This is a genomic window from Pseudomonas oplopanacis, assembly GCF_057128725.1.
Genome location: NZ_JBSKHV010000003.1, coordinates 398,596 through 513,938, shown reverse-complemented (window position 1 = coordinate 513,938; position 115,343 = coordinate 398,596). Strand labels below are relative to the sequence as shown.

Below are 115,343 nucleotides of genomic sequence, written 5' to 3'. Positions count from 1 at the left end.
GACGGCCAGCCGGTTGAGTACGACCAACCGCTGTTCACCATCGTTTGAACCGCGGAGAAACTTTGATGACTGCGAAGTTGGAAAAAGTTCTGATCGCCAACCGCGGTGAGATTGCCCTGCGGATCCTGCGGGCCTGCAAAGAGATGGGCATCAAGACTGTCGCCGTTTACTCCAAGGCTGACAAAGAACTGATGCACCTGGGCCTGGCAGACGAGTCCGTCTGCATCGGTCCGGCCTCGGCCGCGCACTCTTACCTGCACATTCCGGCAATCATCGCCGCAGCTGAAGTGACCGGCGCTACCGCCATTCACCCAGGTTACGGTTTCCTTGCGGAAAACGCTGATTTCGCTGAACAGGTCGAGAACTCCGGCTTCGCTTTCATTGGCCCGAAAGCCGACACCATTCGCCTGATGGGCGACAAGGTATCGGCCAAGCACGCCATGATCGCTGCGGGCGTTCCAACCGTTCCGGGCTCCGACGGCCCGCTGCCTGAAGACGAAGAAACCGCTCTGCGCATCGGTCGCGAAGTCGGTTATCCGGTGATCATCAAGGCCGCTGGCGGCGGCGGTGGTCGCGGTATGCGCGTTGTGCATAAAGAAGAAGACCTGATCTCCTTCGCCAAACTGACCCGCACCGAAGCTGGCGCGGCGTTTGGCAACCCGATGGTCTATCTGGAAAAATTCCTGACCAACCCACGTCACGTGGAAGTCCAGGTGCTTTCCGACGGCCAGGGCCACGCCATCCATCTGGGCGACCGCGATTGCTCGCTGCAACGTCGTCACCAGAAAGTTCTCGAAGAAGCGCCGGCACCGGGCATCGACGAGAAGGCTCGCGCTGAAGTCCTCGCTCGCTGCGTCAAGGCGTGCATCGACATCGGCTACCGTGGCGCCGGCACCTTCGAGTTCCTTTACGAGAACGGCCACTTCTACTTCATCGAGATGAACACTCGTGTCCAGGTAGAGCACCCGGTTTCGGAGATGGTCACCGGCATCGACATCGTCAAGGAGATGCTCAGCATCGCCGCTGGCAACAAGTTGTCGTACACCCAGGACGACGTGGTGATCCGCGGTCACGCCCTGGAATGCCGAATCAACGCCGAAGACCCGAAAACATTCATGCCGAGCCCGGGCACGGTCAAGCATTTCCACGCACCAGGCGGCAACGGCGTTCGCGTCGATTCGCACCTGTACAGTGGTTATGCCGTTCCGCCGAACTACGATTCGTTGATCGGCAAGCTGATCACCTACGGCGCAACCCGTGACGAAGCCATGGCGCGCATGCGCAATGCGCTGGACGAAATCGTTGTCGACGGGATCAAGACCAACATCCCGCTGCACCGCGATCTGGTCCGTGATGAAGGCTTCTGCAAAGGGGGCGTGAACATTCACTACCTCGAGCACAAGCTGGCAGGCGAGAAGCACTAAGCTTCGACCCGATCAACAAAGCCGCCTTCGGGCGGCTTTGTTGTTTCTGGAGATTTCATCCCGCCGAACACCATGCCCCCTTGTGGGAGCGAGCCTGCTCGCGAAGGCTATGTCACATCCCAACATTAGAAGAGACTGACCCACCGCTTTCGCGAGCAGGCTGCTCCCACAGGGAACTGCGAGACCAAGCGACTCCCACAAAACCTCCGCGCTCGCGTAAACTTGCGCGCTTCTCGCAGCCCGCTAGGCTGCAATCAATATTTTTCAAAGGTGCCCGCCATGCCTTGGCTGCAAGTCCGTCTCGCCATCAGCCCAGAACAAGCCGAAACCTACGAAGACGCTTTCCTTGAAGTGGGCGCCGTGTCGGTGACCTTCATGGACGCCGAAGATCAGCCGATCTTCGAGCCGGAACTCAACACCACGCCGCTGTGGTCGCACACGCACCTGCTGGCCCTGTTCGAGGGCGGCACCGAAGCTGCCAGCGTATTGGCCCACCTTGAGCTGCTGACCGGCAGCCCACTGCCCGAGCATCACAGCGAAGTGATCGAAGACCAGGATTGGGAACGCAGCTGGATGGACGATTTCCAGCCGATGCGTTTCGGTCAGCGCCTGTGGATTGTCCCGAGCTGGCACGCCGCCCCTGAACCCGACGCTGTGAACATTCTGCTGGATCCGGGCCTGGCGTTCGGCACCGGCACCCACCCGACCACCGCGCTGTGCCTGGAATGGCTCGACGGTCAGGACCTGAAAGGTTGCAACGTGCTGGACTTTGGCTGCGGCTCGGGGATTCTGGCAATTGCCGCCCTGCTGCTGGGCGCCAAGGAAGCCGTCGGCACCGACATCGACGTGCAGGCACTGGAAGCCTCCCGCGACAACGCCGGACGCAACAACATCGACGAAGCGCTGTTCCCGCTGTACTTGCCTGAAGACCTGCCACAGGTGAAGGCCGACGTTCTGGTCGCCAACATCCTTGCCGGCCCACTGGTTTCCCTGGCTCCGCAGCTGTCCAGTCTGGTCAAGCCGGGTGGTCGCCTGGCGCTGTCCGGGATCCTCGCCGAACAAGGCGAAGACGTTGCCGCCGCCTACGCTCAGGACTTCGATCTGGACCCGATTGCCAATCGCGATGGCTGGGTGCGCATCACCGGCCGTCGGCGCTAGAATGAACGCCTGCATAAACCGGATCGCCGCATGACCGACAGCTTCGTCACCCAGTGCCCGCATTGCCAAACCAGCTTCCGCGTCAGCCATGCCCAGTTGAGCGTGGCACGCGGAGTGGTTCGTTGCGGCTCGTGCTTGCAAGTGTTCAACGCGGCCAAGCAGTTGCTTGAGCAACGGGCCGGCAAGGACGCTGTCACGCCGGTTACCCCGGCCATCGTAGAACCGCCAGCGCCACGCGCGATCAGCCAAAAGCAATGGACCGCCTCCGAACTGGACCTGGACAGCCTGGACCTGGACGAAGAGCTCGCCCGGCTTGAACAGCGGGAGATCCAGCCGACCAAGGAGTTTGGCCGGCACCGCGAAGACGGCCTCAGCGCCCGGCGCGACGCTAACGAACACGAAGAAGAACAGTGGTCCGACAGCCTCTTCAGCGAATCGGCCGCAGACCGCGCTCAACCGGTAGAAACCGAACAACCGGAAACAGAACCCGAACCGGACAACCACGAACGCACCGAGCCTTCGTTTTCGCTGGAGCCGGTTGATCTGGATGATGAACCCCAGGTGCCTCATCTGCGCCTGCACGACCCACTCGATGCCCCGCTCCACCACGAACGCCTGTCGGCAACCGAGGCGCTCGACGATGACCTGCCGTCGATCGAACCGTTGCGCAAACGTCGCGAGCGCAGTGAACCGGGCGTGCGCGCCGAGGTATTGCAGGACCTTACCGACGATCCGCTGCAACTGGACTGGCAAAAGCGCCGTTCCCCTTGGGGCCGGCGGTTGTTCTGGCTGCTACTGGTCTTGCTCGGCGCCGCGGCGCTGGCTGGTCAATACATTGCGTACCATTTCGACGAGCTGGCCCGTCAGGACCAATACCGCCCCTGGTTCCAGCAACTGTGCCCGCAAGTCGGCTGCACGGTGCCCTCCAAAGTCGACATTGCGAAAATCAAGAGCAGCAACCTGGTGGTCCGCAGCCATCCGGAGTTCAGTGGCGCACTGGTGGTCGACGCGATCATCTACAACCGCGCCCCGTTCTCGCAGCCCTTCCCGCTGCTGGAACTGCGTTTTGCCGACCTCAATGGCCACTTGATTGCCAGCCGTCGCTTCAAACCCGGCGAGTACCTCAACGGCGACCTCGAAGGCATGGCGGAAATGCCCCCGCAAACGCCGATCCACATCGCGCTGGATATTCTCGACCCGGGCGCCAAAGCGGTGAACTACAGCCTGAGCTTCCACTCCCCCGAGTGAAACGGTTCACCGTTACAGGCTTGGCGGCAGATTTCTGACTGGGACCGTCCGAACCAAACTGCTGGCAATAACAGAATAACTGTTCAGATTTTGTTCAATTCAGCCTTTATCCAGTCATCGAGAGCGGGTATCATGCCAACCCTTTTTCGAACTCTAATGATCCGGCCCCACAACAGGGAAGTCCTATGTCGGCGGTACGCATCGGTCCATACACATTGCAAAACGGCTTGATTCTCGCCCCGATGGCGGGAGTCACCGACCAACCCTTTCGTCAGCTGTGCAAGCGATTGGGCGCGGGGCTAGTAGTCTCGGAAATGGTCACCAGCGACATGAGTTTGTGGAACACCCGCAAGTCGCGGATGCGCATGATCCACGAAGGTGATCCCGAGCCACGCTCGGTACAGATCGCCGGTGGTGATGCACAGATGCTGGCGGACGCGGCCCGGGCCAACGTCGAGCTGGGTGCGCAGATTATTGATATCAACATGGGCTGCCCGGCGAAGAAGGTCTGTAACAAGGCTGCCGGTTCTGCGCTGTTGAAGGATGAAGCATTGGTCACCGAGATCCTGCAGGCCGTCGTGGCTGCGGTTGATGTGCCGGTAACCCTGAAGATCCGTACCGGCTGGGACCGGGACAACAAGAATGGTTTGACGGTGGCGAAGATCGCCGAGCAGGCCGGCATTACGGCGTTGGCGGTCCATGGCCGCACCCGTGCCGACCTCTACACCGGTGAAGCCGAGTACGACACCATTGCCGCGATCAAGCAGGCGGTGTCGATGCCGGTCTTTGCCAACGGCGATATCGATTCGCCAGAGAAGGCCCGTTACGTGCTCGACGCGACCGGTGCCGATGGCTTGTTGGTAGGCCGGGCTGCCCAGGGGCGGCCATGGATTTTTCGCGAGATCGACCATTTCCTGCGTACCGGCGAGAAGCTCCCGGCGCTGGAATTGATCGAGGTGGAACGCATTCTGCTAGAGCATCTGGCTGCCCTGCACGTCTTCTATGGCGATGTCATGGGTGTGCGGATCGCTCGAAAGCATGTGGGCTGGTATCTCGCAACCTTGCCGGGCGCCAGGGAGTTTCGCGCCCACTTCAATCGTTTGGAAGATACGGAAGCACAATGCGCCAACGTTCAGGGCTTCTTCGCCGAACGTTACAAGAGCCTGACAGGGGACGGAGAAGGGGTGGCCGCATGACGATGATGACCGAGACTTTAGTGAGTGGAACAACACCCGTGAGCGACAACGTGAATTTGAAACAGCACCTCAATACGCCCAGCGAAGAAGGTCAGACCCTTCGCGGGAGTGTCGAGAAGGCGCTGCACAATTATTTCGCCCACCTTGAAGGCGCTGCCGTCACGGATGTGTACAACCTGGTGCTCTCCGAAGTCGAGGCTCCCCTGCTCGAGTGCGTGATGAACTACGTCAAGGGCAACCAGACGAAGGCCAGCGAGCTGCTCGGACTCAACCGGGGCACGCTGCGCAAGAAACTCAAGCAGTACGATTTGCTGTAAGCATTCAATCAAACCAGAAAGGCGCCCGCGTAAAAACGGTCGCCTTTTTTGCTGACTCCTTTGCTTTTGATGGAAATTGAAATGACCGACCAGACTACCCGCCTGCCGATCCGCCGCGCCTTGATCAGCGTTTCCGACAAGACCGGGATCCTCGAATTCGCCAAAGAGCTTGAAGCCCTGGGCGTCGAGATCCTCTCTACCGGCGGGACGTTCAAGCTGCTGCGTGACAACGGCGTTGCCGCAGTGGAAGTCGCGGATTACACCGGTTTCGCAGAAATGATGGACGGTCGGGTGAAAACCCTGCACCCGAAAATCCACGGCGGGATCCTCGGTCGTCGCGGTATCGACGACGCGATCATGAACGAGCACGGCATCAAGCCGATCGATCTGGTGGCGGTCAACCTGTACCCGTTCGAAGCGACCATCAACAAGCCAGGCTGCGACCTGCCGACCGCGATCGAGAACATCGACATCGGCGGCCCGACCATGGTCCGCTCTGCTGCCAAGAACCACAAAGACGTGGCCATCGTGGTGAATGCCAGCGACTACGCCAGCGTCCTCGAAAGCCTCAAGGCCGGCGGCCTGACCTACGCTCAGCGTTTCGACCTGATGCTCAAGGCCTTCGAACACACCGCCGCCTATGACGGCATGATCGCCAACTACATGGGCACTGTGAACCAGGCGGCTGACACCCTCAGCACCGAAGGTCGCAGCGAGTTCCCGCGCACCTTCAACAGCCAGTTCGTCAAGGCCCAGGAAATGCGCTACGGCGAGAACCCGCACCAGAGCGCGGCGTTCTACGTGGAAGCCAAGCCTGCCGAAGTCGGCATCGCCACCGCGACCCAACTGCAAGGCAAAGAGCTGTCGTACAACAACGTGGCCGACACCGACGCCGCGCTGGAATGCGTGAAGAGCTTCGTCAAGCCAGCCTGCGTGATCGTCAAGCACGCCAACCCGTGCGGCGTGGCCGTGAGCCCGGACGCCGAAGGCGGTATCCGCCAGGCCTACGAACTGGCCTACGCCACCGACACCGAATCGGCGTTCGGCGGCATCATCGCCTTCAACCGCGAGCTGGATGCTGAAACGGCCAAGGCCATCGTCGAGCGTCAGTTCGTCGAAGTGATCATCGCCCCAAGCGTGAGCGAAGAAGCCCGCGCCATCGTTGCTGCCAAGGCCAACGTGCGCCTGCTGGCCTGCGGCGAGTGGTCGGCTGATCGCGCCGCTGCCTGGGATTACAAGCGCGTCAACGGTGGCCTGCTGGTGCAGAGCCGCGACATCGGCATGATCGGCGCCGATGACCTGAAAGTCGTGACCAAGCGCGCCCCGACCGAACAGGAAATCAACGACCTGATCTTCGCCTGGAAAGTCGCCAAGTACGTGAAGTCCAACGCCATCGTCTACGCCAAGAACCGTCAGACCATCGGTGTCGGCGCCGGCCAGATGAGCCGTGTGAACTCGGCGCGTATCGCTGCGATCAAGGCTGAACACGCTGGTTTGCAGGTAGCCGGCTCTGTGATGGCATCGGACGCGTTCTTCCCGTTCCGTGACGGCCTGGACAATGCGGCCAAGGTCGGTATCACTGCGGTGATCCAGCCAGGTGGCTCGATGCGCGATGCAGAAGTGATTGCTGCTGCTGACGAAGCCGGCATCGCCATGGTATTCACCGGCATGCGCCACTTCCGTCACTAATCAGACAACGGCCGCACTGAAGCCGGCATCTGCTGCGTTGGAGGCTACCTTGATGATGCTCATTGCCAAAAGCAACTCCGCTCATCAAGGTAGCCTCCGCCTTGCATCTACCGACTTCAATGCGACCTCCTACAGCGTAAAGCGCTTTAGGTTCTAAAACAGAATTAGCGTCATCCGAGGTTTTTGAAATGAATGTTTTGATCATTGGCAGCGGTGGCCGTGAACACGCACTGGCCTGGAAAGTGGCTCAGGATCCGCGCGTGCAGAAAGTCTTCGTGGCACCCGGCAACGCCGGCACCGCCATCGAAGCCAAGTGCGAAAACGTCGCCATCGACGTGCTGGCTCTCGAACAGCTGGCAGACTTTGCCGAGAAAAACGTTTCCCTGACTATCGTCGGTCCGGAAGTACCACTGGTGGCCGGCGTCGTCGATCTTTTCCGCAGCCGTGGCCTGGATTGCTTCGGTCCGACCGCTGGCGCTGCCCAGCTGGAAGGTTCGAAAGCCTTCACCAAGGACTTCCTCGCGCGTCACAAGATCCCGACCGCCGACTACCAGAACTTCACCGAGATCGAGCCAGCCCTGGCTTATCTGCGTGAAAAAGGCGCACCGATCGTGATCAAGGCCGATGGCCTGGCCGCTGGTAAAGGCGTGATCGTTGCCATGACCCTGGCCGAAGCCGAAGACGCCGTGCGCGACATGCTTGCGGGCAATGCGTTCGGTGATGCCGGTTCGCGCGTAGTGATCGAAGAATTCCTCGACGGCGAAGAAGCCAGCTTCATCGTCATGGTCGACGGCAAGAACGTGCTGCCAATGGCCACCAGCCAGGACCACAAACGCGTCGGCGACGGCGACACCGGCCCGAACACCGGCGGCATGGGCGCTTACTCCCCTGCCCCGGTCGTGACTGCCCAAGTGCACCAACGGGTCATGGACCTGGTGATCTGGCCGACCGTTCGCGGCATGGCCGAGGAAGGCAACGTCTACACTGGCTTCCTGTACGCCGGCCTGATGATCGACAAGGCTGGTAACCCAAAAGTCATCGAGTTCAACTGCCGTTTCGGCGATCCTGAGACCCAACCGGTAATGCTGCGTCTGCAGTCGAGCCTGGTATTGCTGGTCGAAGCGGCTCTGGCGCAAGCGCTCGACAAGGTCGAAGCGCAATGGGATCCACGTCCGAGCGTCGGCATCGTGTTGGCCGCTGGCGGTTATCCGGGTGACTACGCCAAAGGCGTGGCCATCGATGGTCTGGATGCAGCCGCGGCACTGGAAGGCAAAGTCTTCCACGCCGGTACTGCACTCAAGGACGGTCAAGTGGTGACGGCCGGTGGTCGGGTGCTCTGCGCCACTGCCATGGGCGCCAGCGTCGATGCGGCTCAGCAGCAAGCTTACAAACTGGCAGCAAAAATTGACTGGGAAGGCTGTTTCTACCGCAAGGACATTGGCTACCGTGCCATTGCCCGTGAACGTGGCGAAAGCCAGGAGTAAGGCCATTCATTTGGCCGGGCAAGGGCCGCTGGTCCTTGCCCCACTATTCCGGCACTGCGCATCGTTATAATCTGGCATCAACCTACGAAGGGATTTCGCCGTGCGCTGGCTCAGGATCGCCATAAGCCTTACCGTCACTCTACTGACCTTGCTCTGCATGCTCCCGGCCCAGGCCGCGCAAGGCAGTGGCTGGGCAGTATTGCTCGACGAACAGGGCGATCTGCAGCTCAGCGACATCCGTTCCGCTCGCTACACCAACCAATTCAGTCCCATCGAACTTGATCGCCTCAATGCGGCCGAGCCCGATGGCGCGTTATGGCTACGCTTCAGGCTGGCCCCCGGCAAGCATGAACAATTGCTGCGGGTGTTCGCCCCCGACCTGTCGTCGCTCAAACTGTTTGTCCTCGACGGCGACAAGCTGATCGATCAAGTGCAGACCGGCACCGGGCAGCCCCAGGCTGACCGCCCCCTGCCCAGCAGCGAGTTCATGTTGCCGCTGCCGCAAAGTGACACGCCCCTCGACGTCTACGTGCGACTGGTCTCCGACCATCAGCTGCGGCCATATATCACCCTGCAATCGGCGGTCATGACTGCGGCCAGTCAGAACCAGACGCTGATCTACGGATTGCTGTTCGGTTGCCTTTGCATGCTGATCCTGCACAACTTCGTCCGCTACGCCTACACACGCTCGCGCAGCAGCCTTTGGCTGGCCTGGTGTGAAGGGTTGTTGATGCTCAGCCTGCTGCTTCTGCTGAACCTGGCCGGGCCCTGGTTACCGAACTGGCACGCCATCCAGACGCCGGGCGCCTACATCGCGTTATTGCTGACAGCGCCGAGCGGCTTGATGCTCGCCTGGCGCTTCTTTGCCCCGCTTGGCCCTCACGCGCTGAACAAATTGCTGCTGGCGGACATTCTGTTCATCGTCGTCTGCGGCCTGCTGCTGTTGTTCGTCAACACCCTGCCGCTGAACATTATCACCTACGCCCTGGTAGCCCTGGCAGGCCTGAGCATGTTGTTCGTCAGCGCCTATCACTGGCAAAAGGGTTATCGCCCGGCGCGCTTTTTCGTCGCGGCGATGGTGGTGTTCAACATCGGCACGCTGATCATATTGCCCGCACTGCTGGGACTGACCCAGGTCGCGCCGCAAGGCCTGATCACTACCCTTCTGGTGTTCATCTGCATCAGTGGCCTGCTGATGAGCATTGCCCTGAGTGAACGTCAGCGCAGCATCACCGAAGATCGCTTCAGCATCAGCCGCGACCTGGCCGCCAGCAACGCCGAGATCAACGCCAAGGCCGAATTCCTGGCGAAAATCAGCCATGAAATCCGTACCCCCATGAATGGCGTGCTGGGCATGACCGAGCTGCTGTTGGGCACGCCACTGTCGGTCAAGCAACGCGACTACGTACAAACCATTCATAGCGCCGGCAACGAACTGCTGACGCTCATCAACGAGATCCTCGACATCTCCAAGCTCGAGTCAGGGCAGATCGAACTGGACGATGTGCAGTTCGACCTCAACGCCTTGATTGAAGACTGCCTCAGTATCTTCCGCGCCAAGGCCGAGCAGCAGAATGTCGAACTGATCAGCTTTATTCAGCCACAGGTGCCGCGCGTCATCAGCGGTGACCCGACACGCCTGCGCCAGACCCTGCTCAGCCTGCTGGAAAACGCACTGAAGAAGACCGAAGAAGGCGAGATCCTGATCGTCGTCGCCCTTGATGAGCGCAGTGTCAAACCACGCCTGCGCATTGCCGTGCAGGACAGCGGTGTGCCGATGGAAGCCGAAGAGCGCGATGCCCTGATGCACGCCGAACTGCACAGCAAACACTTCCTCTCGGCGACGAGTCTGGGCGGCAATCTGGGACTGGTGATCGCGCGTCAGCTGATCCGTCTGATGCAGGGCGAGTTCGGTATCAAGACCGGCGCCAACCAGGGCAGTACTTTATGGCTGACGCTGCCACTGGACCCGGACCGGCTAGAACACCCGACCTCTGACCTCGATGGCCCGCTGCAAGGTGCGCGCGTACTGGTGGTGGACGATAACGACACCTGCCGCAAAGTGCTGGTGCAGCAGTGCAGCGCCTGGGGCCTGAACGTCAGCGCCGTGCCGTCCGGCAAGGAAGCCCTGGCGTTGCTGCGCACCAAGGCGCATTTGCGCGACTACTTCGACGTGGTCCTGCTGGACCAGAACATGCCCGGCATGACCGGCATGCAACTGGCAGCCAAGATCAAGGAAGACCCAAGCCTCAATCACGACATTCTGCTGATCATGCTGACCGGCATCAGCAATGCCCCGAGCAAGATCATTGCGCGCAACTCCGGGATCAAACGCATCCTCGCCAAACCCGTGGCCGGCTACACCCTCAAGACCACCCTCGCGGACGAGCTGAATCAACGCAACAAAGGCCCGGCCGCTTCGCATCACCTGTCGACCAGCCCGGCACTTCCGGTAAAGGTTCCGAGCGACTTCCGCATCCTCGTGGCCGAAGACAACACGATCTCGACCAAGGTGATTCGCGGCATGCTCGGCAAGCTCAACCTGCAACCGGACACCGCCAGCAATGGCGAAGAAGCCTTGCAAGCCATGAAAGCCCAGCGCTACGACCTGGTGTTGATGGACTGTGAAATGCCGATCCTCGATGGCTTCTCCGCCACCCAGCAACTGCGCGCCTGGGAAGTCGGCAATCAACGAACACGCACTCCCGTGGTGGCGTTGACCGCGCATATCCTTGCCGAGCACAAAGAGCGTGCGCGCCAGGCCGGGATGGACGGGCACATGGCCAAGCCCGTCGAGCTGTCGCAATTGCGTGACCTGATCGAGCATTGGGTTGCCGAGCGTGATCAGCAGAACCGGGCCACGGTGCAACCGTCCTGAGCCGACAGACTCCGCAACGCCTGATAGACTCCCTTCGACGTCCCTAGCCAGTGAGCTTGCACCATGCTCCAAGTGTTGTTCAGCGTTTACCTGAAGATGCTGGTGCTCTACAGCCCGTTCTTCGTGTTGTCCTGTTTCATCAGCTTGACTCGCGGCTACTCGCGCAAGGAACAACGACGCCTGGCCTGGAAAGTGGCGCTTGCCACGTTGGTGTCCAGCGTCTTGCTGTACCTGTTCGGGCGGGTGATTTTCAGTGTGTTCGGCATTACCGTGGACGCATTCCGCATCGGGGCCGGCAGCGTGCTGTTCATCTCGGCGCTGGGCATGGCCCAAGGCAAGCCGGCGGTGCAAACCGACAACGTGCAGCAGGACGTGACCATTGTCCCGCTGACCATTCCCTTGACGGTCGGCCCCGGCACCATCGGTGCATTGCTGGTGATGGGCATCGGCCAACCGCATTGGGATGACAAGCTCACGGCCATTCTCAGTATTACCCTGGCCAGTTTTACCGTGGGTGTCGTGCTTTATCTGTCCAACCACATCGAGCGAATTCTCGGTGACCAGGGATTGCAGATCGTCAGCCGGTTAATGGGGTTGTTCGTCTGCGCACTGGCCGCGCAAATCATCTTTACCGGGGTGAAAGGCTACCTGGTTCCCTGACATTCAAGGCCGCAGGTTCGAGAGAACCTGCGGCCTTGTTTCAATCGGACTCAGTGCTGCCCGTTGCCGGAACGCTCCTCTGCAATCGGGAGGTCGATGCGCTGCTCCGGTACAAGCTCGCTGAGCAAGACGTTGTCCTTTTTACCTTGCTTGGTCAGCAACGCGTTGACCAACAAGGACACAGCAAAAGATCGATACCCTTCTATGCCAAGAAACACGTCGCCCCGCAAGGTGACATCCGCCGAGAACACATCGCGAAAGATCAGGCTGTGCCCACAGTCGGGATCGACCATCACCAAGTGCTCCCGAACCTTGCTCAGCGTCAGTTGGTCTGAGGCGCCCAACGCCCAGATCAACTTGCCGGGAATTGACACATCACGTCCCGGGATCGGCCGGCAGTCGACAATGACCGACTCCAACCGGAACCAGACAGCCTTCGACAAGCAGTATGTGACGGCGCCCTGCCCCAGTCGAAGGACCAACGTGTTCACGTCGTCGGGAATCAACGGCATCAGGTCAATGACTGTCTTCTGTCCTTCGATCACCAGCACTTCAGAGTTGCGCTGAATATAACGGACGGGGCCGGACTTCTCCTTGCCGGGGTAAGTGTGGAGCAGCCCGTCTTTACGCTCATGCAGCAACACACTGGTTTGCTGCTGTGTCCCCAAGAGTTCGAACTCATCCGGTGCCGAAGCCGCCGCAATCCGAATCAATCGCCCGGTTTCAGACACGTACCATTGCAGGTTGTCGGGTTGCTCTATCGCAAGGAACGCCGCGTGCCGGTGGTTCTGGGCCAGCTGTTTAAGGCCATCCTGCAACGGGCCGGTCTGAGCAGTCACCCAATCACCATTGACCCCGGCGATCAATACCGACTCCTGATAGCGCAACTCCACATTGATGCCCTCAAGCGTTGTTGCGCGAAGTCCTGCGCCTTCTGCTGTGACATCGGCAAAGCGCCAGGGCGCCCACTCACGCACCGGCGCCGGTATGGCGTCGGCCTGCAACAATCTCGAGCCCTGGCCAAATGCACGGTCCAGTTGCGCAGGATCGATAAAGCGTTGGCGGTAGATTTCACCGGTTGAAAGCTCCAGCAACCAGGCCGAAGCGTTGTCCGGCGTATCGCTGAGCAAGCGCACTTCCCCACCACGCCCCAGATCGGATAACAGCAACCGATTGTTCACGTACCAGGCACTTAGCCGCAGATGACCGTGCATGTGGGTCAATCCCACAATGGCAAAACTCGCGGCCGGGTATTGGCCTGCCACGGTGTCGAGTGCCAGCCACCACAGTGCCCGATCCTTGAGCCAGTCATCCGTCACGCCACCCAGTTGCAGGCGACCTTCAGCGGTCACATTGAAGAACAGGCCTTTATCGGTCAGCGCCAGATACTCCTCTTCAACGGCAACCACGTTCACCAGCCCTGCGGGTTCAATCCGTTCAACGCTTCAGGTCCCGTTGATTCGTTGCTGCCGGGACAGACGCTTGGCAACCTTGTCGTAGACGACGAACACATCACCTTCATGGTTCGTCGGCGGGACAAGTGTGAGTTCTTGCAGATTCTTGATCGAGTCAGGCCAGCCTCGCTCCCGGTGTCGCGACGCGGCAGGGCGGACAATCAGCCGGTCACTGCGGCGAATCCAGGCGAGGTCGCGCAGTGTCGAATCCACCTTCCAGCAAATAGAAACGTACGCCGCAGGCTGCCAGTCGACTGTGGTCACCACAGCGTTGGCCGGTGTATGCGCAAATACAACATGCTCACCCAATACCTGAGCCCAGTCGTCGAGTGTCTCGCGCTGGTTCACGACCACTTCCAATGCCGGGTCCAGGTCTCGAGTCATCGAACTCAAGAACAGTTCGTCTTCATGCAGCTGGTAGACAAACTCATCCACCGTCAGGTCTTTGCGAGTGACCTTTTGCACGAGGGTGATCACCCCATGCGCCGTCTCTTTGCAGTGGGTGATAAGACTGTCGGCGGCTTCAGCAAGCAATAGCCGATAACGCCGGTCAAGCAGGCCAGTCACTGCATCGACTTGCCAGACAAGGTAGTTTCGCGGGTCATAGAAGTACGCATAACCGTTGACCACCGCACCCAGTAACGCCTCATTGGCCTCACCCAGCGCATCGTCGCGGATGTACAGAAAGCGATCGAAAGCCGAGTCGTACCAAGCCGTCGTAAACCTCGGTTCATCCGGTTTTTCGAAGGGGACAGGAAACTGATGAACCGGCGTGTAAGGCATGCCCAAGCGATGCGCTCGGGCCAGCGTCTTGAAGTGATCCTGCAACGCCTGGGCATCCATGCCCGGAGTTGCGTCCTGCTCGATAACCATCAATGTCGTCTTGGCAAAATCGACCTTGAAGACTTGATTCTTGCCGATCTTTATCAGGACCTCATGTCGCCCCTTGCCGCTCATCTCGACGTTGATGGCGCCGATAGAGAGGCCGCCAAAACGCTCCACCCGAATATCGCTTTGCTTGGCCCAAGAGGCTTGCAGCAACCAACGCGAGGTCTCCTGGCTCGACGACTCCAGTTCAACGCTCACTCCGGGATTGAGCACGAGCGAGCAGTCCGCACCTGCGCCCTCGATTTTATAAGTGATCTTGTCGTGCCACGGTTTCGGCAGGGCGGGGACCACCAGCGTGCGCGCGATCGCGTCCAGCCGAACAGTGATCACCGTCGGCTGATAGACCGGGTTCAGCCGATAGACAATGTAGTCACCGGGAAACGAATAGAACGAAAACAGGAACTGACGCTGGCCATCCACTTTGCGCTTCTCCAGGCGACGCGCCGTATCAAACCCGACGTCGTGGCGCAGCGTCGAAAAGGGCAGCCATTTGTATTCATAGCCGTAAACCGTTTTAGGCGTGCAAGGCAGCACAATGGCCTGGCCCGCAGCGGGTGAAAACCCGGCGCGTCCTGGCAAACCGAGTTCGCGGCGAACATCAATCGCTCGGGCGTAATCCACCTCAAAGTCGGGGACCCCGAAATGATCACGCAGGGGGAACAGCTCAGGGCTGCCGAAGACCAGGGTTCGCGCCCTCAGGTCGATCGTCTGGAACACCAGAACCGATTGAGGCAGCCATGCGTCGGTCGCGCCATCGAAACGATAGCCGCCTTCGCGAAGGGCGCGTTCCAGCCCGTCAAAAAACAACCCGACCTGTTTGACCTCTTCGGCAATGACCGCAAAACCCTGGGCGAGCGCCGCCGCGCCAATCGCCAGGCCGCCCAGAATCACACCGGCACCACCCAGCACCGCGGCCGCTGTGCTCGCCCCCACTACACCGGCACCGATTCCGGCCCCCGCCAGCAGCACGCTGGCGGAATCGAATGCCAGTTGAGTACCGTACTGCGCGCGCTCAACGTCGTTGTCGGCCGTGGACAACTGGTAGATATCGAATCCTGCGTTGGCCAGGCCCAGGATCGTACCCACGCCTTCATTGGCGACATGCCCCAATGCTTCGGTCACCACCGGCGCACAGGTTTGAGCGATCACCTTCTCTTCAGCCAGCGCCTGGCGCACCAGTTTGACCAGCCCCAGCACATCGACCACGTTGCCATGCACCAGCTGTGCGTAATTGACGTAGGCGTGCAGCCGAACAGCCATCGTCAGGGGTCTCCCGGCACCTTCCTGATTGCGCAACGCGTTCATCAACGCCTGGAGGGTGAACCCCGCGTTCAAGGTATGAACGCTGCCCGCGCCCGTCGGATCCGGCTCGTTGACCGGCATCCGGGGTTTTGCCGCCAGCGCAGAGAATTGCTCTGACAGATACGTCTTGATGCGCAGGAAGCGCTGATCATTGGTGATGACTTGCACCAGGTGCTCAGGCTTCTGGGGATCGATAAGGCTCAGGCGATACTCACCGACCGGGGTCACCTCCAGTGTCTCGAACAACGGGACAAACTCATGCGACAGCTGGTTTTTTTCCAGTAGATCGATAGTTGCCTCGCGAATCTGCTGGCTCCACCCATAGCTGTCGAGTTCCAGCAGGCTGCTGCCCAGCCGTGGATTGCTCATCAGCGATTCGCCGTGAGCACTGGCCAGACGCTGGCGTACCACGGGCAATGACTGCTCCTTCAAGGGGCCGGGTTGCAGCAGCTCGGAGACACGAATCCCCGAAGGCAACACCGTCGCGGACAGACGAGCACCGTCCAGTTCGATCAGGTCAAATGCCGGCCGGATCGCGTCGCCATAAGCGGCGTACTGTTTGGCCATTTCATGGTGCAGGAAGAACTGCTCCAACGCTTCGCGAAACAGCAGCGGTTGCTCAAATTCGAACACACCGAAGTTCGGATCGTAGAAGTGATAGAGGCCGCGCTCGCCGACAAAGGTTTTCGCCACCAGCATCGAGTGGTTGTTGGAGTTGAGCATCAAGGTACTGGTGGCCGTCCTGGCTTCCAGTGCCGCCACCACCTGCGCCACATCAGAGCGCGCAAGGGCGGTGCCCATTTCGTTAAGCTGCACGCCGCACATCTCCTCCACCGCGTGCAGGAACACCGCGGAGTCATTTTCCTCGGGGTCAATAACCCCGAGGTAGAAGCGCTCCCGCAAAGTATTGGCGGCAGCAGGACCGTGTACCAACGCCGCGGCCATCGCCAGTGCCAGCGGATAACAGCGCCCCCCCACCCGCTCGCCAGCCCCCTGTAGAAGCAAATCCTGTGGCACCAGCTTCGTCGTACCCGCATGGAAGCTGTCCAGAACAATACCCACTCGCTCGACAACCCGGTCACGGTACTCAAGCTTGGCGACCTGTTGGATTCGGGCGACGTGCTGCCCCCATTGACGCAAGGTCAGAGGTTGCGCGAGGGCATTGGTCTTGAGATCCAGTGCATGCTCGGAGAACGCTGGCGGTTCATCGGGCGCGCTGTTCATTCCTGCCACGAAGGCCGGCGCATTGTGTTTGAAGAGCTGACGTTCAATAGCCGCATAACGCCCCGAAACACCCAGATCGCGAAGCGTATTGACCAGGTTATCCAGCTCGATACTCAGCGCCTCGAAGCTGCGGTTATCCAGGGCCTTGGCTCCCAGCAAAGCACCGAGCAACAGACGCTGAGAGGGGCTCAATTGCGTCGTCGAGAACGAGCCATTGGCGATTGCGCTCAAGATTTCATCGACTGACAGATGTTGGCTCATCGTGTCGCTCAGCGAGGCAGGAGGCAGCGTTTTAGCGTCCTGGGCGCTGATCGATTGCCTGTCATCAAAGCTCAACGGCACGGCCCTTTCAAACGTCACCGTATCGCTGAGCTGGTCATTCATCGCCTGCAGAAACGGCTCACCGAGTTCATCAGCCAAGTGTTGCAACAAATCGGTCGACAACACATGACGCCCTTCGATGACCGGCCAGCCTTCCTCGAAATCAATGGCCTGGTACTTCAGCAACGCCCCCATGTCACCCTTGAAGCGGTTTTTGAACTTCCCTTCCTGCCAGCGCTTTTGCTCACTGGCCAACCATTGGGAGGTGTCACTCGCGTTTTCTTTCCAGGAGTGATCCAGCTCCTCTTCAGTCGACCGGTTGACGGTCGCGATGGGAGCAATAGCGACATCCTCTCGCCAGTTGTCAGCCGCCTGCGGGGTGAAGTGCATTCGGACGTAGGCATCTATCGCGTCACGCATCGCCGCAGGTCCGGTCAGGTAGATCGTCACTTCGCTCTGTGGGCGAATACCATCGCTGTAATAGTTGGCGGCTGCTTCCACCAGAAAATTGAGCGCCAGGTCTTCTTCCATTGGCAGTTCTTGCAAAGGACCGAATTTTTTCTCGATGACCTCCCGCGCAAGATTGATCATCGCTTCAGCATCGATCAAGGCGACCTTTCTCTGCATGGCCAACCGAGCCGTGGCATCGACCATTTCGTAGTTGAGCCTGAAACGTTCGATGACTGCACTCAGCATTGCCGAGCCGGGATGCGCCATCAGGAATGCATTACTCAAACTGCTTTGCTCGGCGACAGCGCGCAGTCCGGCCGGACGAACGAGGCGCTCGACAGGTGGGCGGAACACACTTTTCAATGCTGGACGACTTTGGGCAAATCGTTCCAGCGCCGGACGATGTTCCTGGGGGATGACCTCAAAATAGTTTGTGTATTTGCTGCGAAGCGCCTGGCGGCCCGGCATCCATTCCGGATTGTGATCAAGCAACAATTGCAGCACGCCCAGGCGTGCATCCGCGCCAAACTGGCTGATGTCCACCTCACCCATCACGTCCAGAAGAGGCGGCAGGTTATCGACATCCGCGTAACTTCCCCCTTCAGCGATCAAGGCTTCGACGCGCACCACATCGGAGGCGGCGGCAAAGTTGCCGCGCAGGCTGATTTCTCGTTCATAAATGGCCTGCAAACGTAGCTGCGCACCATTGTTTGCCAGGTCACGAAGTTCAAGAGCGCCCTCGGCCAGCGCCGAAAGGCTTTCGTTGTTTTTGACCTTCAAGGCCTTCAAGTGCGCTTCGTTCTGCCCATAAGCGCGGACCAGAAGATCAATGCGTGCGCCGTCAGCTGATTCACCGCGTTTTACCGCGCGGGTGATATGCGCGCTCATCTGTTGCTTGAGGACAATGGCCCGCTCTTCGTACTTGTCACCCAGTTCAAACGCTGTCTGGCTGGTCGCTCCACCGTTGATCATCGCATCAGCCTTGGCGGCCTCGACCACGATCCGGTTGGTTTCGTAGGCCAGCAACGCGTCGCTGTCGTACCAGAGTTTGAGGTGATAGCCCTCCCCCGCGAGGGCTTGCTTCCAGACATTGATGTAATCGCGCTGGATATCCCCGATGCCGCCGCCAAGCCATACAAAGTGCAGGTTTTTCGGCACTTCGGTGGCGGTAACCCTTAGCTGCTCAACACTGCTGGACAACCGCGTCTGAAAAGCTTCAACCCGGTTGTGAATGTCTGTCAGCGTGGGGGACTGTCCTTCACCGGGTTCCGCCAGCACCGTCACTTCCGCAGAACGCCGGCGTCGCCTGGAGGGTTCTACAAAAGACCCAAGTGCCTGGAGCAGCAATCCAAGCGGCACACGCATTCGCGGTAAATCGAGCAATCCAATACAACCGAAGTAATACCGAAATGCCGCGTCGTATTCATCAGTGCCTTTGTACTCGTGTAATGCCAGTTCAAGATCAGACAACTTGAAAAGATCAATAAAACTGACGTAACCGTTCGCACGGCGAGCTTCTTGCTCACGCACAGACACACCTCCCTGTAAAAAGACTAACAATGATTAAAAATCAAACCCCTCGACGACTAAAAGGCCAATGACATTGCATCACTGGCCCGAGAAACTTACTGAATGGCGCTCTTGCGCCGTTGAAACCTTTTACTCAGCACCGCCTTATAATGTTGACCAAGATACTCTTCCAGCTCATCCTTGACTGCCGCATAACGAAGTGGATTAAAAGTAATGTAAGAACTGCCGCGAAAAATATCGCGCCCCGATGTTTTCCAGTCGAAAAAAACAAGCCCGGTTTCCTGTTGACCACCGACGCTATCAATCGATGACATCGAAGTCAGAATAATACCGTTTGCCAACTGATCGCAGGGCATTACCGCCAACCTGACGCCTTTGTCTTTAGTGACTTCACGATTAAACAAATTGATTGCTTCAGGTTCTTTCTTCAACGCAACCAACGTCGAGTCGACTATCGCACTGAGCGCCGCAGCACCAGGAATCGCTGCCTTCGCTGCATCGACGCCAGCCTTGATGATATCGGTGACAATGTTATCCATCGTCAGTTGACGAGCGCTCTTCTGATAGGCGGTGTACCCCGCGTCCGCGACAAAACACCCCACGTCATCCATACACTGAAGAAAAGCGAGATACCAGGCTCGCGGGTTATTGCCTGGAACTTCGAAACTGGCCTCCAGTTTTGCAAACTTGATCAGGTTTTCGATAATGGCCATGTTTTCCAGAGAAATATTGGCGCCATAGCCCACGAGTGTATCGGCCAACACCACTGCATCCAGTTCTTTGGTCGGGCTGGAAGGGGCTGTTACCGCAAATCTCTTCACCCGTGAAACAGCAACCGGCATGGATGACCGCTTACTGATACGCGCTTTTACCAAAGCAATGCTTTCATCAATACTCAACACACTTTCCATCTTATCCATATTCAACACTTCCTTGTTTAATCAACTGCCCAATGCGGGCACAGACCGAATCTAACGCACCCTTCCCCAGCCAACAAACCGCAATTGAATTCCACATATGTATCAGAAACAAATACAAGCAAACTCATCATTAGCACTTTGCCTGACGAACTGTAATCTGCGCGAACACCGCAATATTCGCGGCACACGCGCTACATAACAAAGGAACTAGCCATGAGTATTGAAACAACTGCCGGAGTGGTAACAAGCCATAACCTTATCTCGTGCATTGACGAACTGTCTTTGCAAGATTTCGATGATTTGACCGATTGCACGCAACTCGCAACCCGGTCGGCCGACCTCGGTCATAATCGCTTCGCCAATTCACAACTCTGGCTGGATGAATACGTTCGCACATTGATATTTTTTGGCTGGTCGCTCCATGAAGGCGCCATCACAACACGCACACGCACTACGGTTTCGGGGAGCATTGCCGATGTTCTGGTGCAGAGCGCACACACCATGAATCCCAGGCAAGGCAAGGCCATGATTGACACCCTGGATGCGTTGAAGCCCGATAAACCCGCCCTGCTTTCACTGGATGAAGAAAGCCTTAAAGGCCATCGTTTTCAGGTAGCCCCATCCCGTTACGACTCAAAGGGGAACCTTCACATGGCCATCTTTAATCTTGAGTTGGTCGCAGATACCAAAAGAAGCAGCTTTTTGTTTTGGCCCTGGGAAAAACAAACAGCAACACTTGTTCAGCAACGTGCCTTTCTTAAATTGAACAGAGACGAACTCGACACGAAGAGGGCGCTTATGGCGGTCACGCTGCGTGGTCAGGTGATGAAACGATTTGCCTTGAGAAAGCGCCAGACATAAAAAAGATCAAATAAAAACGCCCCCGAAGGGGCGTCATGACTCAACTGGCGGGCTTGTCGCCGTACCAGCGCGGCGTATACACCCACTCACCACCCTCGGCACGCGGGAACACACAGGTTGTAGAAGAGCCGATCAGCACCATGGTGCGCATGTCCACCTGATCCGGGGTCAACTGCCCCAGCGTGGTGACACGCAAGGTCTGGCCCGGGCGACCAATGTCCCGCCCCAACACCACGGGCGTTTCTGCCGTGCGGTGTTGCGCGACAATCTCCAGTGCCCGCCCCAACTGCCACGGACGCGAACGCGAGATCGGGTTGTAGAACGCCAGCGCCAGGTCAGCCTGAGACGCCAGGTCCAGGCGCTTCTCGATGATTGCCCAAGGCTTGAGGTTGTCCGACAGGGACATCACGCAGAAGTCGTGGCCCAACGGCGCACCGGCCTGAGCCGCGGTGGCAAGCGAAGCTGAAACGCCTGGCAGAATCTCCAGATCAACGTTGTGCCAGCTCGGCTCAGTCGATTCGTGCAACGCTTCGAGCACCGCGGCTGCCATGGCGAACACGCCGGGATCGCCGGAAGACACGACCACCACCGAGCGCCCTTGGGCTGCCAGTTCGAACGCATGGCGAGCGCGCTGCATTTCCTCACGGTTATCGGTGCAGTGCAGCACCTGATCGTCGCGAAACGGCCCGGCCATGCGCACGTAGGTCTCGTAACCGAGCACATCATTGGCGCGCGCCAGCTCAGCCTTGACGGCCGGCACCATCAGTTCGGCAGCACCCGGGCCCAGGCCGATCACCGCCAGGCGACCACGCGCACGACCGATCCGGGCAAGGTCCAACGGCTGACTGGCCACGGCAATGGCAATACCTGCGTCCGCCGAAACGACGGTAGCGTCCGGCACGCTGCGGCGGGCCAGTTCGCTGACGTCGCCGCAATCCCCTGCAAACCGCAGCGGCACGCCCAGCTCAAGCGCCGCTTCGCGCAAGGCCGGGTTCGCCATGTGCAGATCGCTAGCCAACAGGCACGCCAGCGATTGCACGGCGATGTTGGCCTGATGCAACGCCGCGCGAATCGCCTTCGGCAGGTCCGCCACATCGGCGCTCACCGCCACCAGCACGCTGCGCGGGTAGATCAGCAACTCGTTGGCCGCTGGCATGCGTTCAGCACTGCCGACGTGAATCGACAACTGCGCCTGGGGATCTTCCGGCAACTGTGCTTGCGCCAGCCACGGTGCAGCCCCTTCGATGCGCACGCTCTGGCCGGCGAGCAAATCCGAGACAAAGCGTTTACCCAGTTCCAGATTACCGAGCGCGTAACCATTCGGCGGATTGAGCAGGCAAGTGCCAAAGCGCAATTCACCGCTGGTGGTAATCGCCGCTGAGATCTCAAGACCGGCGGCAATCTCCCGCGCCATGACGTTCACACCACCCAGCCCGCCGAGCAGCGGCACCACGGCGCTGCCGTCTTCGGCCACGGCCAGCACCGGCGGCTCGGCGCCTTTTTCCAGCAACAACGGCGCCAGCGTGCGAATGACGATGCCGGCCGCACACAGCGCGATGATCGGCGTGTCCTGTTGATAAAACTCACGCATGGTTGCGCCGAACTCGTGATACACACGGTCCGCGCCTTCTACCCGTTCAGCCAGGCCATGGATCAATGCGCCGGGGTAAACCTGCTGAATTTTGCGCGCCGTCGCGAGGCTGCCGTTACCGAGGATGACAATTGCCGGAACTGGACGGGCCATCAGCCTTGCCACCTTTCGCCGGGAACGATGATCAGCGAGAAGTATGGCGAGGACATCGGCTCGACCTGATCCAGCGGGACGATTTTCTGATTGGCCATGGTCGCGCGCTCAACGTACAGCGCGCGCTCCGCCAGGCCGAGTTCTTCGAGCACCTGACGCACTTTGGGGAAGTTACGCCCCAGCTTCATGATCACCGCCGCATCGGCATCGGCCAGCCGACGCTTAAGCTCGTCGTGAGGCAGCACGCCGGACAGCACCGACAGACTCTGATTGCGGTACACCAGCGGCGCGCCCAGCACCGAAGCGCCGCCGAGCATCGAGCACACGCCCGGCACGACTTCGGCTTCATAGCGTTCCGCCAGCCGATCATGCAGGTACATGTAAGAGCCGTAGAAGAACGGATCACCCTCGCAGATCACCGCCACGTCACGGCCCGCGTCCAGATGCGCCGCGAGTTCTTCGCCGGCTGCATCGTAGAAATCGCTGATCACTTGCTCGTACGACAGCGGGGCCGGCAGCGCTTCGGTCGTCACCGGGTACACCAGCGGCAGCAGCGTTTGCGCGTCCTGCAAATGCGCCTCGATGATGCCGAAGGCGTTGCCCTTTTTACCCTTGGCGACGAAGTACGCCACCACTGGCGATTCGCGCAACAGGCGCAGGGCTTTGACGGTAATCAGTTCCGGATCACCGGGGCCGACGCCCAGGCCGATCAAGCGTCCAGGTTGCTGCATCATTCGATCTCCGTGGCGAGGGCGTTGACGGCGGCGGCGGCCATGGCGCTACCGCCCAGCCGGCCTTGCATGATCACAAACGGCACACCGCGACTGTCGGCGGCGAGTGCGGCCTTGGATTCGGCGGCACCGACGAAGCCCACCGGGAAGCCGAGGATCAGGGCAGGTTTCGGCGCACCGGCATCGAGCATTTCCAGCAGGTAAAACAGTGCGGTCGGCGCGTTGCCGATCACCACCACGCTGCCTTCCAGGTGCGGGCGCCACAGCTCCAGAGCCGCGGCGGAGCGGGTGTTGCCCAACTCTCGGGCCAGGTCCGGAACGCTGTCGTCGCGCAGGGTGCAAATCACCTGATTGTTCGCTGGCAGTCGCGCGCGGGTCACGCCTTCGCTGACCATCCGCGCGTCGCACAGAATCGGCGCACCGGCCGCCAGCGCATCGCGCCCGGCCTTGCCCGCGCCTTCGGAAAACTGCAAGCCGTCGATGGCATCGACCATGCCGCAGGCGTGAATCACGCGCACCGCGAGTTTCTCCAGATCGGCGGGGATTCGTGCCAGGTTGGCCTCGGCGCGAATGATCGCGAAGGAGTTGCGATAGATCTCCTGACCGTCGCGTATGTAATCAAGCATCCAGGGGGCTCCGTGAGCGGTCGTCGAGCAAGGCTGCGACCGCTTCAATAGTAAGATTGCGTGCGTGCAGCGCGCCGAAACCGGGCTGTGCTGCATCGCGAAAATAGAGGTCGTAATGACCGGCAGAAACTGCCAGCAAGGTAATCGGCGCGATGTGCGCAGCGGCGCAGGAACGCGAGCAACCCGACAGGTGAACGTTCAGCGCCTGCCCTTGGCGTTGCAGCAGCGCGGCCAGTTGCCGGGCATCGCCCTTGGTGTCGGCCAGGCCTTTGCCGCAACCGGTCGATCCGGTGCAGGCGATCAGCTGGGCCAAGGCGTCGTCGGCCGAGCAGCGCAGGCCGAGTTGTTCGAGGCTGTGGATAACTTGAGCTGCATATTCGGTATGAACACCGGGCAGCAACAGGCTTTGCCACGGTGTGAAACGCAGGCTGGCGTTGCCGTGTTCCCGAGCCAGTTGTGCAACACCGCGCAGCATCGCGGGATCGAGACGCCCCAGCGGCGGCACTGCGCCGATGTACACGCGCTCGGCGTCACGCTGCGGATGCGCGCCGATGTGCAAGAAGTCAGGTCCTGCGATGCGTTGCCAACCCTCGGCGGCTTTCAGCGACACTCGCTCGGCCAGCCGAGCAAGAAACGCGTCGAGTGAACATTCAGCGAGCAGATGGCGCATGCGTGTCTGCTCGGGACGTGCCCCTTCAAGAAACAATTCCAGCACCGCAACGACCAGCGCATGCCCCTGATCCTGCGCCACCGAACCGGCGGGAAAGTCTGTCGGGCACCCGGCCAGACCGAAGGCCCACCGTTGTTCGCCATCACGCTCAACCGCTGAAAGCCACAAGTCATGGGGATGTTCGAGCATCGCCAAGGCTTCGCCGCCATCCAGTTGCACGGCAAATTTGGCGCTGAGGTCGTGCATGCGGGCATCGTTTTGCAGCGTGGCGAGTATCTGCCCGGCCAACGGGCGCGTGTCGATCAACAGGTGCTGGTCGATCCCGGCGCTCGGGCTGAGCATCAGGTTGCGCACATCATCGCCAGCGGCGCTGCTCGGGCCGAGCCCGGCCGCCATCAGGCTGTCGATCAAGGCGGCGTGTTCACCGCCGATCCCGCGAATTTGCAGGTTGGCGCGGTTGGTCGCCTCGATCACGCCCCCGGCATAGCGTTCGGCAGCCTGCGCCACCGCGTCGGCCTGATCGGCGCTGATCGAACCGCCATTCAACTTGATCCGGCAGATGCCGCCATCCAGTGCCTGAACAATACGCAGCAACCCCGGGCAAGCCGAGGGGCGTAAGGCAGTGGACATCGGACGTTCGTTCAAGGGGGCGACCGGCTGTGTGGGAAAGGCGCTTCGCGGGCGAAGGCGCGGTATTATGCCTGCTTTGTCAGGCGGCATGAAAAGCCTGCCCGTCGGAACCGTCCGATTGAGGACTATTTTTAAGGACTGCAGATGTCACCCTGGCTGACAGTAGTGGGAATCGGTGAAGACGGCTTCAAGGGCCTGGGCAGAAACGCCCGGCATGCCCTGCTGCGCGCTTCGCGGATTATGGGCGGTCAGCGGCAACTGGATTTGCTGCCGGTGTGCATCCGTGGCGAACGGCAGTTGTGGCCGAGTCCATTTTCCCTTGAGCCGCTGTTGGCCCGTCGCGGTGAACCGGTGTGCGTGCTGGCCAGCGGCGATCCGATGTTCTTCGGCGTCGGCGCCAGCCTTGCACGCCAGGTATCCGCCGAAGAAATGCAGATCCTGCCGGCGCCCTCCTCCTGTTCGCTGGCCGCCGCACGAATGGGCTGGCCGTTGCAGGAGGTGGTGACGCTGTCCGTGGTTGCCCGGCCGCTCGCCGCCCTCAATGCGCAGTTGTTCAGTGGCGTGCGTTTGCTGGTGCTGAGCAACGACGGTCAAAGCCCGGCGGCGATTGCCGCACTGCTGCGCGAGCGCGGTTTCGGGCCGAGCCGGCTCACCGTGCTGGAACATCTGGGCGGTGCAGCCGAACGGCGTATCGATGGCGTTGCCAACGACTGGCATGATCCGCAGATCGCCGACCTGAACCTGATCGCCATCGAGTGCCTCGTCGAGCCGAACACGCCACGCCTTTCGCGACTGGCCGGGCTGCCGGACTCGGCCTTCAAGCACGACGGCCAACTGACCAAACGCGACGTGCGCGCCATCACCCTCGCGCGCCTCGCGCCGGTGCCGGGTGAACTGCTGTGGGACGTCGGCGCCGGCAGTGGCTCGATTGGCATCGAATGGATGCGCGCGCACCCGACGTGCCGCGCGCTGGCCATCGAAGCCGATGAAGGTCGGCAGCTGCTGATCGAACACAACCGCGACGCTCTCGGCGTTCCCGGCCTGCAACTGATTCGCGGCAACGCACCACAGGCCCTGGCCGGGCTCGAACGCCCGGATGCGATTTTCATCGGCGGCGGTGTCACCCGCGAAGGCGTGCTCGACACTTGTTGGGCGCAGCTCAAACCCGGCGGCCGATTGATTGCCAACGCCGTCACCCTGCAAAGTGAAATGACCCTGATGGCCTGGCGCGAACGACATGGCGGCGAGCTGACCCGCATCCACATTGCCCAGGCGCAGCCGTTGGGCGAATTCGACACCTGGCGCCAAGCGCTGCCGATTACCTTGCTGGACGTGACGAAGCCCTGCGATGCGTGACGAAACCGCCGAACAACCCGCCCCGCTGCGCAGCGGCCTGACCACCGGCAGCTGCGCCACCGCGACCAGTCTGGCCGCAGCGCGGCTGTTGTTGGGCGGCCTGGGTGCTGACGCGGTCGAGATCGTGTTGCCCAAGGGCAAGCACGTGCAGATGCGCCTTGAATTTTGTCGCCTGACTGACGACGGCGCCGAAGCCGGAACCATCAAAGATGCGGGCGACGACCCCGACGTGACCCACGGCGCCCTGCTGTACACGCACGTGCGCCTGAGCACCGAGCCGGGCATTCATTTCAAGGCGGGGCGCGGTGTCGGCACGGTGACGCGCCCCGGATTGGTACTGGCCGTCGGCGAACCGGCGATCAACCCGGTGCCGCGCAAAATGATCACCGACCACCTGACCTTGCTGGCCAAAGAACTTGGCTACCGCGGCGGCTTCGAGGTCACCGTCAACGTCGAGGACGGCGAAGCCCTGGCGCTGAAAACCATGAACCCGCGCCTGGGGATTCTCGGTGGACTGTCGATCCTCGGCACCAGCGGAATCGTCCGGCCGTTCTCCTGTGCGGCGTATATCGCCTCGATCCACCAAGGCATCGATGTCGCCAAAACCAACGGCTACCTGCACATCGCCGCGTGCACCGGCAACGCCAGTGAAGACACCATGCGCCGGGTCTACGACTTGCCGGAAATCGCCCTGATCGAAATGGGCGACTTCGTCGGGGCCGTGCTCAAACACCTGCGCAAAGTGCCTGTGGATAAACTCAGCCTGTGCGGCGGCTTCGGCAAGATCAGCAAATTGGCGGCCGGGCACATGGACTTGCACAGCCGACACTCCAGTATCGACCTGCCGCAACTGGCGGAATGGGCCGCGGCGGTCGGCGCTGATGAAGCGCTGCAACAGGCCATTCGCGAAGCCAATACCAGCCAGCAAGCCTTGGCGATGGCGGCCGCTGCGGGCATCGCCCTCGGTGACGCGGTGTGCCAACACGCGCTGGATTTCGCTCGCAGCGTGGTGCCGGCGCAGGTTCAGGTTGAAGTGTTTGCGATTGATCGTCAGGGCGGGATTGTCGGCCATGCGGGAGCTTTTCAATGAAGCGCATTTTGCTGCTCGGCGGCGTGACGGAAGCGCTGGCCATCGCTCGCACCCTTGGCCCTGAACACATTTACAGCCTGGCCGGGGTGGGTCGGGTGCCGACGGACCTGACCTGTCAGGTGCGCGTCGGCGGCTATGGCGGCGCGGAAGGTCTGGCGCAATTCATTCGCGACGAAGGCATCGACCTGCTGCTGGACGCGACCCATCCCTACGCCGCACAAATCAGCCAGAACGCCGCCACTGCCGCGCAGTTGACCGGCATTGCCTGCTGGGCGCTGCGCCGTCCGGCGTGGCAACCTCAGGCGGGAGATGACTGGCGCGAAGTCGCCGACTGGGCCGAACTGATCGAAGCCCTGAAACCCTTCCACCGCCCCTTGTTCACCCTCGGCCGCGAACCCTTGCAGCACCTGCACGAAATCCCGCCGGAGCAATTCTGGACCCTGCGCGCGCTGGACGTTTACCCCGACAACGACCGCTGCGAAGTTATCGGCGCACGCGGACCGTTTGTGATCAAGGATGAACGCGAGCTGTTTGAGCGTCGGCAGATTGATGTGCTGATCAGCAAGAACAGCGGCAGCACCGCGACCGAGCCGAAGCTGGAAGTGGCGCGGGAGCGTGGGGTGCCGGTGATTGTGTTGAAGCGGCCGGTGTTGCCGGGGGTTGATCGGGAATTTGGGATGGTGGGTGAAGTACTGGCTACTCTTTCGATGTCGGACCATTCCTGATAACTGCTTAACATCGCGATTTTGCCGGCAACACTCTCGGACGGAGCCGGCTATTCACTCTATGGCTTCATCCCTATAGTCCGGGTCCTCAGATCTTAACAAGCACACTAACCCTGCATCTCGAGGGCCGGCTGAACTCGGCCCGAGGAAAGTGTATCTTGCCAACTTGTATCCCAAGGAATACGATCGATCATGATCGACTTCGAACGATCCCGTACTTTTGCCGATTGGCTCGACTCACTGAGAGACATCATTGGCAAAGCTCGCATCATTGCCAGGCTCCGGGCTGCCGAGCATGGAAATTTTGGAGATTGCGAATCCGTAGGCGGAGCTGTTTATGAAATGCGTGTTCATTACGGTCCCGGCTACAGGATGTACTTCACCCGTCGAGGTGAAGTGGTTTATTTGCTGTTGATGGGTGGAGATAAGTCCACTCAAAAACGAGACATCAAACGCGCCCTTCAAATGGCGCAAAACATCGGTAATGAGGAGTAAGTCATGGCCGAGCAATTCACCCGCTTCGATGCCGCCGAGTTTCTCAAGACACCGGAAGAAATGGCTGCCTACCTGGATGCATGCTTTGAAGAGGATGCTGGAGACGGATTACTGATACGTGCCGCCCTCAATGACATAGCCCGAGCAAAGGGCATGACACAAATTGCCCGGGATGCAGGCCTGGGTCGTGAAAGTTTATACAAAGCGCTCGGTAGCACTGGCAATCCGGAATTCGTGACTATCATGAAGGTTATGAAAGCTTTGGGCCTGCGCTTGCATGCCAGTGCACTCTGAGTGCACTGCGACACCAAACCGCACGCCGCTTTTTTACTTATCGGCCCTGATCAGGCTAAATAGCCGCGCTTGATCGCCCACCCAAACGGATTTCCTCATGTCCCGACATCGGCTTGCAATTGCCTGGATCGCCTGCTTCGCAGTGCTGTTCAACATGCTCGCCATGCCGATGAGCAATGCGATGGCGCAGTCGGCGAAATCGCCTGCCGAGCAATTGTTGTGGGGCAGTTTCTGCACGTCCAGCGGCACCAAGATGGTGGCGATTTCCCTGGGCGATCTTGGGCAGAAAGCACCGCAAGGCGACGAACATTCCAACATGCAGCATTGCTGGTGTTGCTCGGGCGCAGCGCCTGTCGTGGCGCTGCCAGGGCATGAGCCGCAGCTGTACTTCGCGCAGTTCGAGGCCAATCGAAGCCTGCCCGCCGTCACACTCGATATCCCCACACCGCGCCAGCAATGGCCCAGTCTCAATCCCCGCGCTTCCCCTCTGGTGTGATTCCTTCTCGCAATTGACCTGCGTTTTGAATCGCTCTGGAGAACTGCCATGTTGAACAAACTTATCGTTCTGGCCGCGCTGCTGCTGCCTGCCTGCTTTGCCAATGCTCACGAATACAAAGTCGGCGAGCTGGAGATCGCTCACCCGTGGTCGCAGGAGTTGCCGCCCAACGCGCCAACCGTTGCTGCCTATTTCGTGATTCAAAACAGCGGAAAAACCGCTGATCGCCTGGTCAGTGTCGATTCGCCGATTGCAGGCGAGGCGCAGTTGCACGAACACGTGATGCAAGGCGATCTGATGAAGATGCAACAGGTGCCTAGCGTCGATGTTCCGGCGGGCGGCAACGTCACGTTTGCGCCGATGGCCTATCACGTGATGCTGGTCAACCTGAAAGACCGCAGCCTGTTGAGCGACGGCAAACGCTTTCCGCTGACGATGCATTTCGAGAAGGCCGGTGACGTCACGGTCGAAGTTTCGGTGCAGAAGAAGCCGCCTGAAGACATGCAGATGCACGCTCACGCCCAGTAACCGGCAGAGCAGAATCCGCCATGCGCCCGCTTAGCGCCAGGTCATCCGCACACCGTCGTCAGTCATTGAGCCTGACGCGCGGCAGCTGGATCAGCCTGTTCGCCATGCTGATGATCTTTATCGGTCCGCTGATTTCTCAGTCGATGCCGATGGATCAGCGCGCCTCTGCAATGACCATGAACATGTCGATGGACATGAGCATGGATATGTCGGCAATGGAGCACGCCGACCACGGCGCGCAACCCGCTGCCGAGCACTGCCCGCCCACCCCGTCGCACCACGCGATCTGGGAAAAATGCGGCTATTGCAGCCTGCTGTTCAACTGCCCGGCGCTGACCGGCGGAGTTTCATTCACCGCCTTCAATACCCCGCCCGCCAACACCTTCACTACCCCGTCCCCCCGCCTGGGCCACGCCCGGCAAACCGTCTTCCCCGGCGCCCGAACCCGCGCCCCGCCCATCGTCGCGTAAACACCCACCTCTGATCTCACACGGTTTAGAAGCCAGCCAGGCAAACCTGTGGGAGCGAGGTTTTGTGGCAAGGGAGCTCGCTCGCCACAAAAACTCGCTCTGACAAGGAAATTGCCTTGGCTGTCGGCCGTGTCGTTTATGCCGTTCGATGGAAATTGTCATGTCCAGGTTTTCTGCTGACTCACGCTTGAGCACTGCCCAAGCTTCTTTTGCCCTGAACGACGCCAGTGTTCGTTTCAGGCACGCCACCGCATTCCTTTGTGGCGCTCTACTTACACCCATGGCGCTGGCCGATGAACACGCTGGCCACAACGAAGAACTGAGCCCGACGGTGATCACCGCGATTGCCCCCAGCTCGCCGCTGACCATTGTCACCAACCCCAAGGACCCGCGCCAACCCGTGCCGGCCAGCGACGGTGCCGACTACCTGAAAACCATCCCCGGCTTCGCCCTCGTGCGCAACGGCGGCACCAATGGCGACCCGGTGCTGCGCGGCATGTTCGGTTCGCGGATGAACATCCTCACCAACGGCGGCCAGTTGTTGGGCGCCTGCCCCGGCCGGATGGACGCGCCCACCTCGTACCTCTCGCCGGAAACCTACGACAAACTCACCGTAATCAAAGGTCCGCAAACCGTCCTCTGGGGACCGGGAGCTTCCGCCGGGACCATCCTGTTCGACCGTGAACCGGAAAGCTTCGGCGAACTCGGCACGCGGGTGAACGCCAGCGTACTGGGCGGCTCCAACGGCCGTTTCGACAAAGTGCTGGACGCCGCTGCCGGCGGGCCACTGGGCTACGTGCGAGTGATCGGCAACACCGCCCACGCCGACGATTATCGCGATGGCAACAACGACACCGTGCCCTCGCGCTACGACAAGTGGAACGGCGATGTCATGCTCGGTTGGACCCCGGACGCCGACACCCTGCTGGAATTGACCGCCGGCAAGGGCGATGGTGAAGCGCGTTATGCCGGGCGCGGCATGGACGGTTCGCAATTCAAGCGCGAGAGCCTGGGCCTGCGTTTCGAGAAGTCGAACATTGGCGACGTGCTGGACAAGGTCGAAGCGCAGATCTACTACAACTACGCCGACCACGTGATGGACAACTACACCCTGCGCACGCCTTCCGGCACCGGAATGATGTCCGGCCCGATGGCCTCCAACGTCGACCGCCGCACCGTCGGCGCGCGGATCAAGGGCACCTGGCGCTGGGCCGATGTGCAGTTGATCAGCGGCATCGACGCGCAGACCAGCGAACACCGTCAACGCGGCAGTATGGGCATCGACACTTACAAAAACCTGCCTTATACCGAAGACGCTGACTTCCACAACTACGGCGCGTTCGGCGAACTGACCTGGTACGCCGCCGACCGCGACCGGCTGATTACCGGCGCGCGGCTGGACCGCGCCTCGGCCAAGGATTACCGGCAAACCACCGGTTCGGGGATGATGACCCGCCCCAACCCGACCGCCGACGACACCCGCGCCGACACCCTGCCAAGCGGCTTCGTCCGTTATGAGCATGACTTGGCTGACAGCCCGACCACCCTCTACGCCGGCATCGGTCACACCGAGCGTTTCCCGGATTACTGGGAGCTGTTTTCACCCAAGCTCGGCCCCGCCGGCTCGGTGAATGCCTTCGACTCGATCAAGCCCGAAAAAACCACCCAGCTCGACTTCGGCCTGCAATACAAAACCGAAGACCTCGACGCCTGGGCCTCGGGTTACGTCGGCAAAGTCCACGACTACATCCTGTTCAACTACCTCCCGACCCCGATGGGCACCACCTCCCAGGCGCAGAACATCGACGCGCGAATCATGGGCGGCGAACTCGGTGCGGCCTACAAACTGACCTCCAACTGGAAGGCCAACGCCACCCTGGCCTACGCCTGGGGCAAGAACAGCAGCGATGGCAACGCACTGCCGCAAATGCCGCCACTGGATGCGCGTTTCGGCCTGACCTACAGCGAAGACAACTGGAGCGCCGGCGCCTTGTGGCGAGTGGTCGCGGCGCAAAACCGCATTGATCAGAACAAGGGCAACGTCGTCGGCAAAGACTTCGACAAGACCCCGGGCTTCGGCGTGTTCTCGCTCAACGGTGCCTACCGGATCGACAAACACTGGAGGGTCAGCACCGGCGTCGACAACCTGTTCGGCAAGGCCTACGCCGAGCATTTGAACCTGGCCGGCAACGCCGGTTTTGGCTACCCGGCCAATGACCCGCAGGCCATTAAAGAACCGGGGCGAACGCTCTGGACCAAGGTGGACATGAGCTTCTAAAAGCATCGCGAGCAGGTTCACCCATGTGGGAGCGAGCCTGCTCGCGAATGACTGCGCAGCAGTCACCAGACAACAACAAAAGACCCAAGCCAAAGCGGAGCACACGTGATGAAACAGCCCAAAGTGAATTTCTACAACCTGGCCTGGCGCTGGCATTTCTATGCCGGTCTGTTCGTGGCCCCCTTCATGGTGATGCTGGCCCTGACCGGCACCCTTTACCTGTTCAAACCGCAACTCGACCCGTTGATGTACGGCAGCCTGATGAACGTCCCGGCCGGCCACCACACCGTGTCCGCCGATGACCTGCTCAAGCGGGTGAAAGAGGCTTATCCACAAGCAACCATCAAACAGTACCTGCCGCCGGTCAACGCCGAACGCAGTGCGCAATTCGTCGTGATCAACGGCGACACCGAACTCAACGTGTTCATTGATCCGTACCACGGTGACATCCTCGGCGAGCAAGATGCCAAGAAAAACCTGCAAGCCATTGCGCGGGCGATTCACGGCGAGCTGATGATCGGCACCGTCGGTGATCGACTGATCGAAATGGCCGCTGGTTGGGGCATCGTGCTGGTGGTGTCCGGGGTATTCCTGTGGTGGCCGCGTGGTCAGGCCGCAGGCATTTTGTGGCCACGCCTGAGCAGTCGTGGTCGCGTTCTGTGGCGTGACCTGCACGCGGTCACCGGGTTCTGGGGCGCGTCGTTGCTGCTGGTGATGCTGCTCAGCGGCATGACCTGGACCGGGTTCTGGGGCCAACAATACGCAGGCGTCTGGAATGTGTTCCCGGCCGCGATGTGGGACAACGTACCCAAATCCGATGAACAGGCCCGCAGCCTCAACACCGCCACGCAACAGACCGTACCGTGGGCGATGGAAAACACGCCGATGCCGATGTCCGGTGGCGACCACGCCGAACACATGGCTCACGGTGGCGCACAGGCCAGCCCCGCCGCCCCGACCATCAGCCTGCAAGACGTGCAGAACATCGCCGTGCAACGCAAGGTCGAGCCGGGTTACAGCATCACCTTCCCGAAAACCGCCACCGGTGTGTTCACCATCGCCGTGTTCGCCGACGACCCGCGCAACGACGCCACGCTGCATGTCGATCAATACACCGGCGATGTCCTTGCCGATGTGCGCTTCGAACAGTACGGCACCGTCGCCCGCGCTACGGAAATCGGCGTGATGCTGCATGAAGGCAAGATGTTCGGCGTGGTCAACCAGATCATCGTCCTGCTGATTTGCCTGATGATTCTGCTCAGCGCCGTCAGTGGTGTGGTGATCTGGTGGAAGCGTCGGCCACAGGGCAAATTCGGTGTGCCGCCACTGCGTCACGACCTGCCGAAATGGAAAACCGCGACGGTCATCATGCTCGCCCTGGGCGTGATGTTCCCGCTGGTGGGAGCTTCCATGGTGGTGGTCTGGGTGCTGGACCGCGTGCTGTTGTCGCGTTTTAGCCGACAAACTGAATCGGCCTCATCTTCAACATGAAACAGGCGAGATGCGCGGGTTAGAGAGGCCTGTAGACTTCCCGCGCTTATCTCGCGCTCATTTTTAGTGTTACTGTGTAACGCAAATGCCGTTCTGATCCAAAGGCCCTTTCGCGAGCAGGCTCGCTCCCACAGTGGTTCTGTTGCGTACAGACCAAATGTGGGAGCGAGCCTGCTCGCGAAGGGGCCATCAGCAACACCCCAAAATCTCCGAGTAATTGCATGACCTCGCTGAACCTCAAACACCTCGCCTGGACACCCTTGGGCCACGGCCATTGCCACCACCAGTTCCAACTGCGTGATGCCTCGCTGCACGTGGCCGCCGGCGAGTTCGTCGGGTTGATCGGCCCCAATGGCAGCGGCAAGACCAGCCTGCTGCGTTGTGCCTGGCGCTTCAGCAAACCCGAGAGCGGCGAGGTCCAACTCGATCACCACAACGTCTGGAAGCAATCCTCCCGTTGGTGCGCGCAACGCATTGCCGTGGTCTTGCAAGAGTTCCCCGACGCCTTCGGCCTGACCGTAGAAGAAGTGGTCGCCATGGGCCGCACGCCGCACAAAGGCCTGTTCGATGGCGACACCCTCGAAGACCGATACCTCGCGACCCAAGCGCTGGAATCCGTCGGTCTCAACGGCTTTGAAGACCACGCCTTCGCCACCCTCTCGGGCGGTGAAAAACAGCGGGTGATCCTCGCCCGCGCCCTGGCGCAACAACCGCAATTGCTGATCCTCGACGAGCCGACCAATCACCTCGACCCGCGCTATCAGCTGGAACTGCTGCAACTGGTCAAACGCCTGCAGATCGGCACCCTCGCCAGCATCCACGACCTCAACCTGGCCGCCGCTTTCTGCGATCGGTTGTACGTGATCAACCACGGCCGCATCGTCGCCAGCGGCACCCCCAACGAAGTCCTGACCGCCCCGCTGCTGCGCAACGTCTTCGGCGTCGACGCCTTGATCGACGAACACCCCCTGCACGGCTACCCACGAATCACCTGGATTACCCAACCATGACGTTGCGTTCCCTGCTGTGCGCCGCCCTTCTGCTGGGCAGTGCCCAGGCATTGGCCGAGGCCACTCACTACCCGCTGACGATTCAAAGCTGCAATCGCGAAGTCACCTTCAAGCAAGCACCGAAACACGCGGTCAGCCACGACATCAACATGACCCAGATGATGCTCGCCCTCGGCCTCAAGCCGAGCATGGCCGGTTACAGCGGCGTGAGCGGCTGGAAGTCGGTCACCCCTGAAATGCAGAGCATCCTCGACGGCTTGCCGGAGCTCGCCGCCAAGTACCCGTCGGTGGAAACCCTGCTCAACGCCAACGTCGATTTCTTCTTCGCTGGTTGGGATTACGGCATGCGCGTGGGCGGCGACCTGACGCCGCAAACCCTGCAACCGCTGGGCATCAATGTCTATGAGCTGACCGAGTCCTGCGCGTTCGTGATGAAACGCCCCGCCGCCAGCCTGGAAGACACCTACAACGACCTGCGCAACCTCGGCAAAATCTTCGACGTGCAAGACCCCGCCAACGCTTTGATCGCGCAGATGCAGGCGCAAGTCGACGAGGTCCGCCAGGACCTGCCGGCGGACAAGCCGCGTGTGTTCCTTTACGACAGCGGCGAAGACCGCGCCATGACCTCCGGCCGCCTCGGCATGCCGCAAGCGCTGATCGACGCCGCGGGCGGGCGCAACATTCTCGATGACGTCGATGCGAGCTGGACGCGGGTCAACTGGGAGAACGTGGTCGAGCGCAATCCGCAGGTGATCGTGATCGTCGACTACGGCGAAGTCACTGCCGAACAGAAAGAACAATTCCTGCTCACCAACAAGGCGCTGCAATCGGTGGACGCGATCAAGAACCAGCGCTTTATCGTCATTCCTTACGTGCAGGCCACACCGGGCATCGACAACGTGCTGGCGGTTGAAACCCTGGCCAAAGGTTTCCACGGCGAATGATCAACCGTCGTTACGCCTTGTTGCTGCTGACCCTCGGCGCGTTGTTGCTGGTGTCGTGCGTGGTGTCGCTGGGCTTCGGCCCGGCGCGGGTGCCGGTGGACGTGGTGTGGCGGATTTTGCTGCACAAGGTGTTTGGGCTTGGTGACATGAACTGGAGCGCCGGGCAGGAACACATCGTGTGGTTGATCCGCGTGCCGCGCATGTTGCTCGGCGCGTTGGTCGGCGCCGGGCTGGCGTTGATCGGTGCGGTGCTGCAAGCGGTGACGCGCAATCCGTTGGCTGATCCGCACCTGCTTGGTGTGACCTCCGGCGCCACCCTTGGCGCGGTGATTGTGGTGCTGCATGTCGGTGAGTTTGTCGGGCTGCTGACCTTGCCGATTGCTGCGTTTATCGGCGCGTTGGTCAGCATGTTGCTGGTGCTGATGATCGCCAATCGCAACGGGCGGCTGGACAGTGATCGACTGCTGCTGTGCGGTGTGGCGGTGTCTTTCGTGATGATGGCGATGGCCAATTTGCTGCTGTTTCTGGGCGATCACCGCGCCAGTTCCGCAGTAATGTTCTGGATGCTCGGCGGGCTTGGGTTGGCGCGTTGGGAATTGCTCACGGTACCGGCGGTTAGCGTGTTGCTGGGGTTGGTGTTGCTGCTGGGCATGGCCCGCCCGTTGAACGCGTTGATGGCGGGTGAGCAGACCGCAGTGACCCTCGGGCTCAATGCACGCACCGTGCGCTTGCGGGTGTTTTTGATTGCATCGCTGATGACCGGGGTGCTGGTGTCGATCAGCGGGTCCATCGGCTTTGTCGGGCTGATGGTGCCGCATATTGCGCGGCGTCTGGTCGGGGCGGAGCATCGGCGATTGCTGCCGGCGTGCGTGTTGCTGGGCAGCGTGTTCCTGGTCTGGGTCGACGTCGCCGCCCGCACCCTGATCGCGCCGGAAGACCTGCCCATTGGCGTCGCCACCGCAGCCATCGGCGGGCTGTTCTTCATCGGCCTCATGCGCCGTCGCTGAAGCTCACAAGAACACCACTGAACCCTGTGGGAGCGAGCCTGCTCGCGAAGACGACGGCACAGCCAACATCTATGTGACAGACACACCGCTTTCGCGAGCAGGCTCGCTCCCACAGGGGATGGTGATTCTGGGGTTGTTTAGATGTGTTTATACGGACGCAAAAATACCGGACGTTTCCCACGACTTTTTCAGGTTGTTCGTCGGACGTGGGCTGTCTAGTCTGGGGGCTGTCACTGCACATCAGTGATCGGGCGTGAGAACCCGGGAAATATAGCCACGCAGTACGCGTATCAGCATAATTGCCGTCAGCTTATCCGCTGCCTGCAAATGCGTTATGGCGGCTGTGTGTGGGCGGACTTCGGTCCGGCCGGTTTCTTGGCTTCCCGGTTTCTCACCCTGCACATAGCTGCCTCCCTCTTCGCCGCGTGAGAAACGGCAATTGGTGGCTCCAACTTGAAACCAAGGTAGTCACATGAATAAAAAAATTGTTCCAGATCCACCCATCGACACCACCACGCCCGAACCCGAAACATCTCGCGACGAAGACCTGCTCCGAGACCGCGAAGCCATCAAACGCGCCCTCGACTATTACCTCGATCCCCCGGAGCTCTTCACCGAAAAACCCCGCCGCCCCAGCACCATGTACATGATCGCCCCAAACAACGACACCGAAAGCCTGTTGGTCCATGCCTGTGAATCCCTGGCCTCCGCCAGTGTCCTGGCCAGCGATTTCGCCGGCGACCTGATTGGCCCGCAACGCCATAAGGCGATGGCCATCCAGCAAATCATCATGCTCGCGGAACTGGCCGTGAACCGCGCAGTGGATAACGTCGTCCCAACCTGAATACACCGCAAGAAAATGTGGGAGCGAGCCTGCTCGCGATAACAGTGGGGCAGTCACTGTGATGTTGAATGGGCTGCCGTCTTCGCGAGCAGGCTCGCTCCCACAGGGGTTTATCGTCGTCCGCAGATCCCGCGCCCGACACACATCCATTGTGGGAGCGAGCCTGCTCGCGATGGCGGTGGGTCAGTCACTGCGATGTTGAATGTGTCCTCATCATCGTTCCCACCCGGGCTCAACATTCCCTACACTGCGCGTCTCACGACTCTCAGGATGAGCCTCATGTTGAAATCTGTTTTCCTGTCGTTGCTGGTGCTCGGCTCCAGTGCCGCATTGGCCGATACCACCGTCGATGTTTCGAAGATTTACGGCAAGATCCAATTTGTCGACAGCTTCCCGGACTACAAGGTGCAGGTGGTGGATTCCTTTCCGGATCTGAAGGTGCAGCAGGTCGACTCTTTCCCGGACTCGCCAGGCAAGTGGAAAACCGTCGACAGCTTCCCTGATTACAAAATCCAGATCGTCGATTCCTTCCCTGATTTCAAGATCCAATACGTCGACTCATTTCCCGGCCCCAACTGACTCCCTCTGCATCACCGCTGCCGCCACGCGGCAGCACCACAATGACGCACACCCTCGCACCACCGCCCCGCCCTCGTCCCTTCGTGGTGCGCCGCCAACCCGCGCAACCGCTCTAAACCGACATTTCCCTGCCTTTCGCCGACCGGGCACAGCCTTTGCAAAACACCCTTCAGTAGTCCGCATCTGCCAACCAAAAAAATTCATAAGTTCATGGAGATCGCACAATGAAGCGTCGTAGCTTGATCAAGGCTTTCACACTCTCGGCAAGCATTGCCGCGATGGGCATGACCTGGACCGTCCAGGCCGCCGAGACCATCAAGGTCGGGATTCTGCATTCGTTGTCCGGCACCATGGCGATCTCCGAAACATCGCTCAAAGACATGGCGTTGATGACCATCGACGAGATCAACGCCAAGGGCGGCGTGAACGGCAAGATGCTGGAGCCAGTTGTTGTGGACCCGGCGTCGAACTGGCCGCTGTTCGCCGAAAAGGGCCGGCAGTTGCTGACTCAGGACAAAGTGGCCGTGGTGTTTGGCTGCTGGACTTCCGTGTCGCGTAAATCGGTGTTGCCGGTGTTCGAAGAACTCAACGGCTTGCTGTTCTACCCGGTGCAATACGAAGGCGAAGAGATGTCGCCGAACGTGTTCTACACCGGCGCCGCGCCGAACCAGCAGGCGATCCCTGCGGTTGAATACCTGATGAGCGAAGAAGGCGGCAGCGCCAAGCGTTACTTCCTGCTCGGCACCGACTACGTCTACCCGCGCACCACCAACAAAATCCTGCGTTCGTTCCTGCATTCCAAAGGCGTGGCCGACAAGGACATCGAAGAGGTCTACACCCCGTTCGGCCATGCCGATTACCAGACCATCGTCGCCAACATCAAAAAATTCTCGGCCGGCGGCAAGACGGCGGTTATCTCCACGGTCAACGGCGACTCGAACGTGCCGTTCTATAAAGAGCTGGCCAACCAGGGCTTGAAAGCCACCGACGTTCCGGTGGTGGCGTTCTCCGTCGGTGAAGAAGAACTGCGCGGCATCGACACCAAACCGTTGGTGGGCAACCTCGCGGCGTGGAACTACTTCGAGTCTGTCGAGAACCCGCAGAACAAGAAATTCGTCGCCGACTGGAAAGCCTACGCCAAGAAACACAACCTGCCGGGCGCCGACAAAGCGGTAACCAACGACCCGATGGAAGCCACCTACGTCGGTATTCACATGTGGGCGCAAGCGGCTGAGAAAGCCAAGTCCACCGACGTCGACAAAGTCCGCGAAGCCCTCGCCGGCCAGACCTTTGCTGCACCGTCCGGCTACACCCTGACCATGGACAAGACCAACCACCACCTGCACAAGCCGGTGATGATCGGCGAGATCCAGGCGGATGGTCAGTTCAACGTGGTGTGGCAGACCGAAGGCCCGATCCGCGCCCAGCCGTGGAGCCCGTTTATCGATGGCAACGACAAGAAGCCGGATTATGCGATGAAGAGCAACTAAGCCACTGGATGTCCGACCTGGGCATGGAGCCCAGGCCGGATGCAGTTCCCTGTGGGAGCGAGCCTGCTCGCGAAAGCGGTGTGTCAGGCAACCTTTTTCTGAATGTAGGTCCGCTTTCGCGAGCAGGCTCGCTCCCACAATGTCCGTGTCAAGGCGACTACCTATGCCCTCCGCCCTTTATCGTCTGATTCTCGCCATCGCACTGTTATTGCCGATGGCCGCTCATGCCAGCGACGCCGAAGACTTCGTCGCCGCCAACCCCGTGCAGCAAGCCAAACTGCTGGAAGCCTGGGCCGCGCAGCCCGAGCCGGCGCGTGTCGAGCTGATCAACGCCCTGCAACAAGGAGAGTTGACCGTCGACGGCCAAGCCAAAACCCTGCGCCTGAACAATCGCCTGCGGGGTCTGATCGACACCGCACTGGCCAGCCATCAACTGCTCGCCGCCGACCCAAAAACCCGCCTGGCCGCCGCGCAGCAACTGCAAAAAAGCGCCAAACCCGCGCAGCTGAAATTCCTCGACCAGCAATTGGCCGGCGAAAAAGACGAAAGCGTCCACGCCGCCCTCAGCCTTGCGCTGGCCAATCTGCAACTGGTCGACACCGACCCCGCCGTGCGCCTCGCCGCGGTGCGTTTGCTCGGTGAAACCGGGGACCCACTGGCCCGCACCCGCCTCGAAACCTTGCTGGAGCCGGGCGTCGAAGCCGACGTCGCCGTGCGCACTGCTGCCGAAACCAGTCTCGCCCAAGTCAAACGAAAACTGCTGATCGGCGAGTTGCTCGGCCAGGCCTTTAGCGGCATGTCCCTCGGTTCGATCCTGCTGCTCGCCGCCCTCGGTCTGGCGATCACGTTCGGCCTGCTCGGCGTGATCAACATGGCCCACGGAGAGATGCTGATGCTCGGCGCGTACTCGACGTATGTGGTGCAGATGATGTTCCAGCGCTACGCCCCGCAAGCCATCGAGTTCTACCCGCTGATCGCGTTGCCGGTGGCATTTTTCGTCACCGCCGCCATCGGCATGGCGCTGGAACGCACGGTGATTCGCCACCTCTACGGCCGCCCTCTGGAAACCTTGCTCGCCACCTGGGGCATCAGCCTGATGTTGATTCAACTGGTGCGCCTGGTGTTCGGCGCGCAGAACGTTGAAGTGGCCAACCCGGCGTGGTTGTCGGGCGGGATTCAGGTGCTGCCGAATCTGGTGCTGCCGTACAACCGCATCGTCATCATCGCCTTCGCGCTGTTTGTGGTGGTGCTGACCTGGCTGCTGTTGAACAAGACGCGCCTGGGTTTGAACGTGCGCGCCGTCACCCAGAATCGCAACATGGCCGCGTGCTGCGGCGTGCCGACCGGGCGCGTGGACATGCTCGCCTTCGGCCTCGGCTCGGGCATCGCCGGCCTCGGCGGCGTGGCGCTGAGCCAGATCGGCAACGTCGGCCCGGACCTCGGCCAAAGCTACATCATCGACTCGTTCCTGGTGGTGGTGCTCGGCGGTGTCGGCCAGTTGGCCGGTAGCGTCCTGGCCGCGTTCGGCCTCGGCATCGCCAACAAGATTCTCGAACCGCAGATCGGCGCCGTGCTCGGCAAGATCCTGATCCTCGCGCTGATCATTCTGTTCATCCAGAAGCGTCCGCAAGGCCTCTTCGCACTGAAAGGACGGGTGATCGACTGATGAACCAGCCCCTGCTCGTTACCGCTACACAAAAAGCCGGCCCCAAAGTCACGATCGCGGTCGGCGCGGTGATCCTTGCGCTGCTGCTGGCGTTGCCGCTGCTGTCGCTGTTATCGCCGATCAGTGTGTTTCACGTCTCGGCCTACACCCTGACACTGGTGGGCAAGATTCTTTGCTACGCCATCGTCGCCCTCGCGCTGGACTTGGTGTGGGGATACGCTGGCCTGCTGTCTCTCGGCCACGGTTTGTTCTTTGCCCTCGGCGGTTACGCGATGGGCATGTACCTGATGCGCCAGGCCTCGGGCGATGGCTTGCCGGCGTTCATGACATTCCTGTCGTGGACTGAATTGCCGTGGTACTGGACCGGCACCAGCAACTTTCTCTGGGCCATGTGTCTGGTGGTGTTGGCGCCGGGATTGTTGGCGTTGGTGTTCGGCTTCTTCGCCTTCCGCTCGCGGATCAAGGGCGTGTATTTCTCGATCATGACCCAGGCCCTGACCTTCGCCGGAATGCTGTTGTTCTTCCGCAACGAAACCGGGTTTGGTGGCAACAACGGCTTCACCAACTTCCGCACCATTCTCGGTTTCGGCATCACTGAACCAGGCACCCGCGCCGTGTTGTTTTTCGCCACGGTGGTGTTACTGGTGGCGAGCCTGTTCATCGGCTGGCGCCTGGCGCAGAGCAAGTTCGGTCGGGTGCTGACCGCGCTGCGCGATGCAGAAAACCGCCTGATGTTCTGCGGCTACGACCCACGCGGTTTCAAGCTGTTTGTCTGGGTGTTGAGCGCAGTGTTGTGCGGCTTGGCCGGGGCGTTGTACGTGCCGCAAGTCGGGATCATCAACCCGAGCGAAATGTCGCCGACCAACTCGATTGAAGCGGCAGTCTGGGTGGCCCTCGGTGGTCGCGGCACCTTGATCGGCCCGCTGCTCGGCGCCGGTGTGGTCAACGGCATGAAGAGCTGGTTCACCGTGGCGTTCCCGGAATACTGGCTGTTCTTCCTCGGTGCCCTGTTCATCGTCGTGACCTTGTACCTGCCGAAGGGCGTGATCGGTCTGCTGAAGAAAAGGGGCGAACAATGAGAATCACACCCACGGCGGAATTCATGCTCGAACCAGCCTTTTTTCCCGTAGAGCCAAACAAGGACGCCGGCACCAGCCGCGATGCCATCAGTCACGGCCAACGCGTCGGCCCCGGCCTCGATACCCGCCACGGCACGATCCTGACCCTGGAAGACATCAGCGTCAGCTTCGACGGCTTCAAGGCGCTTAACGATCTGAACCTGTACATCGGCGTCGGCGAACTGCGCTGCATCATCGGTCCCAATGGCGCGGGCAAGACCACGCTGATGGACGTGATCACCGGCAAGACCCGGCCGAGTCACGGCAAGGCCTGGTTCGGTGAAACCCTGGACCTGACGCAGATGAGCGAAGTGCAGATCGCCCAGGCCGGCATCGGGCGCAAGTTTCAGAAGCCGACGGTGTTTGAAGCCTTGAGCGTGTTCGAAAACCTGGAGCTAGCGCAGAAAACTGACAAGTCGGTATGGGCCAGCCTGCGTGCGCGCCTTACTGGTGAGCAGAAGGATCGCATCACTGACGTGCTGGAAACCATTCGCCTGACCACGTCGGTCAATCGGCCGGCGGGGTTGTTGTCCCACGGTCAGAAGCAGTTTCTGGAAATAGGCATGCTGCTGATGCAAGACCCGCAACTGCTGCTGCTCGATGAACCGGTGGCAGGCATGACTGACGCAGAAACCGAATTTACCGCTGAACTGTTCAAGAGCCTGGCCGGCAAGCATTCGTTGATGGTGGTGGAGCATGACATGGGGTTTGTGGGGTCGATTGCCGACCACGTCACCGTGTTGCACCAGGGCAGCGTGCTGGCCGAAGGGTCGCTGGAGCAGGTGCAGGAGAACGAACGCGTCATCGAGGTTTATCTCGGTCGCTAGAGCTGCAAACACTGATCAACTGTGGGAGCGAGCCTGCTCGCGAATGCGGTTTACCAAACAACATCAATGTTGCCTGACACACCGCTTTCGCGAGCAGGCTCGCTCCCACAGGGGATTTGAGGGGAATTCGAAGATGCTGCAAGTCGACAAGCTGCACCAGTACTACGGCGGTAGCCACATCCTGCGCGGCCTGACGTTTGAGGTGAAGGTCGGTGAAGTGACTTGCCTGCTAGGGCGCAACGGCGTGGGCAAGACCACGCTGCTCAAGTGCCTGATGGGTTTGCTGCCGTCAAAAGAAGGCGCAGTGAATTGGGAAGGCAAACCGATCACCACCTTCAAGCCGCACCAGCGCGTGCATGCGGGGATCGCCTACGTGCCGCAGGGCCGTGAAATATTCGGCCGCCTGACCGTCGAAGAAAACCTGCTGATGGGCCTTTCGCGTTTTCCCGGCAGCGAAGCCAAGGAAGTCCCGGCGTTCATCTACGAGCTGTTCCCGGTGCTGTTGCAAATGAAACAGCGGCGCGGCGGCGACTTGTCCGGCGGCCAACAGCAGCAGCTGGCTATCGGCAGGGCCCTGGCCAGCCGCCCACGGTTGCTGATTCTCGACGAGCCCACCGAAGGCATCCAGCCGTCGGTGATCAAGGAAATCGGCGCGGTGATCAAGAAACTCGCGGCCCGGGGCGACATGGCGATTTTGCTGGTGGAGCAGTTCTATGATTTCGCTGCCGAACTGGCCGATCAATACCTGGTGATGTCCAGGGGTGAGATCGTGCAGCAGGGTCGCGGTGAAAATATGGAAGCCGAAGGTGTACGCGGTCTGGTAACGATCTAATCTGTAGCGTCCTAACGATAATTAAAAAATATGAACTTACCTGCCTCAACTGCCCTGTTTACCCCGAGCTGGCACGCCGAACTGGAGCTGGGTTACGCCCGATTCGGCGACAACACGCGCCCGGTTCAGCGCCGCCACAAAGGCCCGCTGCGAGTGCAAAAGCATCTGTATGCCGAAGGTCCCGAGGTGTGCCAGCACATCATCGTTCACCCGCCGGGTGGAATCGCCGGCGGTGATCGGCTGGACATTTCGGCCAGTGTCGGTACCGACGCCTGGGCACAAATCACCAGCCCCGGTGCGGCCAAGTGGTATCGCGCGGCGGGACCCGCCTATCAGAAGCTCGACTTGAAGGTAAGCGCTGGCGCGACACTGGAATGGTTGCCGCAAGAGACGATTATCTTCAGCGATGCCCAAGCCGAACTCAGCACCTCGATTGAGCTGGAAGGTGATGCGCGGTTGTTCTACTGGGATGTTGTGGCGCTGGGTCGCCCGGCCAGTGGCGAGCGTTTTGACCTCGGGCATTTTCAGGCGCGGCTGGACATCCGCCGCGACGGCCAGTTGCTCTGGCACGAACGCCAGCGCATTGTCGGGAATGACGGGTTGCTGGATTCGCCGATTGGTCTTGATGGTCAACCGGTGTTTGCGACGTTGCTGGTCACCGGGGAGATCGACAGTGAACTGCTGGAAACCTGTCGGTCGTTGCCCAATGCCGTGCGCGGGGATTTGTCCCAGTTGCCGGGGCTGTTGGTGGCCCGGTGCCTGGCCAGCGAAGCGCTGTTGGCGCGCGGCTGGTTGATCGAACTATGGCGATTGCTCAGGCCTGCCTTGCTTGGCCGGGAAGCGGTCCCACCCAGAATATGGAGCACCTGAAACACTGTCCAAATGTGGGAGCGAGCCTGCTCGCGAATGCGGTGTATCAGTAAAAAACCTGTTAACTGACACACCGCATTCGCGAGCAGGCTCGCTCCCACAGGTAACGTGTTTACAGATCTGAATACTTTTTATCTGCCCAGATGGATTCCAACGATGGACCTGACACCACGCGAAAAAGACAAGCTGCTGATCTTCACCGCCGGCCTCGTGGCCGAGCGGCGTTTGGCGCGCGGCGTGAAACTCAATTACCCGGAAGCCATGGCCTACATCTCCGCCGCCCTGCTCGAAGGCGCGCGTGACGGCCAGACCGTGGCCGATTTGATGCATTTTGGCACCACGCTGCTGACCCGCGAACAAGTCATGGAAGGCATCCCGGAAATGATCCCGGAGATCCAGGTCGAGGCGACGTTCCCCGACGGCACCAAACTGGTCACCGTCCACCAACCCATCGCCTGAGGAGCCGCCATGAGTTACCACATCCGCGATGCGGTGCACGCCGACCTGCCGGCGATCCGCGACATCTACAACGACGCCGTGCTCAACACCACGGCAATCTGGAATGAACAAGCCGTCGACCTCGGCAATCGCCAGGCCTGGTTCAGTGCCCGGCAAGCCCAGGGTTATCCGATTCTGGTGATTGTCGACGGTGACAACAGCGTGCTGGGCTACGCTTCATTTGGTGACTGGCGGCCGTTCGACGGTTTCCGCCACACCGTCGAGCACTCGGTTTATGTGCGCAGCGACCAGCGCGGCAACGGCCTCGGCCCGCAGCTGATGACGGTGCTGATCGAACGCGCCAAGGGCTGCGACAAGCACGTGATGGTCGCCGCCATCGAAAGCGGCAACGCCGCTTCCATTCGTCTGCATGAACGCGCCGGTTTCATCACCACCGGGCAAATGCCGCAGGTGGGCACCAAGTTCGGCCGCTGGCTGGACCTGACCTTCATGCAATTGACCCTCAATCCTGGCGCGGAGCCGCCTGCCGCCAGCAAGGAGTAACGCCCGATGAACGCCGCCCAACTGCGACGCGTCAATGTTGAAAGCTTTGCGCACTACCGCCAGGGTTTGATTGATCTGCTGCTCGACGCCGTGGGTTATGGCGCCAGCGTCGGGTTCATGGCCGAACTGGATGCGACCCAGGCCCGCGCCTATTTCGATGAGGTTCAGGAGAACCTGAACAAGGGCAACGTGCTGCTGTGGGTGGTGGTTCGCGACGAACAAGTGGAAGCTAGCGTGCAACTGACCCTGTGCCAGAAAGCCAATGGCCTGAACCGCGCCGAAGTGCAAAAACTGCTGGTGCGTGAACACGCCCGTCGTCGCGGTCTGGGCCAACAGTTGATGAGCGCTCTGGAACAGGCCGCGCTCCAGCACAAGCGCGGCATGCTCTACCTCGACACCGAAGCCGGCTCCCCCGCCGAAGATTTCTACAAGGCGCTGGGTTACACCCGGGCGGGCGAGATCCCCGACTACGCCTGCGACCCGAGCGGGCGCTACAAACCGACTGCGCTCTACTACAAGATTCTGCAAGGAGCCCATTGATGATTCCCGGTGAATACCAGATCCAGCCCGGTGACATCGAACTCAACGTTGGCCGCCGCACCGTCAGCCTGAAAGTGGCCAACAGCGGCGACCGGCCGATCCAGGTCGGCTCGCATTACCACTTTTTCGAAACCAACGACGCCCTGACCTTCGACCGCGCCGCCAGCCGCGGCATGCGCCTGAACATCCCGGCGGGCACCGCCGTGCGCTTCGAGCCGGGGCAGAGTCGTGAGGTCGAGCTGGTCGATCTGGCCGGGCATCGCCGGGTGTTCGGGTTTGCCGGGCGGATCATGGGTGACCTTTAAGTATTGCGGTGTCTGAACCGGCCCCTTCGCGAGCAGGCTCGCTCCCACAGTTGATCGCATTCCCCTGTGGGAGCGAGCCTGCTCGCGAATCTGTGAGCGTAGCGAACAGTCTCAAAAACAATTGAATTTCAAGGCGAACGAATGAAGATCTCCCGTCAAGCCTACGCCGACATGTTCGGCCCCACCGTCGGCGACAAGGTTCGCCTCGCTGACACCGAACTGTGGATCGAGGTCGAAAGAGACTTCACCACCTACGGCGAAGAAGTGAAATTCGGTGGCGGCAAAGTCATCCGCGATGGCCAGGGCCAAAGCCAACTGTTGGCCGCAGAAGTCGTCGACACCGTCATCACCAACGCGCTGATCGTCGACCACTGGGGCATCGTCAAAGCCGACGTTGGTCTCAAGGACGGCCGTGTCGCAGGCATCGGCAAGGCCGGCAACCCGGACGTGCAGCCGAACGTGACCATCGCCATCGGCGCCGGCACCGAAGTCATCGCCGGTGAAGGGATGATCCTCACCGCCGGCGGCATCGACACGCATATTCATTTCATCTGCCCGCAGCAGATCGAAGAAGCGCTGATGAGCGGTGTCACCACCATGATCGGCGGCGGTACCGGCCCGGCAACCGGCACCAACGCCACCACATGCACCTCGGGACCATGGCACCTGGCGCGGATGCTTCAAGCGGCGGATGCCTTCCCGATGAACATCGGCCTCACCGGCAAGGGCAACGCCAGCCTGCCGGAACCGTTGATCGAGCAGGTCAAGGCCGGCGCCATCGGCCTCAAGTTGCACGAAGACTGGGGCACCACGCCGGCGAGCATCGACAACTGCCTGAGCGTCGCCGATCAATACGACGTGCAGGTGGCGATCCACACCGACACGCTCAACGAATCCGGCTTCGTCGAAACCACCCTCGCCGCGTTCAAGGGCCGCACCATCCACACCTACCACACCGAAGGCGCGGGCGGCGGTCATGCCCCGGACATCATCAAGGCCTGCGGCTTTGCCAACGTGCTGCCGAGCTCGACCAACCCGACCCGGCCGTTCACCCGCAATACCATCGACGAACACCTCGACATGCTGATGGTCTGCCACCACCTGGACCCGAGCATTGCCGAAGACGTGGCCTTCGCCGAAAGCCGCATCCGCCGCGAGACGATTGCTGCCGAAGACATCCTGCACGACCTCGGCGCGTTCTCGATGATCAGCTCCGACAGCCAGGCCATGGGCCGCGTCGGCGAAGTCATCACGCGCACCTGGCAGACCGCTGACAAGATGAAAAAGCAGCGCGGCCCGTTGCCGGGCGATGGCGAGGGCAACGACAACTTCCGCGCCAAACGCTACATCGCCAAGTACACCATCAACCCGGCGATCACCCACGGCATCAGCCATGAAGTGGGCTCGATCGAAGTCGGTAAATGGGCCGACCTGGTGCTGTGGCGTCCAGCGTTTTTCGGGGTCAAACCGACGTTGATCCTCAAGGGCGGCGCCATCGCGGCCAGCCTGATGGGCGATGCCAATGCGTCGATTCCAACACCACAGCCGGTGCACTACCGGCCGATGTTCGCCAGTTATGGTGGCTCGCTGCATGCCACCAGCCTGACCTTTATCAGCCAGGCGGCGCAGGAGGCAGGTCTTCCCGAAGCACTGGGCCTGAAAAAGAAAATCGCCGTGGTGAAAGGCTGTCGCGAGGTGCAGAAAACCGATCTGATCCACAACGATTACCTGCCGAATATTGATGTCGATCCGCAGACGTATCAGGTCAAGGCCGACGGTGTGTTGCTGTGGTGTGAGCCGGCGGATGTACTGCCGATGGCGCAGCGCTACTTCCTGTTTTGATCGGTTGAGCGGCACACAAAAAAGGCCTGGATGCTTGCGCAGATCCAGGCCTTCGTTCATCGGTTAGCAGCGTTTTTTTAAATCGGGTGCTTGACCAACTCCTCGCGAGAGAACTTCTCGATCAGCACAGCTTCCTCAATCTGCAACTGAGCATCCAGGTCAGCAGATTGCACTTTGAATTGCTCCTCTGATAATTCGCCTGCCTGCTGGCGATCACGCAGACTGGCCAGGCGATCCTGATAAGGTTCGCGCTGCGCTTCGAACTGCGCGCGGTACTTGTTGGTCACGAAGTCATTCCAGAAATCTTTCGCCACCAGCGACTGAAATTCTTCAGGCGAACTGTCCAGCGCCAGCACCTTGGCACAGGCCTGATCCAGCATCGCGGGGGTGACTTTGCCCATGTGGACGAAGCGGACTTGCTGCGGTTGCCCCGGCAATCCGAGCCGGTCCTTGAGCCCGTAACGATAGGCCAGTTTGATCTCGACCTCTTCCAGATTCCGGATCTGCTGTGCCTTGAGGGCCGCCGACAAGCCCGGCGTGTTGTTGATCGCGGTGGTGCGTCGCTCAATATCGGCCAAGGCGATTTTCTCGAGCTCGTCCAGCCGGAACAAGCCTCTGGACAGTTTCAACAGCGCAGCACCTTGCTCGCCGTCCATGGCCAGCGTCCGCGCTCTGTACACCATCGCCATGATTTCCAGGTTACTGAAAGACAACGCGGCACGATCACAACAGGCAGGCCTGCCGGCCCACTCGAACATCTCCTGACGTAACGCCATCGACTCGGGGTTGGCCTCGGTGATGGTGTCGACGACTTCCCATACGCGTAGCTGAAGGTCTGCATGGCCGGTGCCGGCATTCTCGAGTTTGCTGAGCACATGGAAAAATCCTTGGGAACCCTCCTGCGTGGACAGTGATTGCCATTGGGCCTGCCTGGCCGGGACCTGGTCAGCGGACAGGTCTTTGAGCCAACGCTGAAGCGCGGCCCGTTCCTGCCCTCCCGCTATCGCGCGCTCGACTGGGGCTTGATACTCGAAGACTCCCGGTCGCCTGGCGCCCCACAAGTCATGACGCTCACGCTCGAGCCGGCTCCAATAATCGCGTAGCTGTTGCTGGGCGACCTCGGACAGTGGGTTGCCACCAAAGAAGGTAAAGTTGTTGACGCGCGCCACCTGTTCCAACCGCTCCGCAGGAGGTGCGATAACCGCCTCCGGGATCGTCGTGATCCGGTTATTTCTCAAATCGACGACATCCAGCAAAGGCTGCTCCCCCAGCCCCACCGGCCACGTCTCAAGGGCGATCGAATTCAGGCCGAGCGTGCGCAGATCCGTAATTTGGGTGAAGTCCGGCGCCATGCCCAATGGGTTTGGCCCCAGGACTATCGCCCTGAGCGTTGTCCTGCGGGAAAGGATCCCCGCCGTTTCCGGCGTCAGGCGAATGCGGTTGTGCTGCAAATACAAACGCGTCAGGCCGTGCATGTCGTCCAGCGCCGGGGGTATCGCCGTCAGCTGGTTATTCGACAGATCCAGCCAGCGCACGCCTTTGAAGTGCGCAAGGAATCCCTCTGGCGAAACGCTCAAGCCCATATTGTTAAGTTTGAGCGAACCCACATGTCTGAAATCGGCCTCAAGGTCCGGCACGCTGTCGAGCGTCTGGCCACTCAAGTCGAGTTCAAAACCGATCGGGCTACCGTCGACCGCGTTCCTTTGCGGGGATTGCCGCCGCCAGCACGCTCGAATGCGGTCAGCGGCGGTGTAGCGCTCTGCCCGGTCAGACAGACCTGTGGCCATCTGACCGGCGCGAACGTAGCGCGAACGTGCGCCGCCCCCGGAAAACGCCCAGGCCGACAGCTGCTGATTCAGCGTTTCATACTCACGCTCAAGGCGAGCCAGCTCGGTCTGGGCCGCGAGCCCGTGGGTTTGCAGGAATGCCTCAACCTCGAATTCGTCGAAGCCGGGATACAGTTGACGAACCCTGGCGCTCATTGTGTCCTGAACTTTAAAGGCATCCGGCAGGCTTCCCTTCAGGAGTTCAGGCCTGAGCGCTTGCAGACGTTCCCGATAGTCCTTGAGTTGCTGCCCGCCCTCACGCGTAAACGGGTTGCCCTCAAGCAGCGTGATCCGATTCACCCTGGCGTTTGCTTCCAGATGATCATCCGCCGTAGAGAGCCTCTCTTGAGGCACTTCGGTCAGGTGGTTCTCGCGCAAGTCCAGCACCTGCAAATAGGGCAGATTCTCCATGCCCAGGGGCCATTGGTCGATGCCCGTACCGCTGAGGTTGATGGTCTTCAGTCGCGTCAGGGCGCTGAAATCAGGGGCGATTCCCAGTGGGTTTTTCAACAAATCGAGCGTCTCAAGCGCACTTGATTTCCCGAGCACCGCAGCCGTGTGTTGATTCCACCGAACCCGGCTGCCTCTGAGGCTCAAGTGAGTCAAACCTTGCATTTCACCGACCGCCTCCGGCAATTCGCTGAGCCGGGACATGCCCTCCAGCTTCAACGTCTTGAGCGCGGTGAACCCCTTGAGAAACGCATCGAGGTTGCGCACGCCCGTACCGGTCAGCGCGAGCGTCTCGACATGTTCGAATCGGGCACTCAACGTCGGCAGCTCAACGGTCGAGTCGATACTCAGTGTCGAACCGCTCTGCCGACGCCAGCAACGTTTGATGTTGCTGGCGATCTGACGCTCGCGCCCGCCCGGGATCCGCCCGGCTACAGCGGGGCTGCTTTCTGCGGTGACGCGGGACTGGACCCAGGTATCCAGTTCTTTCTTGAGGGTCGTGCATTCGGCTTCACGTCGAGTCAGTCCGCCACGAACGTCTTCACCCAATGAACGCAGGAAGGATTCGACCTCGGCCTCGCTGAAATCCGGGTATAGCTTGAGCACCCGCGCACGCGGCGTGCGGAAAAAACTTGCCAGCCCTGAGGGCAACGGGCCAACGCCGCCGAGCAATTTCATGCCTGGCTCGACGCTTGGCTTGAGCACTCGGTGCTTCTGAAGTACCGCCCTCAATTGATCTCGCGGCAACGGCGTCTGTTGCACCGTCATTTTCAATCGTTCGGCCTCTTGCAGCGTGAAGCCCAATGCCTGGCGTTCCTCTGCCGTCAGCGCCTGCAACACAGACGAATAGAGACTTGAAGACGTCGACTGGGCGAACCGGGTGTTCGCATCCACCACCAGCACCGCACGCACCGGGTTCTGCTGCGGGCCAATCGCATCCAGTAACTTCCCTTGCAGCCCATATTCGCGCAGCTCGAAATGTGCGTCCTTCGGCCAGCCAGGCAGCGCTTCAAGGCTGCGCAGGGCCAATCGTTCGCTGTCGACACCGGAGGCGGTCTCGAGATAAAGGCCTTCATAGGCTCGCGCCACACGCAGCTCCTGCCGGGCCTGTTCGGCCTGCTCGTAAATGCGCTGAGGCAAGGGCCCGGGCTTGTCCATTTCCAGCCGTTCTGCCTGAGTCGCGCCTTGCAGTATCTCTTCGACAACGACGTTGGGTAGCTGCGGGAAAAAGACTTTGATTCGCGCAACGGAATCTTGAGCGTTGGCATCCTGCTCTCGATACAAAGACTCGAACAATGAGTGTTTTCTGTTCTGCACGGCGCGAGCGATTTCCTTGCGCAGTTCAGCGGCGCGTTGTTCCAGCGTCATTTCCGGGGTTCCCGGCACGGGCAACAGCTCCTGACTGCGCATGAGCCTCAATTGCAGGCGCAGATCAGCCTTGGCATAGACCGCAGGGTCATTGCTGCTTATCTTCGCCTTGAAGGTTTCAATGTCCCGGTCGATTCGAAAACGCGTGAGGGTGTCGGACAGCTGCGCACCCGGCGGCTGTTGTTCGACATGCAGGCGACGCAACTGATCGTGCTCGACGCCACTGGCGATGCGCACCTGCTCCAGTTGCGCATCGGTGAAGGCCTGCGCGCGATAACCGAGTCGCCGCATCAGGACTGGCCCCTCCCAGCTCAGGGGGTCTTCCCCTTCGTGGCTCCACGCGCCGGCACCGTTATGCTCCAGGTGCGGCGAATAGGCCTCGGGCCGGCGCGGGTGCAGGATGCAATACTCACCGCTGGCGGAATTTTGCCTGACCAAAAAGCGCGCCTCGTCGAGCGGCAAAATGGCATGACCGTTGACCGCGTGCAGTCCCAGTCCGTCCGGTTGTGAATCCGCCGGTATCGTAATGGGAGACTTGTACGGTTCAAGGTCCGGCTTCCACAGCCGCTGTTGCCCCGTGGGCAGCGTCACCGGTTTCAACCCCTCGACCAAGGGTTCGGGCTTCACCGCTGCCAGTTTGCCCAGGCCTTTCCCCGCCCCGTGCAGCACGGCAATCAGCGCGAGGTTTTCCGCCACGTCGGTAAGGTGAGCCCAGGCGGCCTTGCGATCACCTTCGCTCCACTCAATGACACCTTCGAATGTCTCGTACAGGATCTGGCCTGCCATCACCCCGATCATCACCTCACCCAGCACCGGTACAAACATCGAGGCGCCGTTCAACACCAGCATGCCGACTTCAAGCAAATGGGCGATTTTTTCCGCTCGGACCCGGGCATCGACATCGGCCGTTGGAACCGCGTGACTGCGGGCATCCGCCAGGATTTTGTGACGACTTTGCTCAAAGAGATCCGCCCAGGGGTCGACGTTCGGCCCCCAGAGACCATGCTGCCGGTAACCCGTGATCGGGAGATAAAGTTCGTCGACCGGTTCCTGTCGGGACGGTGATTCGGGAGGCAGTTCTTTAAGCTGGTAGAAGGCAGAAAAAAACGGGGGGAGCACTTCAATAGCTTTCCACAAGGGAGATCGCAATGGCGCTAGCGGGTCTGGCGGGGCATCCGCGGCTTTGCGGGTGAACTGGCTGAAGTAATACGGACGATCCGCATAGGCAACGAACTGGCTGAAAAAGCGTTGATACGCCTTGGGGCCACCGTTGGCCGGTGGCGAGGCGTCTTTGGCCATGAACAGACGCTTCAAGGTCGCCTCCATTTCCAGGCCCTTGTAGCGCTTTAACGGGTGCTGCGGGTCGTGGGGAATGTAGAGAAGGACGTCATCGGAGTAGCGATACTTTTCGCAAATATGAAAAAGCACACAGCCGGTCATTCGCTTCTTCATCAACACCAGGTCGCAGATCCACACCGGTGTGTTGTCGATCGTCGGGTTGAGCTCTCCGTCGATGACCGAAAGGATCATCGAATAATCCTTCGGCTCAATGTCCTTCTTCAGCAAGGCGAGCTCGGCAGCCGCGCGCATCGCATCCTTTTGACTGTTCACAAACCGCTTGCGCAGCACGGCTTCGGCCACGGGATCCGACGGTTGCACAAAGTCCTTCAGGTACGCCTGATACTTCGCACCGATGTCCAGCTCCCGACACAGCTTCAGGTATTGCATCACCGTCAAGGCAGTAGTCACCTTACTGAACTGACCCGGGTTCGATTCGACAACAAAGCCTGAGGAAGAATGAAAGTGCGCAGGAGCACACTCCTGCTCTTCGAAGTTATGCAACGCGGCTTGCAGCAGCGGCAATTTCAACACTTCGAAGGTGCCGACCTCTATGTCGAAAACACCCATCTCCAGAGGCTTTTTCAGCTGCAGGAAGGTTTTAGTGACGTCCAGTTCAACGGCGAACTGATCCTTGAGTGCCTTGACCAGTAACGGCTGCGCAAAAGCATCAATGTCCTGCAGGCGCGACAGGGTTTTATCCAGCAGGTTCTGCGACGTCACACTCGCCACAAAACTCGCGCTCAAGGCCTGACGCTGCGCCTGCGAGGCCGCCAGATACCAGTCGGGAAGAATCAGCGGAGCGTTTTTCAGCGCCTCTCGCCGTTCGGGGGAGGCATTTACCAGCCAGTCCGGGATGGCATTGGCGATGAATTCGGCGTGAGCACTTTGTAGCTCGGCAGCGGGTATTTGCGCTGCATTGTTGTCGTTGCTTTCGTGTTTGTTTCGCAAGGTACATATCCTTATGTACGAGGTAATAGGCCGGCACGAGAACCATCGGTTCTCGTGCCGCAATCGACATCCACGTCAATTCAGTTTTTCAGGGTGAGAGGGGTTTCGACCCGTTGCAGCTTTGCCCGGTCCATTGCTTGGCGGGTCAGCGTCTTGAGCAATGTCTGCGTCTGTGCATTGAGCCGGCTCATTTCGCTTTCATACTCTTCGGCGCTCATGACACGTCCTGGGGCGAACTCGCTTTCCGGTAGGCCAAGCTCGGCGGCGAGTACCCGGATCTCTTCTTTCAATTGCGCTTTTTCCGGCAAGGAAAGGGACTGGGTCGCCCGTTTTTCCAGCGCCATGTAAAAATCGGTGGTCGCGTCGATACGGCGCCTGATGGCTTTGAATGCCCGACGATTGGAGCCCTGGATGTAAGACACCCAGAATGGCTGCTCGCTGATCGAATCACGCAGCAGCTCCCCGGCCTCCAGATCCAGCACACGCTGGCAAGCCGCTTCGATCATCTGTGGCGTGACAGCGGCGATTGTCCTGAACTGCATTTTTCGAGACTGCCAAGGCAGTTCCAGGCGGTCGGCCAGGTCCGTCATGTACGCCAGATGCACCTCGACTTCATCAATGGTGCCCGTGACCTGACCCGCCGCATTGACGCGCCTGAACTGCTCGCCCTGGCTCGCTCGCTCACCGATAACCTTGTGGGCGATTTTGCTCAGCTCATCCAGACGGGACTTGCCCTGCGCCAGCTGCACCAACTCGGCTTCAACCAGATTCGGACTCGCCAGTTCATAGGCTTCGTGAATCAGCACTTCCACACCCATGGCATTGAACAGTTGAGCCCCGCCATCGACGCACTGCGTAGGCGCCGAGGACATCGTGAACAGTTTTTCTCGCAGCGGGGTGTCTTTGGACATGGCGTCGAGCATGCGCCAGACCTTGGCGGTCATGTCCACCCGAAAGGCGATGTCATGCTTGAAGTGATACGACTCGGTCAGCTTGCGGATCTCGTTGAAAAATGGCACTGAACCGTGCTCATCCTCGACCTCATTCCAGACTTCCTGTCGGGCGACCCACTCAGGTCGAGTCAGCCCTTGCTCCCAATCGAGGCTATCGCGTATGCCACGGGGCGGATAAGGTCGATCAGGGTCCATGCCGACGGACTGAATGTATTCGCGCAGCGTCTGCAAATTGGCTTCCGGTAACCACCGCGCATTGCGACTCAACACCGTGCGCGCCAACAGTTCCGCATCGGCGCTGCCCCGCGCAACCGAAGGGACCTCGAGGATCCGGTTGTATTGAATATCCAGATAAAAATGCCGGAACCTGGGCAGCGAAAACAGTCCGTCGGGCCAGGTGGAAATGCCCGTATCAGTCAACAGCAGCGTATGCAGCATGGGCATGCGGCCGATATCGGGAACGCGTCCCAACGGATTGCCCATCAGGTCCAGGCTTTCCAGCTGAACGAGCCCGCCCAGATCAACCACCGCGTGTTCGTCCAGCGCGATTCGATTGCCACGCAGATTCAACTCCGTCAGCCCATGCATCCGGCCCACCACACGAGGAAACCGTGTAAGCGGGTTTTCGTTGAGGTTCAGGTGGCGAAGCCTGGGGAAGTGATCGAGCAGCGACACCTGGGCATCGGCCAATCCGGTGTTCAGCAGATTCAGGTGGGTGACATGCCCGAAATCACCCTCCAGAGGCGGCATCGTCGCCAAATGCCTGCCCAGTGGCATACCGCTCAGGTCCAGCGTTATCCCATGCGCATTGCCGAAGACATCCACATCCTTTGGCCCGGTGTGCTGCCAGCATTGCCTGATCGCTTTAAACAGCGCGTTTCTTGACTGCCATTCAGCCCTTCCGGCAGCGCTGTATCTGGACGCTTCGGTTGGAGAGCTCAGCCAGCGCTGGAAGTTAGCGGTGAGTCGATTGAACTGCGCCTCAAGCTCGCTCGCTCGTTGTTCCGGACTGCCTTCACGGCCACCACCCGCCAGATAGGCCTGCGCCTCGGTTTCTGTCCAGCCGGGACGCACACTCCGGACCCGCTCTTGCGGGGTCAGCCGTGCGGTGAGTCGTTGAATGCCTTGAGCGTCACCGGGCATGCCGCCGCGCAGTTTCATCGTTTGCGGATCATAAATCGGCTTGCGAATCGGGTTGTCGGCCAGCATCGGCAGCAGCTTGTCCCGTGCCAGTGGTGCCCTTTGAACCGCCTGCCTGAGTGCGTCCGCTTGATTGATCTCATAACCGAGCGCAATACGTTGCGTGTCGGGCAACGCATGCAGCACCGAAGCAAACAGATTGTCAGCACCATGCAAATGTTGATCGGCAGCGTCACGCGCTTGATAGTCACCGTCGCTACTCACCAGCACCTTGCGCACGCTTGCGTCTTGCGAGCCAATGCTGTCTCGCAGGGGACCTGTGAGTGAATGCTCACGGATTTCGATGCGCACATCGCCAGGCCAATTCGGCAATGTTTCCAGGGTGTGCAACGCCAGCCTGTCGGTATCCGCGGTGTGCAGAAACTCAAGGAAAAGCCCTTCATAGGCACGCGTCGTACGCACCTCCAGTAAGGCTGAACGTAGCTGCGCCTTGAGACTCAAGGGAAGACGTTTGTTCTGCGCAACTACACGCAGGTCTTCAGGCGCGGCGGCGGCCAGTAACTCTTCGGCAAGGTTGGCCGGACAATGCGAAAAGGCGTCCTGTATCACCCGCACACCGGCATCGTCTGAAAGTTGATGGGCGTTGTAGAGCGCATCGAAACGGGTCTTTCGTTGCAGGTAGGTCAACGGGCCTTGCTGTTTCTCGGTTTCAGCCCATGCCTGGAAGCGTCTTATCGTGTCGACGAGCAGCGCCGGTGGTGCGTCGTTCTCCACCTGCAACCTGCGCAGTGCGTTTTCTTCGACACCACTGGCAATGCGGATCTGTTCCAGTGTCGCATCGTCAAAGCCATCGACCATCGGCCCCAGACGCCGCATGAGGGCAGTCTTGTCCCACTCGATGGGACGGTCAAGTTCGGTTTGCCAGGCACCGGCCCCGTTGTGCTTCATCTTCGGTTGATAGGCCGTCGATCTATTCGGGTGCTGCAACCGCGGCTGGCCGGTCTGCGGATCATCGGTGACTTCAAAGTGCTTACCCTCACGTGGAAGAAAGTCCCTTCCATTGTGTCGATGAAGACCTCGTTCATTCGCCACCGCATCCTTGGGCAGGGAAACCGCGTGTTCATAGGGTTTCAGGTCCGGGTTCCAGAGACGGGTAGAGCCATCGGCGAGTTCGACCTTTTTCAGTTGGTCGACAAACGACGACGCCTTGACCGGCATCGGGAGGCCTCCTGGCAACACGTGCCCGGCCATCATCAGTGCCAGTTGGGCCGCATTGATCATGACCCCGACCAGCAGACCCGCAGCTTCGTCCCTGTCCCCTTTGCTCCAGTCTTCAATACCCTCCATGGTTTCGAGGAGCATTTGCCCGGCCATGATGCCCAACATGGCTTCCCCCAGCCCGGGCACCAACAGGGCGCCGAAATTGAACACGTTCCAGCCCAGACTCAAGTAACTGGTCAACCGCGCCCAGCGAGTGGCGGCATCTTCATCACCCGTCGGGACGGCAATGTGCCGCGCGTCGGCGATGGCCTTCTCTCTGCGCCAGCCTGAGACATCACGCCAGATATCGCCGGTAACAGGGTTGGTGATCGGCTCTGCATCGGGGTTTTCCGTGGCGGTTTCCCTCCACCAGGGGCCCATATCCAAGGGCTCGCGTTGATGCCAGGTAAAGGTGCTAAGGCGCTCGTTGATTCGCGAGAAAAAACGACCTTTGTCTTTTTGCGCCACGAACCGACTGAAAAACTGTTGATAGTCCGGTGCACGCAACTGGCTGATCAGCGCCTTCATGAAATCAGCTAACGATGCATATTCCTTGAGCGGGTGTTCAGGGTCGTCCGGTACATAGGCGATCAAGGGGCCGTCCAGACGACTTTGTTGATGAATATCATCCTGACGGAGCATCTCATCAAGCACACCACCGGGACCGTTGGCGAAAAACGCCTTGAGGAGCTTGAACTGTTCAAACTCCTGGCCCGGCAATATCGACAGGCGCTGAGACCATTCCATCAGCAATTGCTGGTGCGCCGGAATCAGACTGTCATAGGTTTTTTTTACCAGCGAGGAGTCTGCCACTGCGCTGAACACTACAACGCCGGTCAGTTTGAACCCCATGAGAGACAAGCGATGACATTGCAGGGGCCGACTACCCAGCATGATGTTGCTTTTACGATCCCGTACGTCCTGCAACTTGCTGTATGAATAATAAGAGAGGTCGTTTTTCAGATACGCAATGAGCGCTGACTCGTTGAACGCCGCTATTTCGCAGGCGACGGCATGCCGCTCAAGCGTTGTTCTGGCATCAACGCTGTCTGGCTTGAGCAATGCAGTGATGTGTTTCTGATACTGGGCGCCGATATCCAGCGTCCGGCACAGGGAAGTAAACCGCTCGACCGTCAGGGTCTGGCGTTGCAACGCCCCCTCGGCATCCTGGGTGAAAACGCCGGAGCCATCGCGAAAGGCCCCTGCCTGTGTTTCCGGTTCTTCAAAGTTATGCAGAGCCGCTTCCAGCAATGTGTACTGCCTGACTCGACTGGCGTGGGTATCGATGCCAAATGTCAGTGTGGCGGGCGCATAAATGCGTAATACCGTTGTATTGACGTCCAGTTCGAGATTCAGCTGACCTTTCAGGGCTTGAACCAGTAGCGGTTGCGCAAAGGCCTTGATGTCCTGTTGTACATCTTTCAGGGTCTTTTCCAACGGCCCCTGCAATCGCCAGCGCTCATCGATAAGCGCCTTCAAATACTGGCGATCAATCACCCGCGCACGGCCATACCATTCGGGAACGGCCGGTTTTTGTTTAATAAATGATTCAAGCCTTTGGACCGGCACGGTCTTTATGAACGCCGGGACTTTTTGTGCGAGGTATTCCAGATAAATGTTCTCGCCCTCATCGGACATCAATGAAGATGTTTCCCCAACAGTTCCTTCTGATGATGCTTCCATTTCGCAAACACTCTTTATGCAACTCCAAGAGCGACCAGCTTATGCAGCGACGAAAAAAACAAAAGATCAAATAACTGCTGACAAACCGCTGAAAACAGCCGCTCCCATCCAACTTTAAAACCTGAAAAATATTTAATTACCACCCTGCTCACCGCATCGTCTGAACCTGCGCGTGAACGGTAGTATTGGCCAGCCTGTAAAAAGACTAAGCTGCCCAGACCTTCTGCCAGGAAACCCGCCATGCGCTTATCCGAATTCATCAGGCAACACGTGGACCGTATCGTCGATGAATGGGAGCAGTTCGCCAGAACCATTACGCCAGCGGCCGAAAACATGGATCGGGTGGCCTTGCGAGATCACGCCAAGGCGATCCTGTTGGCGGCAGCGCGAGACATGACCACTGCGCAAACCGCTAGCGAACAGCGCGCCAAGGCCAAAGGTGAAGGCCCGGAGAAGACCCCGAGCCTGGACGAGGCGGGCGCCAGCCATGGCGAACTGCGGCATACCGTCGGATTTGATCTGGTGCAGATGACCTCGGAGTTCCGGCATCTGCGCGCCTGTGTGATCCGTTTGTGGGTCGACACCCTGGAATCACCGGACCTGACCTACTTCCAGGACATGATCCGCTTCAACGAAGCCATCGACGAAGCCCTTGCCGAGTCCACTGCGGCCTATGCCGAACAGGTCAATCACTCACGGGACATATTCCTGGCGATTCTTGGGCATGACCTGCGCGCGCCATTGCAAGCGGTGAGCATGTCCACCGAATTGCTGATGCGCAAAGCCGCGCTGGAAGGCGATGCACTGGCCTGCGCGAACAACATAAAGCGTGGCGCACGGCACATGGCGGTGATGGTCAGTGATTTGCTGGAGCTGGTGCGCAGTCGTTTGGGCAAGAGCCTGCCCATCGAGCCGGCGCCCATGGACCTGGCCGATGCCGCGCATGCGGCGATTGCCCAAGCCTGCGCCGGTAACCCGGAGTGCGATCCGACGGTAAAAGCCGTGGGAGACACACAAGGTGTCTGGGATGCCGGACGGATCGCTCAACTGTTGCAGAACCTGATCGGCAATGCCTTGCAGCACGGTTTGAACAAACGTGATGTAACCGTCACCGTGAGCGGGGAGCCTCAGACGGTTCGCCTGACGGTGCACAACTTCGGCGTGCCGATTCCCGAGGAGACCATCGGCACCATTTTCGACCCGCTGGTGCGCAGTGCCGACGAAGAACTCGGCCAGCCAACGACCAGCCTTGGCCTGGGGTTGTTTATCGTCAAGGAAGTGGTGAACGCCCATGGAGGGACGATTGAGGTCAGTTCGAACGAGACTGACGGGACGCTGTTTACGGTGGTGTTGCCCCGGAACGGATAGGCTGGGATACCGCGCTTCCGTTCTTCGCGAGCAGGCTCGCTCCCACAGGGGAATGCGATCAACTGTGGGAGCGAGCCTGCTCGCGAAAGCGGACTGACAGGCAACCCAGAATCAACAGAATACCTACTCGACCACCAACCGCCCCAACCGCTGCTTCAACATCCGGTTCTCGGCCCGCAACTGCTGCACTTCTTCCAGCAGGTCCAGCGCCAAGGCGACGCCTTCCCATTCCAGCTCCAGGTCGCGCCGCAACTTGGCGGCGCGCTTGGCCAGTGCCAGCTCGTAATCGTTGAAACGCCAATCCTTGGGCTGCTTGCCCTGAGGTTCGAGGATGCCGTGTTCGACGATTTCGATCACGTAGACGTCCGACAGGTCGGTCGCCTCACAGAATTCTGCCAGGTCCAGGTGAACGATCAGGGGGTTGCTCATGATGGGCTACTCCGTCTCTTGGATCAGAAGTTTTCTCTTGGGTTGAACTCGGCTTTTTTCGCCAGTTCCTGCCACAACGCCTTGACCTCATCGTTCGAGGTTTTCGGCATGACGGCCTTCAATTGCACGAACAGGAAGCCACGCTCGCCCGCCTTGTTCAGCAGGCCGTGGCCCTTGGCGCGCATGCGCTGGCCGTTCTGGCTGCCGGCCGGGACCTTGAGGTTGATCTTGCCGGTCAGGGTCGGCACCGCCACTTCGGTGCCCAGCGCCAGTTCCCACGGTGCCAGCGGCAACGTGATGATCAGGTTCTCGCCTTCGACGTCGAATTTAGGGTGCGGCGCAAAGCGGATGATCAGAAACAGGTCGCCATTGGCGCCACCACCGATCCCCGGGGCCCCCTGGCCCTTGAGGCGGATGCGCTCGCCGTCGGTCACACCGGCCGGGATCTTTACGTTCAGGCTCTTGGTGGTGTTGCTGACATGCTGGCCGGCCGCGTTGTACTGCGGCACCTGGAAGGTGACCTTCTTGGATTCGTTCGAGAGGGTTTCTTCCAGAAAAATTGCGAGTTCCATTTCCACGTCTTGCCCTCGACGTCCTGCGCTGCGACGCGACTCTCCACCGCCAAAACCAGGCCCACGGTTGCCGAAGATCGAACTGAAGAAGTCCGAAAAATCGCCCGTGTCCTGACCACCACCAAAACCACCGGCACCACGACCCTGCCAACCCGGCGGGCCCTGGAACGGTTGGCCGTGCTGGCCGTATTTGCGCAAGTCGTCGTATTCGGCGCGCTTGTCGGCGCTTTTCAGCGCTTCATAGGCTTCCGAGGCGTCCTTGAATTTGGCCTCGGCGTCCTTTTCCTTGCTGACATCGGGGTGGTATTTGCGCGCCAGCTTGCGATAGGCAGCCTTGATTGCCTTGTCGTCAGCGGTCGGTTCCACACCGAGAATCTTGTAATAGTCTTTGAAGTCCATCTAAGGATCACCATCCGTTATCAATTCGCGCAGCCACGCACAGCATGCTCTTGTTTGCAGCATTTGGATTGACCGATCTCAATTTTGTGACCGGGCGGCGCGTCAGAAGTTTATCGGCAGCGGGCGGCGGTTCTTGCGACCGCCGGTTGGCTACCAGGCCCATGCCAGCAAGTTTGGGGCAAAGCTGAGTGTTTCAAGCGCTAATGCCTGCGAAATAGCGGATAGTCGGCCTTCGAATATTCGCCTTCCTGGCATACACTGCGCGGCCGTTTTTTAACCGGAACCTGTAAAGACATGAAAAACGCATCTCCAGCCCGTGCCTGTGGTATCGACTTCGGCACGTCCAACTCCACCGTCGGCTGGCTGCGCCCCGGCATGGAAACGCTGATCGCGCTGGAGGACGACAAGATCACCCTGCCCTCGGTGGTCTTCTTCAACATGGAAGAACGCCGCCCGGTGTACGGCCGTCTGGCGCTGCACGAGTACCTGGAAGGCTATGAAGGCCGGCTGATGCGCTCGCTCAAGAGCCTGCTGGGCTCCAAGCTGATCAAGCACGACACCAGCGTTCTCGGCACGGCGATGCCGTTCAAGGACCTGCTCGGGCTGTTTATCGGTCAGCTGAAGAAGCGCGCCGAGACTGCCGCTGGTCGGGAGTTCGAGGAAGTGGTGCTGGGCCGTCCGGTATTTTTCGTCGATGACGATGAAATGGCCGACCAGGAAGCCGAGAACACCTTGGTGGATGTGGCCCGCGCCATCGGCTTCAAGGATGTCTCGTTCCAGTACGAGCCGATTGCGGCGGCGTTCGACTATGAGTCGACCATTGAAAAAGAAGAGCTGGTGCTGATCGTCGACATCGGCGGTGGTACCTCCGACTTCTCGCTGGTGCGCCTTTCGCCTGAGCGCCGCAACCACGACAACCGCCACGATGACATCCTCGCCACCGGCGGCGTGCACATCGGCGGGACCGATTTCGACAAGCAGTTGAGCCTGCAAGGCCTGATGCCGCTGTTTGGCTACGGCAGCCGCATGAAGAGCGGCGCCTACATGCCGACCAGCCACCACATGAACCTGGCGACCTGGCACACCATCAACTCGGTGTACTCGCAAAAGTCGACCCTGGCCCTGGGCAGCATGCGCTACGACATCGAAGACACTGGCGGCATCGATCGCCTGTTCAAGTTGATCGACCAGCGCGCCGGCCACTGGCTGGCCATGGAAGTGGAAGAAACCAAGATCCAGCTGACCCACGCCGACAGCCGCCATGTGCCGCTGGACCGGATCGAGCCGGGGCTGAGTGTGGAACTGAGCCGCGCCCTGTTCGAATCCGCTATCGAAGCGTTGTTGGAGCGCGTGCGCAACAGCGTGACGCAGATGCTCAACGACGCGAATGTGCGGGTCGATCAGGTGGATACGGTGTTCTTCACCGGCGGTTCGAGCGGGATTCCGGCGCTGCGCAACAGCGTTTCGGCGATGTTGCCGAAGGCGCGGCATGTGGAAGGGAACATCTTTGGCAGCATTGGTAGCGGCTTGGCGATTGAAGCGTCGAAGCGTTACGGCACGATGGACTGATTAACCGAGTCGCCCCCTTCGCGAGCAGGCTCGCTCCCACATTGGATCTCGGTCAACTGTGGGAGCGAGCCTGCTCGCGAAAGGGGCAGTCCAGGCGATACATCACCCGGATCAAACCATCCCCACCTGCCGCAATTCGCTTTTCAGATACGCATAATAAATCGGCCCCGCCACCACCCCCGGCAGGCCGAACGCGGCTTCGAACACCAGCATTGCCAGCAGCAACTCCCACGACTTCGCACTGATCTGCCCGCCGACAATCCGCGCGTTGAGGAAGTACTCGAGCTTGTGGATAAAAATCAGGTAACCCAGCGCCGCCACCGCGACCCAGATCGACAGTGACAAACCGACAATGGTGATCAGCGTATTCGACATCAGGTTGCCGATCACCGGCAGCAAGCCGAGCAGGAAGGTCAGCACGATCAGGGTTTTGGTCAACGGCAGCTTGATGCCGAACATCGGCAGGATCACCGCCAGGAAGATCCCGGTGAAGAAGGTGTTGAGCAGTGAAATCTTGATCTGCGCAAACACGATGTTACGAAAAGCCTGGACCAGCAGATGCAGACGATCAAACAACGCAGCGGCCAGCGGCTTGCGTTTGGTCAGGTCCGGCACGCGCTGCAAGGCAATGATCGCCCCCAGCACCATACCGATCAGCAGCGTCACGAACATGTGCGCCGCATCCTTGCCGACCAGTTGCAAGTCGCTCAAGTGCTTGCTGATCCACTCGCCGATGGCCACGCGGAATTCACCGGCGCTGGCGGGCAGATAGGCGTCGATGAACGGCGGCAATTGCCCGCGCGCGCGCTCGACCACGTGCATGAATTTATCGAGGGACGCGCCGGGGTTTTCCGCTTCGTGCAGCAGGAAACTGAAGGCGCCGGCAAAGATCAGCGCCAGCACACTCACCACCAGGGTCCCGAGCAGCGCCACCGCCAGCCAGCGCGCGCGCCGGCCTTCAATCAGCCGCTGCAATTGCGGCGTGAGCATATTCACCAGCTCGAACACCAGCAGGCCGGCCAACAGGCTAGGCAACAAGCGCAGCGGGATCACCAGCAGCAAACCACCAAAAATGATGACCCAACTGATCAGCAGCAAAACGTGGCGTTGAGAAAACGTTGGCATACAGCCTCAAAACGAACAGCGTAAAAGGATTGGCAGTCTGCCAGCGTTCCGGTGGCAGCACTAGGAATTGTGTAGGTCGACTTTGGTCGGGGATCTGGCGGATTTTTGTAGTGACCCGACTGGCCTCTTCGCGAGCAGGCTCGCTCCCACATGGGTCCTGCGAACATAGAACCATTGTGGGAGCGAGCCTGCTCGCGAAGAGGCCTTATCATCCCCCACATATTCTGGATCAATACTTATTTTTTCTTCAGGCAATCACTCATGAACGCCTTGCGCTCATCGCCCTTCAGCACCTTGGTGGCCGCATCGGCGTTGCAGGCCTTCATCTTCTCTTGCTGAGGGGTCATGGCTTTCACGTCAGTGGCGGCCGGCTCGGCTTTGAGGCAGTTACTCATGAACGCCTTGCGCTCATCACCTTTCAACGCCTTGGTGGTGGCGTCGGCGTTGCAGGTTTTCATCCTTTCTTGCTGCGGAGTCATGGCCTTCATTTGAGCGGCGGCCGGGGCGGTCGGCGCGGCTTTGAGGCAGTCACTCATGAACGTATTGCGCTCATCGCCCTTGAGGCTTTTGGCGGTTGCATCGGCATTGCAGGTCGTCATCTTGTCCTGCTGGGCAGTGGCCGCAAAGCCCTGGGCGCAGAGCAGCAAACCGATCATCAACAAAGGGACACGCAACATCTTCATGGAGTTTTCTCCTTGTTGCCGTACCGATGGGCACGGCCTCATGCTGGAGTGTAGACAACCCCTGTTACACCTTCCTGTTCTCCAGGTGACTGCGTCGATACTGCTCCGGCGTACACCCGGCCTGGCGCTGAAACATTGCGATAAAAGCCGAGCCGGTGCTGTAACCCATGTCGAAGGCAATGTCCTGAACACTGCGCTGGCTGTCCAGCGCTTCGATCGCCGCGAGGAAGCGCAAGCGCTGGCGCCACTCGCCGAAGCTCATGCCCAGTTCGCGAACAAACTGCCGGGCCAGGGTGCGCTCACTGACATGGATCTGCGCAGCCCAGTCGGCCAAGGGGCGGTTATCGCCGGGTTCGGCTTGCAAGGCTTCCAGTATTCCGAGCAACCCCGGACTGCTGGCGTAGGGCAGATAGCATTCATGCACCGGTGCCAGTTGCAGTTGATCCACCAATACCTGGCCGAGACGAACGTCCGCCTCGTGCTCGGGAATCTTCACATCCCGCGCCGCGAAGTCCTTGAGGATCGCTTTGAGAATGTCGCTGATTGCCAGCGTGCAGGCCTGTTGCGGCAACTCGCGGCACAGCGACGGCGCCAGGCACACCGCGCGATAGTTGATCGGCTGGTTGCTATAGAAGCTGTGCTCGGTCTCAGGCGGCACCCACACCGCGTATTGCGGTGGCGACATGAAGCGGCTGTTGCCGATTTCCATGTGCAACACGCCATTGGCCGAATACTCGAGCGTGCCCCAAGGGTGGCGGTGAGCCGAGGCGTATTCGTGGGTGTTGAAGTCGGCGTAGCGGAAATAAATCGGCGCCGGCAGTTCGCTGAACTCCAGCAGGTCGATGTGTTTACTGGTCATGCTGTCCGTCATCAAGGGCCGATTGTCTGGATCGAAGTATAGGCTTGCATCCAGACAAGGGGATAATTACCCCTCATTAACGTTCTGGTTTTTTCCGATGCAATACGCTTATCCCCTGCTGGCCATTTTCATTTGGGCTGGCAACACCGTGATCACCAAAATGTCAGCCGGGGCTATCTTCCCCGCCGAGATCGGTTTCTATCGCTGGCTGCTGGCCGGGATGCTGTTCACGCCGTTCATGCTCAAACCGGTGATCGCGCATTGGCCACAGATTCGTCCGAACCTGGGCAAGATTTTCGTTCTCGGCGTGCTGGGCATGGCGGTCTATCAGAGTCTGGCGTATTTCGCTGCGGCACTGACCTCGGCCACCAACATGGGGATCATCCTGTCGCTGATGCCGCTGATGTCGCTGGCCATGGCGATTATCAGCCTCGGCCAACGCCTGACGGTTGGCGCATTGGCCGGTGCGGTGCTGTCGTTTGCCGGTGTGTTGGTCGTCGTTTCATCCGGCAGCCTCGGCGCGCTGCTGGAACACGGCGTGAACCTGGGTGACGCGATGATGTTGATCGCCACGCTGGCCTACGCGATTTACAGCACCTTGCTGAAAAAATGGCAGCTGCGTTTGCCGCCGTTGGTGTTGTTATATATGCAGGTGTGGGTGGCGGTGGTGGTGCTGTTTCCGCTGTTTGTGATTTCACCGAAGGTCGGGCTGACGCTGCAGAATATTCCGCTGGTGCTTTACGCCTGCCTGCTGGCGTCGATGTTGGCACCGCTGGCGTGGATGCAGGCGGTGGTGCGGTTGGGACCGAGCCGGACCACGCTGTTTTTCAATTTGCTGCCGGTGATTACGGCGCTGATTGCGGCGGTGGTGCTGCATGAACAGTTGGCGATGTACCACTTGGTGGGCGGGCTGTTGACGTTGGGCGGGGTGGTGCTTTCGGAGCGCTGGACCACGGTGATCGGCCGCAAGGTTCGGGTTGCCTGAACTGACGCCTTCGCGAGCAGGCTCGCTCCCACAGTTGATCGCATTCCCCTGTGGGAGCGAGCCTGCTCGCAAAAAGGGCAACTCGGTCTAGACGCCTGCCGCTTTAAGCCGGGCGGCATGCTCGACGAACAACCGGATCGGCTCGGCGCCCTTCCCCACCAGCCCTAGCGACTGATTGACGATGTCGAAGTGATCCAGCGGATACTCATCGCCAATCACCGTCCCCAGGTGCGAGCTATAGCGCCCGACCATCCCGTCGCAATGCCCGACCTCCCTCACAAAGGTTTTGGCAAACAACCGGCAACTGCGATTAGTCCCGTCCAACAGGTTACGCCCGCGATCGGTAATGCCGGGCTGCAACGTCCCGGACCACGAGTAATAACGCACGCCGTTGACCTCCTCCGGCCCGTGCCCGCCCCAGGTTTCAGGCAGGCCCTGTGGATAACGCTGATTGAACAGCGCCACGCCTTCAGTGGTGAGCGAGTGATGGGAAGCATGGATATCCACCGGCAGCTTCGGCCCGCGATAGCCGGTTTCGAGCAGGCTCATCAACGCGGCAATCATCCGTAATAGAAAGCTCATCAACCGGCCCATGGCGCTGTCATGCGGGTAGTGTTTGTGCAGATAATCGGCCAGTTCCGAACCGTGATTCGGACCGGCCACCGAGGTCACCGACGCCACAAGGTCCGGGCGTTTGGCCGCCGCGTAACGGGCCGTCAGCGAGCCCTGGCTGTGACCGAACAGGTTGACCTTCTCGGCCCCGGTCTCGCGCAGGATTTCCTCGATTCGCGCCAGCAGTTGATCGCCGCGCACTTCACTGGAATGGAGCGGCGAAACCTGCACCGCGAACACCGTCGCCCCACCTTGGCGCAACGCCGAGACGATGCCGTACCAATAGGGGTAGAGCACCAATCGGACAAACCCGAGCATTCCGGGGACCAATACCAACGGGTAACGCGTGGCGGAACCTTGCGACATGGGCGAACGTCCTTGTGGTCGATGAGATGAAGCAAGGCGCGATGCAAGACGTCCGCCAAGCATCGCCACCGAAGATGACAACTCGACGACCAGTCTATGACATCCCGCTCTACTTAAGTCCCACCACACCCGCCACGATGAGCCCGACCGACACCAGTTTAATTGCCGTCAGGCTTTCGCCCAACAGCACAAACCCCAGGAATACCGTGCCCAGTGAACCGATGGCGGTCCAGATCGGATACGCGATGCTCACCGGCAACTCGCGCATGGCCAGGGTCAGGAAGAAAATGCCGCCCACGGCGGCCACGACGGTGATCAGCGACGGCCAGGGCCGGGTGAAGCCTTCGGCGTATTTCATGCCCATGGCGAAGGTGACTTCGAACCCGGCGGCGATCAGCAGAAACAGCCAGGCCATCTAGAACTCCCTGGCCAGCGCCAACAGGCGCTGCTCGGCCTCGGCGGCGGAGATCCGGAAGGTACGTTCTTCGGACTCTTCACCCTCGGCGGCGACCACAGTGATGTCGGTGATACCAATGAAGCCCAGTGCCGTGCGCAGCATTGGATCAGCGTGGTTCATGGCTTCCAGCTCACCGCCCGGGCCGAAACCGAAGCCGCCACGACTGGTGACGATCAAGGCTTTTTTGCCCTGTAGCAGCGGCTCGTATTGGGCCACGCCATTGTCCAGGGTGTGGTTGAACGTCAGGCCGAGCCGCACAATCTGATCGATCCAGGCCTTGAGGCCGCTGGGCACGCTGAAGTTGTACATCGGCGTGGAAATCACCAGCAGGTCGTGGCCCAGCAGTTCGCCCACCAACTCATCGCTGAAGGCCAGATCAGCCTGCATCGACAGGGGGCGCGCATTCGGCTCGGGGTAAAACGCAGCAGCGATAAAGGCTTCGTTAGCCGGCGGAATCAAGGCTCGCCCGACTTCACGACGGGTCAACTGAGCGTGCGGATGGCGCGCCTGCCAGGCCGAAAGAAACACTTCAGCCAAACGGCGAGAGTGCGAGCGGTCGCCACGGGGGCTGGCGTGAATGGCAAGAATTTTACTCATCTGAATCTCCTTGGGATTAAACTCTAACTGCTTGTGGCTTGCAGCTTGAAGCGCACAGCCAACCGCTTCAAATGAGCATAAATCAGTCAGGATGAATCTATTTCATCCATGGAGCCTTGAATGTTTGCCTCGTTGCCACTGACCGCCCTGCGTGCCTTTGAGTCCGCGTCCCGCTTGTTGAGCTTCAAGGCAGCCGCCGAAGAACTCTCGGTGACGCCGACGGCGGTTTCCCATCAGATCCGCTCCCTGGAAACCTGGCTCGGCGTGCCGCTGTTCGAGCGTTTGCCTCGGCAAGTGCGCCTGACCGACGGCGGTGAACGGCTGTTCCGCAGCCTGCACGGTGCCTTTCTGGACGTGGCGCAAAGCGTCGATACCCTGCGCCCGCAACGCAACGGCGCGAGCCTGACGGTCTCCACCACCGCAGCGTTCGCGGCGTTGTGGCTGGTGCCGCGCCTCGGGCGCTTTTATGCGCGCCATCCCGGCATCAGCCTGCGCCTGGACACCCACTGTGAAGTGATCGATCTGCATCAGGATGCCAGCGTCGATCTGGTGCTGCGCTACAGCCTCGACACCTACCCCAACCTCTATGGTTTGTGTTTGTTCGATGAGTCCTTCGGCGTCTACGGCTCGCCCGAGCAGGTCGCGCTGGCCGCCACTCGCACGCCGACGCTGATCAGCGTGCACTGGCACAACTCCAAGCTGTACGCCCATGGCTGGGAGGCGTGGTGTGCGCAGTCGGGCGAGTCATGGCTGGCGGGAAAACCGGCGGTGCGTGAATACGACGAAGAGCATTACGCCCTGCAAGCAGCGATTGCCGGACAAGGCTTGGTGCTGGCGAGCAACATTCTGGTGTCGGAAAGCGTGGCCAGCGGGTTGCTGGTGGCGTATCGCGGCGAGATTCAGGTCGATGGCGCTGGCTATAGCGCACTGTGTGTGCCGGGGCGCGAGCGACATCCGCCGGTCCGGGCATTTTTTGCCTGGTTGCGCGAGGAGGCGTTGCTGTCCGGGCATGCATTGGCGTGAGGCCGCCAATTACAAATTACATCAAACTTTTCGCCGCGCGCATGACTCACAACTTTCGTAGCGATCACTTCTCTAGAAGGTGACGCAAACCGGATTAGCCTCCAGGAGAACGAGATGAGTGACATGCATTTGTCTGATGTAACCACGCTTCGCGAACGGGCCCGCAAGAATGTCGAGAATGGCGCGGTCACTGAAAGCTATAGCGCCGACCGCGAAGAAGTCCTGCGCCTGCTCAACGCATCGCTGGCCACCGAACTGGTCTGCGTGTTGCGCTACAAGCGTCACTACTTCATGGCCAACGGTGTGAAAGCCCATGTGGCGGCCGATGAGTTTCTCGAACACGCGACCCAGGAAGCCGAACACGCCGACCGCCTGGCCGAGCGCATTGTGCAGCTGGGCGGTGAACCGGAGTTCAACCCTGATCTGTTGTCGAAAAATTCCCACGCCCAGTATGTGGCGGGGAACACGCTCAAGGAGATGGTCTACGAAGATCTGGTTGCCGAGCGCATCGCCATCGACAGCTATCGCGAGATCATTCAGTACATCGGCGAGAAAGACCCGACTACGCGGCGGATCTTTGAGGACATCCTGGCTCAGGAAGAAGAGCATGCGGATGATATGGCTGACATTCTGAAAGATTTGTAGCGCCTGGCAGACCGCCTTCGCGAGCAGGCTCGCTCCCACATTGGTCCGGAGTTCACAGGGCAAATGTGGGAGCGAGCCTGCTCGCGAAGGCGTCTTCATAGACGCCGCAATTACTTGGTGGGTTTTACCGTCACAGGTGCCTTGCCTGCCTTCATCTGCTCCAGCAACGGCGCACACTGGTTCGGCTCACCACCACTCGGCGCCACCAGCGCCAACAACCCGGCCGCCGGAGCGGCAATCACGCCCAGCGCCACCATCCCCGCCCCGCGCAGCATCAGCGGCACCGCTTTCACCCCCGCATCCGGCTTGATGAACTTGCCCCTCACGTACAGCGGCGAGCGCAGCGAAATCAAGCGCCAGCCCTTCGACTCCGGCGTAATGGTCAAGTCCAGTTGCTCGGTCGCCATGTTCGCGGTGCCATCGATGTAGATGATCGCGTTCTCCGTATCGAAGACGAACAGACGCGTGGTCGCCAGCCCGGTCTTGATATCGAAGTCGGCCGCCGCGCAATTGATCTTCACTTCTTTGTCGCCGAAGATTTTACCGACCACGTAGTTACCGACGTTGAGCCCGGCCAGTTCCATCAGCTCGCGGCTGATCGCGCCGTCGTTGATGATCATCTTCAGATTGCCGTTGGCACTGCCCAACAGCTTGGCCACCGAGTTGCCGCGCCCCGAGATGTCGGCATCGCCATTGAGCTCGCCGAAACTGGTTTTCATCGGTTCGAAGGTCGGGAACAGTTGCTTGAGCTTGAACTTGCGCGCAGTGAGCTTGGCCTGCCCCTCCAGGGGTTCAGTCCGGCCATTCAAGCGAATCTGCGCTTCCAGATTGCCGCCCGCCACACCAAAGCGCAGGGGTTCCAGGCTGAGTTGGCCGTCGGTCAGCACCAGGTGCGTATAGAGGTCGGTGAACGGCAGTTTCTCGCTGTGGACGATGCGCTTGCCGGTGAATTCGACGTCGGCGTCCATGTCGCGCCAACGCTCGGTCTTGAACTCTTCGACCGGCAACACTTTGTCCGCCGGCTGCAGGCTGTCAGCGCCACGGGCCTTTTGCTTGGCATTGGAATCAGCACCGATCAGCGGTGCGAGGTCGGCAAACAACAGTTGGTTGGAGAGCAGCGAACCACTGAGCTTCGGTCTTGGCTGACTGGCGACATACGCCAGGCTGCCATGAATGTCACTCTCGCCGATCTTGCCGTTGAATTCTTCATAGCGGAACACCGCACCACCGGGTTCATGCAGCTTGGCAATCAAATGCCCGTCGGTGGCGTATGGCGGCGTATCCGGCAGTGTCACACCAGTCAACGGATACAGATTGCCGAGGCTGGTGCCGGCCAGTTTCAGTCGCAGGTCCAGCGCGCCGAGGTTAAGCGGGTCGGTCAGGGTCCCGGCCAGTTCGACGCTGGTATCGGCGATCTTCACCTGCGCCTGCAGCGGGAACGGCTTGGCCGCGTCCTGCAGCGCCAACAAGCCACCGATCTTGCCGGAGCCTTCGAGTTTCTGCGCGTGGTACTGGCCTTTGACCTTGAGGGCGAAGGCGTAGTCCTGAGGCGCAGCCCCCTTCTCAAGCGCGGTTTTCGCAGCCTTGTCACCGACGATGTCGCTGAACGGGATCGGCTTGCCCAGCGGATCGATGAGCACATCGAGCTGCGTCTTCAGGTTCTGGTCATCAAGGGTGACGTGGCCCTTGTCGAAGCCGATGGCGCCGATATCGACCACCCAGTTCGACGGTTCGGCGTTGGGGTCTTTCGGGTCGAATTTGAAGGTCCAGTTGGCGCGGCCGTCGGCCAGGCGTTGGAGCTGGGCGTTCGGTTCGGTCAGGTCGATGCGCGGGATGACCACTCGCTGCGCCAACAGGGCCAGCGGCGAAATACGCAGCTCGACGCGCTTGAGGGTGACCATCTGCGGTTGTTTCGACCAGTCCGGGTTGCCGAGACTCAAGTCTTCGGCCACCACATGGGGCCACGGCACCCAGGCCCGCCAGCCGCCCTCGTCAGCCTCGCGCTGCCAGACCACCGCGAGGTTGCCATTAATAGCGAACGCTCGGTGCAGCTCTTCGGAGACTTTGCTGTTGATGGTGGGTTTGATCCGGTTCCAATCGAAGAACACGATGATCAGCACGAGTATCGCCAGCAGAATCACCAGACTGGCAAAGACCCAGGCAAAAATCTTGGGGGTGCGCGTCATTGCACAGGACTCCTGAATACGACTGAGCGCCCTGACAGCGACGCACGTATGAAACGTTAGGCCAGAACCGGCCTGCCATGACACCTAGGACTGGGAAAAGCCGCGCAGGTTTAACCGAAAAACCTATTAACGTTCAAATAATCCCCCGCGATCACTCTGCGCGCTCCAAACGGTGTTACCGCCACCCGCACTGTTGTGCGGCGCGAGTGAGTCGAAACTACCCACCCCAGTGCAAAAACACCCGCCGGAAACGCCCGTTCTAGAGCGCTCCAGCAGAACAATCAATTCTGTTGATTATTACCATTGCGTTTATGAGCTTTCATATCGACTTATCGAGAGTAGCATTGCCCTCGTACCCACTTTATCGCCCTCCCAAGGAGCAACCCATCATGAAACGCCAATTACTGCTTAGCCTGACCCTCTCGATGCTAGCCAGCACCGCTTTCGCTCTGCCAGCCGCTGATCAGGCCACTCCGCAAGTCAAAGACAGCCACTCGGTGTTCAGCCAAACCGTCGCCGCCGATGGTTCCGACCGCACTCCACAAGGCCAGACCCTTGCCGAAGGCGGTAACGATCGCCTGAAAGAAAAAGGCCTGATCACTCAAGATGGCTCGGATCGCACCCCACAAGGCCAGACCCTGGCTGCTGACGGTTCCGAACGCACTCCACAAGGTCAAACCCTGGCTGCCGACGGTTCCGATCGCACTCCACAAGGTCAAACCCTGGCTGCTGACGGTTCCGATCGCACTCCACAAGGCCAAACCCTCGCTGAAGGCGGTTCCGACCGTACCCCACAAGGCCAAACCCTGGCTGAAGGTGGTGGTGACCGTGTGATCGAACGCAACAGCGCTCTGAGCTAAGCCTCATGGCCGCCCTGAAAAAAAGCCCAATCCCCGGATTGGGCTTTTGACTTATAGAGAAGCCGCAATTCCCCGCCTGCCCCCCGATAGTCGTTCGACGCCAGCGAAGCCGATTTGCTAGAGTGCGCCGCTGTCCAGTCCAGAAAACACCCTTGCGATGCTGCCCCGCGCCGAACAGAAACAACAAACCCGCAACGCCCTGATGGACGCTGCCCGTCACCTGATGGAATGTGGCCGAGGATTCGGCAGCCTCAGCCTGCGCGAAGTGGCGAAAACCGCCGGCATCGTACCCACCGGTTTCTACCGGCATTTCGCTGATATGGATGAACTGGGCCTGGTGCTGGTAAGCGAAGTCGGTCAGACCTTCCGCGAAACCATTCGCCTGGTGCGCCATAACGAATTCGTCATGGGCGGCATTATCGATGCGTCGGTGCGGATCTTTCTCGACGTGGTCAGTGCCAATCGTTCGCAATTTCTGTTTCTTGCCCGCGAGCAATACGGCGGATCGCTGCCTGTGCGGTTGGCGATCGGGCGCTTGCGCGAGGACATCAGCTCGGATCTGGCGGCTGACTTGTCGTTGATGCCGAAACTGCAGCATCTGGACATTGCCGGGTTGAGCGTGATGGCGGACCTGATTGTAAAAAGTGTGTTCGCGACACTGCCGGACATCATTGATCCGCCCGCCGAAGCGCTACCGGAGCATCTGACGCCGCAAGCGAAGATCACCCAGCAACTGCGCTTCATCTTCATCGGCCTGAAACACTGGCAAGGGCTCGGCAGCACCGAATAAGCCTGTGGGAGCGAGCCCGCTCGCGAAAGCGCAGTGTCAGTTACCTCAAGTGTTGACTGTGCCGACGCCTTCGCGAGCAGGCTCGCTCCCACAAAACCCGTCAGCGCATCAATTCGGTGCAACTCATACATCCTCGCACCACTACCGATCAAGATCCTGCAATTCACCAACGCTCACACCAAGCTCCGACAGGTATTTCCTACGTATCCCCCGATTGGCAAGCCCCTTGCTCTAGCCTGAGCATTGCCCATTGCTGGAAGCCTACCGATGCTGGTGATTCACCACAGAATCGACCCTCAACCCGTCTGGGCCGCAGAGTTGCACCTGACCTTCGAAGCCCGGAGTAAAAGCCGTTTGCGCTGTTTCAGTGCCGACGGTGAAGACGTCGGGTTGTTTTTGGAACGAGGTCAACCGCCCCTGTATGACGGCGAGTGCCTGCAAGCCGAAGACGGGCGGATCGTGCGTGTCTGTGCCCGTCCCGAACAATTGCTGCACGTTACCTGCGCCAATGCCTTCGAATTGACCCGTGCCGCCTATCACCTCGGCAACCGTCATGTTGCCCTGCAGATCGGTGATGGCTGGTTGCGCCTGCTCGACGATTACGTGCTCAAAGCCATGCTTGAACAGCTGGAGGCCAAGGTCGAAAACATCGAAGCGCCGTTCCAGCCGGAACACGGCGCCTATGGCGGCGGCCATCACCATTCACGGCATGGCGACGAAGACTTCAACTACCCACCGAAACTGCACCAGTTCGGCGTCCGTTTATGAACCCGGCCTGGGCGCTGCTGCGCCTGGCCAGTCCGCAGCTGCCGATTGGCGGCTACAGCTATTCCCAGGGGCTGGAAATGGCGGTGGATAACGGCCGCGTGAGCGATGCAGACGGCGCGCGACGCTGGATCAGCGATCAATTGTTGCTGAACCTGGCGCGGTTCGAAGCGCCGCTGTTGCTCGCCCATTGTGTGGCCGCAGCGGAGGAAAACTGGGCCGAACTGCAGCAACGCTGCGAGGAACATCGGGCCAGTCGGGAAACCCGCGAATTGCATCAAGAGAGCCGGCAGATGGGCTACTCCTTGCAACAACTGCTCAGCGGTTTACCGGAACTCGACGCACCCGCCCGCGCCTTCCTCGAACAACGCCCTGAACCGCATCTGGCCCTCGGCTGGGCGCTGGCCGCCCGGGCTTGGGGGATCACTCCGCAGGATGCGTTGGCCGCATGGCTCTGGAGCTGGCTGGAAAACCAGTTGGCGGTGTTGATGAAAACCCTGCCGCTGGGCCAGCAAGCCGCGCAACGCCTGACTAGCGAACTGCTGCCGCTGCTGCAACAAGCCCAGCAGGACGCCACCCGAATCACCCCCGAACACTACGGCAGTGCCGCGTTTGGCCTGTCCCTGGCGTGCATGGCTCATGAGCGCCAGTACAGCCGTCTGTTCCGTTCCTAGGGCCTTTTAACTTGGAGAACAACATGAACACACAACCCCTGCGCGTCGGCATCGGCGGCCCGGTCGGTTCCGGTAAAACCGCCCTGACCCTGGCCTTGTGCCTGGCCCTGCGCGAGCGCTACAACCTGGCCGTCGTCACCAATGACATCTACACCCGCGAAGACGCCGACTTTCTGGTGCGTAACGAAGCCCTGGCGCCGGAGCGAATCATCGGCGTGGAAACCGGCGGCTGCCCGCACACGGCGATCCGCGAAGACGCCTCGATCAACCTCGAAGCCGTGGATCAACTGAACCGCCGCTTTCCGGGGCTGGACCTGATTCTGGTGGAGTCCGGTGGCGACAATCTCTCGGCAACCTTCAGCCCTGAACTGTCCGACCTGACCATCTACGTGATTGACGTTTCAGCCGGCGACAAACTGCCGCGCAAGGGCGGCCCCGGCATCTGCAAATCCGATCTGCTGGTGATCAACAAAGTCGACCTCGCGCCATTGGTAGGTGCATCGCTGGAGATGATGGACAGCGACACCAAACGCATGCGCAACGGCAAACCGTTTGTCTTCAGTAACCAGAAAACCGGTCTGGGCCTTGAAGAGATCATCGCTTTCATCGAACGCCAAGGCCTGCTGACAGCCGCCTGATCACGATTTATCAACAAGGAAGCTTATCCATGACACTGAAACGTATTCTGGGCGCCGTGGCCCTGCTGCTGACCCCGGCCATCGCCTTCGCCCATCCGGGGCATGGCGACAACGGCTTGATCGCAGGTATTAGCCACCCGCTTGGCGGCCTCGATCACTTGCTGGCGATGGTTGCCGTCGGCTTGTGGGCCGCGCAGCAAAAAGGCGCGGCGCGCTGGGCGCTGCCGTGTACGTTTGTCGGCACGATGCTGATTGGCGGGTTGCTGGGGTTTGAAGGGCTGAACCTGCCAGCGCTGGAAGGCGGGATTGCCGCGTCGGTACTGGCGCTGGGCCTGGCGGTGGCGTTGGTGGTGCGTCCGCCATTGAGCGTGGCGGTGGCGGCGACGGCGTTGTTTGCGCTGTTCCACGGTGTGGCGCATGGGCTGGAGTTGCCGGACATGTCGAGCCCTTGGACGTATGCGGCCGGGTTTGTGGCAGCGACGGCGGCGTTGCATGCGGCCGGTTACGCCGTCGTGCGCGTGCTCCCGCAAGCGGCTGCACCGTTGGTTCGGTTGGCGGGTGCGGCGTCGGCAGCGACTGGGGTCTGGTTGTTGGCGGGCTGATTTCTTTATCGCCGGTGATGGCCACATCGCGAGCAGGCTCGCTCCCACATTTGTTCTGTGTACACAGTTCCAGTGTGGGAGCGCGCTTGCTCGCGATGGCGGCCTGACAGACACCGCATCTCTCAGGCCTGCTAACATGTCGCGCAATCAACCCTGCCGTGACGACGCCAGCCAATGCCGCCTGTTTCCCGCTCCGCCTCCCAGCCTGAATTGACCGCCCTGTTCGCCTCGGTGCAACAGCACTTCCAGGACGTGATCGTGCCGCTTTGGCAAGGCCCCGGCTGGAATGCCGACATGGCGTTGCCATATGAGGCGCTGGATTCGGAGCATCAGCCGCTGCCGCCTCAACGCTACCGGGCCATGGCCTGCGCACGGCAGTTGTATCTTTTCTCAAGCCTGATCGGCCAGGTGCCGGGCGCCGAAGCGCGTGCCGCCGCGTTGTTCCGCTCCCTGCAACAGCACTTCCACGATGCCGAGCACGGCGGCTGGTTCTACAGCATCGACCCGCAGGGCGCGCCACTCGACCCACGCAAAGACCTCTACACCCACGCGTTCATCCTGTTTGCCTGCGCTCATTACTGGAACAAGGTTCGCGAGCCGCTGGTGGAATCGGTGCTCAATGCAGCGCTGGAAGTGATCGCTCAGCGTTTCGCCACAGGCGACGGCCTGTACGAAGCCAGCCTCGACCGTGACTGGTCCTCGCTTGATTCCGGGCCCCTGCAAAATCCCCTGATGCACTTGGCCGAAGCGTTCCTCGCTACCCTGGCGGTACGTGAAGACGCCGCCGTGCAGCGTGCGCTCGTCGACTTATGCACAGCCATGCAGAAGCGCTTCATCGACCCGCAACAGCGCGTGTTGATGGAGAAGCCGCTCGGCGCTGTGGATAACTGGTTTGAACCGGGGCATCAGTTCGAATGGTATTTCCTGCTGGAGTCTTCGCCGTTGCTGCGGGGCTCGGCATTACACGCGTCGCTTGATCGTGCATTCACGCTGACCGAGCAGATGGGTGTTGATCCGCAGACGGGCGCCGTGGTGGCGATGCTTGATCTGGAGGGCTCGGCAAAGGATGCCACCCAGCGCATCTGGGCCCAGGCTGAATACCTGCGTGCCCTGACCTTGCGGCCCGATAGCGAGGCTTCTGTGCAGCGTCAATTGCAGGCGCTGCAACAGCGTTTTCTGCATGCGGGTGGCTGGTATGAGTGTCGCGACGAAAAAGGCGAAGTGAGCCGCAAGGACATGCCGTCGACGACGCCTTATCACTTGGCGACCTGCTATCGCGGGCTGGTCGACTTTCTCGGCTAACTGACAGATAGCTTTCGCGAGCAGGCTCGCTCCCACAGGTTCAGAGCAATCCCTGTGGGAGCGAGCCTGCTCGCGAATGGCCGCTACACCGACTTACGCTCGATCGAGAAACCAGCCCAGGTCTGGCTCACCGGCATCAGCTCAAGGCTATTGATGTTGATGTGCGCCGGCGCATTCATCACCCAGAAAATAGTCTCGGCAATATCCTGCGGCTGGATCGGCTCGGCACCCGCATATGTCGCGTTGTAGCGCTCCTGGTCGCCGGCAAAACGCACCAGCGAGAACTCGCTTTCACACAGACCCGGCTCGATGTTGCTAACCCGAACGCCAGTGCCCTGCAGGTCGCAACGCAGGTTCAGCGAGAACTGCTTAACGAACGCCTTGCTCGCGCCATACACGTGGCTGCCCGGATACGGATAGTTGCCGGCGATAGAGCCGAGGTTGACGATGCCGGCACCACGGCCATGGGCAATCAGGCGCGGCAGCAGCAGACGGGTGCTGTACATCAGGCCTTTGATGTTGGTGTCGACCATGGTGTCCCAATCGTCGAGATCGCACTTGGGTGCCGGGTCCACACCGAGCGCCAGGCCAGCGTTGTTGATCAGCCCGCGCAGTTTGGCGAAGGAAGGCGGCAGGTTGGCAATCGCTTCCTCCATGGCTTTGCGATCACGCACATCGAGCACCAGGCCATGCACCTCGGTCTGCTTCGACAAATCGGCGCACAGGGCATTCAGGCGCTCTTCACGACGGCCTGTCAGCACCAGTTTCCAGCCAGCCTCGGCAAAACGGCGGGCACAGGCTTCACCAAAACCGGAGGTCGCGCCGGTAATAAACAGGGTGTTGGACATCGTGTTCTCCTTGCTTCGGCTGACGGGCAGCCCTTGGAATAGAAAATCAGCTGGCAGCATGCCCGGCCTTGCTCACAGCGGCAACCACCGCAAAAGCTGAACAAAAAACAACCAACCCGATGAACGCCTTACGTACCGTGGCTTGCAGCCATGTACGCGCACGTTATCCACAGGCCGGTCCACAGTTTCCGGGGGCAAGTGGAAAAGCTGGAAGCCGCTGTGCACAAGGCTTTGCGGGGAGTTTGGAAAGTTTTTCGCTTGACCCTCGAATGCTCGCGGTGTAGCGCAGGGCATTTTGCACGATTGGTCCTACAGAGCAGCGATGGCGCCAAGCCAGTAACTACGGCCCTCAGCCGAGTCTTTCCAGAGTTTAATCACAGACTTATCCACAGGCTTGCCCTGCCCGTTTCACCTCGCTTTCGCCTCCAATAAAAAGGTTGACAACGACGGTTCCTCCCCTTGCAAAAACGCCTGGTCAAAAAACAACCACCTCGCTACAAGCCACGGATTTAAAGGCGCCCAGCCAGCTACTCCCACGTTATTCACAGCCAGTTCCACAGCAAACGGGGACAAGTCAAAACCGTGACAAAACAACTATTTGCAGCGGCTTTATGTCGCGCTTTCAGAGCTTGTGAATATTGTTTTCCACAATTTCAAAAAAGCACACGGCAACCACCTGTGAGAGCGAGCTTGCTGGCGGTGGCGAAGTGTCAGTCCGAACGATTTTCACTGACCCACCGTCATCGTCGGAACGCCGCCCGGAGCAAGCTCGCTCCCACAGGGAATGGTGGTGAATTTGAGTCTTCAACCAGGCAAACGGATTAACGGGTTATACAAAGCAGATTTGATCTCCGTTTGTCGCTCGCCGACATTACAAATGTCGACGAGCGTTTAAGCATGCAATTTACATTTTACTGAACAGGTTTTTAATTTCCTGTTTAAAACTGGATACTTTTTTCTCTGGGTTTTTCTTGCACAACTCTACAACTTGAGGAAGAACCGTTGCATCAACCGTTGTCTTTTTGAAAGAGCCACCGTTTGAATTTATTGTATCGTCGGTTGTAACCCAAAGCAGTACAGGGGACTGCGCACTCGGAGTCACATCGAGGAATTCCTGACACGTCATATTATCGGCGGTGGTGGATGCAGCATATACGACGCTGACGGAGGAAAGAATCAAGCTAGCCAGCGCCATTTTACAAAGGACTTTATGAGCCATTGTCGACATCTCCAGAGACTTGAGTAATACCTCTTAAACAAAGAAGTAAAACTGCTTGTTTATTCACGCCAAAAATAAATAAATTAGATTCAGCTTTATTACAAGCATATTCCGATTGAGTATAGACGGCCTGGCGCAGTATCAACTTCTATTTTTCTACACGTCTTTCTTAGTCAAACTCGACTATTAATAAATCAATTAGATCTGCGATATCTGTAGTTGCATTTGCTCTTTCCCCAATAAAAAAACCCCGGCGATTGCGCGCCGGGGCTTTTGTTTAACAACGCAGACTCAATGACCGCCGAGATATGCGTTACGCACTTCCTCGTTCACCAGCAGCTCCTTGCCGGTGCCCGTGAGGCGAATCTCGCCGTTGACCATCACGTATGCCCGGTCCGACAGCTTGAGCGCGTGGTTGGCGTTCTGCTCGACCAGGAAGATGGTCATGCCGGTTTTGGCCAGCTCGCGCAATGTCGAGAAGATCTGCTTCACCACAATCGGTGCCAACCCCAGGCTCGGCTCGTCGAGCAACAGCAGTTTCGGCCGGCTCATCAACGCACGGGCGATGGCGAGCATTTGCTGCTCACCGCCGGACATGGTCATCGCCCGCTGGTTGCGCCGCTCTTCAAGTCGCGGGAACAGCTCGAACATGCGTTGCATGTCTTCCTTGGCGAACTTGTCACCGATAGGGATGGTGCCCATCAGCAGGTTTTCCTCGACGGTCATGTCGGGGAACACCCGCCGGCCTTCCGGCGATTGTGCGATACCGTTGGACGCAATGTAGTGCGACGACTTGTGGGTGATGTCCACGCCCTGATAGATGATCTGCCCGTCCGCCGCACGCGGCTGACCGAAGATCGACATCAGCAGGGTCGACTTGCCGGCACCGTTGGAGCCGATCAGGCTGACGGTTTCACCTTCATTGATGTGCAGCGAGACTTTCTTCAGGGCCTGGATCGGCCCGTAAAACACGTCCAGTTCCTTGAGTTCGAGGATCGGTTGACTCATAACACCACTTCCTCTTCATCAGCGCCCAGGTAGGCCGCAATCACTTTCGGGTCGTTGCGGATCGCGTCGGGGCCGCCCTCGGCGATGACGATGCCGTGGTCCAGCACCACGATGTGGTCGGAAATACTCATCACCATGCCCATGTCGTGTTCGATCAGCACCACGGTCAGATCGTGCTCGTCACGCAGCAGCCGGATCATCGCGCTCAGTGCTTCGGTTTCCTGAGGGTTGAGGCCGGCGGCCGGTTCGTCGAGGCAGATGATCTGCGGACGGGTGCACATGGCCCGGGCGATTTCCAGACGGCGTTGTTGGCCGTAGGACAGTTCGCCGGCGAGGCGGTTGGCGCAATCCACCAGGTCCACCACTTCCAGCCAGTAGAAGGCATGGTCCAGCGCATCACTTTCAGCCTTGCGGTAGCCCTTGGTGTTGAGGATGCCGGCCAGCATGCTGCGGTTGACCCACATGTGTTGGGCTACCAGCAGGTTTTCCAGCACCGACATTTCCTTGAACAGGCGAATGTTCTGGAAGGTCCGCGCCAGGCCGGCCCGGTTCACCAGGTGAGTGCCGCCGAACATCTTGTAGTACATCCGGCTGGCGAAGGATGCCGGCGAGACGAAGTCGGTCGGTTTGAACGACTCGCCCAGCAGCTTGATGACGTTGGTTTTTTCCCCTCGCACGCTGAGTTCGATCTTGCCGCCGGACGCTTTATAGAATCCGGTCAGGCAGTTGAACACCGTGGTTTTGCCGGCGCCGTTAGGACCGATCAGGGCGAAGATCGAGTTGCGCTTGACCTGCAGGCTGACATCATTCAACGCCTTGATGCCGCCAAAGTGCATCATCAGCTTCTCGACCGAGAGTACGACTTCGCTCATGGCGCTACTCCTTTACGCGGGGTCACACCGGTACGGCTGATCCGAATCAGGCCGCGCGGTCGCCAGATCATCATCAACACCATCAGGATGCCGAACAGCAGCACGCGGTATTCCGCGAAGCCACGCAGCAGTTCCGGGGCGACGGTCAGCACGAAGGCTGCAATCACCACGCCGATGGTCGAGCCCATGCCGCCGAGTACCACGATGGCGAGGATCAGGGCCGATTCAAAGAAGGTAAACGAGGTCGGGTTGACGAAGCCTTGATAGGTGGCGAAGAACACGCCAGCCAGACCGGCCGTCGATGCGCCGATGGTGAAGGCCGAGAGTTTCACCAGCACGTGGTTCAGGCCCATGGAGCGGCAGGCGATTTCGTCTTCACGCAAGGCTTCCCAGGCGCGGCCGACCGGCATACGGGTCAAGCGATGCTTGATGTACAACACCGCCAGCACAACCATGAACAACACCGCGTATATGAAGTAGTACTTCACGTCGGGGTTGTAAGCAATGCCGAAGAACTCGTGGAACGGTATGCCACCGTCTTTCGCCCGTTTGCCGAACTCCAGACCGAAGAACGTTGGCAGCGGTGCCGGCATGCCGTTCGGGCCACCGGTCAGCGACAGCCAGTTGTTGAGGATCAAGCGGATGATTTCACCGAACCCCAGGGTCACGATCGCCAGGTAGTCACCGTGCAGACGCAACACCGGGAAGCCGAGGATGCAACCGGCAAGCCCGGCAGTGATTGCCGCCAGCGGCAGCACCGTCCAGAAGCCCAGGCCGAGATACTGGTAACCGAGCGCCAGGCCATAGGCGCCGATGGCGTAGAACGCCACGTAACCCAGGTCGAGCAAGCCGGCCAGGCCGACCACGATGTTCAGTCCCAGACCGAGCAGCACGTAGATCAACCCGAGGATGACCACGCCCAGCAGGTAGGAGTTGGAGAAAAACGGAAACACCACGGCAATGACGATCATCAGCGGGATGATCCAGCGCAACCGGGATTTGTAATCGGGCGGCAGTACATGAACCCCGGAGCCGGTGGTTTCAAACCCTTCGAGAATTTTCAGACCCTTGGGTGTTTGCAGGAACAGGCTCAGGGCAAAACGGCCCGCCATGACGATGGCGACAATCCACGCCACCCGTGTTGGTTGCAGGTTGAAGCCATAGCCGTCGAGGACAATGCCGACAATCGGACCAAACACGATGAGCGCTACAAGGCCGGCAAGAATCGCGTCAACCAGGCTTCTTTTGATATCAATGGTTTTTTTAGTGGTTGAAGACATCGCTTACACCTTCGACACAAGAGGACGGCCGAGCAGGCCTTGAGGCCGAAAGACCAGAACGAGAACGAGCAGCGAGAAGCTGAAAACGTCTTTGTAGTCCGAGTTGACCAGACCAGAGAACAGCGACTCGGAAATCCCGAGAATGATCCCGCCGAGCATCGCACCCGGCAACGAGCCGATCCCGCCGAGTACCGCTGCGGTGAACGCTTTGATGCCGATGACGAAACCTGCGTAGAAGTCGAACGTGCCGTAGTTCATGGTGATCAGTACGCCGGCCAGGGCCGCCATCGCTGCACCGATGATGAACACGTAGGAAATCACGCGGTCGGTGTTGATCCCCAGGATCGAGGCCATCTTGCGGTCTTGCTGGGTCGCACGGCACATGCGGCCGAGCTTGGTGTACTTGATGACGTAGGTCAGCAGGCCCATCCCGACAAACGCGGCGACCAGAATGAAGATCTTGGTGTAGGTCAGCTGGACGAAGCCAGTGCCGACTTCAACGCGCCATGCACCGGTCAGTAGCGTCGGAACACCTTGCTGGCGAGCGCCCTGGGCGATCTGTGCATAGTTTTGCAGGATCAGGGAAATACCGATGGCGCTGATCAGTGGTGCCAGTCGGGTGGAGTTGCGCAGCGGTTTATAGGCGACGCGCTCGATGACCCAGCCATACACCGCCGTGACAACGATGGTGAAGACCAGAGTGCCGAGCATCAGCAGAGGGAAGGATTCAATACCGAAGTACGCCAGCAGAGCCAGACTGATTGCCGCCAGGTAAGCAGAAATCATGTAAACCTCGCCATGGGCGAAGTTGATCATGCCAATGATGCCATAGACCATTGTGTAGCCGATGGCGATCAGGCCATAGACCGACCCGAGGGTCAGACCGTTGACCAGTTGCTGCAGGAAAATACCATCCATAACGCAATCTCACGCATTTGAGAGACTGCACAGAAGCCGGGTGCGACGGACCGGGGTTCAGCCGCCGACGCAAACCGGTTGTGTGCAGCTCTACGAGAAAAGACAGGTACTGCACGGACATGTTCTTTGATTGCCCGGCGCACAAGGCGCCGGGCAATCAGCAAGTCATATCACTTCTGTTTTTCCAGCTGGTGGTATTTGCCGTCCTTGTCCCACTGGTAAACCACGTAGTCGGAGATTTTCAGGTCGCCCTTGGCGTCCCAGGTCTTCTCGCCCATCACGGTTTTGACCGGGTGCGATTTCAGCCATTTGGCAGCGTCTTCGCCCTTGTTGGACTTGGCGCCATTGAAGGCAGCGGCCAGGGTCTGGACCGAAGCGTAGGCGTAGAGGGTGTAGCCTTCAGGCTCGGTACCGGCCTTGCGGAAAGCGTCTACCACGGTCTTGCTGTCTGGCAGCAGGCGTGGGTCGGCGCCGAAGGTCATCAGCACGCCGTCGACGTATTGTGGACCGCCAGCGGTGGTCACCAGTTCGTCGGTCACGATGCCGTCATCGGACATGAATTTCACGTCTTTCAGGCCTTCGGTACGCAGCTGTTTAACCAGTGGACCAGCCTCTGGGTGCAGGCCGCCGAAGTAGACCACGTCGGCACCGGCCGCACGGATCTTGGTGACCACGGCGCTGAAGTCTTTCTCGCCACGGGTCAGGCCTTCATACAGCACAGGTGTTACGCCGCGCTTGACCAGTTGAGCCTTGGTGGCATCAGCCAGGCCTTGGCCGTAGGTGTCCTTGTCGTGCAGCACGGCAACTTTTTTGCCCTTGAGCACGTCGACGATGTAGTCGCCGGCCACGATGCCTTGCTGGTCGTCACGCCCACACATACGGAACATGGCGCTCAGGCCGCGCTCGGTAACAGCCGGGTTGGTGGAACCTGGGGTGATTGCAATGATGCCCGCTTCGTCATAGATCTCGGAGGCCGGGATGGTCGACGAGGAGCAGAAGTGACCGACCACGCCAGCCACTTTCTGGTTGGTCAGGTCCTTGGCGACCGTCACAGCCTGTTTCGGTTCGCAGGCGTCATCGCCCTTCACCAGTACGATTTTTTCCCCGTTAACGCCGCCCGCCGCGTTCACCGCGTCGGCTGCAGCCTGTGCACCCTTCATGTATTGCTCGCCAAATGCCGCGTTGGCGCCTGTCATCGGGCCCGCCACACCGATTTTCACATCAGCCTGTGCAAACGCAGAAACACCCAACGCAGCTGCCACTGCGAGGGCCAGAAAGCCTTTCTTGTAAAACGTCTGGGACATGAGGTGGTGCTCCAAGGTTTTTTTTTAGTTGGCACTGCGATTTCACTGATTGCTCAGAGCAAGGGCCGTGCCATCGGTTTTTTATTCTGAAAAAAGTCGCTGCTTTATTGTTTTTACGACTGTTTTGTTCCCATTTTCATTGGGCGTGCAACCGTCTAAACCGCGGAAGGTGAAACCATTTATTTTTAAAGGCGCAACCCGCATGCGCCATCATTGCAACCGCGGCGTTAAACGACGTGCAACCAGCCTGTAACAACGTGCGTCACCGAAGTGCACACTGCTGGTGCGGGACTGCTACAACCCGCACCATTACAGGCTAGTCGCTGCGCCGAAAAGCGCCGCTTCCAGCAACAAATTTCAACAATCAGATGACGATCCGCAAGCACTGGCCTGCGTGATACAGCGAGAATCCAGCTTCATACAGACAACTGCGCAACCCTACTCCCGCCAGGGGCTGCATCGGCGCGAACGGAATCGGTAGCGCTTGAGGATTTCCGTTACACAAATAATCGGCAAAAGCTTTGCCGACGACTGTCCCCGTGGTCACGCCCCGGCCGTTGTAACCGGTGACTGCCACCAAACCGGGCGCCGGCTCGAACAGACGCATCAAATGATCGGGGGTGAACGCGATGCAGCCGGTCCACGTGCACTCCCACTCCACCGGTTTGAGGTAGGGGAAATAGTGCTGCTGAACACGGTCCGCCCAGGCTTTCAGGAACCAGGCCGGTTTCTGATTGCCATTACCAAGACTGCCGAGCAACAGACGCCCGTCCTTGTCGCGACGAATGCTGCTGAGCACCTGACGGGTGTCCCAGGAGCCCTGGCCACCGGGCAGAATCTGTTGCGCGGCGTCTTCGGTCAGCGGGACCGAGGCCACCTGGTAGTAGTAACCGGGGAAGAAATTGCGCCGCAGCTCTGTCCAGTCGCCTTCGGTGTAAGCGTTGGAGGCGATGACGACTTTCTCGGCCATGACCGAACCCTGTGCGGTTTGCACCGACCAGCGCTGGCCCTGGCGTTCGAGACGAGTCACCGGGGAATGATCGAACAACTGACCGCCCAGACTGATGGCCGCTTTGGCCAGCCCGGTGGTATAGGCCATCGGATTGAGGGTGCCGGCACGTCGATCGAGCAAGGCGGCGGCGATTTTCTTGGTCCCCGTCGCCTGCTCGCAGGCCTGGCCGGTCAACAGTTCGACCGGCGCCCCGCGACGTTTCCACTGTTCTTCACGACTGCGCAAATCCGCTTCGCCACGGGCGTTGTGTGCCATGTGCAGCGTGCCTTCACGGCGCAACTGGCAATCGATGTTGTATTTGTCCACAAGGCTGAACACCAGGGACGGTGCCGCGCCGAGCATGCGATTGAGCTGGCTGCCCACCGCTTCGCCGAACCCGGCTTCGATGTCGTCCGGTGGAATCCACATGCCGGCATTGACCAGGCCGACATTGCGCCCGGAGCCACCATGGCCGGCGCGATGAGCTTCCAGCACACACACCGATTTACCTTGTTCCAGCAGATGCACTGCCGCCGACAAACCGGTGAACCCGGCGCCGATGACGCAGACATCGACTGTCACTTCACCCTTGAGCGCCGCGTTGTCGGGCCTTTGCGGCGTCAGTTTTTCCCACAGACACTCTTCGCGTAACGGCATTGCCAGACTCCAACAGAAACCTAACCAACACACACTTTTAACTGTGGGGAGAATTATGTGGTGAGGGGGCTTGCCCCCGTTCGGCTGCGAAGCAGTCGTAAAACCATTGCATTCGGTGTACTTGATACACCGGGATCGCAGGTTTTAGGGCCGCTTCGCGACCCAACGGGGGCAAGCCCCCTCGCCACAAGGGCTCACTCCCACAGGGGGTTATCACCGACTTGAGAGTTAGTCGAAGGTGATGCCCTGAGCCAATGGCAATTCCAGCGAGTAGTTCACGGTGTTGGTCTGGCGACGCATGTAGCCGCGCCATGCATCGGAGCCCGATTCACGACCACCGCCGGTTTCTTTCTCGCCACCAAACGCGCCGCCGATTTCGGCACCGCTCGGGCCGATGTTGACGTTGGCAATGCCGCAGTCGCTGCCGACCGCCGACATGAATTGTTCGGCTTCACGCACGTCGGTGGTGAAGATGCACGAGGACAGGCCTTGTGGCACGGCGTTGTTCAGGCGCAGGGCCTCGTCGAAATCCTTGTAACCGATCACGTACAGGATCGGTGCGAAAGTTTCGTGGCACACCACGTCACTTTGCTCCGGCATTTCAACAATGGCCGGTGCGACGTAGTAAGCGTTAGGGAATTTGTCTTCCAGTTGGCGCTTGCCGCCGAATACACGACCGCCTTCGCTCAAGGCCTGCTCAAGCGCGTCCTGCATGTTCTCGAAACTTTGTTTGTCGATCAGCGGGCCGATCAGGTTGCCTTCCAGCGGATGGCCGATGCGCACTTTGGAATACGCGGCTTTCAGGCGGGTGACGATTTCTTCCTTCACCGATTCGTGCGCAATCAGACGACGCAAGGTGGTGCAGCGTTGACCGGCAGTGCCGACGGCGCTGAACAGGATGGCGCGAACGGCCATGTCCAGGTCGGCGCTTGGGCCGAGGATCATCGCGTTGTTGCCGCCCAGTTCCAGAATGCTGCGAGCGAAACGCGCGGCGATTTTCGGTGCCACTTCGCGGCCCATGCGGGTGCTGCCGGTGGCGCTGATCAGCGCGACACGCGGGTCATCGACCAGCGCTTCGCCAGCGTCGCGGCCGCCGATGATCACTTGGCTCAGGTGCGGTGGTGCATCGCTGAAGTTTTTCAGGACGCGGTCGAACAGCGCTTGGCAGGCCAGCGCGGTCAGTGGGGTTTTTTCGGACGGTTTCCAGATCACCGGGTTGCCGCAGACCAGCGCCAGCGTGGTGTTCCAGGCCCACACCGCGACCGGGAAGTTGAACGCACTGATCACGCCGACAACGCCCAGCGGGTGCCAGGTTTCGCGCATGTGGTGGCCAGGACGCTCGGAAGCGATGGTCAAACCGTACAGCTGACGGGACAGACCGACGGCGAAATCGCAGATGTCGATCATTTCCTGAACTTCACCCAGGCCTTCCTGAGTAATTTTGCCGGCTTCCCAGGAGACCAGCTCGCCAAGATCAGTCTTGTATTCGCGCAGGATGTCGCCCAGTTGGCGTACCAGTTCACCACGGCGAGGCGCCGGGACCTTGCGCCACAATTCGAACGCATGATCGGCACGACTGATGTGCTGCTCGACTTCAGCAGCGCCTTCCCAGTTCACGGCAGCGATCTGGCTGCCATCGATCGGCGAATGCACCGGCACTTTGCCGTTCTGGTACAGGGCCGGGTTTACACCAAGACGATCAAGCAATGCGGCAACCATGGGTCACTCCTCAAGCGAAAAACACAAAGGGTGCAGCCGGAAAAATCACGGCTGATCAGACCTGTAGTTTTAGCTCCCCGGAGGTTACCCAACAAACGACCTTTAAGAGAGATATCATTCCGTTTATTCATGCTGCGAATTGCTGGTAAGAAAGAAACAAGAAAAAGGACTACCCATGCTGAATAAACGTTACCTGCCGTCGATCACAGCACTGCAGTGTTTCGAGGCCGTGACCCGGCATTTGAGCTTCACCCGGGCCGCCGAAGAGCTGAACCTGACCCAGAGCGCGGTCAGTAAACAGGTCGCGCAACTTGAAGAATTGTTGCAGCACTTGTTGTTCCGCCGTGTGCGCCGACGCCTGCAAATGACTCCGGCCGGTGATTTGTACTTGGTGGAAGTACGAAAAATCCTCACTCAGGTCGAGATGTCGACCCATTACCTGCGTTCCTACGGCGGTGAAACTGAAGTCTTGCGCGTCTCTACCCCATCGACCTTCGGTGCACGCTGGCTGGTGCCCCGCCTGAAAGGCTGGCGCCTGCGCCATCCGTCGATCCATCTGGACCTGTGCAGCGAACAGGAAGCCGACGATTTGTTGCAAGGTCGCAGCGATCTGGCGTTCTACTTCGGCCAAGGCTCACGGCCCGGCACCGAATGCCTGAAGCTGTTCGGCGAGGAACTGGTGCCGGTTTGCGCACCGGGCAGCCTCCCCGACAAGCCGTTCACTGACCCGACGCAACTCACCGACCTGGTCCTGCTGCAAAACGCTTCCCGCCCGCAGGCCTGGCACGACTGGTTCGACAGTCAGGGCTACCACACCGAGCACAGCTACCACGGCCCGCGCTTTGAAACCTTTTACATGTGCATCCGCGCCGCCCAGGTCGGCTGCGGTGTAGCGCTGCTGCCAAGGTTTCTGGTGGAAGAGGAATTGGCCGACGGCAAATTGGTCATCCCCTGGAAACACGCGATGCCGAGCACGGATGCCTATTACCTGGCGTATCCCGAGCATTCGGCGGAAGTGCCCAAGGTGCGCGATTTTGTGAAATGGATGCTGGAGCAGATTGATAGCCCGGACGGGGCACAAATCTAAAGTTCTACCCAACCCCTGTGGGAGCGAGCCTGCTCGCGAAAGCGGTCTGTCAGTCATGCAGATGTTGAATGTGCCGACGCTTTCGCGAGCAGGCTCGCTCCCACAGGGATCTGCGTTGTCCAAAAAATCGCTGGCAATCCCTGCCACTGATATGCGCCACTACCCCCATTCAATGCGGAGATCCCCGTTATGAGCGAGAGCGTGTTTGGCGATCGCATCGTGCAGAACCTGCTCGACACCGACTTCTACAAACTGACGATGATGCAGGCGGTGCTGCACAACTACCCGAACGTCGAAGTCGAATGGGAGTTTCGTTGCCGCAACAGTGAAGATTTGCGCCCCTACCTGGCCGAGATCCGTTTCCAGATCGAGCGTCTGGCAGAGTTGAGCCTGAGCCCTGATCAATTGGGTTTTCTGGAGCGCATCAGTTTTCTGAAGCCGGATTTCCTGCGGTTTCTCGGGTTGTTCCGCTTCAACCTGCGCTACATCCACACCGGCATCGAAAACGGCGAGTTGTTCATCCGCCTGCGCGGGCCGTGGCTGCATGTGATTCTGTTCGAAGTGCCGCTGCTGGCGATTGTCAGTGAAGTGCGCAACCGCTATCGCTACCGGGAAATCGTCCTGGAACAGGCGCGCGAACAGTTGTACCGCAAATTCGACTGGCTGGCCGCCAACGCCAGCAGCGACGAATTGTCCGAGTTGCAGGTCGCCGATTTCGGCACACGTCGTCGCTTTTCGTACCGCGTACAGGAAGAAGTGGTGAACGTGCTCAAGCACGACTTCCCCGGGCGCTTCGTCGGCACCAGCAACGTCCACCTGTCCCGGGAACTGGACATGAAACCGCTGGGCACCATGGCCCACGAATGGATCATGGCCCACCAGCAACTGGGGCCGCGGCTGATCGACAGTCAAATTGCCGCGCTCGACTGCTGGGTGCGCGAGTACCGTGGCCTGCTGGGGATTGCCCTGACTGACTGCATCACCATGGATGCGTTCCTCGGTGATTTCGATCTGTTTTTCGCCAAGCTTTTCGACGGCCTGCGCCACGATTCGGGTGATCCGGTGGTATGGGCGGAAAAGGCCATCGCCCACTATCACAAACTCGGCATCGACCCGATGAGCAAGACGCTGACATTCTCCGACAGCCTGACGCTGCCCAAGGCGCTGGAGATATTCCGCGCGCTGCGGGGCCGGATCAATGTCAGCTTTGGCATCGGCACTCACCTGACCTGTGATATTCCGGGTGTCGAACCGATGAGCATCGTGCTTAAAATGACGGCCTGCAACGGCCAGCCCGTGGCAAAGATTTCTGATGAGCCTGGCAAGACTCACTGCAAAGACCCGAATTTCGTCGCCTATTTGCGACACGTGTTCAAAGTACCTGCCGCCCTTTCAAGCACATCTAGCAAGGAGTGAATTCATGCAAGCCGTACAGCGTGAGATTGCTGAGCAGCTCAATGTTCAACCACCGTTTGCCGACGAAGCCGCCCTTGAGGCAGAAGTCGCCCGGCGGGTGAGTTTCATTCAGGATTGCCTGGTCAATTCCGGGCTCAAGACCCTGGTGCTGGGCATCAGCGGTGGCGTCGACTCCCTGACCGCCGGCCTGCTGGCCCAACGCGCGATGCGCGAACTGCGTCAGCGCACCGGCGACAAGAGTTACAAATTCATCGCCGTGCGTTTGCCATATGAGACTCAGTTCGATGAACACGACGCTCAGGCCTCGGTGGATTTCATCGCCCCGGACGAACGCCACACCGTGAACATCGGCCCGGCGGTCAAATCCCTGGCCAGTGAAGTCGCGGCCTTCGAAGGCAAGCACGCGGTCTCGGTGGATTTCGTGCTTGGCAACACCAAGGCGCGCATGCGCATGGTCGCTCAGTACACCATCGCCGGCGCGGCCCATGGCCTGGTGATCGGCACCGACCATGCGGCGGAAGCGGTGATGGGTTTCTTCACCAAGTTCGGTGATGGCGCCTGCGACCTGGCACCGTTGAGTGGGCTGGTGAAGAATCAGGTTCGCAATATTGCTCGCAGCTTTGGTGCGCCGGAATCGCTGGTGGAGAAAATCCCTACAGCTGATCTGGAAGACCTGTCGCCGGGCAAGCCGGACGAAGCGTCCCACGGCGTGACCTATGCCGAGATTGATGCGTTCCTGCACGGTAAGCCGGTGCGTGAGGAAGCGTTCAAGATCATTTGCGAGACTTACAAGAAGACGCATCACAAGCGGGTGATGCCGTTTGCGCCTTGAGTCTGTGGCGCCAGTGATGACGCCTTCGCGAGCAAGCTCGCTCCCACAGGTATTGCGCTGCCCTTGTGGGAGCGAGCCTGCTCGCGAAGAACGATGACCCGGTCAAATGCCGGGCACAAAAAAAGCGTCCCACGGGGACGCTTTTTTTATGAGCTCGATTTACTTCAGCGTTACGGTGCCTTTCATCATCGAGATGTGGCCTGGGAACGAGCAGAAGAAGCCGTAGCTTTCGCCCGCCGCCAGCTTCGACACGTCGAAGGTCACCGAATCCGTTTCGCCAGCACCAATGATTTTGGTGTGGGCGATGATGCGCTCGTCACCTTCTTTCAGGTAGTTCTTGTCGATACCGGCAGCCAGGCCGTCGGTGGCGATCGGCTGCATGTCAGCTGTTTTACTCAGCACCCAGTTATGGCCCATGACGTTCTTCGGCAGGCTGCCGGAGTGTTTCAGCTCCACGGTGAACGTCTTGCAGCTCTTGTCGATGCTGATGTCCTTGGTATCAAACGACATCTGGTCAGTGGAGTCGACGGTGACCTTGCATTCAGCAGCCATCAATTGACTGCTGGCCAGTGTCAGCAGGGATACCGCAACAAGTTTGGCAAACATGGTGAATCTCCAAGGCAGGGTTAACGAAAAGTGCGAATGGACAGAAGACTGCCTGAAAACTTCGCAAGTTCCTATGACTTGAATCAAAAATTGTATACAACTTTAGCGCTATGACACCTATCGAAACAATCTACCAGCCAGGCGTCTGGCCCGGCCCTATGATCAGGCCATCATCCTCTACCCGGAGCGCCGGTCATGTCCTTGAATAGCCTGTTGTGCAGTTTGCTCGCCGCCTACGCCTGTGGTGCCAGCGGCACCTATGAAACACCTCGGCGCGAGGTTTAACCCTTGGAGCGTAGCTGAGCTGCCTTTACTCTGTGGTCATCCTGACCCTGGAGAAACGCATGTCTTTGAAGTCTGTTTGTGTATTTTGCGGCGCCAGCACCGGCACCCACCCCGCCTATCGTGAAGCGGCGGTTGCCTTGGGACGCGCCTTGGCCAAACGCAATCTGACCCTGGTCTATGGCGGCGGCGCCGTCGGCCTGATGGGGATTGTGGCCGATGCGGCACTGGCGGCCGGCGGTGAAGTGATCGGGATCATCCCGCAAAGCCTCAAGGACAAGGAAATCGGCCACAGCGGCCTGACGCGCCTGGAAGTGGTCGACGGCATGCATGCGCGCAAGGCGCGGATGGCTGAACTCAGCGACGCGTTTATCGCGCTGCCCGGTGGCCTCGGCACGCTGGAAGAACTGTTCGAAGTCTGGACCTGGGGTCAGCTCGGCTATCACGGCAAGCCGCTCGGTCTGCTGGAAGTGAACGGTTTCTACAGCAAATTGACCGGTTTTCTTGATCATATCGTCGGCGAAGGCTTCGTTCGCGCACCGCACCGTGACATGCTGCAAGTGAGCGAATCACCGCAAACCCTGCTCGATGCCCTGGACGCCTGGCAACCGTCGGTCCTGCCAAAATGGACCGATCAAAAACCCAGCTAACGGCTCGGCACCGATACAGGGCAGAATATGCGCCGCTCAACCTCACCTTCGACCCCAGAGGATCGCCCATGGCTAAACCTAATTATTCCTTCGCCAAACGTCAGAGAGACTTGGCCAAGGAGCAGAAGAAAGAGGAAAAGCTTCAGCGCAAGAAAGCTACAGCTGAAGAAGAAGCAGCAGCACTGAACCCGGATGCCGAAGGCGAAGTGGCTACAGACGAAACTGAAGCACCGAAAGATCAGGCGCCCGACGCCTGAGACCCTCAGGGCCGGATGATCTGATCAGGCCCACCGGATCTGTGTCCAGGGTCAGCAGTTACTTTTGCTGACCCTCACAGTCCCCCTCTGAAATACCCCAATCCCAAGAACACACTCCTACAGGGGATTTGCGTTAATCCAGTGGCATCACGGTGACGCGCACTTCCGGGTCATGATTACCGCCCCCCAGAATCACCCCACGCAACGGCGAGACATCGGAGAAATCCCGGCCCCAGGCCAGAGTGATGTGCTCAAGTGCCGGCTGAACGTTGTTGGTCGGGTCGAAATCGACCCAGCCCAGCACCGGGCAAAACACCGAGACCCAGGCGTGGGACGCATCCGCGCCGATCAATCGCGGCTGGCCGGGCGGTGGCTGAGTCAGCAGGTAACCACTGATATAGCGCGCCGCCAGACCCCGGGAACGCACGCACGCGAGCATCAGGTGGGCGAAGTCCTGACAGACCCCGCGTCGGCGCTCCAGCACTTCCACCAACGGCGTCGCCACTTGGGTCGCTTCGGCGTCGAAGGTGAATTCGCTGAAGATTTTCTCCATCAGTGCCTGCACACCCCACAGCAACGGCCGCCCCGCCGGAAAACAGCTCTCGGAGAACTCGACAAAATTGCGCTTCAAATGCACGTAAGGCGATTCGAACCGATAACGACAGGCTTCCAGTATGTCGGGGGACAGCGGCTGGCTGCTGTAGGTCAAAGCCTGGCGGGTGTCTTCCCAGGGCGGCGACTGATTGAAATCCAGCGCGGGCCGGGGCAGGACCTCGACGGTCAGGCTGGCATTGACCAGCAATTCATCGTGCGGGCGCTCGAAGGCCAGGCGCGTGAGCGGATTGCCAAACACATCCAGCTCATCCCGGCGCGTGGTCGGGTCGGGACTGATCTGCAATTGGCTGGCCGTGCAACGCTGCCAGGCGCAGGGCCGTGGCCAGAGATGCGCGAGTTGCTGGGCCAATGAGACCGGGCTGTCATAGTGATAATGGGTGTCGTGGAAAATCTGGTAGTGGGCACTCATCAGACGGACACCGTACGCTGGCTGACATCATCAACATGGGCGAAATGGCGCAGGGCCAGGCGATCCGACACTTGGCCACTGGCGTCGGCAATCTCTTGCAGCATATCGGCCAGCCCATCGAGCGCGGCGCGAACGCTGGCTTCGCCGAACAAGGCGTTTTCCAGGCAGCCCAGATCGAACTGCGCCAGCCGCTCCACCAACAACGGCAAACCGGCTTCGCGTGGCACGCCAAAGTCGTCATTCAAGCGTTTCAGGGTCCGCGTCACCAGCTTCAACTGGAACAGCACGGCGTGAGGGTTCTGCTCATCGAGCAGCAACAAATCGAGCACCGGCAGCAATTGCGCCACCGCCAGATACCGCGAACGGTAGGTGATGCTGCTGTTACCCAACTCCAGCAGCCACTCCAGCCCAGCCTGATCGAAAGCCCCAGCCCCGCGTAGAAACGCGGCCAGACTGGCGCTAAGAAATTGCAGGCGCTCGATCCGTCGTCCAATCATCAGGAAACGCCAGCCTTCGTCGCGAGTCATGTCGTCCAGGGCGAAACCTGACAGCGCCGCCAGCGACATTACCAGGCGGTTGAGGAAATCCAGCAGTTCGCCGAAATCCGGCTCTTCGGTTTCCAGTTCCATGGCTTCGCGTTGCAATTCCACCAGCGCCTGCCAGTTCTCCCGCGAGAGTTTTCCGCGCACTTGCGAAGCCGCCCACTGCAAGCGTTGCAGATTGGAACGCAGGCTGAATGGCCAATCGTCACCGAGCAAGGCGGCCAACAAACGCTCCGGCAACTCGCCTTCATCGGGCAACAGGTTCAGCCGTTCACCGAGATCTACGGCGGCCTGCAAGGCCTGTGGATCATCGCCGTCCACGTAGCGCGCCAGCATGATCCGCAGCAGTCGCGCGCTGTCATCGCAACGCTCGCAATAGCGGCCGAACCAGAACAGGTTTTCCACCACCCGCGAAGGCAGATAAGGGTCTCGCCTTACCAGGTCATGCACACCAATCGTACGCTGGGTTTTCCATTGCTCGCCGCTGGGCGGACGATCCCCCAGTACCCACGTGTCCTTGCTTGCACCGCCGCGCTGCATCGACACCACTTCGGCGTCTGCCTCTGCCGCCACGCGGGTCAGGCCGCCTGGTAATACCCGGTAGCCGTCATGGCTGGCCACGGCGTAGACGCGCATACCGATGGCACGCGGTTGCAATTGACCGTCCTCGGCCTGCCAGATCGGCGCCTGGGACAGTTGGGCCATTTCTTGCGCCACATAGGCATAAGGCCGTGCCTGCATGCGCTCGGCCAGGACCTGACGCTGTTTTTCACTCAGATCACGGCCAAACACAGGCGCGAAGCTTTGTGACGGGAAGGCCGGTTTTATCAACAATTCCGGCAGTTTTTCCAGCGCCTGAGCCAGCACAGGCGCCTCGCCGCACCACCAGGTCGCGATGGACGGCAGGATCAGTTCTTCGCCGAACAGGAACTGGTTGATCTTCGGCAGAAAGCCCAGCAGTCCCGGCGACTCCAGCACGCCGCTGCCAAGGGCATTGGCCACCAGCACCCGCCCTTGCCGCACGGCTTCGAGCAGCCCCGGCACGCCCAGTGCCGAATCAGTGCGCAGTTCCAGCGGATCGCAGAAGTCATCGTCGAGCCGACGCATGATCGCGTGGACCCGGCGCAAGCCGCTCAGGGTTTTCAGGTAGACCGTGGCATCGCGCACCGTGAGGTCGCCGCCCTCCACCAGCGGGTAACCGAGCTGTCGCGCCAGGTACAGGTGTTCGAAATAGCTTTCGTTGAAGCGTCCCGGCGTCAGCAACACGATCAGCGGCGCTTCGTCATCGCGAGGCGCTTGCCGAGCCAGGGTTTCCTGAAGCGTGCGGAAGAACCCGGCCAGATGCTGCACTTTCAAATCGCGATACAGCTCGGGAAATGCCCGGGACACGATAGTGCGGTTTTCCAAGGCGTAACCGGCACCGGACGGCGCTTGAGTCCGGTCTGCGGTGACCCACCAGCGGCCATCGGGCGTGCGCGCCAGGTCGACGGCGTACAGATGCAGAAAAGCCCCGTCGGGCGGCGCAATACCCTGACAGGGCCAGAGGAAGTTGTTGTGACCGAACACCAGTTCTGCCGGCAACAGACCTTCGGCGATCAAGCGTTGCGGGCCGTACAGGTCCGCCAGCACCGCGTTCAACAGGCGCGCCCGTTGAGCGATCCCTGCCGATAACTGCGCCCATTCATCCGCCGCAATCACATGCGGCAACAGATCCAGCTCCCACGGTCGGTCCGCGCCTTTGGGATCGGCATAAACGTTGTAGGTCACGCCGTTTTCCTGGATCTGCCGGGTCAGCAAGGCCTGACGCTGCACCAATTGCGCAGGCGTGCTGCGTTGCAATTGGTCGATCAGCCGACGCCAGTGCGGGCGTACAGCGCCGCTGTCGTCGAGCAGTTCGTGATAAGTGCCCGCCGTCAGCGGGTAGCGGTCAAGCAGGTCAGGCATGGAAAGCTCGGCAGACAGCAAAGAACGGTCAGACTAACGCACGCTCATGACACCCGGATAGACGAAAAATCCGAGCGTCGCGTACGACTTAGAAGCGTCGTAAATCGAGCGTCATCGGCAGCTCGTCGTTGATTTCCACAGTCGGCACCGGCAGTTTCCCCGGCGTATGGCCGATGCGGAAAAACCGCGCCATTCGCCGGCTCTCGGCCTCATTGGCGTTCACCGGCAAGCTGTCGTAGTTGCGCCCGCCCGGATGGGCCACGTGGTACTGGCAGCCGCCCAGCGAACGTTGCATCCAGGTGTCGAGCAGATCGAACACCAGCGGCGCATGGACCGGGATGGTCGGTTGCAAACAGTTGGCCGGTTGCCAGGCGCGAAAACGCACGCCGGCGACAAACTCGCCAACCCGGCCGGTGGGTTGCAACGGCACCGGAATGCCATTGCAGGTCAGCAGGTAACGTTGCGGTGGCAGGCCGGTGAGCTTGACTTGCAAGCGCTCCAGCGACGAGTCCACATAGCGCACCGTACCGCCGACCGCGCCCTCCTCGCCCAGCACATGCCACGGCTCCAGCGCCTGACGCAGTTGCAGCTCGATGCCGCTGACCGCGTAATCACCGACCTTGGGAAAACGGAACTCCAGATGCGCGGCAAACCACTCGGCCCGCACCGGATAACCAGCCGCATTCAGGTCGACAATGACGTCAGCGAAATCCTGTTCGATAAAGTGCGGCAACAGGAACCGGTCGTGCAGCTCCGTGCCCCAGCGCGCCAGCTTCGGCGGCGCATACGGCTCACGCCAGAACCGTGCGACCAGCGCTCGCAGCAACAATTGCTGAGCCAGGCTCATGCGCGCGTGCGGTGGCATTTCAAACGCACGCAACTCCAGCAAGCCAAGGCGTCCGGTCGCACCGTCCGGCGAATAGAGTTTGTCGATGCAGAATTCGGCGCGGTGGGTGTTGCCGGTCACGTCGATCAGCAGGTTGCGCAGCAGCCGGTCGACCAGCCATGGCGCGCATTCCTCGCCCGGTGCAGGCATTTGGGCGAAGGCGATTTCCAGTTCATACAGCGCATCGTTGCGCGCTTCATCGACACGCGGCGCCTGGGACGTCGGGCCGATGAACAATCCGGAAAACAGGTAAGACAGCGACGGGTGGTTATGCCAGTAGCTGATCAGGCTGCGCAGCAGGTCGGGACGGCGCAGAAACGGCGAGTCGGCCGGGGTCGCGCCGCCGAGCACGAAGTGGTTACCGCCACCGGTGCCGGTGTGCCGGCCATCGATCATGAATTTTTCGGTGGTCAGTCGGGTCTGGCGCGCTTCTTCGTACAGAAACTCGGTGCGTTCGACCAACTCGTCCCAGGTCGCGGACGGCTGAACGTTGACCTCGATCACGCCCGGGTCTGGGGTGATGCGGAAGTTGCTCAGGCGCGGATCGCTTGGCGGTTCATAGCCTTCCAGCAACACCGGGCAATGCAGTTCTTCGGCAGTGGCCTCGATGGCGGTGACCAATTCCAGATAGTCCTCGACCCGCTCCAGTGGCGGCATGAACAAGTACAACCGCCCTTCCCGGGCTTCGGCGCAGAACGCCGTGCGCGTCAGCCAGTCGGCGGACTCGTCGATTTTCGGCTCGCGCTCAACCGCTTCCGCCGGCGTGCCCGGACTGTTCAACGCCATGGTGTCGGGAAGCGCGGGGAATGCCTGATTCGGGTCGTTGGGGTGAATGAACGGATACTCGGCCGCTTTCACCCAAGGCTGCGAGCCGAGCGGCAGGCGATAACCCAGCGGCGAATCCCCCGGCACCAGCCGGCAATGCTCGTCACGCAGATACCAGCGACCGCTTTGCCATTGATCACCCTTGGCGGTGCGCGCCAAAGGCAGGACCTGGCCGATGACTTTATCCAGTCCCTGGCTGAAGACTTTACGCAGACGTGCACGCTCCAGCGGCTCTTCCAGTCGTGAATCTTCGGCACTGACGTTCTGCGGCAATGTGCCTTCGCGCCAGAGGTAATAGAAATTGTCTTCGTAGGCAGGGAACACGAAGCGTGTCGGAATTTTCAGTCGTTCGGCGACACTCGCCAGAAACCGACCGGCCAGTGCGCCATCGGCGCCGTAGTCTTCCTGCTCATCGGCGATCAGCCCGCTGTTGTGCCAGATCGGCACGCCGTCGCGGCGCCAATAGCAATTCAATGACCAACGCGGCAGCTGCTCACCGGGGTACCACTTGCCCTGGCCGAAATGCACGAGGCCCCTGGGGGCGTAGTGTTTGCGCATGCGCTGGAACAGTTCGGCGGAGAGTCGACGCTTGTCCGGCCCGAGCGCCGCGGTGTTCCACTCGGCGCCGTCCGGGTCGTCGATGGACACAAAGGTCGGTTCGCCGCCCATGGTCAGGCGCACATCGTCTTCCAGCAGGTCGGCATCGATCTGCCGGCCCAGCGCCTGGATCGCCAGCCATTGATCGTCGGTGTAAGGCTTGGTGACGCGAGGGGCCTCCCAAATCCGCTCCACGGACATTTCGTGGGTGAACTCGCACTCGCACGGTTCCACCAGGCCACTGATCGGCGCCGCGGAGCCCGGATCGGGGCTGCACGCCAACGGAATGTGGCCTTCGCCGGCAAACAGCCCTGAGGTCGCGTCCAGGCCGATCCAGCCGGCACCGGGCAAATAGACTTCGCACCAGGCATGCAGGTCGGTGAAATCCACGTCAGTGCCGGACGGACCGTCGAGGCTTTTGACGTCGGCGGTCAGCTGGATCAGGTAACCGGAGACGAAGCGTGCGGCCAGGCCGAGATTACGCAGCAGTTGCACCAGCAACCACGCCGAGTCGCGGCAGGAACCGGACGCGTGTTCGAGGGTGTGCTCTGGCGTCTGCACGCCGGGTTCCATGCGGATCAGGTAACCGATGTCTTCGCTCAGGCGCTGGTTGAGCGCAACGAGGAAATCCACGCTGGGCAGCGGCGTGCGATCGATGCCGTCCAGATAGGCCTTGAACTTCGGCGTAAGGGGCAGGGTTTCCAGGTACGGCGCCAATTCCTTGCGCTCGTCGGCGGCGTAGGCAAACGGGATTTTTTCCGCGTAGGGTTCAAGGAAGAAATCGAAGGGATTGAAGACCGCCATTTCTGCGAGCAGATCGACTTCGATCCGCAGCTCATCGGTTTTCTCCGGAAACACCAACCGCGCCAGGTAATTGCCCTGCGGGTCTTGTTGCCAGTTGATGAAGTGCTGCTCGGGCGAGACTTTCAGCGCATAGGACAGTATCCGCGTGCGACTGTGGGCGGCCGGGCGCAGGCGAACGATCTGCGGACCGAGCTCGACGGCGCGGTCGTAGCGGTAATGCGTGACGTGGTGCAATGCGACATGAATCGACACGGCGTGCCTCCTGCGAGCCCTAAGCGTTATCGAAAGCGCGCAAGACTTATGCCATCGCGGCACCGCTGGCGCTTTCTCCATTTGCTTGAGGCAGTACAGCACCAAAATCGGGCGATGCGGGAAATTGGTTGGGGGCAGTTGCACGCAAATGTTGCGAGCGGCGGGCTTCAGTCGGGTTTTGTAGCGGCTGGACTGGCCCCTTCGCGAGCAGGCTCGCTCCCACAGGGGATCTGCGGTGAGCTGCAATTTCACTGAAAAAACATGATCCCACTGTGGGAGCGAGCCTGCTCGCGAAAGGGCCAGTTGCCCCAAAACAACTTCCGGCCCGGCGCCGCGTTTTCTGTGGCTCAGAAACGCAAAACGCCAACCCGAAGGTTGGCGTTCTGTTCAGCTCAAGCGAGGCTTAGCGCGGTACAACCGGCTTACGAGCAGGCTTAGGGCCCTTGCCTTTCGCCGCGTCCTTGCGCTCCTTGGCCGCCTGCTGGTTGCGGGCGAACGCCGCCGCCTTGGCCTGTTCACGCTTGTCCCACGGGTTGCCGCCATCACTGGCACGCGGTGGCAGGCCGGTGTGCTGGGTCAGGATCTTGGTGGTCTTTTCCCCTGCAACCTTGTGACTGCCGGCCGGTGTCGAGTTCTTGCGACGGGCACTCTGGTAGCTGTCGGTCGCCGGCTGATGCAGCGGGATCAACTGGTTCTTGCCCGGCCCGATCAGGTCGGCGCGGCCCATGCGGGTCAGCGCTTCACGCAGCATCGGCCAGCCTTTCGGGTCGTGATAACGCAAGAACGCCTTGTGCAGGCGACGCTGCTCTTCGCTCTTGACGATGGTCACGGCGTCGCTCTTGTAAGTGACCTTGCGCAGCGGGTTCTTGCCCGAGTGGTACATCGCGGTGGCGGTGGCCATGGGCGACGGGTAGAACGCCTGCACCTGGTCGGCACGGAAGCCGTTGCCCTTGAGCCACAGGGCCAGGTTCATCATGTCTTCGTCGGTGGTGCCCGGGTGGGCGGCGATGAAGTACGGAATCAGGTACTGCTCTTTCCCGGCTTCCTTGGAGTACTTCTCGAACATGCGCTTGAACTTGTCATAGCTGCCGATGCCCGGTTTCATCATCTGGTTGAGCGGACCTTCCTCGGTGTGTTCCGGGGCGATCTTCAGGTAACCACCGACATGGTGGGTCACCAGCTCTTTGACATACTCCGGCGACTCGACCGCGAGGTCATAGCGCAGGCCGGAAGCGATCAGAATCTTCTTCACGCCCGGCAAGGCACGGGCGCTGCGGTACAGCTGAATCAGCGACGAGTGGTCGGTGTTCAGGTTCGGGCAGATGCCAGGGAACACGCACGAAGGCTTGCGACACGCGGATTCGATTTCCGGGCTCTTGCAGGCGATGCGGTACATGTTCGCGGTCGGGCCGCCGAGGTCGGAGATGACGCCGGTGAAACCTGGCACCTTGTCGCGGATCTCTTCGATTTCGCGAATGATCGACTCTTCGGAACGGTTCTGGATGATCCGGCCTTCGTGCTCGGTGATCGAGCAGAAGGTGCAGCCGCCGAAGCAGCCACGCATGATGTTCACCGAGAAGCGGATCATGTCGTAGGCCGGGATCTTTTCCTTGCCGTACGCCGGGTGCGGAATGCGCGCATACGGCATGCCGAACACGTAGTCCATTTCTTCAGTGGTCATCGGAATCGGCGGCGGGTTGAACCAGACGTCGACTTCGCCGTGCTTCTGCACCAGCGCACGGGCGTTGCCCGGGTTGGTTTCAAGGTGAAGCACGCGGTTGGCGTGGGCGTACAGAACGGCGTCGCCACGGACTTTTTCTACCGACGGCAGACGAATCACAGTCTTGTCGCGGGTCATTTTCGGGCTGGCCAGGATCTGCACGACCTTGGCTTCAGTCGGATCTTCAACCGGACCTTTTTCCTGCTCGATGGCGCAGGCCTGGGTGTCCTGGGTGTTCACGTACGGGTTGATGATTTTGTCGACCTTGCCCGGACGGTCGATACGCGTGGAATCGACTTCGTACCAGTCTTTGGGCGTATCACGACGGATAAACGCGGTGCCGCGCACGTCGGTGATGTCTTCGATCTTGTGACCGTAGGACAGACGCTGGGCGACTTCGACGATCGCACGCTCGGCGTTGCCGTAGAGCAGGATGTCGGCACAGGCGTCGATCAGGATCGAGTTGCGCACCCGGTCCTGCCAGTAATCGTAGTGGGCGATGCGGCGCAGGGAAGCTTCGATGCCACCGAGCACGATCGGCACGTGATTGTAGGCTTCCTTGCAGCGCTGGCTGTAAACCAGGCTCGCACGGTCCGGCCGCTTGCCCGCCAGGCCGCCGGGGGTGTAGGCGTCGTCGGAACGGATTTTCTTGTCGGCGGTGTAGCGGTTGATCATCGAGTCCATGTTGCCGGCCGCGACACCGAAGAACAGGTTCGGCTCGCCGAGCTTCATGAAGTCGTCTTTGGACTGCCAGTTCGGCTGGGCAATGATCCCGACGCGGAAGCCTTGCGACTCCAGCAGCCGGCCGATGATCGCCATGCCGAACGACGGATGGTCAACGTATGCGTCACCGGTGACGATGATGATGTCGCATGAATCCCAGCCAAGCTGATCCATCTCCTCCCTGCTCATCGGCAGGAATGGCGCTGGACCGAAACATTCGGCCCAGTACTTGGGATAGTCAAATAACGGCTTGGCTGTTTGCATGACGATGACCGGTGTTGAGATGAAAAATCGCGGGCGCGGAATATAGCACAAAAAATAACCAATTCCGACGGCTATGGTCGGAAATTGCGCTGGCGCTTATTTGAAGATCTGAAGGCAGCATAGGCTTTTGTGGCGAGGGAGCTTGCTCCCGCTGGGCTGCGAAGCGGCCCCAAAATCTGGTGAGTGCTGCGCACTCAAGCGGGAGCAAGCTCCCTCGCCACAAAAGCTCGCTCCCACATTTGTTATTCGTCGTCGAAGTTGTAGCTGCCCGGCGCGAGGTTTTCGAAACGGGTGTACTTGCCGATGAACGCCAGTCGTGACGTACCGATCGGACCGTTCCGCTGTTTACCGATGATGATTTCGGCGATGCCTTTGTGCTCGGTTTCCGGGTGATAAACCTCATCCCGGTACACGAACATGATCACGTCAGCATCCTGCTCGATCGCTCCGGATTCCCGGAGGTCGGAGTTGATCGGGCGTTTGTTCGGTCGTTGCTCCAGGGAGCGGTTGAGCTGGGACAACGCCACCACCGGGCAGTTGAATTCCTTGGCCAGGGCTTTCAAGGAACGGGAGATCTCGGAAATCTCGTTGGTCCGGTTGTCGCCGCCGGAGCCCGGAATCTGCATCAATTGCAGGTAGTCGATCATGATCAGGGCAACATCGCCGTGCTCACGCACCAGGCGACGGGTCCGCGCACGCATCTCCGACGGGCTGATACCGGCCGTATCGTCGATGAACAGCTTGCGGTCGTTGAGCAGGTTGACCGCCGAAGTCAGGCGCGGCCAATCGTCGTCGTCGAGGCGACCGGCACGGACCTTGGTCTGGTCGATACGGCCCAGGGACGACAACATACGCATGATCAGCGATTCACCTGGCATCTCCAGCGAGTAAACCAGGACGCACTTGTCGCTGCGCAACACGGCGTTTTCCACCAGGTTCATCGCAAAGGTGGTTTTACCCATGGACGGACGGCCGGCGACGATGATCAAGTCGGACGGCTGCAGGCCGCTGGTCTTCTCGTCGAGGTCGGTGTAGCCAGTGGACAGGCCGGTGATGGCGTTGTCGGTGTTGAACAGGGTGTCGATGCGGTCGATGGCTTTGGTCAGCAGGTCGTTCACGCTCACCGGGCCGCCGGTTTTTGGCCGGGCCTCGGCGATCTGGAAGATCTGCCGTTCAGCTTCGTCGAGAATTTCTTCAGCCGTACGGCCTTCCGGGTTGAAGGCGCTGTCGGCAATCTCGGTGGCGATGCCGATCAGCTGACGCAACGTGGCCCGCGCACGAACGATCTGTGCATATGCCTTGATGTTGGCGACGGACGGCGTGTTTTTCGCCAGTTCGCCAAGGTAACCGAGACCGCCGACTTGCGAGGTCTGACCTTCCTTGTCCAATTGCTCGGCAAGGGTCACGACGTCGATCGGGGAGTTCTGGTCGGCGAGCTTGGCGATCGCGCGGAAGATCAGGCGGTGGTCATGTCGATAGAAATCGCCATCCGACACTTGATCGAGCACGCGTTCCCAGGCGTTGTTGTCCAGCATCAAACCACCGAGCACGGCCTGTTCGGCCTCGATGGAGTGCGGCGGCACCTTCAGGGAAGCGGTTTGCAGATCGTATTGCTCAGGTGCGGAGATATCGTTCATGGCCACTTGAATTGAGTGTGTGAAAATCAGGAACTGCAGAAAGACAAAGGGCACGACCTGTAAACAGGATCGTGCCCGATGTTACCGGCAAGCACCCGAGGGTGCCAGCCGACAAGTACTACTTAAGCTGCTACCACGACAACGCGTACGGTGGCTTCAACTTCAGCGTGCAGGTGCACGGCTACGTCGAATTCGCCTACGTTGCGGATGGTGCCGTTCGGCAGACGAACTTCGCTTTTTGCAACTTCAACGCCAGAGGCGGTCAGTGCATCAGCGATGTCGTGGGTGCCGATCGAACCGAACAGCTTGCCTTCGTCACCGGCGGTGGCAGTGATAGTCACTTCCAGCTCAGCCAGTTGGGCGGCACGGCTTTCAGCCGAAGTTTTACGGTCTGCTGCGGCTTTTTCCAGCTCAGCGCGACGCTCTTCGAACGCAGCCAGGTTGGCAGCGGTCGCAGCGGTAGCTTTGCCGTAAGGCAGCAGGTAGTTACGACCGTAACCAGCCTTAACGTTCACTTTGTCACCCAGGTTGCCCAGGTTGGTGACTTTTTCCAGAAGGATCAGTTGCATGTGAAAATCCTCTTAACTTTTAACCTTCACCGTTCGCGTTATCGGCATCTTTCGGTGCCGAACGACCGCGAAAATCAATCAGGCTGTCGACGATGGCCAAGACCACCAGCAACGGATAGATCAGCTGCATGAACAGCAACAGCGTGACGTACAACCCCACCAGCCAGAACCTGGCCAGTCGCTTTTGCGCCACCAGCCCGTGAATCAGGGCCAGCCCGGCGAACACCAGCGGTACGCTGCACAACGGCGTTAACATGGCCATCTGCGGACCGATGTTCGGCCCCAGAAGCATGCACGCCAGCAGCAACATCGCCGGCAAAAACGGGAATCGGATGGCGCGAAACTCGCGACCAAAACCACCCGGGTTGTACAACAACGCCTGCCAGTAGCGCCCGACAAGCAGGCTCAGCACACTGACGATTTGCAACAAGGCCGCAATCAGGCCGGTCAGGACCGGTGCAATCAGGGACGCAAAATGCGCTTGCTCGTCTACCGACAACTTCTCGTAGACATCACCGAGTAGCGACGGCATGACTTTTATCAAAGCCTGCGCCAGCATCTCGATTTGGGGACCAAACGTCGCCCCCAGCACCACCGAAAACACCACTCCCATCGCTATGCTGACCAGCAGCACGCGGTCCCAGGATTCGCTTGCGCGCAAAACCAACGCAAGGCTCGAAGAACCCAGCAGCACCAGAAGTGCCCGAGGGTCATCCGAGTAAAGCCACCAGATCAACGCCGGCAGCATTCCCAGGGCAAGAACGCCAAGGGCGTCCTTCAATCCGCGCCGCAGAAGCACAAGGCATCCCGCGGCAGCACCCAACCAATACAACAACGGCAATGTTACGCATCCAGCCACTACGAGAGTGGCCTGCATGCGGCCGCGCATGATGAACTCAGCTATGGCGCGCATGCATTCAATCCTTTGCTACGTGTCGACTGCCCGGTCTCAGCGGCCGTGGCTGTCGGTGTAGGCCAGCAGGGCCAGGAAGCGGGCGCGCTTGATAGCGGTGGCCAGCTGACGCTGATAACGTGCTTTGGTACCGGTGATGCGGCTTGGAACGATTTTGCCGGTCTCGGATACATAAGCTTTCAGAGTGTTGAGATCTTTGTAATCGATCTCTTTCACGTCTTCAGCGGTGAAGCGGCAGAATTTACGACGACGGAAGAAACGTGCCATTTGATAGGCTCCTTAAAAGGTCCGTGGATTACTCGTCAGCGTTATCGCTGTTGTCGCTGTCATCACTATCAGCGCTTTCAGCGCCTTCGTGCTCAGGACGGTCGCGACGCTCACGGCGCTCACTGCGGTTTTCTTCAGCCTTGAGCATCTCGGATTGGCCGGTAACGGCTTCTTCGCGACGGATGACCAGGTTACGGATCACTGCATCGTTGTAGCGGAAGTTGTCTTCCAGCTCGGCCAGGGCCTTGCCAGTGCACTCAACGTTCAGCATCACGTAGTGAGCCTTGTGAACATTGTTGATTGCGTAGGCCAGTTGACGACGGCCCCAATCTTCCAGACGGTGGATTTTGCCGCCGTCTTCTTCGATCAGCTTGGTGTAACGCTCTACCATGCCGCCGACTTGCTCGCTTTGATCCGGGTGGACCAAAAAGATGATTTCGTAATGACGCATGAATGCTCCTTACGGGTTGTAGCCTGCCGCTCAAAAGCGGTCAGACAAGGAGTGAATGACACTTATGGACTTGCTTGCGATAGACACATGCGTGCCTGCCGTCACAGCAAGGGGCGCAATTGTAGAGAAGGGACAGGAGAGGTGCAAGGCAATTGGTGATTATTTGAACAATCACCGATCTTCCCCAGACACAAACCACTGTGGGAGCGAGCCTGCTCGCGAAGGGGGCATAACATTCAACATTGATGCTGAATGTTACTCCGCTTTCGCGAGCAGGCTCGCTCCCACAGGGATTACAACCGGCTTAAGACTTTTTGCCGCCCGCCGCAGCTTTGACGCTGCGCTGGCGCTGGGCTTCGAACAGGCAGACGCCGGTCGCCACGGAGACGTTGAGACTGCTGACGCTGCCAGTCATCGGCAAGTGCACCAGGTAATCACAAAGATCGCGGGTCAGGCGACGCATGCCGCTGCCTTCCGCACCCATGATCAGGATGGTCGGGCCGGTCATGTCTTGCTGATACAGGCTCTGCTCAGCCTCGCCCGCCGTACCGACAACCCACAAGCCACGCTGCTTGAGCTTTTCCAGGGTGCGCGCCAGATTGGTCACGGCGACCAACGGAATCACTTCCGCCGCGCCACAGGCCACTTTACGAACCGTCGGGGTCAGCGTCGCTGATTTGTCCTTGGGCACGATCACCGCCAGCGCACCGGCCGCATCGGCCGAACGCAGGCAAGCGCCGAGGTTGTGCGGATCGGTCACGCCGTCGAGCACCAGCAACAGCGGTGCGCCTTCGCTGCGATCGAGCAACTCGTCCAGCATCGCCTCGCCCCAGACCTGGCTCGGACTCACGTCCGCCACCACGCCCTGGTGCACGCCATCAACCCAAGCGTCGAGTTCGCGACGCTCAGCGTTGCCGACGGGCACGCGATTTTCATTCGCTAGCGCGATCAGCGCCTGTACACGCGGCTCGCTGCGGCCTTCAGCCAGCCAGATCTGCTTGACGCGTTTCGGGTGGTGGCGCAGCAATGCTTCTACCGCGTGCACGCCGTAGATCTTTTCCAACTGACTCATGGTTTAGCCTTAGGTTTACGCGCCCCGCCGCTTCTTCCGGCTGGAGCAGCGCCCGCTTTTGGCGGGCCTTTACGATGTTTGCTCGGTTTTGCTGGCTTGCCGCCGGGGGCCTTGTCAGGCGCCGACCGTCCGGTCTTTCCCCCAGACGCCGCTTTACCGCCGCTTTTCGCTTCAGACAGCAACGCCTGCTTCATTTCACGGCTTTTACGCAGTTCGGCGTTTTTTGCCGCGGCATCGCTTGGGCGATAGGCTTCGACAGCTTTTTCCTTGGCAGGACGACGACCGGTTTTTGCCGGCGCCGGTTCTGCGGCAGTTTTAGCAGCCGGAGCGGATGTTTCGGTTCCGCGCTTCTTGCGGCCAATTGGCGCGCTGATGGTTTTTTCAGCCATCTCGAAGTCGATCTTGCGCTCGTCGAGGTCAACGCGCATGACACGCACTTCAACGGTGTCGCCCAGACGGAAGCTGCGACCGGTACGTTCACCCGCCAAGCGGTGGTGAACCGGATCGAAGTGGTAGTAATCGCCCGGCAGCGCGGTGACGTGCACCAGGCCTTCGACGTAGATATCGGTCAACTCGACGAACAGGCCAAAACCGGTCACGGCGGTGATCACGCCCGGGAACGACTCGCCCACGCGGTCTTTCATGAACTCGCACTTGAGCCAGTTCACGACGTCGCGGGTCGCTTCGTCGGCACGACGCTCGCTCATCGAGCACTGCTCGCCGAGCTGCTCCAGCGCTGCTTCGTCGTACGGATAGATCCGCGCTTTCGGAATGGTCATCGCGCCAGCACGACGAACGTGCGGGGTGTCCTGTTTGGAATGGATCACGCTGCGGATCGCCCGGTGCGTGAGCAAGTCCGGGTAGCGGCGGATCGGCGAGGTGAAGTGGGTATAGGCTTCGTAATTCAGGCCGAAGTGGCCCTGGTTATCAGCGCTGTATACCGCCTGGCTCAACGAACGCAGCATGACGGTCTGGATCAGGTGGAAATCCGGACGGTCCTTGATGCTTGCCAGCAAGGCCTGGTAGTCCTTCGGCGACGGGCCGTCCTTGCCTTTGTGCAGGGACAGGCCGAGCTCGCCGAGGAAGGCGCGCAGTTTTTCCAGACGCTCCGGTGGCGGACCATCGTGAACGCGATACAACGCAGGAATTTCGTGCTTTTTCAGGAATTCAGCGGTGGCCACGTTGGCCGCCAGCATACATTCCTCGATCAGCTTGTGCGCATCGTTACGAACGGTCGGACGGATTTCGGCAATCTTGCGCTCGGTCCCGAAGATGATCCGGGTTTCCTGCGTTTCGAAATCGATCGCGCCACGCACGTGACGAGCGGCCAGCAGCACTTTGTACAGTGCATACAGCTGCTTGAGGTGAGGCAGAACGTCGTTGTACTCGCCGCGCAGCTGACGCGCTTCGGTGAGTTTCGGCGTTTCCAGCATCGCGCTGACCTTGTTGTAGGTCAGGCGGGCGTGGGAGTGAATCACCGCTTCATAGAAGCAGTAGTCGGTCATTTCGCCGGACTTGGAGATGGTCATCTCGCAAACCATGGCCAGACGGTCGACGTGCGGGTTCAGCGAGCACAGGCCGTTGGACAGCTGCTCAGGCAGCATCGGCACGACGCGCTCGGGGAAGTACACCGAGTTGCCGCGAACCTGGGATTCGTTATCCAGGGCCGAACCGATCTTCACGTAGCTGGAAACGTCGGCAATCGCCACGTACAACTTCCAGCCGCCGGAGAACAGGCGCAGCTTGCCCGGCTTGGATTCGCAGTAAACCGCGTCATCGAAGTCGCGCGCATCTTCACCGTCGATGGTCACGAACGGCAGATGACGCAGGTCGATGCGCTTCTCTTTGTCTTTCTCTTCGACTTCCGGCTTGAGCTTGGCGGCTTCTTTCAAGACCGCTTCAGGCCAGACGTGAGGAATGTCGTAGGTGCGCAGGGCGACATCGATTTCCATGCCCGGAGCCATGTAGTTACCCACGACCTCGACCACATCGCCTTGCGGCTGGAAGCGTGGTGTCGGCCAGTGAGTGATCTTCACTTCAACGAATTGGCCGACCTGGGCGTTGGCATTGCGACCCGGCGTGACCAGCACTTCCTGCTGGATCTTCGGGTTGTCCGCAACGACGAAGCCGATGCCGCCTTCTTCGAAGTAGCGACCGACGATGGTTTCGTGAGCACGGGACACTACTTCGACGATCATGCCTTCACGGCGACCGCGACGGTCGAGGCCGGAGACGCGGGCAAGGGCACGGTCGCCGTCGAAGACCAGGCGCATTTGCGCCGGGCTCATGAACAGGTCGTCACTGCCGTCATCCGGGACCAGGAAGCCGAAGCCGTCACGGTGACCGCTGATGCGGCCCAGGATCAGGTCGAGCTTGTCCACCGGCGCATAAGTGCCGCGACGGGTATAGATGAGTTGAGCGTCGCGCTCCATGGCGCGCAGGCGGCGACGCAGGGCTTCGATCTGGTCTTCTGTGGTCAGACCAAACTCTTCGACCAGTTGCTCGCGGTTAGCAGGCGAACCTCGATCAGCAAGGTGCTGAAGGATCAGTTCGCGGCTAGGAATAGGGTTTTCATATTTTTCCGCTTCACGAGCGGCCTCGGGATCGAGGGACTGCCAATCGGCCATTAGAGAGTTTTCACCTTGTCTATATGCGGGTTAGTTTGGCATAGGCGTAATGAAACGGGAAATTTCAAGCTATGACAGCCCTTCTAAAGCCCTTTATCGACATCGCAACGCTGATTTGAAGACCACTGGTAAAATTTTCCAGGTTTTTTTGATGTCGGGGGTTTACAGTTAAAAAGACGCTCCGTATAGTGCGCGCCATCGACGACGCAGACGCGTTGCCGATACTGCCCAGATGGTGAAATTGGTAGACACGCCAGCTTCAGGTGCTGGTGACCGCAAGGTCGTGGAAGTTCGAGTCTTCTTCTGGGCACCAATTTCGAGCTTGAGATTAGATCAATTTCAAGGCTCACACAAAAACCCGCGAAAGCGGGTTTTTGCATTCTAAGCTTCTGATTTATTAAATCTAAATCAGGGGTTTACAGATCAAAACGCTCTCCGTATAGTGCGCCACATCAACAGCGGCAACGCTGAAGATAAATGCCCAGATGGTGAAATTGGTAGACACGCCAGCTTCAGGTGCTGGTGACCGCAAGGTCGTGGAAGTTCGAGTCTTCTTCTGGGCACCAATTCAAATTCAAGGTTTCGACCTTGAATTTCACAGAAACCCGCGAAAGCGGGTTTTTGCGTTTCTGGCATTCAGAAACTGACAACGCTGCCTTTTGTGGCGAGCTTTTGTGGCGAGGGAGCTTGCTCCCGCTGGGGCGCGAAGCGGCCCTCTTCATTTTTCCAGGCATACCTTATTGTCAGGTTTTGCGACTGCTTCGCAGCCGGGCGGGAGCAAGCTCCCTCGCCACAATCCTCGCACCAGACACCTCGAACAAACCGTCACCTAATCCAATGCGCGCATTTGAGAAATAATATCGTTTATCATTGTTGCAAGTTTTTGCAATGCGACAGTGAGGAACCCTGCGAATGATGTTTCGAAATACCCTGCGCCGCGGCCTGACCTTCACCCTGCTCGGCCTGGTACTCGCCACTCCCCTCACCCAGGCTGCCGATCCGGCTTCCCTGACGCTCTATAACGGTCAACACAAGGAAGTCGGCGACGCCATCGCCAAGGCTTTCGAAGCCAAGACCGGCATCCATGTAAATGTGCGCAAAGGCAGCAGCAACCAGCTCGCCAGCCAGGTCATGGAAGAAGGTGACCGCTCCCCTGCCGACGTGATCTACACCGAAGAATCGCCGCCACTGAACAAACTCGGCGAACAAGGTTTCCTGGCCAAGACCGACGATGCCACGCTGGCGGTTTTGCCCAAGGACTATGTAGCGGGCAACGGCACCTGGATCGGCATCACTGCCCGGGTCCGGGTGGTGGCCTACAATCCCAAGCTGATCGAGGAGAAGGACCTGCCGAAATCGGTAATGGAATTCTCCAATCCGAAATGGCAAGGCAAGGTCGGCTTCGTGCCCACCAGTGGCGCCTTCCAGGAACAAGCCGTCGCGATCATCAAAGTGCACGGCATGGACGCGGCTGAAGAATGGCTGACCGGCCTGCGCGCGTTCGGCAAGACCTACAGCAACAACATGGTCGCCCTGAAGGCCGTGGAAAATGGTGAAGTCGCCACGGTGCTGGTGAACAACTATTACTGGTTTGCCCTGCAACGCGAGAAAGGCCAACTGGATTCGAAACTGCATTACTTCACCGGCGGCGACGTCGGCGGGCTGATCACCGTTTCCAGCGCAGCCGTGCTGAAATCCAGCAAACACCCAAAAGAAGCCCAGCAATTCCTCGCCTATATGGCCAGCGAAGAAGGCCAGCGCGTGATCACCCAGACCACCGCCGAATACCCGCTGCACAAAGGCATGGAATCGGATCGCGGCCTCAAGCCGTTCAGCGAACTGCAAGCGCCCAATGTCACACCGGCCGATCTGGGTAACGCCGAACAAGCACTGGACCTGGAACGCGATGTTGGCTTGAACTGATGAGCGCTTCACCAGCCTCCCCCGCCTCCCCCGCCTCACGCGGAGTGTACGTGCCTCGGCGCAAACGACCGTCGATCTGGCTGTTGCTGCCAGTCCTGTTGCTGGTTGTGCTCAGTCTGTTGCCGCTGATGTATGTCGGGCTCAAGGCCTGGCAAGCCGGCTGGGCCGAGGCGCTGCATCTGCTGTGGCGGCCTTATGTGTTTGGGCTGCTGCGCAATACGCTGGCGCTGATGGCCGGCGTGACGCTGGCCTGTGGCGTGATCGGCCTGTCGCTGGCCTGGCTGCTGGAACGCAGCAATCTGCCGGGGCGGCGATTATGGGGCGTCATTCTCTGCTTGCCGTTCGCCGTTCCGGCGTTTGTCAGCAGCTTTACCTGGG

The 115,343-nt window shown here is 60.0% G+C and carries 94 protein-coding genes, 2 tRNA genes and 1 pseudogene (2 of these 97 only partly in view); 58 read left to right on the top strand and 39 right to left on the bottom strand.

Features of this window, described 5'->3' with window-relative positions:
* The 10 genes from accB to ACWKV5_RS10160 form a co-directional block, all read left to right on the top strand.
* On the top strand, nt 1-48 hold the end of the coding sequence (accB, locus tag ACWKV5_RS10205; RefSeq protein ID WP_483841167.1) for an acetyl-CoA carboxylase biotin carboxyl carrier protein. Its footprint begins 414 nt before the window's first position; 48 of the gene's 462 nt are visible here — the last part of the coding sequence; its start codon lies off the left edge, out of view; the stop codon is at nt 46-48.
* Nucleotides 49-65: 17 nt separating this feature from the next.
* Nucleotides 66-1,424 carry an acetyl-CoA carboxylase biotin carboxylase subunit gene (gene accC / locus ACWKV5_RS10200; RefSeq protein WP_483841166.1) on the top strand — a complete coding sequence of 453 codons (1,359 nt, stop codon included), beginning with the start codon at nt 66-68 and terminating at the stop codon, nt 1,422-1,424.
* Nucleotides 1,425-1,703: 279 nt separating this feature from the next.
* Nucleotides 1,704-2,582 (top strand): 50S ribosomal protein L11 methyltransferase, encoded by an 879-nt coding sequence (prmA, locus tag ACWKV5_RS10195; protein WP_483841165.1) that lies wholly within the window; start codon nt 1,704-1,706, stop codon nt 2,580-2,582.
* A gap of 30 nt (nt 2,583-2,612) precedes the next feature.
* A complete protein-coding gene (locus tag ACWKV5_RS10190) occupies nt 2,613-3,830 on the top strand; it encodes a DUF3426 domain-containing protein (RefSeq protein WP_483841164.1) in 1,218 nt (405 codons plus the stop codon).
* A 185-nt stretch (nt 3,831-4,015) separates the two neighbouring features.
* The gene (dusB, locus tag ACWKV5_RS10185) at nt 4,016-5,026 is read left to right on the top strand and encodes a tRNA dihydrouridine synthase DusB (protein ID WP_027921902.1); all 1,011 of its coding nucleotides are present in this window, start codon (nt 4,016-4,018) and stop codon (nt 5,024-5,026) included.
* Nucleotides 5,023-5,343, top strand: coding sequence for a DNA-binding transcriptional regulator Fis (gene fis, locus ACWKV5_RS10180; protein ID WP_007907419.1), 321 nt, complete (start codon nt 5,023-5,025; stop codon nt 5,341-5,343). The genes dusB and fis overlap by 4 nt, the downstream gene beginning before the upstream one ends.
* Nucleotides 5,344-5,424: 81 nt before the next feature.
* On the top strand, nt 5,425-7,032 hold the full coding sequence (gene purH / locus ACWKV5_RS10175) for a bifunctional phosphoribosylaminoimidazolecarboxamide formyltransferase/IMP cyclohydrolase (RefSeq protein ID WP_483841163.1): 1,608 nt from the start codon (nt 5,425-5,427) through the stop codon (nt 7,030-7,032).
* Between the two features lie 188 nt (nt 7,033-7,220).
* On the top strand, nt 7,221-8,516 hold the full coding sequence (gene purD / locus ACWKV5_RS10170; protein ID WP_483841162.1) for a phosphoribosylamine--glycine ligase: 1,296 nt from the start codon (nt 7,221-7,223) through the stop codon (nt 8,514-8,516).
* A gap of 100 nt (nt 8,517-8,616) precedes the next feature.
* Nucleotides 8,617-11,394, top strand: coding sequence for a hybrid sensor histidine kinase/response regulator (locus ACWKV5_RS10165; protein WP_483841161.1), 2,778 nt, complete (start codon nt 8,617-8,619; stop codon nt 11,392-11,394).
* 63 nt (nt 11,395-11,457) lie between these two features.
* The gene (locus ACWKV5_RS10160; protein WP_483841160.1) at nt 11,458-12,054 is read left to right on the top strand and encodes a MarC family protein; all 597 of its coding nucleotides are present in this window, start codon (nt 11,458-11,460) and stop codon (nt 12,052-12,054) included.
* Between the two features lie 50 nt (nt 12,055-12,104).
* Here the strand turns inward: ACWKV5_RS10160 and ACWKV5_RS10155 are convergent.
* Nucleotides 12,105-19,223, bottom strand: a pseudogene (locus ACWKV5_RS10155) (TcdA/TcdB pore-forming domain-containing protein).
* Between the two features lie 95 nt (nt 19,224-19,318).
* Nucleotides 19,319-20,143 carry a hypothetical protein gene (locus tag ACWKV5_RS10150; protein WP_483841159.1) on the bottom strand — a complete coding sequence of 275 codons (825 nt, stop codon included), beginning with the start codon at nt 20,141-20,143 and terminating at the stop codon, nt 19,319-19,321.
* 213 nt (nt 20,144-20,356) lie between these two features.
* On the opposite strand from ACWKV5_RS10150, the gene ACWKV5_RS10145 reads away from it, so the two are divergent.
* Complete coding sequence (locus ACWKV5_RS10145) at nt 20,357-21,004, top strand: hypothetical protein (protein WP_483841158.1); 648 nt, start codon at nt 20,357-20,359, stop codon at nt 21,002-21,004.
* A 40-nt stretch (nt 21,005-21,044) separates the two neighbouring features.
* Here the strand turns inward: ACWKV5_RS10145 and cobJ are convergent, their stop codons facing one another.
* Genes cobJ through cobG form a run of 4 tightly spaced genes read right to left on the bottom strand, consistent with a single transcriptional unit; the run spans nt 21,045 to nt 25,405 of the window.
* Nucleotides 21,045-22,748: a precorrin-3B C(17)-methyltransferase gene (gene cobJ / locus ACWKV5_RS10140; protein ID WP_483841157.1), complete on the bottom strand. Its 1,704-nt coding sequence runs from the start codon at nt 22,746-22,748 to the stop codon at nt 21,045-21,047.
* The gene (locus ACWKV5_RS10135) at nt 22,748-23,479 is read right to left on the bottom strand and encodes a precorrin-2 C(20)-methyltransferase (RefSeq protein ID WP_262172661.1); all 732 of its coding nucleotides are present in this window, start codon (nt 23,477-23,479) and stop codon (nt 22,748-22,750) included. The genes cobJ and ACWKV5_RS10135 overlap by 1 nt, the downstream gene beginning before the upstream one ends.
* Nucleotides 23,479-24,105 carry a precorrin-8X methylmutase gene (locus tag ACWKV5_RS10130; RefSeq protein ID WP_483841156.1) on the bottom strand — a complete coding sequence of 209 codons (627 nt, stop codon included), beginning with the start codon at nt 24,103-24,105 and terminating at the stop codon, nt 23,479-23,481. The genes ACWKV5_RS10135 and ACWKV5_RS10130 overlap by 1 nt, the downstream gene beginning before the upstream one ends.
* A complete protein-coding gene (gene cobG / locus ACWKV5_RS10125; protein WP_483841155.1) occupies nt 24,098-25,405 on the bottom strand; it encodes a precorrin-3B synthase in 1,308 nt (435 codons plus the stop codon). The genes ACWKV5_RS10130 and cobG overlap by 8 nt, the downstream gene beginning before the upstream one ends.
* Before the next feature lie 144 nt (nt 25,406-25,549).
* Between cobG and cbiE the strand changes: the two genes are divergently transcribed.
* The 26 genes from cbiE to ureC all read left to right on the top strand — a co-directional run bounded on the left by cbiE (nt 25,550) and on the right by ureC (nt 49,504).
* Nucleotides 25,550-26,761 (top strand): precorrin-6y C5,15-methyltransferase (decarboxylating) subunit CbiE, encoded by a 1,212-nt coding sequence (gene cbiE, locus ACWKV5_RS10120; protein ID WP_483841154.1) that lies wholly within the window; start codon nt 25,550-25,552, stop codon nt 26,759-26,761.
* Nucleotides 26,754-27,851, top strand: coding sequence for a cobalt-precorrin-5B (C(1))-methyltransferase (locus tag ACWKV5_RS10115; RefSeq protein WP_483841153.1), 1,098 nt, complete (start codon nt 26,754-26,756; stop codon nt 27,849-27,851). Before cbiE ends, ACWKV5_RS10115 begins: the two co-directional genes overlap by 8 nt.
* Nucleotides 27,848-28,576, top strand: a complete 729-nt coding sequence (locus ACWKV5_RS10110) for a cobalt-precorrin-6A reductase (protein WP_483841152.1) — start codon at nt 27,848-27,850, stop codon at nt 28,574-28,576. Before ACWKV5_RS10115 ends, ACWKV5_RS10110 begins: the two co-directional genes overlap by 4 nt.
* A gap of 192 nt (nt 28,577-28,768) precedes the next feature.
* Complete coding sequence (locus ACWKV5_RS10105; RefSeq protein WP_483841151.1) at nt 28,769-29,071, top strand: type II toxin-antitoxin system RelE/ParE family toxin; 303 nt, start codon at nt 28,769-28,771, stop codon at nt 29,069-29,071.
* A 3-nt stretch (nt 29,072-29,074) separates the two neighbouring features.
* Nucleotides 29,075-29,365, top strand: a complete 291-nt coding sequence (locus ACWKV5_RS10100; RefSeq protein WP_483841150.1) for an addiction module antidote protein — start codon at nt 29,075-29,077, stop codon at nt 29,363-29,365.
* 97 nt (nt 29,366-29,462) lie between these two features.
* Nucleotides 29,463-29,861, top strand: a complete 399-nt coding sequence (locus tag ACWKV5_RS10095) for a DUF2946 domain-containing protein (protein WP_140669647.1) — start codon at nt 29,463-29,465, stop codon at nt 29,859-29,861.
* Nucleotides 29,862-29,909: 48 nt separating this feature from the next.
* Entirely contained in the window at nt 29,910-30,389 is a 480-nt protein-coding gene (locus ACWKV5_RS10090) for a copper chaperone PCu(A)C (RefSeq protein WP_483841149.1), read from the top strand.
* A gap of 20 nt (nt 30,390-30,409) precedes the next feature.
* The gene (locus ACWKV5_RS10085; protein ID WP_483841148.1) at nt 30,410-30,859 is read left to right on the top strand and encodes a DUF2946 domain-containing protein; all 450 of its coding nucleotides are present in this window, start codon (nt 30,410-30,412) and stop codon (nt 30,857-30,859) included.
* Between the two features lie 160 nt (nt 30,860-31,019).
* Nucleotides 31,020-33,137 (top strand): TonB-dependent copper receptor, encoded by a 2,118-nt coding sequence (locus tag ACWKV5_RS10080; RefSeq protein WP_483841147.1) that lies wholly within the window; start codon nt 31,020-31,022, stop codon nt 33,135-33,137.
* Nucleotides 33,138-33,245: 108 nt separating this feature from the next.
* Nucleotides 33,246-34,628: a PepSY-associated TM helix domain-containing protein gene (locus ACWKV5_RS10075; protein WP_483841146.1), complete on the top strand. Its 1,383-nt coding sequence runs from the start codon at nt 33,246-33,248 to the stop codon at nt 34,626-34,628.
* 221 nt (nt 34,629-34,849) lie between these two features.
* Nucleotides 34,850-35,638, top strand: a complete 789-nt coding sequence (locus ACWKV5_RS10070; protein ID WP_483841145.1) for an ABC transporter ATP-binding protein — start codon at nt 34,850-34,852, stop codon at nt 35,636-35,638.
* Nucleotides 35,635-36,582, top strand: a complete 948-nt coding sequence (locus tag ACWKV5_RS10065) for an ABC transporter substrate-binding protein (RefSeq protein WP_483841144.1) — start codon at nt 35,635-35,637, stop codon at nt 36,580-36,582. The genes ACWKV5_RS10070 and ACWKV5_RS10065 overlap by 4 nt, the downstream gene beginning before the upstream one ends.
* Nucleotides 36,579-37,589: a FecCD family ABC transporter permease gene (locus ACWKV5_RS10060; protein ID WP_483841143.1), complete on the top strand. Its 1,011-nt coding sequence runs from the start codon at nt 36,579-36,581 to the stop codon at nt 37,587-37,589. Before ACWKV5_RS10065 ends, ACWKV5_RS10060 begins: the two co-directional genes overlap by 4 nt.
* A 472-nt stretch (nt 37,590-38,061) precedes the next feature.
* Nucleotides 38,062-38,433 (top strand): DUF6124 family protein, encoded by a 372-nt coding sequence (locus tag ACWKV5_RS10055; RefSeq protein WP_483841142.1) that lies wholly within the window; start codon nt 38,062-38,064, stop codon nt 38,431-38,433.
* 279 nt (nt 38,434-38,712) lie between these two features.
* Nucleotides 38,713-39,012 (top strand): 7(1) septoil knot domain-containing protein, encoded by a 300-nt coding sequence (locus tag ACWKV5_RS10050; protein ID WP_483841141.1) that lies wholly within the window; start codon nt 38,713-38,715, stop codon nt 39,010-39,012.
* A gap of 224 nt (nt 39,013-39,236) precedes the next feature.
* Nucleotides 39,237-40,502, top strand: coding sequence for an urea ABC transporter substrate-binding protein (gene urtA / locus ACWKV5_RS10045; RefSeq protein WP_046033026.1), 1,266 nt, complete (start codon nt 39,237-39,239; stop codon nt 40,500-40,502).
* A 163-nt stretch (nt 40,503-40,665) separates the two neighbouring features.
* Complete coding sequence (gene urtB, locus ACWKV5_RS10040) at nt 40,666-42,168, top strand: urea ABC transporter permease subunit UrtB (protein WP_483841140.1); 1,503 nt, start codon at nt 40,666-40,668, stop codon at nt 42,166-42,168.
* The gene (urtC, locus tag ACWKV5_RS10035) at nt 42,168-43,247 is read left to right on the top strand and encodes an urea ABC transporter permease subunit UrtC (protein WP_483841139.1); all 1,080 of its coding nucleotides are present in this window, start codon (nt 42,168-42,170) and stop codon (nt 43,245-43,247) included. The genes urtB and urtC overlap by 1 nt, the downstream gene beginning before the upstream one ends.
* Entirely contained in the window at nt 43,244-44,113 is an 870-nt protein-coding gene (gene urtD, locus ACWKV5_RS10030; RefSeq protein ID WP_483841138.1) for an urea ABC transporter ATP-binding protein UrtD, read from the top strand. The genes urtC and urtD overlap by 4 nt, the downstream gene beginning before the upstream one ends.
* Nucleotides 44,114-44,246: 133 nt before the next feature.
* Nucleotides 44,247-44,945, top strand: coding sequence for an urea ABC transporter ATP-binding subunit UrtE (urtE, locus tag ACWKV5_RS10025; RefSeq protein WP_483841137.1), 699 nt, complete (start codon nt 44,247-44,249; stop codon nt 44,943-44,945).
* A 30-nt stretch (nt 44,946-44,975) separates the two neighbouring features.
* Nucleotides 44,976-45,815: an urease accessory protein UreD gene (locus ACWKV5_RS10020; RefSeq protein ID WP_483841136.1), complete on the top strand. Its 840-nt coding sequence runs from the start codon at nt 44,976-44,978 to the stop codon at nt 45,813-45,815.
* Between the two features lie 156 nt (nt 45,816-45,971).
* Nucleotides 45,972-46,274 (top strand): urease subunit gamma, encoded by a 303-nt coding sequence (locus ACWKV5_RS10015; RefSeq protein WP_007945249.1) that lies wholly within the window; start codon nt 45,972-45,974, stop codon nt 46,272-46,274.
* A gap of 9 nt (nt 46,275-46,283) precedes the next feature.
* Nucleotides 46,284-46,817, top strand: coding sequence for an N-acetyltransferase family protein (locus ACWKV5_RS10010; protein WP_483841135.1), 534 nt, complete (start codon nt 46,284-46,286; stop codon nt 46,815-46,817).
* 6 nt (nt 46,818-46,823) lie between these two features.
* Complete coding sequence (locus tag ACWKV5_RS10005) at nt 46,824-47,357, top strand: GNAT family N-acetyltransferase (RefSeq protein ID WP_123435935.1); 534 nt, start codon at nt 46,824-46,826, stop codon at nt 47,355-47,357.
* Nucleotides 47,357-47,662 carry an urease subunit beta gene (locus ACWKV5_RS10000; RefSeq protein ID WP_008146494.1) on the top strand — a complete coding sequence of 102 codons (306 nt, stop codon included), beginning with the start codon at nt 47,357-47,359 and terminating at the stop codon, nt 47,660-47,662. Before ACWKV5_RS10005 ends, ACWKV5_RS10000 begins: the two co-directional genes overlap by 1 nt.
* Nucleotides 47,663-47,803: 141 nt before the next feature.
* Entirely contained in the window at nt 47,804-49,504 is a 1,701-nt protein-coding gene (ureC, locus tag ACWKV5_RS09995; protein WP_483841134.1) for an urease subunit alpha, read from the top strand.
* Nucleotides 49,505-49,581: 77 nt separating this feature from the next.
* Here ureC and ACWKV5_RS09990 read toward each other — a convergent pair whose 3' ends face one another.
* The 3 genes from ACWKV5_RS09990 to ACWKV5_RS09980 all read right to left on the bottom strand — a co-directional run bounded on the left by ACWKV5_RS09990 (nt 49,582) and on the right by ACWKV5_RS09980 (nt 60,715).
* Nucleotides 49,582-55,437 carry an NEL-type E3 ubiquitin ligase domain-containing protein gene (locus ACWKV5_RS09990; RefSeq protein ID WP_483841133.1) on the bottom strand — a complete coding sequence of 1,952 codons (5,856 nt, stop codon included), beginning with the start codon at nt 55,435-55,437 and terminating at the stop codon, nt 49,582-49,584.
* A gap of 80 nt (nt 55,438-55,517) precedes the next feature.
* A complete protein-coding gene (locus ACWKV5_RS09985; RefSeq protein WP_483841132.1) occupies nt 55,518-60,428 on the bottom strand; it encodes an NEL-type E3 ubiquitin ligase domain-containing protein in 4,911 nt (1,636 codons plus the stop codon).
* Between the two features lie 59 nt (nt 60,429-60,487).
* A complete protein-coding gene (locus tag ACWKV5_RS09980) occupies nt 60,488-60,715 on the bottom strand; it encodes a hypothetical protein (protein ID WP_483841131.1) in 228 nt (75 codons plus the stop codon).
* On the opposite strand from ACWKV5_RS09980, the gene ACWKV5_RS09975 reads away from it, so the two are divergent.
* Nucleotides 60,714-61,841, top strand: coding sequence for a sensor histidine kinase (locus tag ACWKV5_RS09975; protein ID WP_483841130.1), 1,128 nt, complete (start codon nt 60,714-60,716; stop codon nt 61,839-61,841). The two genes, ACWKV5_RS09980 and ACWKV5_RS09975, sit on opposite strands and share 2 nt — an antisense overlap.
* Nucleotides 61,842-61,964: 123 nt before the next feature.
* Here the strand turns inward: ACWKV5_RS09975 and ACWKV5_RS09970 are convergent, their stop codons facing one another.
* Together ACWKV5_RS09970 and ACWKV5_RS09965 are read right to left on the bottom strand one after the other, a co-directional pair.
* The gene (locus ACWKV5_RS09970; protein WP_123435930.1) at nt 61,965-62,270 is read right to left on the bottom strand and encodes a chaperone modulator CbpM; all 306 of its coding nucleotides are present in this window, start codon (nt 62,268-62,270) and stop codon (nt 61,965-61,967) included.
* A gap of 23 nt (nt 62,271-62,293) precedes the next feature.
* On the bottom strand, nt 62,294-63,241 hold the full coding sequence (locus tag ACWKV5_RS09965) for a DnaJ C-terminal domain-containing protein (protein WP_483841129.1): 948 nt from the start codon (nt 63,239-63,241) through the stop codon (nt 62,294-62,296).
* Between the two features lie 294 nt (nt 63,242-63,535).
* On the opposite strand from ACWKV5_RS09965, the gene ACWKV5_RS09960 reads away from it, so the two are divergent.
* Nucleotides 63,536-64,810, top strand: coding sequence for an Hsp70 family protein (locus ACWKV5_RS09960; protein ID WP_027921941.1), 1,275 nt, complete (start codon nt 63,536-63,538; stop codon nt 64,808-64,810).
* Nucleotides 64,811-64,921: 111 nt separating this feature from the next.
* Here ACWKV5_RS09960 and ACWKV5_RS09955 read toward each other — a convergent pair whose 3' ends face one another.
* The 3 genes from ACWKV5_RS09955 to ACWKV5_RS09945 form a co-directional block, all read right to left on the bottom strand.
* Nucleotides 64,922-65,935, bottom strand: a complete 1,014-nt coding sequence (locus ACWKV5_RS09955; RefSeq protein ID WP_027921942.1) for an AI-2E family transporter — start codon at nt 65,933-65,935, stop codon at nt 64,922-64,924.
* 236 nt (nt 65,936-66,171) lie between these two features.
* Entirely contained in the window at nt 66,172-66,618 is a 447-nt protein-coding gene (locus ACWKV5_RS09950) for a PsiF family protein (RefSeq protein WP_483841128.1), read from the bottom strand.
* A 64-nt stretch (nt 66,619-66,682) separates the two neighbouring features.
* Nucleotides 66,683-67,477, bottom strand: a complete 795-nt coding sequence (locus ACWKV5_RS09945) for an AraC family transcriptional regulator (RefSeq protein ID WP_483841127.1) — start codon at nt 67,475-67,477, stop codon at nt 66,683-66,685.
* A gap of 97 nt (nt 67,478-67,574) precedes the next feature.
* Between ACWKV5_RS09945 and ACWKV5_RS09940 the strand changes: the two genes are divergently transcribed.
* A complete protein-coding gene (locus tag ACWKV5_RS09940) occupies nt 67,575-68,462 on the top strand; it encodes a DMT family transporter (protein ID WP_483841126.1) in 888 nt (295 codons plus the stop codon).
* A gap of 87 nt (nt 68,463-68,549) precedes the next feature.
* On the opposite strand, the gene ACWKV5_RS09935 is transcribed toward ACWKV5_RS09940, so the two are convergent.
* From ACWKV5_RS09935 to ACWKV5_RS09925, 3 genes are all read right to left on the bottom strand, one after another.
* Nucleotides 68,550-69,440 carry an alpha/beta fold hydrolase gene (locus ACWKV5_RS09935; protein WP_483841125.1) on the bottom strand — a complete coding sequence of 297 codons (891 nt, stop codon included), beginning with the start codon at nt 69,438-69,440 and terminating at the stop codon, nt 68,550-68,552.
* A 109-nt stretch (nt 69,441-69,549) separates the two neighbouring features.
* Nucleotides 69,550-69,855, bottom strand: coding sequence for a DMT family transporter (locus ACWKV5_RS09930; protein WP_483841124.1), 306 nt, complete (start codon nt 69,853-69,855; stop codon nt 69,550-69,552).
* A complete protein-coding gene (locus ACWKV5_RS09925) occupies nt 69,856-70,494 on the bottom strand; it encodes an FMN-dependent NADH-azoreductase (RefSeq protein ID WP_483841123.1) in 639 nt (212 codons plus the stop codon). It abuts the gene before it with no gap.
* 120 nt (nt 70,495-70,614) lie between these two features.
* On the opposite strand from ACWKV5_RS09925, the gene ACWKV5_RS09920 reads away from it, so the two are divergent.
* Both ACWKV5_RS09920 and ACWKV5_RS09915 read left to right on the top strand, forming a co-directional pair.
* The gene (locus tag ACWKV5_RS09920; protein WP_483841122.1) at nt 70,615-71,517 is read left to right on the top strand and encodes a LysR substrate-binding domain-containing protein; all 903 of its coding nucleotides are present in this window, start codon (nt 70,615-70,617) and stop codon (nt 71,515-71,517) included.
* Nucleotides 71,518-71,631: 114 nt separating this feature from the next.
* Entirely contained in the window at nt 71,632-72,162 is a 531-nt protein-coding gene (locus ACWKV5_RS09915; protein WP_483841121.1) for a ferritin-like domain-containing protein, read from the top strand.
* A gap of 110 nt (nt 72,163-72,272) precedes the next feature.
* Here ACWKV5_RS09915 and ACWKV5_RS09910 read toward each other — a convergent pair whose 3' ends face one another.
* A complete protein-coding gene (locus ACWKV5_RS09910) occupies nt 72,273-74,348 on the bottom strand; it encodes an AsmA family protein (protein WP_483841120.1) in 2,076 nt (691 codons plus the stop codon).
* 389 nt (nt 74,349-74,737) lie between these two features.
* Between ACWKV5_RS09910 and ACWKV5_RS09905 the strand changes: the two genes are divergently transcribed.
* The 7 genes from ACWKV5_RS09905 to ACWKV5_RS09875 all read left to right on the top strand — a co-directional run bounded on the left by ACWKV5_RS09905 (nt 74,738) and on the right by ACWKV5_RS09875 (nt 79,979).
* Nucleotides 74,738-75,208, top strand: coding sequence for a hypothetical protein (locus ACWKV5_RS09905; protein ID WP_483841119.1), 471 nt, complete (start codon nt 74,738-74,740; stop codon nt 75,206-75,208).
* Nucleotides 75,209-75,365: 157 nt separating this feature from the next.
* Nucleotides 75,366-75,998 carry a TetR family transcriptional regulator gene (locus tag ACWKV5_RS09900; protein WP_027921952.1) on the top strand — a complete coding sequence of 211 codons (633 nt, stop codon included), beginning with the start codon at nt 75,366-75,368 and terminating at the stop codon, nt 75,996-75,998.
* A 267-nt stretch (nt 75,999-76,265) separates the two neighbouring features.
* Nucleotides 76,266-76,766, top strand: a complete 501-nt coding sequence (ureE, locus tag ACWKV5_RS09895; protein WP_483841118.1) for an urease accessory protein UreE — start codon at nt 76,266-76,268, stop codon at nt 76,764-76,766.
* On the top strand, nt 76,763-77,437 hold the full coding sequence (locus ACWKV5_RS09890) for an urease accessory protein UreF (protein WP_483841117.1): 675 nt from the start codon (nt 76,763-76,765) through the stop codon (nt 77,435-77,437). Before ureE ends, ACWKV5_RS09890 begins: the two co-directional genes overlap by 4 nt.
* A gap of 23 nt (nt 77,438-77,460) precedes the next feature.
* On the top strand, nt 77,461-78,075 hold the full coding sequence (gene ureG, locus ACWKV5_RS09885) for an urease accessory protein UreG (RefSeq protein WP_007947546.1): 615 nt from the start codon (nt 77,461-77,463) through the stop codon (nt 78,073-78,075).
* 29 nt (nt 78,076-78,104) lie between these two features.
* Nucleotides 78,105-78,677 (top strand): HupE/UreJ family protein, encoded by a 573-nt coding sequence (locus ACWKV5_RS09880; RefSeq protein WP_483841116.1) that lies wholly within the window; start codon nt 78,105-78,107, stop codon nt 78,675-78,677.
* Between the two features lie 174 nt (nt 78,678-78,851).
* Entirely contained in the window at nt 78,852-79,979 is a 1,128-nt protein-coding gene (locus ACWKV5_RS09875) for an AGE family epimerase/isomerase (RefSeq protein WP_483841115.1), read from the top strand.
* Between the two features lie 83 nt (nt 79,980-80,062).
* Here the strand turns inward: ACWKV5_RS09875 and ACWKV5_RS09870 are convergent, their stop codons facing one another.
* The 9 genes from ACWKV5_RS09870 to amaB form a co-directional block, all read right to left on the bottom strand.
* Complete coding sequence (locus ACWKV5_RS09870; RefSeq protein WP_483841114.1) at nt 80,063-80,827, bottom strand: SDR family oxidoreductase; 765 nt, start codon at nt 80,825-80,827, stop codon at nt 80,063-80,065.
* 904 nt (nt 80,828-81,731) lie between these two features.
* Nucleotides 81,732-82,046, bottom strand: a complete 315-nt coding sequence (locus tag ACWKV5_RS09865) for an HdeA/HdeB family chaperone (protein WP_483841113.1) — start codon at nt 82,044-82,046, stop codon at nt 81,732-81,734.
* Between the two features lie 291 nt (nt 82,047-82,337).
* Entirely contained in the window at nt 82,338-83,054 is a 717-nt protein-coding gene (locus ACWKV5_RS09860; protein WP_483841112.1) for an ABC transporter ATP-binding protein, read from the bottom strand.
* The gene (locus ACWKV5_RS09855) at nt 83,051-83,926 is read right to left on the bottom strand and encodes an ABC transporter ATP-binding protein (protein ID WP_483841111.1); all 876 of its coding nucleotides are present in this window, start codon (nt 83,924-83,926) and stop codon (nt 83,051-83,053) included. The genes ACWKV5_RS09860 and ACWKV5_RS09855 overlap by 4 nt, the downstream gene beginning before the upstream one ends.
* On the bottom strand, nt 83,923-85,206 hold the full coding sequence (gene livM, locus ACWKV5_RS09850; protein ID WP_483841110.1) for a high-affinity branched-chain amino acid ABC transporter permease LivM: 1,284 nt from the start codon (nt 85,204-85,206) through the stop codon (nt 83,923-83,925). The genes ACWKV5_RS09855 and livM overlap by 4 nt, the downstream gene beginning before the upstream one ends.
* Nucleotides 85,207-85,209: 3 nt before the next feature.
* Complete coding sequence (locus ACWKV5_RS09845; protein WP_027921961.1) at nt 85,210-86,124, bottom strand: ABC transporter permease subunit; 915 nt, start codon at nt 86,122-86,124, stop codon at nt 85,210-85,212.
* A gap of 170 nt (nt 86,125-86,294) precedes the next feature.
* Nucleotides 86,295-87,428 (bottom strand): branched-chain amino acid ABC transporter substrate-binding protein, encoded by a 1,134-nt coding sequence (locus tag ACWKV5_RS09840; RefSeq protein ID WP_483841109.1) that lies wholly within the window; start codon nt 87,426-87,428, stop codon nt 86,295-86,297.
* 364 nt (nt 87,429-87,792) lie between these two features.
* Nucleotides 87,793-89,076 (bottom strand): L-pipecolate oxidase, encoded by a 1,284-nt coding sequence (amaA, locus tag ACWKV5_RS09835; RefSeq protein WP_123435907.1) that lies wholly within the window; start codon nt 89,074-89,076, stop codon nt 87,793-87,795.
* Between the two features lie 228 nt (nt 89,077-89,304).
* The gene (gene amaB / locus ACWKV5_RS09830) at nt 89,305-90,795 is read right to left on the bottom strand and encodes an L-piperidine-6-carboxylate dehydrogenase (RefSeq protein ID WP_483841108.1); all 1,491 of its coding nucleotides are present in this window, start codon (nt 90,793-90,795) and stop codon (nt 89,305-89,307) included.
* A 175-nt stretch (nt 90,796-90,970) separates the two neighbouring features.
* Here amaB and ACWKV5_RS09825 point away from each other — a divergent pair, with 175 nt between their 5' ends.
* From ACWKV5_RS09825 to nadE, 3 genes are all read left to right on the top strand, one after another.
* Nucleotides 90,971-91,882: a LysR family transcriptional regulator gene (locus tag ACWKV5_RS09825; protein WP_483841107.1), complete on the top strand. Its 912-nt coding sequence runs from the start codon at nt 90,971-90,973 to the stop codon at nt 91,880-91,882.
* Nucleotides 91,883-92,071: 189 nt separating this feature from the next.
* Entirely contained in the window at nt 92,072-93,298 is a 1,227-nt protein-coding gene (gene pncB / locus ACWKV5_RS09820; protein ID WP_483841106.1) for a nicotinate phosphoribosyltransferase, read from the top strand.
* A 4-nt stretch (nt 93,299-93,302) separates the two neighbouring features.
* Entirely contained in the window at nt 93,303-94,130 is an 828-nt protein-coding gene (gene nadE / locus ACWKV5_RS09815; RefSeq protein ID WP_483841105.1) for an NAD(+) synthase, read from the top strand.
* 159 nt (nt 94,131-94,289) lie between these two features.
* Here the strand turns inward: nadE and azu are convergent, their stop codons facing one another.
* Nucleotides 94,290-94,736, bottom strand: a complete 447-nt coding sequence (azu, locus tag ACWKV5_RS09810; RefSeq protein WP_483841104.1) for an azurin — start codon at nt 94,734-94,736, stop codon at nt 94,290-94,292.
* A gap of 344 nt (nt 94,737-95,080) precedes the next feature.
* Between azu and ACWKV5_RS09805 the strand changes: the two genes are divergently transcribed.
* Both ACWKV5_RS09805 and ACWKV5_RS09800 read left to right on the top strand, forming a co-directional pair.
* Nucleotides 95,081-95,668, top strand: a complete 588-nt coding sequence (locus ACWKV5_RS09805) for a cytokinin riboside 5'-monophosphate phosphoribohydrolase (protein ID WP_123435902.1) — start codon at nt 95,081-95,083, stop codon at nt 95,666-95,668.
* A 68-nt stretch (nt 95,669-95,736) separates the two neighbouring features.
* Nucleotides 95,737-95,925 carry a hypothetical protein gene (locus tag ACWKV5_RS09800; RefSeq protein ID WP_007947526.1) on the top strand — a complete coding sequence of 63 codons (189 nt, stop codon included), beginning with the start codon at nt 95,737-95,739 and terminating at the stop codon, nt 95,923-95,925.
* A gap of 133 nt (nt 95,926-96,058) precedes the next feature.
* Here the strand turns inward: ACWKV5_RS09800 and ACWKV5_RS09795 are convergent, their stop codons facing one another.
* The 11 genes from ACWKV5_RS09795 to rnr form a co-directional block, all read right to left on the bottom strand.
* On the bottom strand, nt 96,059-96,949 hold the full coding sequence (locus ACWKV5_RS09795; RefSeq protein WP_483841103.1) for a transglutaminase family protein: 891 nt from the start codon (nt 96,947-96,949) through the stop codon (nt 96,059-96,061).
* Nucleotides 96,949-99,435: a circularly permuted type 2 ATP-grasp protein gene (locus ACWKV5_RS09790; protein ID WP_483841102.1), complete on the bottom strand. Its 2,487-nt coding sequence runs from the start codon at nt 99,433-99,435 to the stop codon at nt 96,949-96,951. Before ACWKV5_RS09790 ends, ACWKV5_RS09795 begins: the two co-directional genes overlap by 1 nt.
* 88 nt (nt 99,436-99,523) lie before the next feature.
* The gene (locus ACWKV5_RS09785) at nt 99,524-102,799 is read right to left on the bottom strand and encodes a transglutaminase family protein (protein WP_483841101.1); all 3,276 of its coding nucleotides are present in this window, start codon (nt 102,797-102,799) and stop codon (nt 99,524-99,526) included.
* A gap of 403 nt (nt 102,800-103,202) precedes the next feature.
* Complete coding sequence (locus ACWKV5_RS09780) at nt 103,203-105,506, bottom strand: YgiQ family radical SAM protein (RefSeq protein WP_123435898.1); 2,304 nt, start codon at nt 105,504-105,506, stop codon at nt 103,203-103,205.
* A 242-nt stretch (nt 105,507-105,748) separates the two neighbouring features.
* Nucleotides 105,749-107,143: a replicative DNA helicase gene (gene dnaB, locus ACWKV5_RS09775; RefSeq protein WP_007947521.1), complete on the bottom strand. Its 1,395-nt coding sequence runs from the start codon at nt 107,141-107,143 to the stop codon at nt 105,749-105,751.
* 122 nt (nt 107,144-107,265) lie between these two features.
* Nucleotides 107,266-107,712, bottom strand: coding sequence for a 50S ribosomal protein L9 (gene rplI / locus ACWKV5_RS09770; protein WP_003197251.1), 447 nt, complete (start codon nt 107,710-107,712; stop codon nt 107,266-107,268).
* A 19-nt stretch (nt 107,713-107,731) separates the two neighbouring features.
* Nucleotides 107,732-108,625 carry a YybS family protein gene (locus ACWKV5_RS09765; RefSeq protein ID WP_027921974.1) on the bottom strand — a complete coding sequence of 298 codons (894 nt, stop codon included), beginning with the start codon at nt 108,623-108,625 and terminating at the stop codon, nt 107,732-107,734.
* Between the two features lie 36 nt (nt 108,626-108,661).
* Complete coding sequence (rpsR, locus tag ACWKV5_RS09760; RefSeq protein WP_002551829.1) at nt 108,662-108,892, bottom strand: 30S ribosomal protein S18; 231 nt, start codon at nt 108,890-108,892, stop codon at nt 108,662-108,664.
* 28 nt (nt 108,893-108,920) lie between these two features.
* Complete coding sequence (gene rpsF / locus ACWKV5_RS09755) at nt 108,921-109,343, bottom strand: 30S ribosomal protein S6 (protein WP_003217491.1); 423 nt, start codon at nt 109,341-109,343, stop codon at nt 108,921-108,923.
* A gap of 304 nt (nt 109,344-109,647) precedes the next feature.
* On the bottom strand, nt 109,648-110,415 hold the full coding sequence (gene rlmB, locus ACWKV5_RS09750; RefSeq protein ID WP_322270397.1) for a 23S rRNA (guanosine(2251)-2'-O)-methyltransferase RlmB: 768 nt from the start codon (nt 110,413-110,415) through the stop codon (nt 109,648-109,650).
* Nucleotides 110,412-113,042, bottom strand: a complete 2,631-nt coding sequence (gene rnr / locus ACWKV5_RS09745; protein WP_483841100.1) for a ribonuclease R — start codon at nt 113,040-113,042, stop codon at nt 110,412-110,414. Before rnr ends, rlmB begins: the two co-directional genes overlap by 4 nt.
* A 226-nt stretch (nt 113,043-113,268) precedes the next feature.
* Between rnr and ACWKV5_RS09740 the strand changes: the two genes are divergently transcribed.
* The 4 genes from ACWKV5_RS09740 to ACWKV5_RS09725 form a co-directional block, all read left to right on the top strand.
* A tRNA-Leu gene (locus ACWKV5_RS09740) sits at nt 113,269-113,355 on the top strand.
* 166 nt (nt 113,356-113,521) lie between these two features.
* A tRNA-Leu gene (locus tag ACWKV5_RS09735) sits at nt 113,522-113,608 on the top strand.
* 346 nt (nt 113,609-113,954) lie between these two features.
* Nucleotides 113,955-114,965, top strand: a complete 1,011-nt coding sequence (locus ACWKV5_RS09730) for an extracellular solute-binding protein (RefSeq protein ID WP_483841099.1) — start codon at nt 113,955-113,957, stop codon at nt 114,963-114,965.
* Nucleotides 114,965-115,343, top strand: the 5' end (the start) of a protein-coding gene (locus ACWKV5_RS09725; protein ID WP_483841098.1) for an ABC transporter permease. The gene runs 1,196 nt beyond the window's last position; 379 of the gene's 1,575 nt are visible here — the first part of the coding sequence; the start codon lies at nt 114,965-114,967; its stop codon lies beyond the right edge, outside the window. Before ACWKV5_RS09730 ends, ACWKV5_RS09725 begins: the two co-directional genes overlap by 1 nt.

Coding starts and splice junctions, on each gene's coding strand:
- accC (WP_483841166.1), top strand. CDS start 66: ATGACTGCGAAGTTGGAAAAAGTTCTGATCGCCAACCGCGGTGAGATT.
- prmA (WP_483841165.1), top strand. CDS start 1,704: ATGCCTTGGCTGCAAGTCCGTCTCGCCATCAGCCCAGAACAAGCCGAA.
- ACWKV5_RS10190 (WP_483841164.1), top strand. CDS start 2,613: ATGACCGACAGCTTCGTCACCCAGTGCCCGCATTGCCAAACCAGCTTC.
- dusB (WP_027921902.1), top strand. CDS start 4,016: ATGTCGGCGGTACGCATCGGTCCATACACATTGCAAAACGGCTTGATT.
- fis (WP_007907419.1), top strand. CDS start 5,023: ATGACGATGATGACCGAGACTTTAGTGAGTGGAACAACACCCGTGAGC.
- purH (WP_483841163.1), top strand. CDS start 5,425: ATGACCGACCAGACTACCCGCCTGCCGATCCGCCGCGCCTTGATCAGC.
- purD (WP_483841162.1), top strand. CDS start 7,221: ATGAATGTTTTGATCATTGGCAGCGGTGGCCGTGAACACGCACTGGCC.
- ACWKV5_RS10160 (WP_483841160.1), top strand. CDS start 11,458: ATGCTCCAAGTGTTGTTCAGCGTTTACCTGAAGATGCTGGTGCTCTAC.
- ACWKV5_RS10150 (WP_483841159.1), bottom strand. CDS start 20,143: ATGGATAAGATGGAAAGTGTGTTGAGTATTGATGAAAGCATTGCTTTG.
- ACWKV5_RS10145 (WP_483841158.1), top strand. CDS start 20,357: ATGAGTATTGAAACAACTGCCGGAGTGGTAACAAGCCATAACCTTATC.
- cobJ (WP_483841157.1), bottom strand. CDS start 22,748: ATGGCCCGTCCAGTTCCGGCAATTGTCATCCTCGGTAACGGCAGCCTC.
- ACWKV5_RS10135 (WP_262172661.1), bottom strand. CDS start 23,479: ATGCAGCAACCTGGACGCTTGATCGGCCTGGGCGTCGGCCCCGGTGAT.
- ACWKV5_RS10130 (WP_483841156.1), bottom strand. CDS start 24,105: ATGCTTGATTACATACGCGACGGTCAGGAGATCTATCGCAACTCCTTC.
- cobG (WP_483841155.1), bottom strand. CDS start 25,405: ATGTCCACTGCCTTACGCCCCTCGGCTTGCCCGGGGTTGCTGCGTATT.
- cbiE (WP_483841154.1), top strand. CDS start 25,550: ATGTCACCCTGGCTGACAGTAGTGGGAATCGGTGAAGACGGCTTCAAG.
- ACWKV5_RS10115 (WP_483841153.1), top strand. CDS start 26,754: ATGCGTGACGAAACCGCCGAACAACCCGCCCCGCTGCGCAGCGGCCTG.
- ACWKV5_RS10110 (WP_483841152.1), top strand. CDS start 27,848: ATGAAGCGCATTTTGCTGCTCGGCGGCGTGACGGAAGCGCTGGCCATC.
- ACWKV5_RS10105 (WP_483841151.1), top strand. CDS start 28,769: ATGATCGACTTCGAACGATCCCGTACTTTTGCCGATTGGCTCGACTCA.
- ACWKV5_RS10100 (WP_483841150.1), top strand. CDS start 29,075: ATGGCCGAGCAATTCACCCGCTTCGATGCCGCCGAGTTTCTCAAGACA.
- ACWKV5_RS10095 (WP_140669647.1), top strand. CDS start 29,463: ATGTCCCGACATCGGCTTGCAATTGCCTGGATCGCCTGCTTCGCAGTG.
- ACWKV5_RS10090 (WP_483841149.1), top strand. CDS start 29,910: ATGTTGAACAAACTTATCGTTCTGGCCGCGCTGCTGCTGCCTGCCTGC.
- ACWKV5_RS10085 (WP_483841148.1), top strand. CDS start 30,410: ATGCGCCCGCTTAGCGCCAGGTCATCCGCACACCGTCGTCAGTCATTG.
- ACWKV5_RS10080 (WP_483841147.1), top strand. CDS start 31,020: ATGTCCAGGTTTTCTGCTGACTCACGCTTGAGCACTGCCCAAGCTTCT.
- ACWKV5_RS10075 (WP_483841146.1), top strand. CDS start 33,246: ATGAAACAGCCCAAAGTGAATTTCTACAACCTGGCCTGGCGCTGGCAT.
- ACWKV5_RS10070 (WP_483841145.1), top strand. CDS start 34,850: ATGACCTCGCTGAACCTCAAACACCTCGCCTGGACACCCTTGGGCCAC.
- ACWKV5_RS10065 (WP_483841144.1), top strand. CDS start 35,635: ATGACGTTGCGTTCCCTGCTGTGCGCCGCCCTTCTGCTGGGCAGTGCC.
- ACWKV5_RS10060 (WP_483841143.1), top strand. CDS start 36,579: ATGATCAACCGTCGTTACGCCTTGTTGCTGCTGACCCTCGGCGCGTTG.
- ACWKV5_RS10055 (WP_483841142.1), top strand. CDS start 38,062: ATGAATAAAAAAATTGTTCCAGATCCACCCATCGACACCACCACGCCC.
- ACWKV5_RS10050 (WP_483841141.1), top strand. CDS start 38,713: ATGTTGAAATCTGTTTTCCTGTCGTTGCTGGTGCTCGGCTCCAGTGCC.
- urtA (WP_046033026.1), top strand. CDS start 39,237: ATGAAGCGTCGTAGCTTGATCAAGGCTTTCACACTCTCGGCAAGCATT.
- urtB (WP_483841140.1), top strand. CDS start 40,666: ATGCCCTCCGCCCTTTATCGTCTGATTCTCGCCATCGCACTGTTATTG.
- urtC (WP_483841139.1), top strand. CDS start 42,168: ATGAACCAGCCCCTGCTCGTTACCGCTACACAAAAAGCCGGCCCCAAA.
- urtD (WP_483841138.1), top strand. CDS start 43,244: ATGAGAATCACACCCACGGCGGAATTCATGCTCGAACCAGCCTTTTTT.
- urtE (WP_483841137.1), top strand. CDS start 44,247: ATGCTGCAAGTCGACAAGCTGCACCAGTACTACGGCGGTAGCCACATC.
- ACWKV5_RS10020 (WP_483841136.1), top strand. CDS start 44,976: ATGAACTTACCTGCCTCAACTGCCCTGTTTACCCCGAGCTGGCACGCC.
- ACWKV5_RS10015 (WP_007945249.1), top strand. CDS start 45,972: ATGGACCTGACACCACGCGAAAAAGACAAGCTGCTGATCTTCACCGCC.
- ACWKV5_RS10010 (WP_483841135.1), top strand. CDS start 46,284: ATGAGTTACCACATCCGCGATGCGGTGCACGCCGACCTGCCGGCGATC.
- ACWKV5_RS10005 (WP_123435935.1), top strand. CDS start 46,824: ATGAACGCCGCCCAACTGCGACGCGTCAATGTTGAAAGCTTTGCGCAC.
- ACWKV5_RS10000 (WP_008146494.1), top strand. CDS start 47,357: ATGATTCCCGGTGAATACCAGATCCAGCCCGGTGACATCGAACTCAAC.
- ureC (WP_483841134.1), top strand. CDS start 47,804: ATGAAGATCTCCCGTCAAGCCTACGCCGACATGTTCGGCCCCACCGTC.
- ACWKV5_RS09985 (WP_483841132.1), bottom strand. CDS start 60,428: ATGTCCGATGAGGGCGAGAACATTTATCTGGAATACCTCGCACAAAAA.
- ACWKV5_RS09975 (WP_483841130.1), top strand. CDS start 60,714: ATGCGCTTATCCGAATTCATCAGGCAACACGTGGACCGTATCGTCGAT.
- ACWKV5_RS09980 (WP_483841131.1), bottom strand. CDS start 60,715: ATGGCGGGTTTCCTGGCAGAAGGTCTGGGCAGCTTAGTCTTTTTACAG.
- ACWKV5_RS09970 (WP_123435930.1), bottom strand. CDS start 62,270: ATGAGCAACCCCCTGATCGTTCACCTGGACCTGGCAGAATTCTGTGAG.
- ACWKV5_RS09965 (WP_483841129.1), bottom strand. CDS start 63,241: ATGGACTTCAAAGACTATTACAAGATTCTCGGTGTGGAACCGACCGCT.
- ACWKV5_RS09960 (WP_027921941.1), top strand. CDS start 63,536: ATGAAAAACGCATCTCCAGCCCGTGCCTGTGGTATCGACTTCGGCACG.
- ACWKV5_RS09955 (WP_027921942.1), bottom strand. CDS start 65,935: ATGCCAACGTTTTCTCAACGCCACGTTTTGCTGCTGATCAGTTGGGTC.
- ACWKV5_RS09950 (WP_483841128.1), bottom strand. CDS start 66,618: ATGAAGATGTTGCGTGTCCCTTTGTTGATGATCGGTTTGCTGCTCTGC.
- ACWKV5_RS09945 (WP_483841127.1), bottom strand. CDS start 67,477: ATGACCAGTAAACACATCGACCTGCTGGAGTTCAGCGAACTGCCGGCG.
- ACWKV5_RS09940 (WP_483841126.1), top strand. CDS start 67,575: ATGCAATACGCTTATCCCCTGCTGGCCATTTTCATTTGGGCTGGCAAC.
- ACWKV5_RS09935 (WP_483841125.1), bottom strand. CDS start 69,440: ATGTCGCAAGGTTCCGCCACGCGTTACCCGTTGGTATTGGTCCCCGGA.
- ACWKV5_RS09930 (WP_483841124.1), bottom strand. CDS start 69,855: ATGGCCTGGCTGTTTCTGCTGATCGCCGCCGGGTTCGAAGTCACCTTC.
- ACWKV5_RS09925 (WP_483841123.1), bottom strand. CDS start 70,494: ATGAGTAAAATTCTTGCCATTCACGCCAGCCCCCGTGGCGACCGCTCG.
- ACWKV5_RS09920 (WP_483841122.1), top strand. CDS start 70,615: ATGTTTGCCTCGTTGCCACTGACCGCCCTGCGTGCCTTTGAGTCCGCG.
- ACWKV5_RS09915 (WP_483841121.1), top strand. CDS start 71,632: ATGAGTGACATGCATTTGTCTGATGTAACCACGCTTCGCGAACGGGCC.
- ACWKV5_RS09910 (WP_483841120.1), bottom strand. CDS start 74,348: ATGACGCGCACCCCCAAGATTTTTGCCTGGGTCTTTGCCAGTCTGGTG.
- ACWKV5_RS09905 (WP_483841119.1), top strand. CDS start 74,738: ATGAAACGCCAATTACTGCTTAGCCTGACCCTCTCGATGCTAGCCAGC.
- ACWKV5_RS09900 (WP_027921952.1), top strand. CDS start 75,366: ATGCTGCCCCGCGCCGAACAGAAACAACAAACCCGCAACGCCCTGATG.
- ureE (WP_483841118.1), top strand. CDS start 76,266: ATGCTGGTGATTCACCACAGAATCGACCCTCAACCCGTCTGGGCCGCA.
- ACWKV5_RS09890 (WP_483841117.1), top strand. CDS start 76,763: ATGAACCCGGCCTGGGCGCTGCTGCGCCTGGCCAGTCCGCAGCTGCCG.
- ureG (WP_007947546.1), top strand. CDS start 77,461: ATGAACACACAACCCCTGCGCGTCGGCATCGGCGGCCCGGTCGGTTCC.
- ACWKV5_RS09880 (WP_483841116.1), top strand. CDS start 78,105: ATGACACTGAAACGTATTCTGGGCGCCGTGGCCCTGCTGCTGACCCCG.
- ACWKV5_RS09875 (WP_483841115.1), top strand. CDS start 78,852: ATGCCGCCTGTTTCCCGCTCCGCCTCCCAGCCTGAATTGACCGCCCTG.
- ACWKV5_RS09870 (WP_483841114.1), bottom strand. CDS start 80,827: ATGTCCAACACCCTGTTTATTACCGGCGCGACCTCCGGTTTTGGTGAA.
- ACWKV5_RS09865 (WP_483841113.1), bottom strand. CDS start 82,046: ATGGCTCATAAAGTCCTTTGTAAAATGGCGCTGGCTAGCTTGATTCTT.
- ACWKV5_RS09860 (WP_483841112.1), bottom strand. CDS start 83,054: ATGAGTCAACCGATCCTCGAACTCAAGGAACTGGACGTGTTTTACGGG.
- ACWKV5_RS09855 (WP_483841111.1), bottom strand. CDS start 83,926: ATGAGCGAAGTCGTACTCTCGGTCGAGAAGCTGATGATGCACTTTGGC.
- livM (WP_483841110.1), bottom strand. CDS start 85,206: ATGTCTTCAACCACTAAAAAAACCATTGATATCAAAAGAAGCCTGGTT.
- ACWKV5_RS09845 (WP_027921961.1), bottom strand. CDS start 86,124: ATGGATGGTATTTTCCTGCAGCAACTGGTCAACGGTCTGACCCTCGGG.
- ACWKV5_RS09840 (WP_483841109.1), bottom strand. CDS start 87,428: ATGTCCCAGACGTTTTACAAGAAAGGCTTTCTGGCCCTCGCAGTGGCA.
- amaA (WP_123435907.1), bottom strand. CDS start 89,076: ATGCCGTTACGCGAAGAGTGTCTGTGGGAAAAACTGACGCCGCAAAGG.
- amaB (WP_483841108.1), bottom strand. CDS start 90,795: ATGGTTGCCGCATTGCTTGATCGTCTTGGTGTAAACCCGGCCCTGTAC.
- ACWKV5_RS09825 (WP_483841107.1), top strand. CDS start 90,971: ATGCTGAATAAACGTTACCTGCCGTCGATCACAGCACTGCAGTGTTTC.
- pncB (WP_483841106.1), top strand. CDS start 92,072: ATGAGCGAGAGCGTGTTTGGCGATCGCATCGTGCAGAACCTGCTCGAC.
- nadE (WP_483841105.1), top strand. CDS start 93,303: ATGCAAGCCGTACAGCGTGAGATTGCTGAGCAGCTCAATGTTCAACCA.
- azu (WP_483841104.1), bottom strand. CDS start 94,736: ATGTTTGCCAAACTTGTTGCGGTATCCCTGCTGACACTGGCCAGCAGT.
- ACWKV5_RS09805 (WP_123435902.1), top strand. CDS start 95,081: ATGTCTTTGAAGTCTGTTTGTGTATTTTGCGGCGCCAGCACCGGCACC.
- ACWKV5_RS09800 (WP_007947526.1), top strand. CDS start 95,737: ATGGCTAAACCTAATTATTCCTTCGCCAAACGTCAGAGAGACTTGGCC.
- ACWKV5_RS09795 (WP_483841103.1), bottom strand. CDS start 96,949: ATGAGTGCCCACTACCAGATTTTCCACGACACCCATTATCACTATGAC.
- ACWKV5_RS09790 (WP_483841102.1), bottom strand. CDS start 99,435: ATGCCTGACCTGCTTGACCGCTACCCGCTGACGGCGGGCACTTATCAC.
- ACWKV5_RS09780 (WP_123435898.1), bottom strand. CDS start 105,506: ATGCAAACAGCCAAGCCGTTATTTGACTATCCCAAGTACTGGGCCGAA.
- dnaB (WP_007947521.1), bottom strand. CDS start 107,143: ATGAACGATATCTCCGCACCTGAGCAATACGATCTGCAAACCGCTTCC.
- rplI (WP_003197251.1), bottom strand. CDS start 107,712: ATGCAACTGATCCTTCTGGAAAAAGTCACCAACCTGGGCAACCTGGGT.
- ACWKV5_RS09765 (WP_027921974.1), bottom strand. CDS start 108,625: ATGCGCGCCATAGCTGAGTTCATCATGCGCGGCCGCATGCAGGCCACT.
- rpsR (WP_002551829.1), bottom strand. CDS start 108,892: ATGGCACGTTTCTTCCGTCGTCGTAAATTCTGCCGCTTCACCGCTGAA.
- rpsF (WP_003217491.1), bottom strand. CDS start 109,343: ATGCGTCATTACGAAATCATCTTTTTGGTCCACCCGGATCAAAGCGAG.
- rlmB (WP_322270397.1), bottom strand. CDS start 110,415: ATGAGTCAGTTGGAAAAGATCTACGGCGTGCACGCGGTAGAAGCATTG.
- rnr (WP_483841100.1), bottom strand. CDS start 113,042: ATGGCCGATTGGCAGTCCCTCGATCCCGAGGCCGCTCGTGAAGCGGAA.
- ACWKV5_RS09730 (WP_483841099.1), top strand. CDS start 113,955: ATGATGTTTCGAAATACCCTGCGCCGCGGCCTGACCTTCACCCTGCTC.